This is a genomic window from Rhodococcus sp. 14-2470-1b (assembly GCF_002259415.1).
GTDB lineage: Bacteria > Actinomycetota > Actinomycetes > Mycobacteriales > Mycobacteriaceae > Rhodococcoides.
Genome location: NZ_NPFY01000022.1, coordinates 56211 through 171553, shown reverse-complemented (window position 1 = coordinate 171553; position 115343 = coordinate 56211). Strand labels below are relative to the sequence as shown.

The window sequence follows — 115343 nt, the reverse complement described above, 5'->3', positions numbered from 1 at the left end:
CCCGGGAGCGTGACATCAGCTGATCGCCTGTCGGAGGTTCGGACTACCGTTCGCTATCGATGAGTGAATCCTGGACACGTCGGCTCGTAGCGCAGTGCTGGGTGCACCGACGCACAGCCGTGGGCGCGTTGGCCGTCACGATGATCGCCGCCGTCATCGACATCTCGTTTCCACTGCTGACGCGGATCGCCATCGACGACGCGTCCGCCGGGGCGGGCGAGACCATCATGTGGGTCGCCCTCGCGATCGGCGGCCTGGCGGTAATCCGATTCGGATGTCAGTTCGGCCGACGGCTCCTCGCCGGTCGGCTGTCGATCGACGTCCAACACGACCTGCGCCTCGGCCTTCTGTCCTCCCTGCAACGCCTCGACGGCCGCAAGCAGGACGAAATCCGGACCGGCCAAGTGGTGTCCCGATCCATCACCGACCTACAGCTGGTGCAGGGTCTCCTCGCCATGGTTCCGCTGTCCGCGGGCGCGCTCCTGCAATTCGTCCTCGCACTCGTGGTGATGGCCTACCTGTCCCCGCTCCTCACCGTTGTCGCGCTGGCGATCGTCCCCGCCGTCACGCTGGTCGTGTACAAAGTCCGACCGAAGCAGTTCGCCGCCACCTGGTCGGCCCAACAACGCGCCGCCGACCTGGCCCAACACGTCGAGGAAACCGTCACCGGAGTCCGCGTCGTCAAAGGGTTCGGGCAGGAAGGACGCGCTGTCGACCGGCTGGAGAACCTGTCCCGCACCCTGTTCGCCGAGCGGATGAGATCAGCGAAGATCAACGCCCGGCTCGCCCCTTCCATGGCCGCAATCCCCCAACTAGGCCTCGTCGGCGTCATCGCGCTCGGCGGCTACCTCGCACTGCACGGCCACATCACCGTCGGCACGTTCCTGGCCTTCGCCACGTACGTCGCGACCCTGTCCGCAGTCACCCGCACCCTGTCCTCCGTCGTCATCCTCGCGCAGCTCTCCCGCGCAGCCGTCGAGCGTGTCTACGACGTCATCGACACCGACCCCTCCGTACCCGAGCCGGCGCACCCCATCGCCCTCCCCGACGGCCCCCTCGGGATCGACCTGTCCGCCGTCACCTTCGGTTTCGAGCCCGAACGCGACGTACTCCGATCTTTCGATCTCACGGTCGCACCGGGTGAGAGCGTCGCAGTCGTCGGGCACGCTGGGTCGGGCAAGACAGCACTGTCGTTGCTCCTGCCACGCTTCTACAGTCCGCGCTCGGGTTCCGTCGCCCTGACCTCGCCCGGCGAGGTCGGGACCGCCGCGCGAATCGACGTGGCCGACGTCAGCGCAGAGCACCTGCGCGAAGCAGTCGGCCTCGTGTTCGACGAGCCGTTCCTGTTCTCCGACACCATCGCAGCCAACATCGCCCTCGGCCGTCCCGACGCCACCGCCGAGGAGATACACGACGCCGCCGTACTCGCCGAAGCAGCCGATTTCATCTCCGAACTTCCCGACGGCTACGACTCCGTGGTCGGCGAACGCGGCCTCACCCTGTCCGGCGGCCAACGACAACGCATAGCGCTGGCCCGGGCTCTGCTCACCGACCCGAGAGTTCTCGTCCTCGACGACGCAACCTCCGCTGTCGACGCGACAACCGAGGCCAAAATCTTCGACGCACTCCGGCGTCGACCCCGGCGCACCACCGTCGTGCTCGCGCACCGCCGATCCACGCTCACCCTCGCCGACCGAGTCGCCGTACTCGACGGAGGCAAAGTCATCGACATCGGAACCGTCGACCAACTCGACGCGCGATGTCCGCTGTTCCGCGAGCTGCTCTCCCACGACCCGAACGCCGACGACGGGGCTACCGACGCCTCCGCGTCTGCGACCCCGCACCGCAACGAGCTGTGGCCCGACACCGAGCCTTCACTTGCGGGCACGGCGGCTACGACGTCCGGCACACCGCAGAGCGCGGGGCGGCCCACAGGTGGTGGAGGTGGCGGTCAGATCGCGGGAGCGCTCGGAAGCGTCGCGGCCACCCCCGAGCTCAGGGACGCCGTCGACGCCCTCCCCCCAGCTACCGAAATGCCGCCCACGCCCAGCACCGACGTACGCGCTCCGGACACCGACTTCCGGCTGTCACGGCTGCTCACACCGGTTCGCACCCTCCTCGTAGCCGTCGTCGTCCTGCTCGCGCTCGATTCCCTCGCCTCGATCGCATTTCCGTCCATCGTTCGGTTCGCCGTCGACGACGGTGTGTCGCGCGCCGACGCGGGCGCCCTCTGGACTGCCACCGCGGTCGGAGTGTTCCTCGCCGTCGCCGGGTGGTTCGTCATCGCAGCCACCACGGTCATCACCGCCAGAGCAGGCGAGCGCGTGCTGTTCGGGCTGCGGGTGAAGAGCTACGCGCACATCCAGCGCCTCGGACTCGACTACTACGAGCGAGAACTGTCCGGCCGCATCATGACCAGAATGACGACGGACGTCGACGCGCTGTCGACCTTCATCCAGACCGGGGCGTCCACCGCAGTGGTCAGCCTCGTGACCGTCGTCGGCATCGCCACGGCCCTGCTGATCACCGACCTGCCTCTCGGACTCGTCGCGTTGGCAGTGGTACCCCCTCTGATCATTGCGACCGTCGTGTTCAGGCGCATCTCGTCATCCGCGTACAGCGAGTCCAGAGAAAGAATCTCCGCGGTCAACGCCGACTTCCAGGAGAACATCGCCGGTCTACGCTCCGCGCAGGCCTACCGGAGAGAACAGTTCGCCGCCGACAGGTTCGCCGAACGCGCCGACCTGTATCGCGTGAGCCGGATGCGTTCTCAGCGCGCGATCTCCGTGTTCTTCCCCTTCATCACGTTTCTGTCCGACGCCGCACTCGCGCTCGTCGTGTTCGTCGGTGCTCACCAAGTCGCCACCGGGTCGACGTCCGCCGGAACCCTCGTGGCGTTCGTGCTGTACCTCGGCCTACTGTTCGGACCCATCCAACAGCTGTCTCAGGTGTTCGACGGCTACCAACAAGCCAGCGTCGGCGTACGGAGAATCGGCGACCTCCTGCGCACCCCCAGTTCCATCGAAGCAGCGACCACCGGAGCCGCCGCGCACATCCCCGGCGGCCGTCTCAGAGCCGACATCGCCTTCGACGATGTCGGCTTCCGCTATGCCGGAGCGGACACCGAAGCGCTCAGTGAGGTCAATCTCACAATTCCCCGAGGAGCGACCGTCGCCCTCGTCGGCGAAACCGGCGCGGGCAAGTCCACGATCGTCAAACTCCTTGCCCGGTTCTACGACCCGACATCCGGATCGGTACGCGTCGGCGGCACCGATCTCCGCGACTACTCACTCGCCGAATACCGCGGCAGGCTCGGCGTCGTACCGCAAGAGGCGCACCTCTTCACCGGCGACGTGGCGTCGAACATCGCCTTCGGCAAACCCGAGGCGACACGCGAGGAGATCGAAGCAGCCGCCCGAGCCGTCGGCGCACTGGACGCCATCGCCGCACTTCGGGGCGGTATGCGCCAACCCGTCGGCGAACGTGGTCAAGGCCTGTCCGCCGGGCAGAGGCAGCTGATCGCGCTGGCCCGAGCCGAGCTGGTCGACCCCGACCTGATGCTCCTCGACGAGGCGACCGCGACGCTCGATCCCGCGACCGAACGCACGGTCCTCGACGCCAGCTCGCGGGTGCTGCGTGCGCGAACATCCGTCGTCGTCGCACACCGTTTGGCGACGGCGGCACGCGCCGACATGATCGTGGTAGTCGACCACGGACGCATCGTGGAGACCGGGACGCACGAGGATCTGAGATCCCGCGGCGGGTACTACGCACGATTGTGGGATGCGGCCGAAACGCGCGGCGGGAATAATTCGATAAGCACAGGAGTCGTCAGCAACGAGGTTGACAGTTACTCGTGAGTACATACCACAGCTACGTCCCGGACGTCCGCGCTCCCTGGATGAGGTCTACCCTGGATGTGTACGCGCGTGTGATCGGGAACGAAGAGAAGAAGCGAGGCGAACTACTGCCGTGAGCAGCAGCTCCACTACCCAATTCGGACAAAATCAATGGCTGGTCGACGAGATGTACCAGCGATTCAAGGACGACCCGTCATCGGTCGACGCAAGCTGGCACGAATTCCTCACCGACTACGACCCGGACGCACCGGCAGGTGACGAGGCCGCGCCGGTTCCGAACGGAAGTGCAGGAAGCGGCTCGGCGAGCTCCGGAAAGTCGACGAGCTCCAGTAGCTCCAACGGCACGAGCTCCAACGGCACGAGCTCCAACGGCAACGGTGCGCCCACGAAGTCCGAGGCCCAGGCAGCGAAGGCTGCGCCCAAAGCCCCGGCAGCCAAGGCCGACGCCCCGAAGGCCGCAACGCCGAAGGCAGCTGCCGAGAAGCCTGCGCCCACCGCGAAGCCCGCGACCTCCAAGGCAGCAGGTGCGGCACCGTCCGCTCCCGCAGCCAAGCCCGCTGCAGCCGCCCCCGCGGCCGAGGCATCGTCCAAGGTCCTCCGAGGCGCCGCTGCTGCCGTCGCGAAGAACATGTCGGCCTCACTGCAGATCCCGACGGCGACCAGCGTCCGCGCGATCCCGGCCAAGCTCATGGTCGACAACCGCCTCGTGATCAACAACCACCTCGCACGTACGCGGGGCGGAAAGATCTCGTTCACGCACCTCCTCGGCTACGCCATCGTGCAGGCCGTCAAGGCGTTCCCGAACATGAACCGGCACTTCGCCGAGGTCGACGGCAAGCCCAACGCAGTCACCCCGGCGTCGACCAACCTCGGCCTCGCAATCGACCTGCCCGGCAAGGACGGAAACCGCTCCCTCGTCGTCGCCGCCATCAAGAACACGAACGAGCACTCGTTCACGCAGTTCTACAACGCCTACGAGGACATCGTCCGGCGTGCGCGTGACGGCAAGCTCACCGGCGACGACTTCCAGGGCGTCACGATCTCGCTGACCAACCCCGGCGGCATCGGAACCGTGCACTCCGTTCCTCGTTTGATGAACGGCCAGGGTGCCATCATCGGCGCGGGAGCCATGGAATACCCCGCCGAGTTCCAGGGCTCGTCCGACGAGCGCCTCGCGGAACTGGGCGTCGGCAAGCTCATGACGCTGACCTCGACGTACGACCACCGCATCATCCAGGGTGCAGAGTCCGGCGACTTCCTCCGCACGATCCACAACCTGCTGATCAGCGACGAGTTCTACGACGAGATCTTCCACTCGCTGAAGATCCCGTACGAGCCCATCCGCTGGCGCAAGGATCTGCCCGAGGGCACAGTCGACAAGAACACCCGCGTTCTCGAGCTCATCGCGGCGTACCGGAACCGCGGCCACCTGATGGCCGACACGGACCCGTTGCAGTTCACCAAGGACAAGTTCCGGATGCACCCGGACCTCGACGTGATCAGCCACGACCTGACGCTGTGGGACCTCGACCGTGAATTCAAGGTCGGCGGATTCCACGGCAAGGACAAGATGAAGCTGCGGGACGTGCTCAGCGTTCTGCGCGACTCCTACTGCCGCCACGTCGGCGTCGAGTACACCCACATCCTCGAGACCGACCAAGTTGCCTGGCTGCAGGAACGCGTCGAAGCCACACACGTCAAACCGACTGTGGCACAGCAGAAGTACATCCTCAGCAAGCTCAACGCCGCCGAGGCGTTCGAGACCTTCCTGCAGACCAAGTACGTCGGCCAGAAGCGCTTCTCGCTCGAAGGCGCAGAGTCGGTCATCCCGATGATGGACGCCGTCATCGACCAGAGCGCCGAGCACGCGCTCGACGAGGTCGTCATCGGTATGCCGCACCGCGGTCGACTGAACGTGCTGGCCAACATCGTCGGCAAGCCGTACTCGAAGATCTTCACCGAGTTCGAGGGCAACATGAACCCGGCAGCCGCACACGGCTCCGGCGACGTGAAGTACCACCTCGGCGCCGAAGGCACCTACATCCAGATGTTCGGCGAGAACGACATCGCCGTCTCGCTGACCGCGAACCCGTCGCACCTCGAGGCCGTCGACCCGGTCCTCGAAGGCCTCGTCCGCGCGAAGCAGGACCTTCTGGACAAGGGACCAGGCGAAGGCGGCTTCTCGGTTCTGCCGCTCATGCTCCACGGCGACGCGGCCTTCGCAGGCCAGGGCGTCGTAGCCGAGACGCTGAACCTCGCACAGCTGCGCGGCTACCGCACCGGCGGCACCGTGCACATCGTCGTCAACAACCAGGTCGGCTTCACCACCGCACCCGAGCACTCCCGTTCGTCGGAGTACTGCACCGACGTGGCGAAGATGATCGGCGCGCCGATCTTCCACGTCAACGGCGACGACCCCGAGGCATGCGTTCGCGTTGCACAGCTCGCCGTCGACTTCCGCGAGAAGTTCAACAAGGACGTCGTCATCGACATGATCTGCTACCGCAGGCGTGGCCACAACGAGGGCGACGACCCCTCGATGACGCAGCCGGCGATGTACGACGTCATCGACACCAAGCGCAGCGTCCGCAAGAGCTACACCGAATCCCTCATCGGCCGCGGCGACATCTCCCTCAAGGAGGCAGAGGACGCACTGCGCGACTACCAGGGACAGCTCGAGCGGGTGTTCAACGAGGTTCGCGAACTCGAGAAGTACAACCCCGAGCCCAGCGAATCGGTCGAGCTCGACCAGCAGTTGCCGGCCAAGCTCACCACGGCGGTCGACAAGTCCATCCTGCACCGGATCGGCGATGCGTTCCTCGAGGTTCCCGAAGGCTTCAACGTGCACCCGCGCGTCAAGCCCGTGCTCGAGAAGCGTCGCGAGATGGCCTACGAAGGCAAGGTCGACTGGGCGTTCGGCGAGTTGCTCGCCCTCGGGTCGCTCGTGGACGAGGGACGCAACGTCCGTTTCTCCGGCCAGGACACTCGCCGCGGAACGTTCACCCAGCGTCACTCGGTCATCATCGACCGCAAGACCGGCGCCGAGTACACCCCGCTGCACAACATCGGCAGCGAGAACCCCGGCAAGTTCATGGTCTACGACTCCGCGCTCAGCGAGTTCGCGGCCGTCGGCTTCGAGTACGGCTACTCCGTCGGCAACCCGGACGCACTCGTCCTGTGGGAAGCGCAGTTCGGTGACTTCGTCAACGGCGCGCAGTCCATCATCGACGAGTTCATCAGTTCCGGTGAAGCCAAGTGGGGACAGCTGTCCGACGTCGTGCTGCTCCTCCCGCACGGCCACGAAGGCCAGGGCCCGGACCACACGTCCGGCCGCATCGAGCGGTTCCTGACGCTGTGCGCCGAAGGATCGATGACCGTCTCGGTTCCGTCGACGCCTGCCAACTACTTCCACCTGCTGCGTCGTCACGCACGCGATGGAATCCGGCGTCCGCTCATCGTCTTCACCCCGAAGTCGATGCTGCGCAACAAGGCCGCTGTGTCCAACATCGAGGACTTCACCGACGGCAAGTTCCACTCGGTGTTCGACGAGCCGACCTACGAAACCGGAACCGGTGACCGTAGCAAGGTCAAGCGCGTCCTGATGGTCAGCGGCAAGCTCTACTACGAGCTGCTGGCACGCAAGCAGAAGGACAACCGCGACGACGTCGCCATCGTCCGCATCGAGCAGCTCTACCCGGTCCCGACCCGTCGGATCACCGAGGCCATCAAGAGCTACCCGAACGCAACGGAATTCCGTTGGGTCCAGGAAGAGCCCGCGAACCAGGGTGCATGGCCGTTCTTCGGCCTCGCATTCCCCGAGCTCATGCCCGACGTGCTCAGCAACATCAAGCGCGTCTCCCGCCGTGCAATGTCCGCACCGTCCTCGGGTTCGAGCAAGGTCCACGCCGTGGAGCAGCTCGAAATCATCGACGAAGCCTTCTCGGGCGTCGGCGAGGGATAGTCGACCCGCACCAATTCGGAGCGAATGCGCCGTTCGGTCACTTCGAGTGACCGAACGGCGCATTCGTTTCTTCGGCCGCCAGTTTCGGCATCGGCATCGGCCTCGGCATCGATGTCACATGACATTCGTCGTACGGCTGCCGTGGCGCATTCATGCCGGACAGAGTGAGAGGTCTACTCGGCCCCGGTGCCGAGGAGGCTGGCGATCATGCTGGGCGCCAGGGCGACGGCGGGCAGTGCGCCGACGTTCAGTTCGATGAGTTCGTCTCGGCTAATGCGAGGGTCGCGGAGCCAGGAGATGGTGGCTTCCTCGACGAAGGCGATCCAGCCGCGGACGGCGAGTTCGGTCGTCGGATTGGCCTCGACCTGCAACTTGTAGAGGTTGGCGATGGTGCGATCGGCCATGGTGGTTCTGGTCTGCTCGAAGACGTCGCGCATGTCGGGGTCGCCGGTTGCGGAGCCGCGGAGTAGTGAAATGAACGTTTCTCGGTTCTCGGTCACGTAATCGACGTAGTTGGCGATGGAGTCACGCAAGATCTCGTACGGGTCGAGGGTCATGTCCGGGGCGGTGCGTTCGAGCATGGTCTTGCTTGCTTCTCGCACGATTGCGAGGTGAAAGTCCTGCTTGGACGAGAAGTAGTGGAAGAGCAAGCCTCGGGACACTCCGGCCTGGTCGGCTATGTCCTCGACCGAGACCTGTTCGAGCGGTCTGTCCGCGAGCATCTCCGTCCCCAGTTCGATCAGCTGGGCACGACGCTCCTGTGGACTCATACGCGTTCGCTTGGCAGCCGGGGTGTTCACACTGGACATGCAACCAGCTTACTGAATAGCAGTCAATAACTATTGACTCACACTCAATAAGCTCCTACTCTCTGTTTCATGAGTCTTTCCGTAACAGATAACTCGGAGCGCGTGACGGCCCCGCGCACGGTCGACACCATCATCATCGGCAGTGGCTTCGCAGGCCTCGGTGCAGCTATCAAGCTGGCCCAGAAGGGCAAGCACAACTTCCTCGTGCTCGAGCGCGGTAGCGACGTCGGCGGTACCTGGCGCGACAACACGTACCCGGGTGCAGCCTGCGACGTGCCGTCGCATCTGTACTCGTACTCGTTCGCGCTGAACCCGGACTGGACCCGCTCCTTTTCCACTCAGCCCGAGATCCAGAAGTACATCTCGTCTGTTGCGCGGAAGTACAACGTGATGGACAAGCACGTGTTCAACTCCGACGTCACCTCCGTGACCTGGAACGAGGGCACTCACCGCTGGGATGTCGTCGCCAGCACCGGCCAGTACACCGCAAAGGTGGTCGTGACAGCCGTCGGCGCCCTGTGCGAGCCGAACCTGCCGCCCATCGCAGGTATCGAGAGCTTCGAAGGCGACATCTTCCACTCCGCGCAGTGGAACCACGACGTCTCACTGGAAGGAAAGCGTGTCGCCGTCATCGGCACCGGCGCGTCGGCCATCCAGATCGTGCCCGCGATCGCCGGCAAGGTGAAGCACCTCGACGTGTATCAGCGCACCGCACCCTGGATCCTTCCCCGGTTCGACCGCGAGTACACCGCACTCGAGAAGTTCGCCTTCAAGCGCATCCCCGGATTTCAGCGACTGTCCCGCACCGGCATCTACGCGGCACGCGAGACGCAGGTCGTCGGCCTCGCGAAGAAGCCAGCCCTGATGCGCATCTTCGAGCTCATCGCCAAGCAGCAGATCAACAAGGGCATCAAGGACAAGGCACTCCGCAAGAAGGTCACGCCGAACTTCCGAATCGGCTGCAAGCGCATGCTCATCTCCAACGCCTACTACCCTGCGCTGGACCGCCCGAACGTCGACCTCGTCACCGACGGCATCGCCGAGGTCAAGGCGCACTCGATCGTCTCCGCGGACGGCACGGAGCGCGAGATCGACGCACTGGTCGTGGCAACGGGATTCCATGTCACCGATTCGCCCGCCTACCAGGGGATCTACGGCAAGGGTGGTAAGACCCTCGCGCAGACCTTCGAAGAGGAAGGCCAGCAGGGCTACAAGGGTGCCGCTGTCGCGAACTTCCCCAACATGTTCTTCCTCGTCGGACCCAACACAGGCCTCGGCCACACCTCGATGGTCTTCATGATCGAGTCGCAGCTCAACTACGTCGTCGACGCCCTGGACACCATCGAGAAGCACGACATCGGCGTCATCGAGGTCCGCAAGGACATCCAGGACGACTACAACGCCGACCTGCAGGACCGCATGGCGGACAGCGTCTGGATGAACGGCGGCTGCGCCAGCTGGTACCTCGACAAGCACGGGAACAACACGACGCTGTGGCCGGACTTCACCTTCCGCTTCCGCGCCATCACCCGTAAGTTCGATCTGGCGGCCTATCGAAGCGTCGCAGCATCCGATCTCCCCGCTCCCGCCGTGGGCACCGTGAACGACTCCGACATCGAGGTAGCAGCGAAGTGACCACCACATTCACCGGCAAGGTTGCCGTCGTCACCGGCGCAGGATCGGGTATCGGACGCGCCCTTGCGCTGAACCTGGCTCAGCGCGGAGCGAAACTCGCACTGTCCGACGTCGACGTGAACGGCCTGGCCGAGACCGTGCGGCAGGTCGAGGCACTCGGCGGCGAGGTCGAATCACAGTTCCTCGACGTCACCCAGCGGGAAACCGTTCTCGAGTACGCCGAGACCGTCAAGACACGCTTCGGCAAGATCAACCAGATCTACAACAACGCAGGCATCGCGTACCACGGTGACGTCGAGCAGTCCTCGTTCAAGGACATCGAACGCATCGTCGACGTGGATTTCTGGGGCGTCGTCAACGGCACCAAGGCCTTCATCCCCCACCTGCAGGAATCCGGCGACGGTCACATCGTCAACATCTCCAGCCTCTTCGGACTGCTCGCGATGCCGTCGCAGGCCGCCTACAACGCGGCGAAGTTCGCCGTCCGCGGTTTCAGTGAAGCGCTGCGGATGGAACTGCTGATCTCCAAGGCTCCCGTCAAGATGACCGTCGTGCACCCCGGTGGCATCAAGACCGCCATCGCCCGCAACGCCACGGTTGCCGAGAACTACGACCAGCAATCGGTCGCGAAGTTCTTCGACGCGAAACTCGCCAAGACGACACCCGATCAGGCCGCGAAGACGATCCTCAAAGGCGTCGAGAAGGGCAAGGGCCGCGTACTCATCGGATCCGACGCCATCGCGTTGGACCTGTTCCAGCGGATCACCGGGTCGAAGTACCAGCGGGTGGTCGCCACCATCGCCAACCGCGTCATGCCCAGGAAGAAGTAGGACGATGAAGTCCTTCTACCTGCCGCTTCCTCTGGTCGCCGCCGCGCTGAAACCGTTCTACCGCGTGGCCCTCGACGCCAGGTTGCCGGTGTCGGTGCAGCGGCGGATCCTCGATCTGGCTTCTCCGCTGCAGACGATGCCCGACGGCGCCGTCAGCCTGAAGACGACGCTTGCAGGCCGACCCGCCGAGCGGATCACCGTCGGTGCAACCGAGCGGGATACTGCGATTCTGTATCTGCACGGCGGCGCGTACACGATCGGATCCATCTCGACGCATCGTTCGCTCGCTGCACACCTGGCCCGCGAATCAGCCAGTGCCGTCTACGTTCTCGACTACCGCCTGGCGCCCGAGAACCCGTATCCCGCCGGCCTGAACGACGCCGTCGCGGCGTTCCGTGAACTCGTCAAAGCACACGGATACACACCGGACAAGATCGCCATCGCCGGCGATTCCGCGGGTGGCGGACTGACCGTCGCGACGGCACGGCATCTCGTCGACGACGGTGTGAAGCCGGCTGCGCTGGGTCTCATCTCGCCGTGGGTGGATCCGGGTGCTCGCGACGCGCCGTTCCCCCGGGACATCGTCGTCAACACCGCCTGGTCGTTCGCGGCCGCGGAAGCGTACCTGGGTGACGGGGATCCCCTCGATCAGGGATTCGCGCCGTTGCACGGAGACCTGTCCGGCCTTCCGCCCATCGTCATGCACGTCGGCAAGGCCGAGGTGCTCTACTCGCAGATCGTGGATTTCCACGATCGGCTGCTGACACAGGGCAACGAGGTCGAGTACGTCGAGTACGAGAAGCTGTGGCACGTCGCGCATCTGCAGACTTCGATACTGCGCGAAGCAGCCGAGGCGACTCACCACCTCGGTGCGTTCCTCGGGGCACGTCTGCGATCGTCAGAGGTTGCGCTCGCCGAGCCAACGAGCAGCGACATCGCCTGATTCTCCCCCACTGCGGACCTCGCCGATCATATCGGCGAGGTCCGCTGTGGTCAGTTCGCCCGCAACGACACTCAACGTCGCTGTCGCGGCATCGTTCAACGTCCCCGTGCGCATCAACGGCACGACGTTCTCCGCGCTGAACGCCGGCTGTTCGTCCTCGAGGGTCAGCAGATTCGCCGCCGCGGGGCCGAACGATGCCGTTCTGAACACCAACGCTCCGATCTCGCCGGACTCGAGTGCTGCTGTCGCAGCGTCTGCGTCGACATAGACGGCGATGTCCTCGAACCCGGATCCTGTTCCCCTCGGAACCAGGCGCATGGCGACCTCCATCGGGTCCGGGTCGGGCGGATCGCCGACGACACCCCACGTCGCCCTACCGCGGTTGTCCACGAATTCCGAGACTGTCGTCAGTTCGGCAAGCGGCCCGTCGGGCGCTACCGCGACAGCGATGCGGTCCTCCGCAAGCGCGTAATCGCCCACCGACAATCCTTCCGGCAACGACCTGTTCAGGTCGACATAGACATCCTCGGCATCCGTCGACATGGACGTCGAATCGAACGTACGCAGAAGCTCGCCCGTGAAATCCGGAACGAGCGAGACATCCCCGGCGTCGAGTGCGGCGAGATAGTCGTCGCGCTCACCGAGACCGTCCGTCACCGACACGGTGACCCCGGCGGACCGTATTGCTCCCGCGTAGATCTCGGCCAGCAGTTCACTCGTCGTGTCGTCTCCCCTACCGACCACCACCGACGACGAGTTCGCCGACTCGACCGTAGCGCTGCACCCGGTGACCAACGACGCCAGGACGAGGGGAACGAGCAGGCGTTTACCGAACGCACGCACGAGAGAGGACTCCGTTCGAGGAATAGTTGTCGGTGGTCTGGTTTAACCTTTCGCACGCTGGGCACAGAGCCCTGCGAGAGAAATACTCCGTACAACCTTATGGCTAGACTCGCTCGAAGCACTATCCTGCTCGCTCCGACAGCCCCGGATCAGGCTGAACACGACGGCTGGACACGATGGAAGGACTCCTTGTGAAGATCACCCGAACCGCGCGCGCTGTCGCGGCCCTGTCGGTAGCAGCCCTTGCTCTCACAGCATGCGGCGGCGAGGACTCCGATCCGTTGTCCTCGGGCGGAGGTGACACCAACACCGACCCCAATTCCATCGTGGTCGGATCGGCGAACTTCACCGAGTCGGAGATCATCGCCAACATCTACGCCGAAGTGCTGAAGGTCAACGGCTTCGACGTCAGCACGACCCTGAACATCGGCAGCCGTGAGGCGTACATTCCGGCGCTGAAGGACGGCTCCATCGACGTGATCCCGGACTACACCGGTAACTTGCTGCAGTACCTCGATCCCGAGGCCACGGCCACGTCGGCGGACGACGTGGAAGCTGCGCTCCCTGATGCGTTGGGCTCGGACCTCGTCGTCGCAGATCCGGCGTCGGCGGAGGACAAGGATTCCATCGTCGTGACGAGGGAGACCGCCGACCGGTGGAACCTGACGTCCATCGCGGACCTCGCCCCCTACTCCGGCGAGATCAAGTTGGGTGCACCTCCCGAGTTCGCCGAGCGCACCTACGGCCTCCCCGGGCTGAGCGAGAACTACGGCGTGAACATCGATCCGGCCAACTTCGTTCCACTGTCCGACGGTGGTGGCCCGGCCACGGTCCGCGCGCTGACCTCCGGCGAGGTCACGGCCGCCGACATCTTCTCCACATCCGCGTCGATCGCCGAGAACAACCTCGTCGTCCTCGAGGATCCGGAGTTCAACTTCGCCGCGCAGAACGTCATTCCCGTCATCAACGCAGGCAAGACGTCGGACAAGCTGACGTCGGTGCTGAACGCCATCTCGGACAAGCTGACCACCGAGGAACTGCTGGCGCTCAACCAGTCCGTATCCGGTGAATCGAAGACAGAGCCTGCTGCTGCCGCACAGCAGTGGGTCACCGCACAGGGACTGGATACTCCGGTCTCCTAGAGAGAGCCGCACGTGATCACATTCGAGAACGTCACCAAGCAGTACCCGGAAGTCGGGGGTCGGTCCGCAGGCTCTACTCCCGGCGGCACCACCGCGGTCGACTCGCTGAATCTGAACATCGAAGCGGAATCGTTCACGGTGTTCGTCGGGCCGTCGGGCTGCGGCAAGACGACGTCGATGCGGATGATCAACCGCATGATCACCCCGACATCCGGGGTGATCACGGTGAACGGTAAGAACATTGCCGAGACCGACGCGGTGAAACTGCGGCGCGGTATCGGATACGTCATCCAGAGTGCGGGCCTGCTCCCCCACCGGACCGTCGTAGACAACGTCGCGACGGTCCCGGTGTTGCGGGGCACGTCGCGCCGCGCTGCACGAACGGCCGCACTGGGCGTCCTCGAACGTGTGGGACTCGATCCAGCGTTCGCCGACCGCTATCCGGCTCAGCTGTCCGGCGGGCAGCAGCAGAGGGTCGGTGTCGCCCGCGCACTGGCTGCGGACCCACCGATCTTGCTGATGGACGAGCCGTTCAGCGCCGTCGATCCGGTCGTTCGCGAAGACCTGCAGACCGAGATGCTCCGGCTGCAGGCCGAGTTGAAGAAGACCATCGTGTTCGTCACTCACGACATCGACGAGGCCGTACGACTCGGGGACCGTATCGCCGTCTTCGGCACGGGAGGCAGGCTCCAGCAGTACGACCGGCCGGAGGTCGTACTCTCCTCGCCGGCAACGGATTTCGTCGCCTCCTTCGTCGGCAGGGACCGCGGCTACCGCGGGCTCTCCTTCCGAAGCGCCGAGGCCGTCCCGGTGCACGACATCGACACATCGACGGTCGAGAAGCTCGACGGTCTTCGTCTGGAGCAGGGCCAGTGGGTCCTCGTCGTCACAGCCGATCGTGCGCCGCTGGGTTGGATCGACGTCACCGGTGTCGAGGGCATCCGCGCCGGGCGCAGCGTTCAAGAGAGCACCGCGGCCGGTGGGTCGCTGTTCACCGTCGGAGGTGACCTCCGGCAGGCGCTGGATGCAGCCATCTCGTCTCCGTCCGGAATCGGTGTCGCGGTGGACGAGTCGGGGGCGGTCGTCGGCAGCCTCGACGGCTCGGAAATTCTCGAGCATCTGGCGTCACAACGCCGCGCCGAGGACGAGGCGCGCAACGAACATCACTTCGGGTCACGCTGATGCGTTGGCTCGTCGACAACTTCGACGTCGTTCTCGACCTCACCAAGACTCATCTGTACCTGTCGTTGGTCCCCCTGCTCATCGGACTCGCCATCGCGGTGCCCGTCGGCACTCTGGTTCGCAACGTCTCGTGGATCCGCCGAATCACGTTGACGGTGGCCAGCATCGCGTTCACCATCCCGTCGCTCGCCTTGTTCGTCACCATCCCAGCCATCCTCGGCACCAGGATTCTCGACGAGATCAACGTCGTCATCGCTCTCGCCGTGTACTCCACCGCGCTCCTGATCAGGGTGGTCCCCGAAGCGCTGGACTCGGTACCGTTCGCCGTCGTCGACTCCGCACAGGCGATGGGCTACACCTCACTGCGCCGGGCTGTCGGAGTGGAACTGCCACTGGCACTTCCGGTGCTCGTGGCAGGTATCCGGGTTGTCGCCGTCACCAACATCTCGCTCGTCTCCGTCGGTTCGGTCATCGGTATCGGCGGTCTCGGCCAGTTGTTCACCCAGGGATACCAACGTGACTACCCGGATCAGATCGTCGCGGGGATCATCTCCATCGTGTTCCTGGCGCTGATCTTCGACGCTGCGCTGTACCTGCTGGGGCGTCGACTGACGCCGTGGACCCGTATCGGAACGTCGGCAGGCAAGAAGCGAGCACGGGCATGAACATCTTCACCGACGCCTTCGCGTACATGACCGACCCGGCGAACTGGGAGGGCAGCACCGGAATCGGCGCACGGATCCTCGAACACATCTGGTACAGCTTCATCGCCGTGGTCGTCTCCTCGGCGATCGCAGTACCCGTCGGACTGCTGATCGGACATCTGCGCCGCGGCGAGGTACTGATCGTCGGACTGGTCAACGCACTTCGCTCGCTTCCGACGCTCGGCGTGCTGGTGTTCCTCGTCCTGTTGATCGGTCTCGGACTCGTTCCACCGATCATCGCGCTTGTCCTGCTGGGCATTCCGCCGATGCTCGCCGGAACGTATGCCGGAGTGGCGAACGTGAACGCGGACGTCGTCGATGCGGCACGCGCAATGGGCATGACCGAACTGCAGGTGTTGTTCCGCGTCGAGATCCCCAACGCGATGCCCTTGATTCTCGGCGGTCTTCGCAACACCACCCTGCAGGTCATCGCAACCGCGACCGTCGCAGCCTACGTCAACCTCGGCGGACTCGGTCGCTACATCTTCGACGGTCTCGCGCTCTACAGCTACGACCGCGTTCTCGTCGGCGCCATTCTGGTCGCCGTGCTCGCACTGGTGATCGATGGGCTTCTGGCTCTCGCGGTGTACGCGTCCATGCCCGGCACCGGCCGGTTGCGTCGGACACCGAACCTGCACTAGCTCGACCAACGCCCACGTTCCGTTCCAGGACCACCCACGCCCACAGTCCGGTTTCCGGAGCGAACGAGCCCTTCAGTCAGTCAGACTGACCAGACGCCACTTTCGCTCCGAGAGCCGGGCGAAAGCCGGGCGCGAACCGGGCGCAAACGGGCGAAAACGGGAAAGCGCCCCGAACCACAGCCAGGTGAGGCGAGGTTCGGGGCGCTTCGTTTCCCTGTCCTACGCGACACCCTCGGCTCGCGCTGCTGCCGCAACTGCGTCCGCAACGGCCGGGGCGACGCGAGGGTCGAGCGGGCTGGGCACGATTTTGTCCGCAGCCAGCTCGTCGCCGAGTACCGAGAGGATTGCCTCGGCGGCGGCGAGTTTCATGCCTTCGGTGATCCGTCGTGCTCCGGCGTCGAGTGCGCCTCTGAACACGCCGGGGAAGGCGAGCACATTGTTGATCTGATTGGGAAAGTCACTGCGTCCGGTCGCGACGATCGACGCGTACAGCGCAGCCCGTTCCGGGTGGATCTCCGGGTCGGGGTTGGACAGTGCGAAGACGATGGAGTGCGGCGCCATCGACGCAATGTAGCTTTCGTCGATCTTGCCCGCGGAGACCCCGAGGAACACGTCCGCGCCGACGAGTGCATCCCCTGCACCACCCGACAGCCCACGAGGATTGGTCCGTGCGGCGAGATCGACCTTGACGGCATTCAGGTCACTCCGGTCGGCGGATACGATGCCCTTGGAATCCAGCACCACGACATCCGGGATACCCGCTGCGAGAAAGATGTTGGCACATGCGACACCGGCGGCGCCCGCTCCGGAGATGACGATCTTCAGTTCGGAGGTGCTTCGGCCCTGGAACTTGGCGGCGCCGTTGAGCGCTGCAAGCGCCACGATGGCGGTGCCGTGCTGATCGTCGTGCATCACCGGGCAGTCCAGAGCCTCGATGACACGCTTCTCGATCTCGAAGCAGCGGGGCGCGGAGATGTCCTCGAGATTGACCGCGCCGAAACTGTGGCGGAGCCGGACGATGGTGTCGACGATCTCGTCGACGTCGTTCGTATCGAGCACGATCGGGATCGAGTTGAGGCCGGCGAACCTCTTGAACAGAGCCGCTTTGCCCTCCATCACCGGTAGCGACGCGCGTGGTCCGATGTCGCCCAGTCCGAGAACGGCCGATCCGTCGGTGATGACGGCAACGAGACGATCGGTCCACGTGTACTGCTTCGCAAGCGATGCATCGGACGCGATTGCACGGCTGACCTGTGCGACACCGGGCGTGTAGGCGATGGACAGGTCCCGCTGCGTTTCCAACGGCGCAGTCAACTCGACCGAGAGTTTGCCACCGACGTGGCCGAGGAAAATGTCCTCGTCGGTGATGGCAGTCGGGTCGATGGCGTTGTCGATGGATTCGGTCACAGCAGTCACGTTAGTTGCCCCAGTCACGTAAAGACGCGTAAAAGCGTCGGGAAATCACGAAGATGGCGTGAGGCGGGTGACGCCGTCGCAGACAAGAGCCGGGCGCTGTGGCACCGCAGGCTGCACTGGTCGGTCAGTCTGCCACCGGGACGGCGTGATGCGCAAACATCCCAGCCGTCGACTGCGGTCCAGGGCGGACGGAGCCGGCGTCAGCCCCACCCGCGAGCGGAGCCTGCGGAGTGAGCCACCGGCGTCAGCCCCACCCGCGAGCGGAGCCTGCGGAGTGAGCCCGCGTCAGCCCCACCCGCGAGCGGAGCCTGCGGAGTGAGCCTGCGTCAGCCCCACCCGCGAGCGGAGCCTGCGGAGTGAGCCACGGGCGTCAGCCCCACCACTGTGTCCACAACAGGATGCCGGCGACGAGGAAGACCAGTAGTGATGCGATGACGGAGACGGCACGCCGTCGGTGATCGGCGAAGTGTTGGATCACGATGGCGCCGATGGCTGCGGCGATGTGCGCGGCGACGGATACTGTTCCTGGGCCGGGGAATCCCCGTTGGCTGCCGAGATACTGTGCGCCGGCGACGACGACGGCCAGTACGACGAGGCCCGCGGTGACGGCCCCACTCAATCCTCGTAGCAAACCGTCAGCCTCCTGTGATGAATCCGCGGACGGAGTCCGCAATGAGCTGGACCGCGATTGCGGCCAGCAGTAGACCTGCGATTCGAGCGAGCAGTGTGATGCCGCCCTCGCCGAGGATGCGGATGAGGACGGTCGAGAATCGGAGGACGAGGAAGAACACGAGGTGGATGGTCACGATTGCGAGCGCGACCGCGAGCAGGGATCCGACGTGTCCTTCGGCTTGACTGACGTTGACGATCACTGCGGCTATTGCTCCTGGCCCGGCCATGAGTGGTGTTCCGAGTGGTACCAGCGCGACGTTGACGTCCTCGGCTTCGGCGCCACCTCCGGCTCCGCGTCCGGTGAGCAGGGACAGCGCGATGATGAGCAGAAGCAGTCCTCCTGCGCCTTGCAGTGCGGGGATGCCGATGTGCAGGTAGTTGAGGATCGCCTGCCCGCCGATCGCGAACACGGTGATGACGGTGAGCGATACCGCCGGTGCCTGCCATGCGGCGCGGTTGCGTGCTTCCTTGCTCTTGCGCCCGACGAGGGAGAGGAACACCGGGATGGCACCGGGCGGGTCCATGATCACGAACAGGGTGATCAGGACGGTGAGGTAGAGGGTCGTGTCGAAGCTCACGACGGGACCGTCGACCCTGTCGCGGCGCGGAGGATCCGCTCGTACTGGCGCGGGTCGGTGGTGTGTTCTCCGAGCTTCAGTGGCTTGTTCGCGCCGTGGTAGTCCGACGATCCGGTTGCGATGAGACCGAGATCGTCGGCGAGTTCGCGCATGAAGCGGGTGTCCGGCTCGTCGTGGTCGGCGTGGAAGACTTCGACACCGCCGAGACCGTGCGCGACGAGTTCTCGGATGTGGTCCGGGTCGAGAATCCGTCCGCGTTTACGGGCGCGTGCGTGTGCCACGACGCTGACGCCTCCCGCCGCCGCGATCATCTCCACAGCCCGTTGGATCGGTGTGTCCACTTTGTCGACGTAGTACGGACTGGTCGTCGACAGGTAGCCGTCGAACGCGTGTTGAACGCTGTCGACAGCACCGAGTTCGACGAGTGCTCGCGCGAGGTGAGGCCTGCCTGCCGATTCGCCGGTGGCGGCGATGATGTCGTCGGGCACGATGCCCGGGATGTCCGCGGCGAGACGCTCGGCCATCAGCCTGATTCTGGCCTCTCGTTCCCGGCGGAGACGGGCGAGTTCGTCGGCGAAGCTCGTGTCGTTCGGATCGAACAGATAGGCCAGGAGGTGGACCGGGACGGGCTTTCCGTCCTCCCCGCGGCCGACGCACGACATCTCCATTCCGCGAACGACGGTCAGCCCGTCCGGGGCTGCATCGAGGGCCTCGTCCCACCCCGCTGTGGTGTCGTGGTCGGTCAGCGCGACGACGTCGAGTCCTGCGGTACGAGCGGCACGGACCAGCTCAGCCGGGGTGTCGGTGCCGTCGGAGACCGACGAGTGGGTGTGGAGGTCGATGCGCACGACAGCCAGTGTCTCAGGCGCATCGGGTGTTGGTATCGCAGGCGTACGATTCGCGCCATGCCGTCTCTACCTCCGAGGCCGTCGCTTCCGTCGCTCCACTCCCTGCGGCCGTCCAATCGTGGACAGGCCGCCGGACCGAAAGTTCCCGTACCCACCGCTCGCGCGATCGTCGATTGCGCGGTCTACGTCGACGGGCATCGGCTGCCCGGCAAGTACACGCATTCTGCTGCGATAGCGGAGGTGCGCAAGCGAGGGGAAGGCTTCGTCTGGCTCGGTCTGCATGCCCCGGACGAGGGTCAGATGGACGGAGTCGCGGAGTGCTACGGCCTCCACGAACTGATGGTCGAGGACGCTGTGCACGCGCATCAGCGTCCCAAGTTGGAGCGCTACGACGACGTTCTGTTCCTCGTCCTACGCACCATCAGCTATGTCGAGCACGAGTCGGTGACCACCGCCAACGAGATCGTCGAGAGCGGCGAGATCATGGTGTTCCTCGGACGGGATTTCGTCATCACCGTGCGCCACGGCGAGCATTCGGGACTTTCCGGAGTACGGCGAACGCTCGAGAAGAATCCCGAGCAGCTTGCCCTCGGGCCGTCGGCCGTTCTGCACGCCGTCGCCGACCACGTCGTCGACGAATATCTCGAGGTCACCGGCTCGATCGAGCGAGATGTCGACGCCATGGAGGAAGAGGTCTTCTCGCCTCACCATCACGTGCCGATCGAGAACATCTATCTGCTCAAGCGTGAGGTCGTGGAACTTCGACGATCGGTCACGCCGCTGTCGACGCCGCTGAATCAGCTGGCACAAAGTTCGGAGAACCCCGTCCCCAAGGCGGTGCGGCGCTATCTGCGCGACGTGCAGGACCACCACACTCTGGTCGCGGAACGGGTAGCGGAGTTCGACGAGGTGCTGAGCTCGCTCGTCGACGCCGCGCTGGCGCGGGTGACGATGCAGCAGAACATGGACATGCGCAAGATCTCGGCATGGGTGGCCATCGCAGCCCTGCCGACGATGGTGGCCGGAATCTACGGGATGAACTTCGACAACATTCCTGAGCTGCACTGGAAGTACGGCTACTACATGGTGGTCGCCGTGGTGGCCGTGGCCTGCGTGGGTTTGTTCGCGACGTTCCGAAAGAACGACTGGCTCTAGAGCGTCACGGCCGATCGGCTCGGGTCACGGACGTCGATTCCCGCTTCCGTCCACGCCTCGCGCAGAGCCTCGGCACCGCGCAGGCGAACCCACGCGGCCTCGGTGCCCGTGATCGGCACGACGTCGAAGAATTGGACCGGGTCGGCGGGCTCGGGCAACTCGAGATCGTCGATGTCGCTGCGCCCGAGCAGTACCGCCGTGAACGGCGCACCCGCCCACAATGGTTCACCGAGATCCAGCAGAAGATCCTCACGCAGCACGACACCCTCGACGGACGGCGTCGCGGCAAGCTTGGCCAGGTTCCGCAGGAAATCCTTGTCGATACCGTCGAACACTCTGGTGACGAGGACAAGCTCGGCGCGAGGACCGCGGGTGGCGTCGGCGATCATCTCACTCGGATCCGACATCGGATACCTCGAACAACCGAGCGTCACGAACCGGGCGAACTCGTCGCGTCGCGGGAAGAACGTCAACACGTCCAACGATTCGAGACCGAGGAACGTCACCGAGAACGGCGTCGGCTTCTCGTCTCCGATCGCGGCAAGCAGATGACTGCGTACCCGAGCTATGACACTGTCGCTCACGAAGTCCATCCAACACCACCGCTGCCCGGTAGCGTCGTCCGCGTGGTCTCTGTCCTTGCCGTCTCCGACGAAACGATCGAGAGCTTGTGGAGTTCTCAGGTGCGTTCGCTGGACGTCGACCTCGTTCTCGGCGCGGGCGACCTCCCGTTCGACTACCTGGAGTATCTGACCGACGCCCTGAACGCACCGTGCGTGTTCGTGCCGGGAAACCACGACGCCGACCTGACGGGTTACTCGGCAGGACGCGCCGGATGGATGCGGGCGGGACTGCCGAGCACCTGGCCGGGCCCGGTCGGCGCAGTCAACGCGGATCGTCGGATCGTGACCGCAGCTGGGCTTCGCATCGCAGGTCTCGGCGGGTCCATTCGCTACAACGGCGGACCCAACCAGTGGACCCAGCGCCAGCAGAGGCGTCGCGCACGTACGTTGACACGGACCAAGACGTGGGCAGAGAAGGTCCGGGGCGACGACCGCGGCGTCGATGTACTGCTGACGCACAGTCCACCGTTCGGCGTCGGAGACGACACCGATCCAGCGCACATCGGATTCGAGTGCCTGCACGACACGGTGCAATCTCTTCGCCCGCAGCTTCTGCTGCACGGGCACATTCATCCGCACGGGCAGTCACCTCCGGATCTTCGACTGCACGGCACAGCCGTCGTGAACACCGTCGGCTACACCTTGCTGGACATAGAACCCGGTGGAGGGGCTCGGGAGATCACAGCACCGACCATCGTGAGGCGACGCCATGGCACGTGACACAGGATTCCCCGCAGCCGACGCCGAGAACGACTTCACCCGTCAGCGTCGGCGTGCCGATGTGGCGCGTCTCGTCGGCTGGCTGCGTCGCCAACCCGACGACATCAACACGATCCTGCCGTTCGACGAGGTGGTCGCTGCGCTCGGCAAGGTCGGTGAACGCCAGCTGGGTGTCCAGGTCATTCGTGTCGATTCCATCGTCGGCAGTGTCGATCGCACTCGAGACTTCGACCGGTTCTTCCGACCGACGTCGGCTCGGATCAGGGAGCGGTGGCAGCGCCTTGCTGCGGCGCAGCGGCGGGGCGAGGCGATGCCGCCGATACAGGTGTACCGCATCGGTTCGACGCATTTCGTGCTCGACGGTCATCATCGTGTGTCGATCGCGTTCGCGATGCACCGCACCACGATCGACGCGCTCGTCACGGAGATCGTCACTCGCATCTCCCCCGAAGGAATCACTCGACGTGGCGACCTGCTGATCAAGGATCACCGTCGCATCTTTCTGTCCCGGGTCCCCCTCGTCGGGAAGGCACGTGAGGCCGTCACCGTGACCGATCCGTTCGATTACGCCGAGCTGAGCGAGTCGGTCGAAGCGTGGGGTTTTCGGCTGATGCAGGAGTTGGGCGAATTCGTGGACCGGGCGACCGTCGCGCGCCGGTGGTTCGGTGAGGAGTTCCTGCCCGTCGTCAGGATGGTCCGGGCCGCCGACATTCTGGAGGGCCGGACCGACGCCGAGGCGTACATGTGGATGAGCCGCGAGCGGTACAGATTGGTCCGCGAACACATCTGGAACGACGAGATCGTGTCCGAGCTTCGTCAGCGCGCTCGCAGCTCGCGCACTCCGTAGAACACCGCTCGTCTTTCCCGGCGGGCACAAACCTGATAGTTACTTAGATGCACACATCAAATTTTTTGTTTCCGTTTTCTCTTGTGAACAAGTAACGAGGTTCTTTCTCCATGCCTACCCAGGCTCGCTTCGACGAGACCCACCCTGGACGCCTGCTACTGCCCGGCCTCTGTTTCGTCGTCATGACCCTGGCCGTCCTACAGACGATGGTGGTTCCCATCATCGGCACGATCGGTACACAGCTCGGCGTCAGCACGACAGCGGCCGGCTGGGTCCTGACGGCCAACCTCCTGGCCGCCGTCGTCGCGACCCCCGTCATCGGTCGCCTCGCCGACCTGCACGGCAAGCGACCAGTCCTCATCGCCGTCCTGGTCCTCGTGTTGCTCGGATCGCTCCTGGCCGCCGTCACCGAATCCCTGCCACTTCTTCTCGCCGGACGCGTCCTCCAGGGACTGTCCTACGCGTTGTTCCCGATCTCGCTGGCACTGCTGCGCGACGAGATGCCGCCGCGACGCCTAGTCGGATCGATGGCGATTCTGTCCGGCACTCTCGGCGCGGGCGGCGGGTTCGGCCTGGTGCTCACCGGAGTCCTCACGGCCGACGGCGCCGACTATCACCGTGTGTTCTGGCTCACCGTCGCCTTCGTCGCCGTCGCGATCGCCCTCGTCTGGTTCAGTGTTCCCACCCGCGCCCGTACCGGGACCGGCACGGTCGACTGGTGGGGTGCGACTCTCCTCGCGGCCGCACTGGTACTCCTCTTCCTCGCACTGACGCAGGGGCGGTCCTGGGGTTGGGGATCGATCCCGACGGTTCTCTGCGCGGTCGGCGGCATCGTCGTCCTCGCCTGCTGGTGGGTCTACGAGAACCGGATCACGGCACCACTCGTCGCGCCGCGCATGCTGACCCACGGCCCACTGCTCGCAACGAGCGTCGCGACGCTCTTCGTCGGCATCGGCATGTTCGTCAACTTCCTCGCGTGCTCGTACTTCGTGCAGACACCGCGCGAGGTCGCCGGTTACGGTTTCGGCGCCGACGTGTTGTCCGCCAGCGTCGTCTACCTGCTCCCCGGTGCCGCGGTGGGCGTCGTCGCAGCAACGCTGAGCGGTGGGCTCATTCGACGGTTCGGCCCGCGGCCGGTTCTGATCGGCGGCGGCGGGGTCGGCATCGTCGGATTCGTCCAGTTCGCGCTGTTCCACGACACGACGTGGCAGGTGATTCTCGCGTCGTCGATCGTCAACGTCTTCGTGTCGTTGGCATTCGCCTCGATCCCGAACCTGCTGATGGCCGAGGTCTCACCCGCGGATACCGGAGTCGCGAACAGCGTCAACTCCATCGTCCGAACGGTCGGGACATCCATCGCGAGCGCAGTCCTGACGACGATGCTGGCCACTTACACGATTGCGGGCACATCCGTTCCCCGCGAGATCGTCTATACCGCTGCGTTCCTGGTCGGGGCATTCGCCTGCGCGATCGTGACCCTGTCGGCCGTCGCCATTCGGGTCCCCCGCGCGACTCGGACCACACTCGCAGCAGGCTCCACGCTCGGCGGCGGAGCCGAGCAGGCGAAAGAGCGCACATCCGCTGGTGAGCGCATCCTGACAGAAGACTGCTGACGTTCTGGGAGTAACCGCTTCTCCCTGTCGGAACCTTTCGTGCGTACCTACATTCGAGTTGTACGCACACGAAAGGGAAATCCGAATGAACGCTCGAAAGATCCTGTCCCGCACCGCTGTCACCGGGGCACTGGTTGCCGTTCCACTCGTCGCGGTGGTGGGTACCGCCTCGGCCGATCCGATCCGCGACGACCAGGGACATCAGCAGGCTCAGTCTCAGTCTCAGTCTCAGTCTCAGTCTCAGTCTCAGTCTCAGGGGGAGCTTCTGCAGTTCCAGTTGCCGAATCTGGCTCCGGCTCAGCCGGTTCCCACGCCTGCCCCCGCCCCCGCGCCGACTGACCTTCCGAACTTCGCGCCCGGATTCTTCCAGGGCTTGTCCACCGGCTTGTCCACCGGCTCGTCTCTGTAGCTCGTTTCCCCTATGTGAGTGGAAATGTGTCTTCGGGTCGCTTCGCCGGCTCCGCTCCGGTGGCCCAGGGCCCACATTTCCACTCACATAAGGGGTAGAGCCATCTACAGCGTCAGGTTGTCACCCGAAGCCTGGTCGAACACCGAGATCTTGCCCGGATCGAACCACAGCTCGACGTCGCCGCCCTCGCGGGCCGCCGACTCCGCGGCCAGACGGGCGACGATCTGAGCACCGCCCGCGTCGCCGAGACCGGCGTCCGCAGCCAGTTCCTGCAACTCCGCGGACTGCACCTTGCTGCCCTTGGACTCGAAGTACACGTACTTGTCGCTGCCCATCGACTCCAGAACATCCACCCTCGCGGTGAACGTCGCACCGTTCAGCTTCTGATAGGAATCGATCAACGCCGCGTCCTCGAAGTGCTCCGGGCGGATACCGACGACGACGTCCTTGCCCGGGTTCTTCTGCGCGATAGCCTGCCGACGCTCGTGCGGCAGTTCGAACGTCCCGAGGTCCGTCTGTACCCCGTCCGACGTGAGCTGGCCCGGAACGAAGTTCATCGACGGCGATCCGATGAACCCGCCCACGAACAGGTTACGCGGCTTGTCGTACAGCTCCTGGGGCGATCCGATCTGCTGTACGAGCCCACCGCGCAGTACGACGACGCGGTCCCCGAGCGTCATGGCCTCGGTCTGATCGTGCGTGACGTACACCGTTGTCGTGCCGAGACGTTTCTGCAATCGCGAGATCTCCGCACGCGTCTGCACGCGCAGCTTGGCGTCGAGGTTGGACAGCGGCTCGTCCATCAGGAACGCCTTGGGCGTACGAACGATGGCCCGTCCCATCGCGACTCGCTGACGCTGACCACCCGACAGATTCGACGGCTTGCGGTCCAGGTGCTGACTCAGGTCCAGGATCTTCGCTGCATCCTCGACCTTGGTGTTGATCTCGTCCTTGCTGAGCTTGGCGAGGGTGAGCGGGAATGCGATGTTCTGACGCACCGTCATGTGCGGGTACAGCGCATAGGACTGGAACACCATCGCGATGTCGCGGTCCTTCGGTGCCCGCTCGTTGACGCGTTCGCCTGCGATGCGCAGCTCACCGGAGGAGATGTCCTCCAGACCGGCGATCATGTTGAGCGTCGTCGACTTTCCACAGCCCGACGGTCCGACGAGGATGATGAATTCGCCGTCGGCGATGGTGATGTCGACGTCGCTGACCGCAGCCGCGCCGTCCGGGTAGAGCTTGGTGACTTTGTCGAGAACGATTTCGGCCATGACGGTTATCCCTTCACTGCGCCGGACGTCAAGCCCGCCACGATACGTCGTTGGAAGAAGAGCACGAAGATGATGATCGGAATGGTGATGACCACGGCAGCCGCGGCGATGGACCCGGTCGGCTCCTCGAACTGAGAGCTACCGGTGAACTGCGAGATCGCGGCGGGAACGGTGATGGATCGCTCCGTCGCGGTCAGCGAGATCGCGAGCAGTAGGTCGTTCCAGGCGAAGATGAACACCAGGATCGCGGCGGTGACGATGCCGGGTGCCGCCAGTGGTGCGATCACCTTGCGGAATGCCTGTGCGGGCGTCGCGCCGTCCATCTTGGCGGCTTTCTCCAACTCCCACGGAATTTCACGGAAGAACGCCGACAGCGTGTAGATCGCGAGCGGCAGCGCGAACGTGATGTACGGAATGATCAGGCCCGGCCACGTGTCGAACAGGCCGATGGCACGTTCGATGTCGAACAGCGGTGTCACGAGCGAGATCTGCGGAAACATCGCGATCAGCAGAGCCGCACCGACGAGCGCCTTCTTGCCCGGGAAGTCGAGGCGAGCGACGGCGTAGGCAGCCATGGTTCCGATCACGACGGCGATGACCGTGGTGATCAGTCCGATTCCGATCGAGTTGATCAGTGCCGAGGTGAACTGATTGGTCTGGAAGATGCCCTTGTAGTTGTCCAGGGTGAACGAGCTCGGAATGAACTTGCCGTCGGCGATGGTGGCCGTCGACTTGAACGACAAGCTGATGATCCATGCCAGCGGGATGAGCGCGTACAGCAGCACGAGCGCATTGATGACGGTCCAACCGACCTTCTTGCGAGGCGTCACGGTCGTCATTACTTACGGCCTCCGTCGTCCGAGCCCGGTGCCGAGGCACCGAACAATTTGATGAACACGAACGCGATGATGGCGACGCAGAAGAAGATCAGAACGCTGATCGCCGAGCCGAGTCCGAGGTTGAACGCTCCGAACAGGTTGTCGTAGCCGAGAATCGACACCGATCCCGTGCCGTTGCTGCCCTTGGTGAGGACGTAGATGTTGTCGAAGATGCGGAATGCGTCGAGAGTGCGGAACAGCAGCGCGACGAGGATAGCCGGCTTCATCAGCGGAATCGTGATGCGCATCAACCGCGTCCACGCTCCCGCGCCGTCGACCTGAGCGGCCTTGAGCAGATCGTCCGGGACGAGCGCGAGACCGGCGAGCAGAAGCAGCGCCATGAACGGTGTCGTCTTCCACACCTCGGCCAGCACGACGATGGCGAGCGACGGAATCTGCTCCGTCAGAGGGGCACTGCCGTCGGGCAGCAGGTTGGCGAGGTAACCGGTGCCCGGCGTCCACGCGTAGTACCAGCTGTACGCCGCGGCGACGGTGACGATGCCGTACGGGATCAGCACGACCGTCCGCACCAGTCCGCGGCCGAAGATCGTGCGGTGCATGATGAGCGCCACGGCCAGGCCGAGAACGAACTCGATGATCACGGAGATGATGGTGATCGCGGTGGTGACACCGAATGCCGTCCACCAGTATCCGTCGGTGAGCACGGTGACGTAGTTGGAGATTCCGACGAATTCACGATCGTCGGGGAACGCAAGGTTGTACTTCTGCAGGCTGAGCCAGAAGGCGTAGATGATCGGGTATCCGGTCACTGCGATCATCATGATCGCGGCGGGAGCAACCAACATCAGACCCAGCCGGCGTTCGGCCTTCTTGCCGTCGGAAACCTTCTTCAGAATCTCCTGTTTGTCCAACGTCTCGCTCATGGAATCAGCCCTTCCGAATTGACAGCCTTGGAGACCAGGTCGGCGAGCTTGTCCACGTCCGCAACGGGATCGATGTTCTGAGGTGGATTGAGCGCGTCGGCGAGCAGGATCGAAATGCTCTGGTAGGCAGGTGAGACCGGTCGGACCGCAGCGTTCTCGATGGAGTCGAGCACGCCTTCCCACGCCGGGTAGACGGCCTGGAATTCAGGGTCCTGATACAGCTGCGCCAGCACAGGCGGAACTCCACCGTTGACGGCGTTGTTGCGCTGGTTGTCCTCGTTGGTCAGGCACTCGACGGCTTCCCACGCGAGGTCCTCGTGCTGAGTGGTCTTGGCGACGCCGATGTTGAAGCCACCGATGGTCACCTTGGCCGGAGTGTCCGGGATGACCGCTGGGTACGGCGCACTGCGGAACACCTCGGCGACCTTGGCATCCTGTTGATCCGCAGGGACGTTCGTCAGATCGAGGAACGGCACGGCCCCGGCGGCCGCGTTCTCCTTGATGCCGGGGAGCACGAACGGGTAGTTGACCTGGAATGCCGAGTTGCCTGCCTCCATACCGAGACGGGCGGTGGCCTCGTCGGTCTGCGAGATCGACGGGTCGTGGCCGTCGGCCGTGGCGACGCGCTTCATGATCTCGAGTGTCTTCTCGGTCGCCGCACGATGTTCGGGGGTGTCGTTGAGCGTCACCGTCGTACCGTCGTCGGCGACGACCTGACCGCCTGCGCTGACGAGGAGGCTGTTGAACCACACCATCAAGCCCTCGTACTGCTTGGCCTGGACGCCGATGTACGCGGGTTTGCCTTCGGCCGCGTTGGATTCGGCTTCGTCGATCATCTGGTCCCACGTCTGCGGCGGCTGACCACCCGGCACCTGATCGGGTCGGTACCACAGCAGCTGCGTGTTGGAGTTCAGTGGAACCGCGTACAGCTGGTCCTGCCACTGCGCCGTTGCGAGCGGGCCTTCCAGCGTGGCGCCGCCTTCGAGCTTTGCTGCGAGATCATCCGGGACCGGAAGTGCCCAGCCGGCCTCGGCGAACTCGGCCGTCCACACGACGTCGAGCGTCATCAGGTCCAACGAGTTGTCGTTGCCCGCCAGACGTCGGGCCAACTGCAGTCGCTGATCGTTCGCACTCTTGGGGAGAGTTCGCTGTTCCACTCGATAGCGTCCGTTCGACGCGGCCGAACACGCCTCCGCAGCGGCGGCGTACTGCTCGGCGCCGTCCGCTGCGGTGTAGAAACTCAGTACAGGTGTGCTGCTGTCGGAGGATCCGCAGGCTGCGAGCAACGGGCTGGCGACCAACGCAGCGGCCGCCAACACCCCTATTCTGGTTGCGTGTGCAGGCCTCGCACCACGAGGCCTTTGACTACGTTGTCTCGGCACTTTCCGCCTCCGTATTTTCGATTACGTATACAGAACTTCCTTATTGACTGTCCTGTACGTAAAGAAACGTAACCGAACGAGGGCCGGCGAAAGGGATATTGGGACTATTCCGTAACCTGCCGTCGCGACGAACGCGTCAGAGCGCGAGACGCGCGAGCAGATCGCGTGCTTTCTCCGCACTCTTGGGCTCGCACAACACGTCGTAGCGACCGGCGACCAACTGCATGCTCGACGCGAAATCTCGCTGACCCTTGGTGGCCGCGTACGGAATGGCCGCGGAGATCAATCCGAAGATGACGCCGCCGACGATGCCGATGATCAACGCCCCGAGAATGTTGCCGTTGGTGAAGATACCCAGCACCAGGCCGAGGAACAGCCCGAGCCAGGCGCCCGAGACGACGCCTCCGCCAATGACTTTCGGCCATGTCAACCGACCGAGAACACGCTCGACCTGCATGAGGTCGACGCCGACGATAGTGACGTCCTGAACCGAGAACTCCTGGTCGGACAGGTAGTCGACGGCCTTCTGCGCTTCGGCGTACGTCGGGTAGGAACCGATCGGCCACCCGGACGGCGGAGTCGGAAGACCCTGACCTGGACGGCCGGGCTGCGAAAGTGGATTCGTCATTGCTCTATTGTGCCCGAATCTGAACTTTGTGTTACTTCACTACGCAGCATTCCTGCCGCGCGTCCTTTCGCACTGACCACCAGAGCCATCTTTCTCGACGCCTCGTCGATCATCTCGTCTCCGAGCATCACCGCACCGCGGCCACCACCGGCTTCGGAAGTATGAAATTCGTACGCCTCGAGAATGTTCTCGGCTTTGTCGAAATCGGCCTGCCGGGGCGAGAAGATTTCGTTGGCGGCATCGATCTGTGTCGGATGCAGCACCCACTTGCCGTCGAAGCCGAGACCGGCCGTGCGGCCAGCGGCGCGGCGGAACGCGTCGAGATCACGGATCTGGAGGTACGGACCATCGATCGCCTGCAGTCCATGAGTACGCGCGGCGAGCAGAATGGTCATCAGGATGTGATGGTAGGCGTCACCGGTGTCGTACCCCTCCGGCTGTTCGCCGACGACGAGGGTGCGCATGTTCACACTGGCCATCAGATCCGCCGGACCGAACACGAGAGTCTGCACACGGGGACTGGCCGTCGCGATCTCGTCGATGTTGCGCAGGCTGCGGGCGCTTTCGATCTGCGGTTCGATCCCGATGGCGCCTACCTCGAGTCCGCTCGTCTTCTCGACCTGGGTCAGAAGCAGATCGAGAGCTTCGACGTGCGCGGCGGTCTCGACCTTCGGGAGCAGAATCGCATCCAACCGAGCGCCCGCACCGGAGACGACGTCGATGACGTCGCCGTAGGTCCAGGGCGTCGTCCAGTCGTTGACGCGAACGACCTTCAGTTGGTCTCCCCATCCGTCGGACAGCAGCGCTTCGACGATGCGTCCGCGCGCCTCCACCTTGGCGATCGGGGCGACTGCGTCCTCGAGATCGAGGAAGACAGCGTCGGCCTTCAGTCCTTTGGCCTTCTCGATCATCTTCGCGGAACTGCCGGGAACCGCGAGGACGGATCGGCGGGGACGGTCTTGCTTCACCGAGCTCATTCGAGCCTCATCGCTCCCTGCTTGGTCACCGGCTGTCGATTCTCCGGTTCGTACTGTCACGCTCTAACCTTTCCATCATGGCAGCACTGAGCAAGCTATTCGCAGCCAGGCTCGCGGGTCTGGTCGTGCTCGGCCCCGACGGCGAATCGATCGGCCGCGTTCGCGATCTCGTCATCACCATGCGCGTCGGTCGCGCCCAACCCCGAGTGCTCGGCCTGGTCGTCGAACTCGCGACGCGCCGAAGAATTTTCGTGCCGATGCTGCGCGTCACCAGCATCGAGCCCAACTCCGTTCAGCTCAACACCGGCAACGTGAGTCTGCGCAGGTTCTCGCAGCGAGCCAATGAAATCCTCGTCTTCGCGCAAATTCTCGACTCCAAAGTCCGCGTCGACGACCCGGAACTCGAAGAGCTGCACGACGCGGAGTCCATCGTCGTCGACCTGGGTATCGAACTGACCCGAACCCGTGACTGGCTCGTCGCCCGGGTCGCGGTCCGGCGCAGCCGCGGCAGGCTCGCGCGCCGAGGTGCAATCCATGTCGTGGACTGGCAACACGTCCAAGGTCTGACCCAGAACGAGCTGTCCCTCCCCGGCCAAGGCGTCGCGCAGCTGTTGATGCAGTTCGAGGACCTTCGGGCTGCCGACGTGGCCAACGCGATGCGTGAGCTGCCGGTGAAACGACGGATGGAGGTGGCACACGCCCTCGACGACGAGCGGCTCGCCGACGTCGTACAGGAACTTCCCGACGACGATCAGGTCGAACTGATGCATTACCTCGGCGTCGAACGCGGCGCCGACGTGCTCGAGGCGATGGATCCCGACGACGCAGCCGACCTTCTGGGTGAACTGCCCGAGCCCGAGGCGGAATCGCTGCTACGTCTGATGGACCCGGAGGATTCCGCTCCGGTTCGGCGCCTTCTCGAACACTCACCGGACACAGCCGGTGGTCTGATGACCACCGAACCGGTGGTGTTGAACGCGTCGACGACGGTGGCCGAGGCTCTCGCCCGGGTGCGTAACCCGGATCTGACGCCTGCGCTGTCCTCGCTGGTGTTCGTCGTTCGCCCGCCGACGGCAACTCCGACCGGTGCTTACCTCGGGTGTGTTCACCTTCAGCAATTGCTCCGCGAACCGCCGGCGAGCCTGGTCGGCGGCGTGATCGACAAGGCACTGCCGAAGTTGTCGCCGGAGGACAGCCTGACGGCCGTCACCCGATATTTCGCGACGTACAACTTGGTGTGCGGGCCGGTGGTGGACGACGAGGATCACCTGGTCGGAGCAGTGACAGTGGACGACGTTCTCGACCATCTTCTTCCCGAGGACTGGCGTGATCAGGAGGTGGCAGGACAGTGAAGGAATCCGCTCGGCAGCGCATGGACACACCGCAGGGTTCGCGGCTGTTCAACTGGCATCTCGACGTCGACCTCGGCAGCTCGGGAGAGCGCGCCGCCCGCTTCCTCGGCACCGGACGGTACCTGGCGATCCAGACGATCATCGTCATCGTCTGGATCTTCCTTAACGTTGCCGTCGTCGCGCTTCAGTGGGACCCGTATCCGTTCATTCTGTTGAACCTCGCGTTCTCGACGCAGGCTGCCTACGCCGCCCCGCTGATCCTTCTCGCGCAGAACCGTCAGGACGACCGCGACCGGGTCTCGCTGGAAGAAGACCGTGCTCGGGCACAGCAGACGAAGGCGGACACCGAGTTCCTTGCCCGCGAGCTGGCGTCGCTGCGTATCGCCGTCGGTGAGGTCGCGACTCGCGATTACCTGCGGCGTGAGCTCGACGAGATCCGCGAGTTGCTGGAACAGATGGGCGGCGAGCCGTCCGCGGCGCCGAAGAAGTCCAGGAAGAAGCAGAGCCTACGTAAGCGTGACGACGGTCCGGCGCCGGAGAACGACGCCCAGTTCGACGTGGATTAGTTCCGCCCGGCCGCTTGATAACGGCCGTGTAACGGAACGATCTCGAATCAGGTACCCTCGACTCCGGTTCGCAAACGATCAGGAGGTACCGACGCGTGGGACGTCACAGAAAAGCATCGAATTCCAACGTACGCCGGAATTCGGTGATTGCTCTGACGGGTCTCGTCCCCGCAGGACTCGTCACCGCCGCCACCAGCGCAGGCGCGGCCGAGTACATCCCCTTCATGACGACCAACTCCACGGCGCAGGAAGCCGAGCCCGTCGTGGAAACACCCGCCCCCATAGCGGACGACACCGCGGCACAGCCCGTCGCCGCAGCCGAGGCACCCGTTCCGCAGGCAGCACCCGTCCCGGCACCCGCGCCGGAAATCCCGCCGACGCCGGAATTGCCGACGAGCCTCGCCGCCAGCCCCATCGCAATCCCGACGGTCAACGTCTCCGCCTACAAGAACGCCGAGCGGATTCTCGCCGAAACCCAGCCCGGCTGCGGAATCAGCTGGACCATCATCGCCGGCATCGGCCGCGTCGAATCCACCCACGCCAACAACGGCAAAGCCGACGACCTCGGACAGCTGCTCGAGCCCATCCTCGGCCCCCGCCTCGACGGATCGCTCGCCGGCAACAACGTCATCGCCGACACCGACGGCGGCGCACTCGACGGCGACCCCAACTTCGACCGCGCAGTCGGACCGATGCAGTTCCTCCCCGAAACCTGGAACCGCTACAAAGCCGACGGCAACGGCGACGGCATCTCCGACCCACAGAACCTGTACGACGCAGCCCTCGCCACCGGCGACTACCTGTGCGACGGCGGCCTGAACCTCCGCGACCTCGGACAGACCACCAAAGCCATCCTGCGCTACAACAACTCCATGGCCTACGTCGCCAACGTCCTCGCCTGGTCCACCGGCTACGCCACCGGCATCGTCCCCACCTCCGACCAGCTCCCACGCATCCACTGAGGGTCATTCCGCAGGCTCCACTCCCGCCTCCCCAGGGTCATTCCGCAGGCTCCACTCCCGCCCCACTAGCATGAACTCATGGCAGTACTGACGGAATCCGACGTTCGAAGCGCACTCTCGAAAGTCATCGATCCGGAAATTCGCAAACCCATCACCGACCTGGGAATGGTCAAGGGTGTCACCATCGGCGACGGAGGATCCGTCGACGTCGGCATCTACCTCACCACTGCTGGTTGCCCGATGAAAACCGAGATCAGCGACCGCGTCACCAAAGCCGTCGCCGATGTCGCGGGGGTCGGCACCATCACCGTCGAGCTCGACGTGATGAACGACGAGCAGCGCACCGAACTCCGCAAATCTCTCCGCGGCGATTCCGCGGAACCGATCATCCCGTTCGCTCAACCCGGCTCGCTGACGCGTGTGTACGCGGTCGCGTCGGGCAAGGGCGGCGTCGGAAAGTCCTCGGTGACGGTCAACCTCGCCGCATCGCTGGCCAAGCGTGGCCTGTCGGTGGGTGTGCTCGACGCCGACATCTACGGTCACTCGGTCCCCCGCATGCTCGGCAACGACGCCAAACCCACTCAGGTGGAGAAGATGATCATGCCGCCGCAGGCGCACGGCGTGAAGTTCATCTCGATCGCGCAGTTCACCACGGGCAACACACCCGTGGTGTGGCGGGGACCGATGCTGCACCGCGCGTTGCAGCAGTTCCTTGCCGACGTGTTCTGGGGCGACCTGGACGTGCTGCTCCTCGACCTCCCGCCCGGCACTGGAGACATTGCCATTTCGGTGGCTCAGTTGATTCCCGGCGCCGAGATTCTCGTCGTGACAACGCCGCAGCAGGCTGCCGCCGAGGTCGCCGAACGCGCAGGCGCGATCGCTCTGCAGACCCGTCAGCGCATCGCCGGAGTCGTGGAGAACATGTCGTGGCTCGAGCTGCCCGACGGCACCCGCATGGACATTTTCGGGTCCGGCGGCGGCCAGGATGTCTCGGATCGGCTCACCAAGGCCGTGGGCGCGAAAGTGCCTCTGCTGGGCCAGATTCCACTCGACACTGCAGTCCGCGAGGGTGGCGACGCCGGCACTCCGATCGTGTTGGCGCAGCCCGAGACTCCGGCCGCGCAGGCGTTGGAAGCGGTGGCCAAGCAGCTCGCAGTGCGGGAGCGCGGACTCGTCGGAATGTCGCTGAGCATCGACACCACCCGAAGGGCCTGATACCACCCGAATGCACACCTGTCGAGGGTTGGAGTCTTAGAATTCGCCAAGTCTTACACTTTGGTGAGAATCCTTTTCTTCGATAGAGAGTGGCCTGCATGAAGAAGCCGCAATCGAGTCGGACGGTACTCATACCGATCGTGCTCGCCCTTTTCGTGACCCTGGTGGGGTCGCTGTTCGGTTCGGCCCTGGCGTCGGCGCAGCCGCCGCCTCCGTCCGGACAGAACTACTCCATCGCCACCGATACCACGTTCGCTCCCTTCGAGTTCCAGGACGAGCAGGGCAAACTCGTCGGAATCGACATGGACCTCCTGGCCGCGATCGCCGCGGACCAGGGCTTCACCTACAACGTGGAGCAGGTCGGTTTCGACACCGCCCTGCAAGGCGTCACGAGCGGTCAGTTCAACGGCATGATCGCCGGAATGTCCATCACGGACGCGCGTAAGGCAACGTTCGATTTCTCGGATCCGTACTTCGACTCCGGCGTTCAGATGGCAATCCTCGAGTCCAACAACGACATCGAGGGCTACGAGGACCTGCGAGGCAAGTCCGTCGCCGTCAAGAACGGCACCGAGGGCGCGACGTTCGCCACCTCGATCGCCGACCAGTACGGCTTCACCATCCGCAGCTTCGACGACTCCGCGACGATGTTCGAGGAAGTTCGGACCGGAAACTCCGCGGCAGCGTTCGAGGACTACCCGGTGCTGGCGTACGGCATCACGCAGGGCAACGGGTTCAAGACGGTGACCGAGAAGGAGTCGGGCGCGAGCTACGGCTTCGCGGTGGCAAAGGGCACCAACGCCGAGTTACTTCAGCAGTTCAACACAGGCCTGGCCAACCTCCGCGAAAGCGGCCAGTACGACGACATCCTCGACACCTACCTCAGCGCCGAGGCATCCACCTCGGACACCTCGATTCCCGGGCTCATCGCCAGTAGCTGGCAGCTGCTGCTCAAGGGCCTCTGGCTGACCGTCGTTCTCACCGTCATCTCCATCGCGATCGCTCTGGTTCTCGGCGCGATCTTCGGCCTGTTCCGAGTCTCGTCCAACATCGTGCTCCGGGGAATCGGTACGACGTACGTCGATATCTTTCGCGGCACACCGCTTCTGGTGCAGGCATTCTTCATCTACTTCGGCGTCCCTGCGGCCCTGAACTTCCAGATGTCCGCATTCACCGCGGGCATCATCACGCTGTCGCTCAACGCAGGCGCCTACATGGCCGAAATCGTCCGAGGCGGAATCCTCGCCGTCGACAAGGGCCAGATGGAAGCGTCGCGCAGCCTCGGTATCAGCTACCTCAAGTCGATGCGCCGCGTCGTCATGCCGCAGGCCATCCGCACGATGATTCCGTCGTACATCAACCAGTTCGTCATCACGTTGAAGGACACGTCGTTGCTGTCGGTCATCGGCCTGGCCGAGCTGACACAGACAGGCCGACTGATCATCGCCCGCAACTTCGAGTCGTTCAACATGTGGCTGATCATCGGCGTCATGTACTTCATCATCATCATGGCACTCACCAAGCTGTCGAACCGGCTCGAGAAGAGGATCAACAAGTGAGCACCAAGATTTCGATCAAGGCGCTGGAAAAGGCATTCGGCGACAACAAAGTCCTCAAGGGAATCGACGCCGAGATCGCCAACGGCGAGGTCGTCTGCGTCATCGGACCATCGGGATCCGGTAAGAGCACCTTCCTGCGATGCCTGAACAAACTCGAGGACATCACCGGCGGCCACGTCGTCGTCGACGGCGTCGACCTGACCGACAAGAACGTCAACCTCGACAAGATCCGCCAGAACATCGGCATGGTGTTCCAGCACTTCAACCTCTTCCCGCACATGACGGCACTCGAGAACGTCATGCTCGCACCCGTCGAGACGAAGAAGATGTCGAAGTCCGAGGCCAAGAACACGGCACTGAAACTGCTCGAGCAGGTCGGACTGTCCGAGCGCGCGGACTACAAGCCCGCCAGCCTCTCCGGCGGTCAGAAGCAGCGCGTCGCAATCGCCCGAGCACTCGCGATGAGCCCGTCGATCATGTTGTTCGACGAGGCCACCTCCGCACTCGACCCCGAAATGGTCGGCGAAGTGTTGCAGGTTCTGCGCGACCTCGCGAAAGGCGGCATGACAATGGTCGTCGTCACCCACGAGATGGGCTTCGCCCGCGAGGTCTCGGACCGAGTCATCTTCATGGCCGACGGCGTCATCGTCGAAGAAGGAACCCCGGATCAGCTCTTCGGCAACCCGCAGAACCCTCGGACCCAGGACTTCCTGAACAAGGTGCTGTAACGCTCCACCCACGGCATGAAGGCGCCACCGCAGCGGTCAGACAGCTGCGGTGGCGCATTCATGCTGTAACGAAAAGAGCGCTACGTGGCGTCGGAGTCGATGGGAGGGGTCTGGCCCGCGGGCAATTTCTTCTCGAGCGACGGCTTGGCGGGGGTGTTCGGGGTCCCGTTGGAACTGCCGTTCGGCTTCTTGGAGTCGAAGTTGCCGGTGAAGATCGAGTCGTCGCCGTCGAGCAAGTGTTTGGTGATGACGGCGCGCGGGGTCATGCCGCGGAGCTGATTGAGGTCGGCGAGGGGTTTGCGCAGGTCCTCGAAGTCGGTGCCCAGCTCGTCCTTGAGTTGCTGGCTTGCGCCGTTGGCGTAGTCCTTGACCTGGCGGATGGACTTGGTGACCCAGCTGATTGCGCCGGGCAGCCTGTCTGGACCGAGGATGACGAGTGCTGCTACCAGGAGAATGACGAGCTCTCCCCAGCCGATGTTGCCGAACACGCCTGTCAGCCTAGTCCGAAACCGGGGTGACCGACACATCGACGAGTCTGCCGGACCGGACCAGCTGCACCGGCGTCGACTGACCGATTTCGCTTGATTGGACGGCGACAACCAGCTCATCGGCGCTGGTCACAGCACGATCACCTACTCTGGTAATGACGTCGCCCTCGACGATTCCGGCTTCCTGGGCAGGCCCTCCAGCGCGAACGTTCGCCACTTCTGCACCGGACGTTGCGTCGTTGATCACCGATCGAGCGTTGATGCCGATGTCCGGGTGTTTCATCTCGCCGGTCCGGATCAGCGACTGAGCCACCTCGGTGACGTCGTCGATCGGGATCGCGAAACCGAGACCGACAGATCCGCCGCTCTCGCTGCGGATGGCCGAGTTGATGCCGATGACGCGGCCTTCGGCGTCGATCAGTGGTCCACCGGAGTTACCCGGGTTGATCGCGGCGTCGGTTTGCACTGCGTCGATGACGGCGTCGGTGTCGGTGCCTTCACCGGACAGTCGCACGGGCCGATCGAGTGCACTGACGATGCCGCGGGTGACGGTTTTGTTCAGACCGAGCGGCGAGCCGACGGCGACGACGTCCTCCCCCACCTGGACGTCCGCGGAGTTGCCGAGCTCGGCAACGGTGAGGTTGCCTACATCGGCCTTGAGCACTGCGAGGTCGGTCTTGATGTCGCGACCGACGATGTCGGCGGGAACCTTGGTGCCGTCGGAGAACGTCACTTGCAGCGTCGCTCGATCGGGGTTGGTGGCCGCCATCGAGATGACGTGATTGTTGGTGACGATGTACCCCTCGCCGGCGATGACGACGCCGGAGCCGGTCCCTGCGTTGTCGCCGAGTGTGACCTGAATGGACACCACGGACGGCAGGACTGCATCGGCTACGCGTGCCACCTGCCCTTGGGGCAAGTCTTCGCCGCTCGACTGCGTCAGATTCACCTTCTGACTGGTCAGAGCTCCGGTGACCTCGGCTGTTTCACGCCCGATGAGGCCGCCGACAAGACCGATGGCCAGTGCGACGACGCCGAGAACGACGAGCGCTTTCGGGGCGACCTTCTCACCGAACAGAACCTCACGGACACCGAGCTTCGGGCCGAACGGCCGGACTGCGGGCTCGGGAATGTCCTCGGCTGCGGCGCCGAGCCTGACGGTGGAGTTCGGATCGCGCCACGGATCCTCGGGTTCTGGTTCGGGCTCCGGGGGGCCGGTGGGAGCATCGGGATCGCGCTGCAGCGATTCCTGCGCGTCGGTGGGCCTGCCGAACGCCTCGGCGAGAACAGGATCGGGGGCGCGCGACGTGATTCTGGGCGACGGTTCGCCCCGACGGGCAGCGGGGGTGAAGGAGCCTTCGACGTCGCTCGGACGACCGAACGCTGCAGTGGCTGCGGGGTCCACCTCCGGCCGGTAGACCGGCCGCGGTGGTAGCCGCGGCGCCTCCGGGTCAGTGTCGGTGCTGCGATCTGTATTGGTGCTCACGCGTTCCCGGTACCCCTCGCTCACGTCGGTCACAGCGGCCAAGATTACACAGGCGACCCTAACGGCGTCGGCGACGAAGGTTCACGACCGACGTCACGATGACGCGTCGGCGTCGCTCGACCTCTGCTTTGACCTCGGGCGGCTCGCACATCGGGATCTGACTGAGCAGACCGAGCAACGAGTTGGGCATCGACATCTCGCCCGAATCCTTCAGTGCGCTGCGCGCCTGTTGCTGGGCGTCGACCTCTGCTGCGCACTCGGGGCACTCCGCAATGTGCCGGGCCGCGCGAAGGTACGCGTTCATGCGGAGCTCTCCGTCGGCGAATGCAGCAATCGCTTCGCTGGCCAGATGTTCGGTAGAGCTGAACCGCCGTGGCTCTCGGGCCTGCGTCATCCAACCCTCCTCGTAGCTACTGAACACTGGCGTGAGAAGTGTCGACCTTCCCGTTCACTCGAAGGTACTCCCGTAGCGCCGCGCGTCCACGATGGATACGACTACGCACCGTCCCGAGCTTGACGCCCAGTGTCGCACCGATCTCTTCGTAGGACAGGCCTTCGATGTCACACAGCACGATCGCTGCGCGGAACTCGGGCGCCAACGAGTCGAGCGCGGACTGCAGATCCGGATCCAATCGAGCGTCGTGATAGATCTGCTCGGGGTTGGGCGTCTCCGACGGCACCCGGTCGTAGTCCTCGGGCAACGCCTCCATGCGGATGCGATTGCGTCGACGAACCATGTCGAGGAACAGGTTGGTGGTGATGCGGTGCAGCCAACCCTCGAACGTTCCCGGCTGATAGTTCGACAGGGACCGGAACACCCTGATGAACGTGTCCTGCGTCAGATCCTCGGCATCCTGGGCGTTACCGGACAACCGGTAGGCAAGACGGTAGACGCGGTCACCGTGCTCACGGACCAGTTCGTCCCAGGACGGCATGGTGGCGTCCTCGCCGCTGGCATCGAAAGCGGCGGTGCCGCTCAGTTCGGCGGTGTCTAGATCTTCTTTGATCTCGTAGATGGCTGGATCCTCCTGCTCAGGAACACGTACCAGTACAACCAGCGACACCGCCGGGATGTTCCTGTTTCGCGTTGCTCGTCGATCAAGCGATCACAAGTAGCTTCTCCCACTCGCGTGTGGCCGACGTGTGAATAACCTGAGGTGCCGCTGAGAAACCTGTCCGCTCGGAAAATCGTGCGGGTCACGTTAATGTCGCAGGGTGCCGACTAATGCCGAGAGATTGCTGTCGTATGCCGAGGAATCCGCTCAGGAGGACGACGTTCTGGTCTCGGCTCGCGAACGCGCCGAGGACCTCGGTGCAGCACCCGTGCCTGCCTCCGTCGGCGCGATCCTGAGCATCTTCACTCAGATGCTCGGCGCGAAGACGGTCGTCGAGATCGGGACCGGCGCCGGCATCAGCGGCCTCTGGCTACTCGACGGCATGCGCGAGGACGGCGTACTGACGACCATCGACACCGAACCGGAGTACCAGCGCGCGGCCAAGGAAGCGTTCCGCGCCGGAGGTATCCCGCCGTCACGGACGCGACTGATCAACGGGTGGGCGCTCGACGTCCTGCCTCGCCTCGCCGACGACACCTACGACCTCGTGTTCATCGACGCCAGCCCCGTCGACCACCTTCACTTCGTTCAGGAGAGCGTCCGACTGCTGCGCCCGGGCGGTGTACTGGTTCTCCACAACGCACTGCTGAACGGCCGGGTGCCGGACTCGACGCAGCGCGACGCCACCACTGTTGCAGTACGCGCAGCAGCCCGCGCCATCGCCGAGGACGAGCGCCTCACCACCGTCCTGCTTCCGCTGGGCGACGGACTGATCTGCGCCTCGCGCAGCTGACCTTGGGTCATTCCGCAGGCTCCACTCCCGGGGCTTCGCGCAGCTGACCTCGGGTCATTCCGCAGGCTCCACTCACGTCAAATCCAGACGCCCTTGCCGACGGAGACGACGCCACCCGCGGAGACGTTGAATCGTTCGTTGTCGCGTTCCATGTCGACGCCGATGATTTCGCCGGGCCCGACGACGACGTTCTTGTCCAGGATTGCCCGGCGAACCACTGCGCCCTTGCCGATGCGTACGCCTGGCATGAGGACGCTGCCTTCGACGGTGGCACCGTCGTCGATCATCACGTTGGAGCTGAGCACCGAATTGCGGACGGTCGCGGCCGAGAGAATGCATCCGGCGCCGACGACGGATTCCTGCGCGAGTCCGCCCTGTACGAACTTGGCGGGCGGGAGGTTCTCCGCGGCGCCGCGGATAGGCCAGCGGCGGTTGTAGAGGTTGAAGATCGGGTGGACGGACACCAGGTCCATGTGCGCGTCGTAGAAGGCGTCGATGGTTCCGACGTCGCGCCAGTATCCGCGGTCGCGTTCGGTGGCGCCGGGCACGACGTTGTCGTTGAAGTCGTAGACCGAAGCGACACCGGCTTCGACGAGTGCGGGAATGATGTCGCCGCCCATGTCGTGGTCGGAGTCGGAGTTCTCCGAGTCCGCTTTGATGGCGTCGATCAGAACTTTCGTCGTGAAGACGTAGTTGCCCATCGACGCGTAGGTGACATTGGGGTCGTCGGGTGTGCCCGGAGGCTGAGCGGGCTTCTCCAGGAACTGGGTGATCTTGCCGTTCTCGTCGCTGTCGATGCATCCGAACGCGAAGGCTTCGCTGCGCGGCACCCTGATCCCGGCGACGGTGACGCCTGCGCCGGAGTCGATGTGCTGCTGGACCATCTGCTCGGGGTCCATGCGGTAGACGTGGTCGGCACCGAAAACGACTATGTACTCGGGGTCCTCGTCGTAGACGAGGTTGAGCGACTGGAAGATGGCGTCGGCGCTGCCGGTGTACCAGCGCGGGCCGAGGCGTTGCTGCGCCGGGACCGGGGTGATGTACTCACCGGCGAATCCGGACAGCCTCCAGGTCTGGGAGATGTGGCGGTCCAGTGAATGAGACTTGTACTGGGTCAGCACGCACAGCCGGAGGTATCCGGCGTTGACGAGATTGCTCAGAACGAAGTCGATGAGTCGGTAGGCGCCGCCGAACGGTACGGCTGGCTTTGCTCTGTCCGCGGTCATGGGGTAGAGCCGCTTACCCTCACCGCCGGCAAGCACGATCCCTAGAACATGCGGTTGTGTCCTCACAGAGCCAACCTATCCGCACTGGGTGAACCTTGCTAGCAGTACACGCGTTTCACCGCGGGAATGTAGGTTTACAGATGTGCGCGTGGCGATGATGACTAGGGAATACCCGCCGGAGGTCTACGGAGGCGCCGGGGTGCATGTCACCGAACTCGCGGCGCAGCTGAAAGCGCTGTGCGAGGTCGAGATCCACTGTATGGGTGCGCCGCGGGACACCGCGCAGGTCCATGATCCCGATCCGGCGCTGAAGGGCGCCAATGCGGCGCTGACGACTTTGTCGGCGGAGCTGCGGATGGCGAATGCCGCGGCCGACGCGGACGTGGTGCACTCGCACACCTGGTACACCGGTCTCGCCGGCCACCTGGCCGCGGAGTTGTACGACGTTCCGCACATCCTCACCGCGCATTCGCTCGAGCCTCGCCGTCCGTGGAAGGCCGAGCAGCTGGGCGGCGGCTACCGCATCTCGTCGTGGTCCGAGCGCAATGCCGTCGAGTACGCCGACGCGGTCATCGCCGTCAGCGAGGGCATGGCCAAGGACGTACTCGATGCCTACCCGCGTCTGGACCCGCAGCGTGTTCACGTGGTGCGCAACGGGATAGACACCGAGAACTGGCATGCCGGGCCCGCCGCCGATCCGTCGGATTCCGCTTTGGACGCCATCGGCGTCGACCTGAATCGGCCGATCGTCGCGTTCGTCGGGCGGATCACGCGCCAGAAGGGTGTCGGGCATCTGATCGCCGCCGCGCACCATTTCGATCCGTCGATCCAGCTCGTGCTCTGCGCGGGCGCTCCCGATACCCCGGAGATCGCCGCGGAGACCGAACGTGCGGTTGCCGAGTTGTCCGCTGCCCGTGACGGCGTCCATTGGGTCCGCGAGATGCTTCCCACCGAGAAGATCCGCGAAATCCTCTCTGCATCACAGGTTTTCGTCTGCCCGTCGGTGTACGAGCCGCTGGGTATCGTCAACCTCGAGGCCATGGCTGCGGAAACGGCGGTGGTCGCGTCCGACGTCGGAGGCATCCCGGAGGTCGTCGACGACGGTGTCACCGGTCGTCTCGTGCACTACAACGCATACGAACCGCAGACGTTCGAGCAGGCTCTGGCACGAACGGTCAACGAGGTCGCGCTCGATCCGACGCTCGCAGCCTCGATGGGCAAGGCCGGTCGTGCCCGTGCCGTCGCCGAATTCTCGTGGGCGGCCATCGCTCAACAGACGCTCGACGTCTACTCCGCGGCGCTCGCCCGTCGCTCGTAGGTTCCGACGACGACCGACGCGGTCACGACCACCGGCTCGGGTAGCGATTCGATTGCGGCGCGCCTGTCCGCCTCGGTGGTGTGCCGAACGGACGGGCCCATCCCGACGAGGCTGCCCACCTCGGCGTGGGTCAGTTCCATGCGGTACTCGACGGTTGTCCTCCCCACCTGGTCGAACCCTCCGGACAGGGAATCGCCGAGCCGCCTGGCCTTGTCCTCGTCGACGCCGATGAGTCCGAGTTCGCCGATCAGTTCCTGTTGATGCCGGACGGTGGGGGTAACGACGACGAGCCTGCCTCCCGGTGCGAGAACTCGCCTGGATTCCGCCGCGTTGCGCGGCGAGAAGACACAGGTGATCGCGTCGAGCGAGCCGGAACGGACGGGTAGGCCGTTCCAGACGTCGGCGACCACGGAGCCGATCGCGGGATGAGCCTGCGCCGCACGACGAGCCGCAGCCTTGGACACGTCGATGCCGATTCCGCGTCCCCCGGTGCGGTCGAGGACGGCCGCCAGATAGTGACCGCTGCCGACGCCTATCTCGAGCACGTTGCGCCGCGCACCGACCGCGTCGACGAGGGCCCCCGACACCCGGTCGAAGTGGCCGGTGCTCAGGAACGCGGTGCGGGCCGCGATCATGTCCGGTGAGTCGCCGGTGATCTTGCCTGCGCTCCCCGGTTGCAGACTGACGTATCCCTGCCGTGCGACGTCGAACGAATGCCCGCGATCGCACAGAAGAGTGCGGTCCTCCACGTCGAGATCGGCGCCGCAGTGGGGGCAGACGAGCAGGTCGATCACGTCAGCGAGCACGAGACACCTGATCACCGCGCACCCCGACCACCACTAAGCCCCACCTGCCGGAATGGGCAAGCGGGGCTGGGCACAGAAACGAAAAACAGTTAACCGGTGACGCCTTTCAGCTCTTCACCGAGGGCGGCTGCCTCGTCAGGGGTGAGCTCGACGACCAGGCGTCCTCCGCCTTCGAGCGGCACCCTCATCACGATCCCTCGTCCCTCTTTGGTTGCTTCGAGGGGACCGTCCCCGGTCCGGGGCTTCATCGCCGCCATCCTCTGCTCCCTCCAGATCTGCGCCACCAAGCTCTGCGCCTCGGCCAAAAAAGTGTTCTCGCCGTGAGCGAGAATGGTTCTTGCGCTCCATTCTTCCCTATCGAGACCGATACCGGGAACTGGAGTCGGTATTCGGGGACTTCACCCAACATCCCGTCAGGTGATCGTCGACCATTCCGGTGGCCTGCATCAATGCGTAAGCCGTGGTCGGACCGAAGAACCGCAGTCCACGGCGTTTGAGCTCCTTGGCCATCGCTGTGGATTCCGCGGTCACGGCAGGTACGTCCGATATCGAATCGAGACGCTTCGGTCGTCGCGTCGGCGCGAACGACCAGAGCAGCGAGTCGAGGTCCGGGTCCAGGTCGAGGATCACCCGCGCGTTGCCGATGGCCGCTTCGATCTTGGCGCGGTTCCGCACGATCGAGCTGTCCTGCATCAGCCTCTCGGTGTCTGCGGAATCGAACGCGGCGACGATCGTCGGATCGAATCCAGCGAAGGCTCGACGGAAGTTCTCACGCTTGCGCAGGATCGTGATCCAGGCCAATCCGGACTGGAACGCTTCGAGGCACAGGCGCTCGTACAGAGCGTCTCGGCCGTGGAGCTCACGACCCCATTCGGTGTCGTGATAGGCGCGGTACAGGTCGTCGTCGGTCGCTCCCCACGGGCACCTCAGCTTGCCGTCGGGGCCTGGTACGGCCGTCACTTGTCCACGTTCGTCGTATCGTCCAGACGCGACCGGAGCAGGTCGATCTCCGCAGCGAGCCGCTCCAGGGCCCAGTCGACTTCGCTGGGCTTGTAGCCGCGCATCGTCTGCTGGAATTTGAGGTCTTTCACGTCGTCGCCGGTCACGCCTTCGGCAGGAAGGACGGTGGCCGTCGTGCCCTCGGGCAGTGGTTCGAGCTCCTCACCGCGACCGAACACGGCACTTGCAACGAAGAAGAGCAGGGCTGCGATGACCGCGATGACGACGACGTACAACAGAAGCGTCAGCATCGCAGAATCTTCTCACAGCCCTGCTCTCGGACGGTCCTGCCCGTTACGCGTGCAAGGTGTTGATGGCGGGCCGATCGGCCAGCGACACCTCGGTGGAGAACGGCACGAACGAATCTCCGTCGACGCGGAACTGCATCAGTCCCGCCCCCGAGTCCACCATTCCGCACCGGTTCAACATGGTGCCCACGATCTGACGGCTCATCGCGCCCAATTCCACCAGCGGGCGGTTGCGGTGCTTGCGGACACCGAGATTGACCTGACCGATCGCGCCGAGTCCCAGCTTGTCGTAGGTGTCGAGCAACAGTCCGATCTCCACGCCGTAGCCGGGAGCGAACGGCACCGCGGAGAGGAGTTCTCTCGTTCCGGCGTACTCCCCGCCCAACGGTTGGATCACACCGGTGAGCTCCGGGCGCATGGCGGCGAGCATCGGCCGTGCAACCAGCTCGGTGACCCTGCCACCGCCGTTGGCGTCCTCGGTGCCGCTGGTGCGCAACGGGCGTCGGTAGTAGCCCTTCACCAGATGGATTCCGTCGCCCATCAGCAGGGGGCCGAGAAGCTTGGGCACGAACGCCGGGTCCGGGTTGATCAGATCGGAGTCGACGAACGCGATCAGATCACCCGTCGACGCGGCGATCGCTCGCCACAGAACTTCACCTTTGCCCCTGACCGGGTCGAGTCCGGGAATTGCTTCCTCGCGACTGATGACCCGCGCACCGGCGGCCGTGGCACGTTCGGCGGTGGCGTCTGTAGACCCGGAGTCCAGGACGATCAGTTCGTCGACGAGACCGCCCAGCAGTGGATGGATGGTATCCACCACGGCCGCAACGGTGTCTTCCTCGTCGAGCGCAGGCAGTACGACGGAGACGGTGCGGCCCGCCTTCGCTGCCTCGAGCTCCGCGATGGACCACGACGGGGTGTCCCACGTATTGGTGTCCGCCCATGAATCCAGGACGGTGGTTCGGTCCGCAAGCGTCATGCCAGCCCCCTGACGGTCCGCACCGGGGCCCTGTTTCCCTGTATCGCCGCAACCATGTCTACGACTCTTCTGGTCGACGCAACTTCGTGCACCCGGAACATTCGGGCGCCGCCTGCTGCGGCCAATGCTGTCGCTGCCAATGTTCCCTCCAACCGGTCGGCGAGTTCTACACCTAGAGTCTCCCCGATAAAATCCTTGTTGCTCAGCGCCATGAGCACTGGCCATCCGGTGTTTACAAGAACGTCCACGCGACGCAACAACTCGAGCCCGTGGAAGGTGTTTTTGCCGAAATCATGGGTCGGGTCGATCAGAATCGAGTCGCGACGAACGCCCGCGGCAACAGCTTTCTCGGCCGCGGCTGTCACTTCCTCGACTACATCGGCAACGACATCGGCGTAGCGAACACGGTGTGGTCGGGTACGAGGCGTGGCACCTCCGGTGTGCGAGCAGACGATGCCGACGCCTTCCTCGGCGGCTACCCCGACGAGCCCAGGGTCCGCCCCGGCCCACGTGTCGTTGATGAGATCGGCACCGACACCGCACGCGAGCCTCGCCACGTCGCTACGCCAGGTATCGACACTGATCAGCAGATCCGGGTACTCACCGCGGATGGCCTCGACGAACGGAACGACGCGACGGATCTCCTCGGCAGCGTCGACGAGCACACCCGGGCCCGCCTTGACGCCGCCGATATCGACCATGTCGGCACCCTCGGCGACGGCGCGATGGACCGACGCCATCGCCGCCTCGTCGGTGAAGTTCGCACCCTTGTCGTAGAAGGAATCAGGAGTGCGGTTGACGATCGCCATGACGAGCGCGCGATCGTCGGCCACCGGCTTGCCGCAGAGAGTGCTCATGCTTTCAATACTGGCACGCGCATTATTTGCTGCTGGGCGCCTTACCTGCCGCGACCTCGTCGACGTAACCGTCGTACGCCGTGTCGTAACCGCCGGACTTGCCGCGCAGCACGTAGAGCTCGCTCTCGCCGTCCTCCTCGTAGCCGAGCTTGCGGAGGGCGACCTTCTGGCTCTTGAACGTGGATGTCTGTTCGAGGCTGTCGACGACGCGCACGAACAACGGCACGGCGTACGTCGGAAGCTTGTCGTACAGATGCGCTGCGACGGCTTTGCCGTCGAACGACTCACCGTCGCGCAACGTCACCGCAGCCATGCCTGCCTTGCCGTCGGCACCGTCGATGTCGACGCCGTAGACGACGGCACCGTCGATGGCGGAATGGCCGCCGAGGGCACCTTCCACCTGCGTGGTCGCGACGTTCTCACCCTTCCAGCGGAACGTGTCGCCGAGGCGGTCGACGAACGCGACATGCAGGAAACCCTGCTTACGCACGAGGTCGCCGGTGTCGAACCATGCGTCGCCGTCCTTGAACCCGTCGCGGACGAGCTTCTTCTCGGTGGCCTCGTCGTCGGAGTAGCCGTCGAACGGGGCGCGATCGGTGACCTTGGAGAGCAGCAGACCGACCTCACCGTTCCCGACCTTCCGCAGCTTGCCGTTCTGACCGCGCTTGGCCTTGCCGGACTCCTCGTCGTACTCGACCACCGCGTACGGCAGCGGGCAGATTCCCGCGGTCTTCTTCATGTTCAGCGCATTGATGAAGGCGATGTTGCACTCGCTGGCGCCGTAGAACTCGGCAACACGTTGGATGCCGAACCGCTCGGTGAACTCCTCCCAGATCTCCGGGCGAAGACCGTTGCCGACGACGAGCTTGACCGTGTTGTCACGGTCGGTCGCCTTCTTCGGCTGGGTGAGCAGGTACCGGCACAGCTCACCGATGTAGGTGAACGCCGTGGCCTCGTTGACCTTGATGTCTTCCCAGAAATTGCTCACCGAGAACTGCTTGCCGATCGCCATCGTCGCGCCACCGGCAAGCACCGAGGACAGCGTCACCGTCAGAGCGTTGTTGTGATAGAGCGGCAGGCAGCAATAGATGACGTCGTCACTACGCAGGCGTACGCCCATGTTGCCGAGACCGGACATCGACTTGAGCCACCGGAAATGGCTCATCAAGCTCGCCTTCGGCATACCCGTCGTGCCCGAGGTGAAGATGTAGAACGCCTTCTCCTTCGCCAGGATCTCCGCGGTGACCGACGGGTTCTTCGGCGACGCCTTCTGAGCCAGCTCGTCGAGTTCCGTCAACGGCAGAACCGACCCGGCCTGCGGAGCGGCCTCGAGCGAATCGAGTGCCTCCTGCGTGTTCTCGTCGAACACCAGGACCTTCGCGTCGAGAATCCCCAGGCTGTGCTCGAGCACGTCACCGCGCTGGTTGTAGTTCAACATTCCGGCCGTCGCACCGAGCTTGACCGCAGCCAGCGCCGCGAACAGGGCCTCCGGGCGATTCTTGCTCAGTACCCCGACGACATCCCCGCGCGTCACACCCCGGTCCGCGAAGACAGCGGCGTATCGATTGACGATCGCATTGGCGTCCGCGTACGACGTGGACTCCCCTTCGAACCGCACGAACGGCCTGTCACCGTTCTTCGCCGCAGCATCCTGGAACACGAGGCCGATCGACGCCTTGTGATGGGGCTTGCGAGTGAATCCGGCGACGCCCCGAAGCAGGCTCGGCACCTCCGTCACCATTTTCGGCAACGCGACGGCGACATCGGTCACCTTGATCTTCTGACGGGCATCGACAGCCATGAACTCCCCTTAGTCCGATGTGACCTTGCTAACCTTACTCCAGAGTAACGTCCAATTCGAGGTCACTCCGCAGGCTCCGCTCCCGTCCAAATTCGAGGTCACCCCGCAGGCTCCGCGCATGCATCCAGCGCACCCCGGACGGTGTCGGTTCTGACCAGCGCGTCCAGGGCCCGCTGTTGCACGAATCCCGTCGAGGACAGGCTGTCGATCCACTGCAAGAGCCCGTCGTAGTGACCGACGGGGTCCAGCAGAACGATGGGTTTGGCGTGCATACCCAGGTAACCCGCCGTCCAGGTCTCGAACAATTCCTCCAGCGTCCCGATGCCTCCCGGCAGCGTGATGAACGCGTCGGCGCGGTCCTCCATCACCTTCTTGCGCTCGCGCATGGTGTCGGTGACGATCAGCTCGTCGGCGTCGACGTCGGCGACCTCACGGTGGACGAGCGCCTTCGGTATCACCCCGACGGTGTTGGCGCCGGCCGCGCGGGCGGCTTCCGCGACGGCGCCCATCATCGACACGTTGCCGCCGCCGGACACCAGCCCCCAACCTCGACGACCTATTTCCGTTCCCAGCTCGCGCGCCAATTCGATGAACGACTCGTCGACAGGCCCCGACGCGCAGTACACGCACACGTTCCAACTCATGACTGCTCCCCCGTTGTGCTTTCGATGATCCGCACGGCTTCCTCGACGCTGTCCGTGCAGTGGATCAGTTCCAGGTCGGACGGCGAGACCTTACCTTCGGCGACGAGCGTGTTCTTGATCCACTCGATCAGGCCGGACCAGAAGTCGGTGCCCAGCAGGATGATCGGGAACCTGGTGACTTTCTGGGTCTGGACGAGGGTGAGTGCCTCGAACAGTTCGTCCAGGGTGCCGAATCCTCCAGGAAGGCAGACGAAAGCCTGGGAGTACTTGACGAACATCGTCTTTCGAACGAAGAAGTAACGGAAGTTGACCCCGAGGTCGACCCAGTCGTTCAGCCCTTGCTCGAACGGCAGCTCGATTCCGAGGCCGATGGAGAAGCCGTCGGCGTCGGACGCGCCGCGGTTGGCTCCTTCCATGACGCCGGGCCCACCACCGGTGATGACGGCGAATCCGGCCTCGGCGAGGCTCTTTCCGAGCTGCCGGCTGCGTTCGTACTCCGGGTGATCCTGTGGGGTGCGGGCGGAGCCGAATACCGTGACGGCCCTTGGCACCTCGGCGAGCGCACCGAACCCTTCGACGAATTCGCTCTGGATACGCAGAACTCGCCACGTGTCGGTGTGGATCCAGTTTCCGGGGCCGCGTTGATCCAGCAGACGCTGATCCGACGTGGACGTCTCGGAGTTGCGTCCGCGCCGCAACACCACTGAACCCTTGTGCCTAGCTGCCTTGTCGTCGTCCATGCGGACAGGCTATCCGGCGACCCCGCTACGCCTTCGAAAGATACTCGCGAAGGACCGACGTGACGTCGGTGATCTGCGCGGTCGGCACCCGCTCGTCACGCTTGTGCGCCAGGTTCGGGTCACCCGGTCCGTAGTTCACGGCGGGAATACCGAGAGCGGAGAATCTGGACACGTCGGTCCACCCGTACTTGGCGCGGAACTGGCCGCCGGCGGCCTCGATCAGCGCGGCCGCGGCGGGAGCGCCGAGCCCCGGTAGTGCACCGGGCGACGAGTCGGTGACCTCGACGCCGAGACCGAGCCCGGCGAACACGTTGCGAACATGACCGACCGCCTGCTCGACGCTGCGGTCCGGCGCGAATCGGAAGTTCACGTCGACTTCCGCCGCGTCGGGGACGACGTTTCCTGCGACGCCGCCCGAGATGCGCACCGCCTGCAGGCCTTCGCGATACACACAGCCGTCGATGTCGACCTGGCGGGCTTCGTATGAGGCAAGTCTGTCCAGCACCGCACCCAATTTGTGAACGGCGTTGTCTCCCAGCCACGACCGAGCGCTGTGCGCGCGGGTCCCTCCTGCTGTGAGACGCACTCGCAGAGTGCCCTGGCAGCCCGCCTCGATGAACCCTCCCGACGGCTCGCCGAGAATGGCAACGTCCGCCTGCAACCACTCCGGCAGTTCACGTTCGATGCGGCCGAGCCCGTTCTTGGACGCCGCGATTTCTTCGCAGTCGTAGAAGACCAAGGTCAGGTCGTGGGCAGCGTCCACGGTAGCCGCCAGATGCAGGAAGACTGCGTCCCCGGACTTCATGTCGACCGTGCCGCAACCGTGGATCACGTCGCCGTCGGCGTGGTCGCGTTCACGACGGCTCGGCACATTGTCCGCAATCGGAACGGTGTCGAGGTGCCCGGCGAGCATCACGCGGGTGGGTAGCCCGCGATGTGTCCGCGCGAGTACGGCGTTGCCGTTCCTGACGATCTCGAACCCGGTTGTCTGATCACGTAGTGCGGTTTCGACGGCGTCGGCGATCACCGACTCGTCCTCGGAGACGCTGGGGATGTCGACGAGTGCAGCCGTCAAGTCGATCGGGTCGGCGTGCAGATCCAGGTGGGGAACGCTCATCGGACGATTTTAAGCGCTACCCGAGGTCGCGGCCGCCGGGGATCTCGTACACCGACCCGTCGAAGCCCGCCCGGAACAGCCGTCCGCTGGAGAAGCCCTGCTCGCCCCGTCCGTAGATCACGACGCTCGAGGTGGGAATGCCACTACCGAGGACGCAGTACTGTCCGGGCGCATCGATTCGGACGATCTGGCCTCGGGTGTTCAGCGGCACGACCGGTCGGCCGGCGGAATCGAGGGTGAGCCCGTCCGGTGCGCTGAGCGAATCGAGTCCGTTCAGGTCGAGAATGCTCTCCGGCGCCGACGGGTTCGCGATGGGAATTCTGCTGACGCCCGAGTTCACGAACGTTCTGGACACGTACAGGTACCGACCAGCCTCGTCCAGCACCGCGCCGTTGGCACTGGGTAGCCGCGCCCACGCGGGGTTCACCGTTCCGTCCGACGCGACCTGGCCGACCAGGCTACCGAAATCGTTTGTCGCGTACACAGTTCCGTCGTCGGCCACGGCAAGACCGTTGGCTGCGCTGAGGCCGGTGGCGAACGTGCTGGTCTCGAGCGTGTCGATATTCAACCGCACGATCCCGGCTGCCTTGACGATGTCCCCGACGATGACGGTCGGGTTGGCTCCGTAGCCGACGAGCAGGGTGCCGTCGGGCATCCAGGCGAGCGCGCCGCCACCGCCGGGAACACGCGCGATCTCGTAGGCGGGCAGTCCAGGTGCGTCGATCCGGAAGACGCTTCCGGTGATGATGTCCGTCGTGTAGAGCCTGCCCGACGAGTCGACGGCGAGCCCTTCGAGCGCCGCACCGCCGACCGAACCGACTCGGACCGGTGCCGCAGCTGCCGCGCAGTCCGGTGCCGCGGACGCGGCCGGTGTCCCGACGAGCACCGCGCCGGCGACGGCAATCGCCGCCACGGTCACAGCCGTCACTGCTGTCCGAATTCGTTTCGCTACGTGCACGTTCATCCCCCACACTTCGATTCCTCCCCGGTACCTGCGCTCATGTCTACACCCCGGCGGTGACATCCATCGGCCGTGTCCACCCCCTGCGGACCCACACCGTATTCTCGATACCTGTGAGCGCACAGGGAGCATCTGCAATCGGTCTTGCCAACATCACCACCGGCGGAGTCGTACTCGACACCTGGTACCCGAGCCCTGAGCTCGGTGACTACACCGATGCCGGCACCACCCGACTCGACGGTGCGGACATTCCCGCCGAGCTCGCGGCACTCGTCGGTCCGGACGAGGCTCGCGGCGTCGACGTCGTGGCCGTGCGCACCACCATCGCGTCCGTCGACGATGCGCCTGTCGACGCGCACGACGTCTACCTTCGCCTTCACCTGCTCTCTCACCGGCTCGTGCAGCCGCACGGTGTCAACCTCGACGGCCAGTTCGGATTCCTCGCCAATGTCGTGTGGACCAACTTCGGCCCGGCTGCGGTGGAGGGCTTCGAGAACGTTCGCGCTCGCCTACGTGCCCGCGGCCAGGTCACCGTCTACTCGATCGACAAGTTCCCCCGCCTGGTCGACTACGTCGCCCCCTCCGGTGTGCGCATCGCCGACGCCGATCGTGTGCGCCTCGGTGCGCACCTGGCCAGCGGCACCACCGTCATGCACGAGGGCTTCGTGAACTTCAACGCCGGGACGCTCGGCAACTCGATGGTCGAGGGTCGTATCTCGGCTGGAGTCGTCGTCGGCGACGGCTCCGACGTCGGCGGCGGCGCATCCATCATGGGCACGCTTTCTGGAGGCGGGAAGAACGTCATCTCGGTGGGTAAGAGCTGCCTGCTCGGCGCCAACTCCGGCCTGGGTATCTCGCTCGGTGACGACTGCGTGGTCGAGGCAGGTCTCTACATCACCGCGGGCACCAAGGTGTCCGGTCCCGACGGCACCGTGGTCAAGGCTGCGACGCTCAGCGGAAAGAGCAACCTGCTCTTCCGTCGGAACTCCGTGTCCGGTGCGGTGGAGGTCGTTCCGTGGAAGGGCACCGGCGTCGAGTTGAACGCTGCTCTGCACGCGAACGACTGATTTCCCGGTTGTACACTGACCCCCGCGCTTCCGTTTGGGAGCTTCCCGCGGCTTGACGCTCGGCCCGGACGTTGCACCGTATCTGTCGAGAAGGCTCTCCATGAGTGTGACGTTGGTACTCGGGGCGTGCGGCGGTGCCGGGACCACGACGACGTCGGTCGGTCTCGCCAACGCTCTTTCGCTGCACGGGAAGTCCGTGGTGGTCGTCGACGCGACCGTCGGCGGCGGCGATCTTGTCGATCGCGCCGCCGACCACGCTGTCACCGCAGCGACCGTCGAATCGGGGTATGTCGACGTCGAGTTGTCGACCACCAGTACCGGGGCTCACGTGTTGGGACGGGCATGGCCGGACTCGATCGACCCCGACTTCGGCCGTCTCGACTGGCATCTGACCTGCACGACCGACGCGGCGATCTACGATTTCGGACACGGAAGTGTGGAGCGCGACAGTGCGAGCCCACTGCGGAGCGCACAGTCGGCAGCTGTGGTGCTCGTGGTCCCTGCGAGGCCCGACGCCGTTCGACGATCGAGGGCGGCGCTCCACACGATCGGGTTGGCTGCCGGCGAGAAAGCGCTGCGCCGCACCACCGTTGTGGTCTCGCACTGCACTCCAGGACCGAGCACCTCGGCAGTCGACGACGTGCGGCGCGACCTCGACCGAGTCTTCGACGTCCTCGAGGTGCCCCACGATCCGCACCTCGCGTCCGGATCCACCGTCACGGCAGCTGATCTGTCACCCTCCACGACGCAGGCCTACGAGCGGATTCTCACCTCGAACATCCGCTCGGTATGGGGCACACTGTCGGCGTGACAATTCCCAAACCTCGCTTCCGCCTTCCGATAGTGGGTGACATCCTCAGCATCGATGCGGCAAAACCGACCCAGCGTGAACTGAAGATGGCGTCGGAGTTGGGACCGATATTCGAACGGAAAATCCTGTCGCACCGCCTTGTCGTGGTCAGCGGTGCAGGTCTGGTCGCCGAGCTGAACGACGAAACACGGTTCGCAAAGTTTCTCGCACTCCCGCATCGCAAGCTGCGCGCACTGGGTGGCGACGGCTTGTTCACCGCGTTCAACTCCGAGCCCAACTGGGGTGCGGCACATCGAGTTCTGATGCCGGGATTCAGCCGGGATGCAATGCAACGTCATCACCACGTCATGCAGGACGTGGCGAACGAGCTCACCTCGCACTGGCGGACACGCTCCGATCAGTCGATCGACGTGACGGCGGACCTGAACAAGCTGACACTCGAGAACATGGCCCGCGCCGGGTTCGGCTACAGCTTCGATTCGTTCCGACGAGACGACGACGCATTCGTCTCCGCGATAGTCCGTGTTCTCGGTCACGTGAACCGGACGTCCAACGATCTGCCGTTCATGCGGTTGTTCGACAGGAAAGCCCGGGACCGGAACGAGCGCGACATCGAGTACGTGCACGGCGTGGTCGACGACGTCATTCGGAAAAGAATGCTGGACAAAGAGACTCGTCACGACGACCTGCTCGACCTCATGCTGCACACCCCAGATCCCGAGACCGGGAAACTGCTCGACAAGGTGAACATTCGCCACCAGGTTCTGACGTTTCTCGTCGCAGGCAACGAAACCACCGCGGGTACCTTGGCGTTCGCGTTGTACTTCCTCGCGACACACCCCCATGTCGCCGCCCGCGTCCGCCAAGAGGCGGACAACGCATCCGACGTGGTGAGCTACGCGGACGTCTCCAAGTTGCGATACACCCGCAGCGTCGTCGACGAGACGCTACGTCTCTGGCCGTCGGCCCCCGGTTACTTCCGTAAGGCGCGTCAGGACACGTCGTTGGCGGGCGGCAAATACCCGATGAAGGCCGGTGAGTGGGCATTCGTACTGACACTCGGGCTGCACCGCGACCCGATCTGGGGCCCGGATGCTCACGTCTTCGATCCTGACCGGTTCTCGTCGGCCCGCTCGAAATCTCGTCCAGCCCAAGCATACAAGCCGTTCGGAACCGGACTGCGCGGTTGCATCGGGCGTCAGTTCGCGCTGCACGAATCGGTGCTGACGCTCGCACAGTTGGCACGGTCCTTCGACTTCGACCTCGAAGACGGCTACGAACTGGACATCCAGGAATCGTTGACTCTCAAGCCGCAGAACATGCGCATGAAGGTTCGGCAGCGTTGAGCACACCGCGGCCGGACTGGATTCTGATAGAGACACTCGTTCCGGGTGAGATGAACGTCGTCGCCAAGGGCGGAACCCCACGGAGCTTCGACGAGTCGTTGTCTTTGCAGCGACTCGCCCCGACATCCGGGATCGCCGTCGAACCTTTTCTGAAGAGAGCGCTGGAATCGCGCACTCGCTACGAGGAATTCGTGGATGTACGCCCGCGGGGCGCAGATCCGAAGAGGTTCCGACTGCTTACCCACCCGGTTCTCGGGCCGACGGGAGCGGTCCACGCACTGCAGGTGTGGATGGGCCCCTCGGACGTCGAGCCTGGACCACCTCGGATCACGTCGGGTGTCAGCTGGCTGTTGGAAAGGGGCGTCATCGCACAGACATTGGAAGCATCGATGATGTCCGGCGTCGAACCCGGTGCGCACGTGCCCGAACGGACACCGGCAGAGTACTACGCCAAGTCGATTCGCTTCGACGACACCGCAGGCTTGTTCACGCTGTGCCTCGCGCCGACGGCGGGCGGCAAATGGGAAGGCTCGTTCAGCGTGCTCCACGCCGACGGCCGAATCATGCGCTGGCACTGTCACGCCCGAGCCTGTAACGAACCGAGCGAGTTGGGCGCACGGGTCCTGTGGCACGACGTCACCGACACGATCGAACCGGACAAGCCTCTGCTCGACGTCGTTGCCCGGCAGCGCGGCATGGAAGCCCTCGGAATCTATCCGGCGCTCCTGGTCCCGGAGCGGGGTCTACTGACGATGTGGTTGTGCGAGACGCCCGCACCGTGGGTCCAGTGGCGGGACGTGTCGTCGGGCGACGAGGTGTTCCACGCCGACGATCGGCCCGTCATCGTGGCAGCACACGATCGGGTTCGTGCCGGCGGACACGAGGAGATTACAGTTCGGACGAGAAGCAACTCGGGCGACGCACAGTGGACGCCGACGCGTATGCGAATTTCGTCGTATCCCGGCGATCTGGGTCGTCATCTCGCCGTCGTCGACATGTACCTGCTCTAGCCGATCGAGTTCAGGGATTTCAGTGTTCGTGTGACTGCCCGTGCCGCCTCGACACCTTTCTTCTCGAGGTGGTCGGCGAAGAAGTCGGTGTGATCGGCGTGTTCGTGGAAGTGGTGCGGAGTCAGCACCACCGAGAAGACGGGAACGTCGGTGTCCAGTTGAACCCGCATGAGGCCGTCGATGACTGCGGTTTCCACGAATTCGTGGCGGTAGATTCCGCCGTCGACCACCAGGGCTGCGGCGACGATGGCCGCGTAGCGGCCGGTCCGTGCGAGTCTCTGGGCGTGCAGCGGAATTTCGAACGCGCCCGGAACCTCGAAAATTTCGACGTCTGCATCGAATTCGGCGACAAAACCCTCGCGCGCGCGATCGACGAGTTCCTTGTGCCAGGTGGCTTGCACGAATGCGACGGTTCGGGGCTGCTCTTCGGTCATGGTCATAATGCTAGACGCCTCCTCGAGTCGATGACGCCGGTATCGAAACCGGCCAGATGGAGTCCGCCGTGGAACCGTGCGTGCTCGATCTTCAGGCACTTGTCCATCACGACGGACATGCCTGCGTGTTCGGCGTCGCGCGCGACCTCGTCGTGCACGAGTCCGAGCTGCAGCCAGATCGTTTTCGCTTGAACAGCAATTGCTTCCGTCAACACCGCCGGAAGGTCGTCGTGTTTGCGAAAGACGTCGACGAGGTCCGGTTTCACAGGTAGGTCCGCAAGCGTCGGGTACACCGGGATGCCCTCGATCTCGGTGATCGTGGGATTGACGAGGTAGATGTCGTACGTGCTCGTCGACGACAGGTACTTGTTCACGAAATAGCTTGCACGGGAGGGGTTCTTCGATGCGCCGACGATCGCGACCGATGTGGTCTTCTGCAGGATCTGCCTGACTGTCATGACCGCTCCCGTCCCGTTGCCGCCGTGAGCGCTTGGTCGAGGTCCCACTCGATGTCGTCGACGTCCTCGAGCCCGACGCTGATGCGGACGGCCTCGGGCCGCACACCGGCCGCGTGCAGCTGATCGTCGGTCAGCTGGCGGTGGGTCGTGCTGGCCGGGTGGATGACGAGTGTGCGCACATCACCGATGTTGGCGACGTGGCTGGCGATTCGGACGTTCTCGACGAATGCGCGGCCGGCGTCCCGGCCGCCGTCGACCCCGAACGTGAAGACCGCACCAGGTCCCGACGGAAGGTATTTCGCGGCACGCTCGTGGTACGGATGACTCGGCAGACCCGAGAACGCGACGTAGTCCACTCGCGGATCGGCGTCGAGCCAGGCCGCAATGTCGCGGGCGTTCTGCACGTGTGCGTCCATCCGCTGCGGCAAGGTCTCCACGCCCTGTATCAGGGTGAATGCCGAGTGCGCGGCCAGTGAACCACCGATGTCGCGTAGTTGTTCACTGCGAAGTTTCGTCAGGAAGCCGTACTCCCCGAAGTTCCCCCACCACGACAGACCTCCGTACGACGCGACGGGCTCGGTCATCTGTGGGAATCGCCCCGAACCCCAGTCGAACTTTCCGGATTCGACGACCACTCCCCCGAGCGTCGACCCGTGACCGCCGAGGAACTTCGTCGCCGAATGAACGACGATGTCGGCGCCGAACTCGATCGGCCGGCACAGCACCGGCGTAGCCATGGTGGCGTCCACGACGAGCGGGATGCCGTGCTCGTGGGCGACGACGGCGAGGCCTTCCAGATCGGCGATGTCACCCGACGGGTTGCCGATGACCTCCACGAAGATCAGTTTCGTCCGGTCGGTCACCGCTGCTGCGTAGTCCGCCGGGTCGGTTCCTGGCACGAATGTGGTGTCCACACCGAACCGCCGCAGCGTGACGTCGAGCTGGGTGATGGTGCCGCCGTACAACCCGGCTGCTGCGACGATGTGGTCACCCGTGCCGGCGAGCGCGGCGAACACCGCGAACTCCGCTGCCAGACCGCTGGCGAATGCGACCGCACCGATGCCGCCTTCGAGGCTGGCGATGCGCTCTTCGAAGGCGGCGACGGTGGGGTTCGCGATCCGGCTGTAGACGTTTCCGTACTTCTGCAGAGCGAAGAGGTCGCCGGCGTCCGCCGAGTCCTCGAACACGTAGCTCGCGGTCGAGTAGATCGGTACCGCCCGCGCACCGGTCTCGGAATCGGGTCTGGCACCTGCATGGATCGCGCGCGTTCGGAGACCGAACGACCTCTCGCTCATCCGTCAGGCCGTTTCGAGGGTCGTGTGCACCGGCGTCCGGTTGCGTGTGAGGTCGAGGACCGGGCAGTGTGCGTCCACCGCTTCCTGCAGTTCCTCGTAGCGCTCACGCGACTCCGGCCCGGTGACCTTGACGATCACTCGGACCTCGCCGAACCCGGCCCGAACCGAGTCGTCGAAGCCGAAGAAGCCGCGAACGTCGAGGTCACCCTCGGCGCGCGCGGTGATGTCGTCGACCGCGATACCGAGCTTGTCGGCCCAGACCCGATAGGTCACGACCTGGCAGGACAGCAGAGACGCCAGGTAGTACTCGACGGGGTTGGCTGCGGTGTTCTCGCCGCCGAGCGCGGGCGGTTCGTCCACCTCGACGCTGAACTTGCCGAGCGTGACCGTGCTGGCGACGGCGTCGTGCGCGGCGGCGGATGCGCGGAAGACGACGAGGGCGTTGTGTGGATCGGCGTCGACTGCGTCCTTGGTTGCGCTGGTGACGGATCCGAGATGCGACAGAGCTGTGGACATGACTGTCCCCTTCGTGAGGTGTGTTGTGAGCTGACCTGATTGGTTGGATCAGGACGCGCAACAACGCGAAGAGCAGACCAGTCCGAAATCGACGGTGCGACGCCTCACCAGCACATCGGCTGTCACGTGGGTCGCGGTCACGAACGCGACAGTAGCAGCTTTCGGTCGACGGGCATCGCGAGAGTGGTCAGGTCGCCGCTGTCCGCTGAGCGAATCACCACTGGGTACTCCGGACCCGACACGTCGATCATGACGTCGGGGCCGAGCGCAGCCACGACGGCCGGGTACAGGGTGGTCACGGCGAATGCCATGTCCACGTCGGGTCCGGACACGGTTGCATCCATGCCGGACGTGGCGAAATAGATGTACTCGTTCTCGGTGTCGAACATCGACAGCAAGCTCGACTTGGCGACGACTATTCGGGTGGTGACGTCCGGCAGCGCGCCGAGCATTGCCCGGTAATCCGGAAACTGCGCAGCAAGGATGCCGGCGCGGACGTCACCCGGCCGGAAGATCACCGCCGAGGGGGTGCGATCCACCTGCACTCGATGGTGCTGTCTGACGGTTTGGACCGCGGAACGCAGATCGTCCCCATCGACCACTGCGGTCCACTCGTGTTCTCCTTCAGTGGCTTTCGTGACCAGCGATCGGGAGACCAACCTGAATCGATCGGTGGCGGTCATGGTCAGCGTGCCGTCCCGCCATTCCAGGTACACCCCGCCGAGGACGGGATGCTCGGGGTGATGCGACGTCGCGGTGAGGGTCTGATCGAATGCCGCGGCGAGAACCGGGCCGTTGACGGTGAACATTGTTGTCCTGCTTTCGGTGTCGAGTGTTGCGTGTACGGCGGCGGCGGAGCGGGCCGCGAGACGGGCCCGGTCGGTCAGGGCGGTCACGTGCCGGTCGATCTGCGCGCCGTCGCCGGCGAGAACCGACCCGATCATGTCCAACGGCATGTCGATCTGCCGCAGGCTCCGGATCACCTCGGCCTGCTCGAGCTGCCCCGGCGCGTAATAGCGGTAGCCAGTGGTCTCGTCGATCCTGGCGGGCTCGAGGAGAGACGAGTCCGCGTAGAAGCGCAGGGCACCGGGGGTCAACCCCGTTGCGCGGGCGAATGCGCCGATTGTCATCAATTTGGATGTGCTCACCAGCCCATCCTGGGGTCTTCGGTTGGTCGAAGGTCAAGCCCAGTTCTTCACCGTCGGTTCGAACGAACCTGCCGGTACATTCGAAGGATGAGCATCGAGGTACCCACCGCCCCGAAACGCGGTCGCCGACGCGTCGGCCGCTGGCTCGCGGCCTTCGTCGCGGTCGTCGTGGTGGTGGCGGGCGCCGTGCTGTGGTTGGCCCCGAGCCGGTACCTGCCGTGGGACACGACGCCGTTTCCCGACGTCGACACGTCCGCGCTCACCACCGAGCAAGCGACCGTCGTCGAGCTCACCAGAGCGGAGCACGAGCGTCAGCGACCCGGCACGTTCTACTCCGAGGGCGTCGAGGAAGCCTGGTGCGCGAACTTCGTCAGCTGGATCATGCGTGAAGCGGGCCGCCCGCTGAGCAACCCGCATTCCGGCAGTTGGCGCATCCCCGGGGTGTACACGTTGACCGAGTACTACCAGCAGCAGGGCACGTTCGAGCCCAAAGGCTACTCACCCACCGTCGGCGACGTGGTGCTGTACGACAACAGCAGCTGGGTCGGCCAGCACACCAACATCGTCGTCGCGGTCGACGGAGACACCGCAACGACGGTCGGCGGCAACGAACTCGGAAAGATCCGCGTGCACACCGTCGACGTTCGGTCCGACTCCGCGATAGTCGGTTTCGGCAGACTCTCCTAGCTCAGCTGTTTCTTCTGCACCTTCCCCATCGCGTTCCGAGGCAGCGAATCCACGACACGGATTTCCCTGGGCCGCTTGTGGTTGGACAACTCGGACGCCACCAGGTCGATCAACACCGTCGGCTCCACACCTGATCCGACGACGAACGCAACGATTCTCTGCCCCAGGTCGTCGTCCGGAAGCCCCACCACGGCCACCTCGTCGACCGTTGCGTGACCGAGCAGTACCGTCTCGATTTCCCCTGCCCCGATGCGATAACCGCCGGACTTGATCAGATCCGTCGACGCGCGACCGACGATGCGGTGGAATCCGTCGGGCTCGATCACCGCGACGTCCCCGGTGTCGAACCAACCATCGGCAGTGAAGGATTCGGCGGTTGCGTCGGGATTGTTCAGGTAGCCGTCGAACACCATCGGCCCACGGACCTGGAGCGCTCCGATGGATTCACCGTCGTGCGGAAGCACCGCGCCGTCCTCGCCCACCACCCGGGTTTCGACGCCGGCAACGGGAAGACCCACCGATCCCGGCCTGCGTTCTCCGTCGGCACGCGTCGACAGTGTGATCAGCGTTTCGCTCATGCCGTACCGCTCGACCGGCGCCTGACCGGTCAATTCGCGCAGTTTCTCGAACACGGGTACCGGCAACGGTGCGCTCCCCGAGACAAGCAGACGGGCACCGGACAGTGCGCGAGCGGAGTCGGCGTCCGCGGCGACCCTCGACCAGACAGTCGGAACTCCGAAGTAGAGCGAGCCGCCCGCGGCTGCGTACAGCTCCGGCGTCGGCTTGCCAGTGTGGATCACGGGACTTCCCACCCGCAGCGGTCCCAGCAGACCGAGAATCAATCCGTGCACGTGGAACAGCGGAAGACCGTGCACCAGTGTGTCTTTCCACGTCCACTGCCATGCCTCGGCGAGGGCGTCGATTCCCGCGGCGATGGCCTCACGCGAGAGAAGTACACCTTTCGGTGGGCCGGTGGTGCCCGAGGTGTAAAGAACGAACGCCGTCGAGGACGGGTGCGGGTCCGGGTAGCTGTGCCACGATCGAGCGTGTTGGCGCACGGGTAGCACCTGCAGCCCGGCGGTGTCGTCGGGAGCGACTCCGAGCCACGCCTGGGCACCGGAGTCTCGAAGAATGTGAGCACGTTCCGCGGGTCCCGCGTCCGGGGGCACGGGAACGATCGTCACGCCTGCGATCAGACACCCGACCACCGCCAGCACCGTCTTCACCGACGGCGTTGCCAGCACGGCAAGCCTGTCGGCCTGGGCGACGCGCTCCGCCACGGACGTCGCGGCCCCGAGAATGTCCCCCCTCGACAGCGAGACCCCGTCGATGGTGACGGCGTCGGGAATATCGTCTCCGCGCGCAACGGCGAGTGGGTTCAGTGAACGAAGCAGCACATGGTTACCGTACATACATGGACGCCGATGGAATCGACTCCGGCGACTACGCCGAATATCTGACGGTCCCGGCAGGCAGCTTGCAACCCGGGGTATACCTCATCGGTACCGACGCCGAACAGGACGTCGATACCGACGAGGACTCGGACGAACTGACGAACGACACCGCCGACGACGACGATCTCGACTTCGACCATGTCACCGACAGTGCGCCGCGGCTTGTGTATTCGGTGCAGTCCGACGATTTCTGGACACGCGTCGAACTTGCCGACCTTCGGGCCGGTCAACTCTACGAGGAGCAGTTCGCCCGCAACCCGTCGACGAACACCGAACCGAAGAGGTTCACTACGGTCGAGGCGTTCGGCAGCACCGAACTGGTGTACATCCTGCGTATCAGGCGCGGCGGCTGGGATGTCGGTTAGCGGCCAGAACCGCAGTGAGCTCCTCGGCGTACGCCAGCTTCTTCCGCAGGTTCGCGCACGCTGCCTCGGCTCGTGCGTGACACTCGTCGACGAAAGCGCCTGCCTCTTCGATACCGTCGCCGCCCGAGTCGATGGTGTCCAGCGAGGCCAGTAGTCTGCTCATCTCGTCGAGCGTGAATTCCAGCGGTTTCATGCGGCGGATCACCAGCAGCCGCTCGACGTCGGTGTCGGTGTACAAGCGAAACCCGCCGGCGCTGCGCTCCGACGGGGGCACCAAGCCCACCTCGTCGTAGTGGCGGAGCGTTCTGATGGACAAGCCAGTACGTTCGGCCACTTCACCGATCTGCATGTGCGCAGCCATGATTCAGCCTTCTCCGCCGAGGCGTCCGGTGAGCCGGTCGTGCCTTTCCTTACTTGCCCCGGCCAGTCCGACGATGGAGACGTGTGTGCCGTACTTGGCGTATTTCGTCGTCACGGCATCGAGGGTAGCAACGGTCGACGCATCCCAGACGTGCGCGTCGGACAGGTCGATGACGACGTTGGCCGGGTCTGTCGCGTAGTCGAACTGGTGGATCAGGTCGTTGCTCGATGCGAAGAACAGTTCGCCGCGTACGCCGTAGACCCGGGTGTCGTCGTCGGGATGCGCGATCTCGACGACCTCCGTGACGTGCGCGACGCGACGCGCGAACAGGATCATCGCGACGACGACACCGACGATGACGCCGTAGGCCAGATTGTCGGTAGCGACTGTCACCGCCACGGTTGCCACCATCACAGCGGTTTCGCTGAGTGGCATGCGGCGCAGGGTTTTCGGCGCGATCGAGTGCCAGTCGAACGTCGCGAAGCAGACCATGATCATCACGGCTCCGAGAACCGCCATCGGTATGCGCGCGACGACGTCGCCGAAGACCACCACGAGGACGAGCAGGAACGCTCCCGCGAGGAACGTCGAGATCCTGGTCCGGGCTCCGGAAATCTTGACGTTGATCATCGTCTGGCCGATCAATGCGCACCCTCCCATGCCTCCGAACGCGCCGGTCACGATGTTCGCGACACCGAGCCCGGCGCCTTCCCTCGTCTTGTTCGACGGCGTATCGGTCACGTCGTCGACTAGTTTCGCGGTCAACAGGGATTCGAGCAGTCCCACGAGCGCCATGGCGAAAGCGAAGGGCGCGATGATCTTCAGCGTCTCGAGATTCATCGGAAGGTCCGGGAAGAACAGCGACGGCAGCGACGACGGCAACTCCCCTTCGTCGCCGACGTTCGGGATCTGCACTCCGAATACGACGGTGACGACGGTCAGAGCCGCGACGGCAACCAGCGGCGCCGGGATCGCGGTGGTGAGGCGGGGCAGAACCACCATGATGACGATCGCGGCCGCGGCAATCGGAAACACCAGCCACGACACGTCGACGAAGTATCGAATCTGGGCGATGAAGATCAGAATCGCCAGCGCGTTGACGAATCCGACCATGACGCTGCGGGGAATGAACCTCATCAGCTTCACTGCCCCGAACGCGGTGAGGACGATCTGCATCAGTCCACCGAGCAAGACCGTCGCGACCAGATAGTCGAGACCGTACTTCGGGACGATCGGAGCGATGACCAGCGCGACCGAACCCGTTGCGGCGGAGATCATCGCGGTTCTGCCGCCGACGATCGCGATGGTGACTGCCATCGTGAACGCGGAGAACAGACCGACGCGCGGATCGACACCGGCGATGATCGAGAACGAGATCGCCTCGGGAATCAACGCCAGGGCGACGACGAGTCCGGCGAGGATCTCGGTTTTGAGGATCTTGGGTGAACGCAGCGCGCTCAGTACATCGGTCGGCACGTAGCGCTACTCTACCCTCACGTGAGGGTAGAGTTCGCCTTCAGGAGAGCAACCGCTCCGCTGCCGCGTGGATTCTCTCGTCGGTGGCGGTCAGTGCGATACGCACATGCTGGGTTCCGCTTGGGCCGTAGAACTCCCCCGGCGCAGCAAGGATGCCCCGCTCGGCAAGCCAGTCGACCGTGTCGCGGCAGTACTCGCCGCGCGTCGCCCACAGGTAGAGACCGGCCTCGGAGTGGTCGACGGTGAATCCGGCCTTCTCGACGGCAGACTTCAGTTCGGTCCGGCGGGCACGGTACCGCTCACGCTGCTCGTTCTCGTGCGCGTCGTCGTTCAAGGCTGCGGTCATGGCCGCCTGCACCGGCAGAGGAACCATCATGCCTGCGTGCTTACGCACCTCGAGCAGATCCTTCACCAGCACCGGGTCACCGGTCACGAACCCGGCGCGGTAACTGGCCAGGTTCGACGTCTTCGACAGCGAGTGCACCGCCAGCAGGTTGGTGTGGTCCCCATCGGACACACGCGGATCGAGGACGGACACGGCATCCGCCTCCCACGTCAGACCGAGGTAGCACTCGTCGGACACGACGACGGCACCCCGCTCCCGTGCCCACGCGACCACCTTGCGCAGGTGATCGACCGGAAGCACCTTCCCGGTGGGATTGGACGGTGAGTTCACGAACACCAGCGACGCGTTCTCGGGTCCGAGTCGGTTGAGACCGTCGGCCCGGGTGACACGCGCGCCCGCGAGCAGGGCCCCGACCTCGTACGTCGGGTAGGCGAGCTCCGGGATCACCACGAGATCGTCGGCGCCGAGGCCGAGCAGCTTCGGCAGCCAGGCGATCATTTCCTTGGTGCCGATGGCCGGGAGCACCGCGGACGGTTCTACTCCGGTGATTCCGTAGCGACGAGCCAGCGACTCGGCGGCTGCACGTCGCAGCGCGTCCGTGCCCAGAGTCGTCGGATAGCCGGGCTGGTCCGAGACCGAGCTCAGAGCGTCACGGATGACCGGAGCGACAGGGTCGACCGGCGTACCCACCGACAGGTTGACGATGCCGTCCGGGTGCGCCGACGCCTTGTCCTTGGCCGCGGTCAGCGAATCCCACGGAAAATCCGGGAGTCCAGCGGCAACGGAGATGCGCGCCAACGTCAGTTCTCGGCCATGGGGGGAAGTGCTTTGACGAACGGTGAGTCGTGGTCGACCCGTCCGAGCTTGGCCGCGCCACCGGGCGAACCCAGTTCGTCGAAGAAGTCGACGTTGGCGCTGATGTAGCCGTTCCACTGATCCGGAACGTCGTCCTCGTAGAAAATGGCTTCGACCGGGCAGACCGGCTCACAGGCACCGCAGTCGACGCACTCGTCGGGGTGGATGTACAGCATTCGGTTGCCCTCGTAGATGCAGTCCACCGGGCATTCTTCGATGCATGCCTTGTCCATCACATCCACGCACGGTTCCGCAATCGTGTAGGGCACTGCTGCTCTCCCTCCCTTTCCGCAAAGTCGGCGCCACGATCCGATCGAACCTAGCGCCCTGAAGATCCTAGTATCGCGCCGGAGAATTCCGACAACCAGCGCAGGGTGTCCTCACTTACGCACAGTCACTTTCGAGCCTACGTGGCTCGCGTCGTTCCGGTGCGCACGGATCCACTTCCTCCCCTCGTCGGCAGCCCGGGACAGGGCACCACGTTCTCCCAGGTATCCGGCGACGCCCCCGACGACCGGGATGGCCGACAGCACCCGGAGCACGCCCCGGCTACGTGGACGTTTCGCCAGCTCGTCGGACACATCGCGCAGTACGTTCGCTACGTCCCACATCCCGCGCAGCAACGCGAAAGGCCCGTGACCTCTCGGCGTGGCAGGACGCTCGGGTTCGGGGGCGGAGAGATCGATCTCACGTTCGCACAGCACCGACGCGAGCATGCGGACGTGATCCGCTCGGTCGGTGACGCCGCTCTCGCGCGCCACCGCGACCAGGACCATCGCCTGGTTGGCGAAACCGAGCAGGTCCTGCAGCGGAAGCCGGTTGACGAGAACGCCGAACACGCCAGGGAACGCAACTGCGACGGTGTTCAGCGCGCCGATGCGCGCCACCCACCACTGCGATCGCGCGTCCTCGTCGAGCGCCTGCCAGCCCTTGGTCCCCGGAAAGTCGGTCGCGTCGAGCGCCGACGCCAGCGTGTCGAGGACCTTGTCGAGCGCTGTGTCGGTGTCCGTCGGCGTCCTGAACGTTCTGCCTTTGAGTCCCACAGGATCCCGCTGGGCCAGCAGGTCGAGTACGGGGTCGATGATGGCGACGGCACGCCCCAGAGCCGCCGCGACGGTGCGATCTTCCATGGTCAGACCAGCTCCACCGCAGGGACACGGTCGACGAGTTCGTAGGTCGTCGTGCGCTCACGTGCCTGGCGCCCGATTCCGTTCGCGATCTCGTGCAACTCGGCGACGGTCTTCTCCGACCCGTTCTGGCTGCCCGCCATCCGCGAGATGGTTTCCTCCATCAACGTTCCGCCGAGGTCGTTGGCTCCGCCGTTGAGCATCACCTGAGTTCCCGTGATCCCAAGCTTGACCCAGGACGTCTGGATGGAGTCGATCCGGCCGTGCAGCATGATGCGCGCCAACGCATGGACAGCGCGGTTGTCCCGATTGGTCGGGCCGGGACGCGACGCCCCCGCCAGGTACAACGGCGACGACTGGTGCACGAACGGCAGCGGCACGAACTCCGTGAACCCACCGGTCTTGTCCTGAATCTTCTTGAGCACGTTCATGTGTCCGACCCAGTGCGACGGGTTGTCCACGTGCCCGTACATCATCGTCGAGCTCGAGCGCAGTCCAACCTCGTGCGCGGTGGTGACGACCTCGATCCACTCGGCTGCGGGCAACTTGCCCTTGGTCAACACCCAGCGGACCTCGTCGTCGAGTATCTCGGCGGCGGTACCGGGGATGGTGTCCAGGCCGGCCGCCCGGAGTTCCGTCAGCCACTCACGGATCGACTGGCCGCCGCGCGAGGCCCCGTTGACGATTTCCATCGGGGAGAACGCGTGCACGTGCATCGACGGCACACGCTCCTTCACTGCACGCACCAGATCCGCGTAGCCGGTGACCGGCAGCTCCGGATCGATGCCGCCCTGCATGCACACCTCGCTCGCCCCCGCGACGTGTGCCTCCCATGCACGATCGGCGACTTCGGACGTCGACAGCGTGAAGGCGTCGGCGTCGCCCTTACGCTGCGCGAACGCGCAGAATCGGCAGCCGGTGTAGCAGATGTTGGTGAAGTTGATGTTCCGGTTGACGACGTAGGTGACGGTGTCTCCGTTGACCTGTTTGCGCAGATCGTCGGCCAACGCCGCAACGGCATCCATGCCAGGGCCCTCGGCCGTCGCCAACGCGAGATACTGCTCGTCCGACAGCCCTGCCGGGTCCTTCTCCGCCGCATTCAACGCCGACACCAGGTCTCGGTCGACCCGCTCGAGGCCCGCCAGGTCACGAACCTGCTCACGGATCGACTCCCAGTCACCGAACGCGTTCGCGAGATCGCTTCGAGTGTCGGCGTTTCGGCCTTCGGTGTCGATCTCGGTGTTCAGGTCGACACGTCCCGACGATTCCCACTCCTCGTCCGGCTCCTGCCACGGCTGTCCTTCCGGGATGACGCCTTCGCGCGCCATCCCGGTCTCGGGGTCGGCCAGCGCCTTGACGTGCGCGGAGATCCTCGGATCGATCCAGGGCGCGCCGGCGAGGATGTACTGCGGCTGCGCCGCGGTCCGCTCGACAAGGGTGTATCCCGCGGCCTGGCTCAGCTCGGCGAGCGTGTCCAGATTCGGCCACGGCCGCTCGGGATTGACGTGGTCCGGCGTCAACGGGGACACACCGCCCCAGTCGTCGACGCCCGCGCCCAGCAACGCAGCCGTCTCCTCGGCCTCGACGAGGTTGGGCGGAGCCTGAATTCGCATGGCCGGCCCCAGCAGAATCCGAGTCACCGCGATGGTCGCGAGGAACTCTTCCATGCCGGCATTCGGCGCCTGCCGCATCGCGGTGTCCGGCTTGGCGAGGAAATTCTGCACGATGATTTCCTGCACATGCCCGAATGCCTTGTGCACCTTGCGGATTGCCATGATCGACTCGGCACGGTCACGGATGGTCTCGCCGATTCCGACGAGGATGCCCGTGGTGAACGGAATGTTCAACCGGCCTGCGTCGGTCAGCGTGCGCAAGCGCACCTCGGGATCCTTGTCGGGGCTGCCGTAATGCGCCTGCCCCTTCTCCTCGAACAACCGACGCGACGTGGTCTCGAGCATCATGCCCATCGACGGCGCGACGGGCTTGAGACGCGAGAGTTCCTGCCACGACATCACACCCGGATTCAGGTGCGGCAGAAGACCGGTCTCCTCCAGCACCTTGATCGCCATGGCGCGCACGTAATCCAACGTCGAGTCGTAGCCACGCGAATCGAGCCATTCCTTGGCCTCCGGCCACCGCTCCTCCGGGCGATCACCGAGCGTGAACAACGCCTCCTTGCAGCCCAACGCCGCACCCTGCCGAGCGACCTCGACGATCTCGTCGGGATCCATGAACAGCCCGTGGCCTTCTGCCTTCAGCTTTCCCGGGACCGTCACGAACGTGCAGTAATGGCACTTGTCCCGGCACAATCGCGTGATCGGCACGAACACCTTGCGCGAATAACTGACGGTGGCCTCTCGCCCGGCCGCCAACAGTCCGGCGTCGCGAACCCGAGACGCCGACGCCATCAGGTCCACCAAGTCGTCGCCGCGAGCATGCAGCAGCACAGTGGCTTCGTCGACGTTCAGGCTGACACCGTCACGCGCGCGCCGGAGCACCCGACGCATAGCGGACGGTGCAGGGGCTTTCTCGGCTGCGGAAGCTTTCTCTGTTGCGGACGGCACGGAAACGGGATCGGGCAACATGGTCACCAGTCGATCATGCTCCTCCGACACACGGACGTGCCACCGGGACCGCTTCGCGCGTGGATCGTCACGGCAACGACCGGATCACCCTGCAGGGGTTTCCCGCTGCAAACGTGCTCGGCGCAACATCCCTCGTCACCACACTCCCCGCGCCCACCACCGAGTTCTCGCCGATGGTGACACCGGGGCAGACGATGACTCCGCCGCCCAGCCACACATTGTCTCCGATGACGATGGGCTTCGCACTCTCCCATCGTTGTCGACGTGCCTCGTGATCCTCCATCGGATGCAGTGCAGTCAGCAGTTGTGCACGCGGACCGATGGACACATCGTCCCCGATCGTGATCGGCGCGCAGTCCAGCAGAATCGCGTCGTAGTTCAGGAAGGTGTTGCTGCCGATGGTGATGTTGCTGCCGTAATCGCACTGGAACCGCGGCATGATCCACGACCGATCGCCGAATCCGCCGAGCAGTCCGGTGAGGAGGTCACGACGACGGTCGTCCTCGTCGGCAGCCGTCGCGTTGTACGCGTCGAGCACTCGCCGGCACGCCAGGCGTTCGGCAACCAATTCCGGATCGCTGTCCTTGTACAGGTCGCCTCGAACCATCGCGTCTCGTTCAGTCCCCATTCATGCGACGGTACGGGAGCCTCTCCCGCGCACGTTCCATCCCACCGCGCAGGTTGCAACCCACGCTTTCACTACAACCTGCGCAGCCATCCCCCTGGTGACCGAACGCCACGTTCGGTCCCCCAGCCTTCCTCGCGCACGTTCCATCCCACCGCGCAGGGTGCAACCCACGCTTCCGCTACAACCCGCGCAGCCGGAGTGTGCGGATAGGGTCTGTAAGCATGATCACGATGACCGACCCGGCGTGGCGTCCGAGTCCCCGTGCCAAGCAGTTGTGGGCGATCAATGCCACGTTGATCTGGATTCCGGTGTTCGTCGCACAGGTCGTATGGGCGGTGGTCGTGGATACGTGGACGACGTGGCCGCACGTCACGGTGTTAGTGGTGTCGGTCGTGCTCGCGGCGCTGGACATCGTGGTGACGCCGATCTGGCGGTATCGAGTACACCGCTGGGAGATCAGCGACACCGCGGTCTACACCCGCACGGGGTGGTTCAACCAGGAGCGACGTGTCGCCCCGATCAGCCGGGTGCAGACAGTGGACACCGAGCGTGGTCCGATCGATCGCCTGCTCGGGTTGTCGACGGTGACGGTGACGACGGCGTCCTCCGCGGGTGCTGTCAAGATCACGGCCCTCGACAAGGAGGTTGCAGACAAGACCGTCGCACAGCTGACCGACATCGCGGGACGGACGTTGGGCGACGCCACATGAGCGACGAACTTCTCGCCGAGGAAGAGCAGCAACCGTGGCTGCGGCTCGACAAGCGGATGCTGCTGGTACATCCGGTCAACGAGGCAGTGAAGGTTCTGCCGGTCCTGCTGGTGTCGTTCATCGTCGGCAGTCGGAGCGGCAATCATCTGTGGGGCTTGATCATCGTCGCGGTGGTCGTCGTGTTCGCGATTCTGCGCTGGTTCACCACGAGTTACCGAATCGGCCCGGTGCACGTGCAACTACGCACCGGCGTTTTTCAGAAGAAGCTCCTGTCGGTGCCGCGCAGCCGCATTCGGTCCGTGGACATCGAGGCCGGTGTGCTCCACCGCGTGCTCGGTCTGTCGATCCTGCGCATCGGCACGGGTCAACAGGCGGGCAAGGGTGAGAAGTTCGAGCTGAACGCACTCGACTCGAAGGTCGTACCTACCCTGCGCGAAGAGCTGCTCGAGCGAGTCACGAGACGGCCGGACTCTCCGAACGAAGCGCCACCGGCAGAGAACGAGATCGCGCACTGGCGGACGTCGTGGGTGCGCTATGCGCCGTTCTCGTTCACCGGCGTCGTCACCATCGCCGCAGCGATCGGTGTCCTGTTCCAGTACGGATTCGCGGAAACGATCACCGAGTCCTCGGTCGTCACCGACAGCATCGACTCCGCCGAGCGATTCGGGATCGCAGTGGTGGTCGTGGTCGGACTGCTCGTCCTGCTGGCGATAGCGAGCGTCTTCGCCTGCGTCCGCTACCTGATCGCGTACGGAAACCTGACGGTCACCGACGACGGGACTCGACTGCACGTCGCACACGGACTGCTGAGGACTCGGTCGACGACGCTCGACCGTAAGCGCCTGCGCGGGACGTCACTGTCCGAGCCGCTGCTGCTGCGGGTCGCGAAAGGCGCGAAGCTCGACGCCATCATGACGGGCGTCAGTGCAGAGAAGAAGGAGTCGTCGCTACTACTGCCCCAGGCTCCCGCTGCCGAAGCCAGACGAATGATGACCGTCGTTCTCGGTGACGCGGGACTCCACGGTGACGCCAGGAAACCATTGGTGGTGCACGGCCCGGCGGCACAGCGTCGACGCTACACACGGGCCGTGCTCCCCGTCGCCGTCGTCGCAGCAGGCGTCGGCGTTGCAGAGTACGTAGGTGCACCGATCCCCCTCCTCGTCTGGGCCGCACTGGCTGTTCTGTTCGTCGGTGCACTCTCGGTTGCCTGGGACCGCTGTCGGGGTCTCGGCCACGCCGTTCTACCGGGTTGGCTGATCACCCAGCACGGTTCGCTGGATCGCAAGCGCCACAGCCTCGAGGCCGCAGGAATCATCGGGTGGACCGTGCGCCAGAGCTTCTTCCAGCGCCGCGCCGGGGTCGCGACCATCGTCGCCGCGACCCCCGCAGGGGTCGGTCACTACGAAATTCTCGATGTGCCCGTCGACCAGGCGTGGTCACTCGTCGAGGCAGTGACTCCGGGAGCCGGTGACAAGTGGGTCACGCGCTGACGCCGTCGTCCTGCGCTCGTGGTGTCAGCGCGGGCATCTGCCATACCGCGACTACGGCGGCGACGACGATGTAGACCGCCGCGACCACGAACGCCTGATGGAAGACCTCGGTTCTGGCGATGCGGACGGCCACCGTGTCCGTGTCGTCGACGACAGGAATGCTGCTGAAGGCGATGGTGGCTGCCACTGCCACGCCGAGCGAGCCGCCGAGCTCTTGGCTCGTGCCGATCACCCCAGCAGCAACGCCCGCGCGTTCCTCGGACACATCGGATTGCGCAGCAATCTGGAGACAGACGAATGCGATGCCCATCCCTGTGCCGAGAAGGACGAATGCCGGCAGCATGTCGATCCAGTACGACGACTCCGGGGGTGCCAGTCGAAGCAGCACGGTCCCGACGAGGATCGACGCGAATCCGACGAGCAGCACGAACTTGGCCGAAACACGTCCTGTCAGACCGCTGGCGATTGCAGCACCCAACACCACAGTCAGCGCCAGTGGTAGGTACGCGAATCCTGTTGCCAACGGCGATAGTTCGAGTACCTGTTGAAGGAAAAGGCTGACGAAGAAGAACAAGGTCACCACCACGCCCAGCAGAAGCACTGTAACGATGTTGGCGGTTCTCAACGCCCGTGACGCGAATACCTCGAACGGAATCAGCGGATCCCGTACCAGTGTTTCGACGCCGACGAACGCGACGAGCACGACCACGCCGATGATCCCTGCGACTTGCACGAGCTGATCTCCCCACCCTGCTTCGATCGCACGTGCGAGAGCACTGATGACGGCCAACAGGCCACCGGTCAACATCACGGAGCCGACGAGATCGAACGACGAAGCGCGCCCATGACTTTCGGGCAACACACGCGGAGCCACCACAAGTGCGAGCACGGTGACCGGAACATTGACGAAGAACACCCAGCGCCAGTCCAGTAGATCGGTGACGACTCCTCCGAGCACGACGCCCGCAACGGAGGCGAGCCCGGTGAGCCCGCCCCACACACCGAGCGCCTTGTTCCGATCGTCGCCCTCTCTGTAGGTGAGCGTCAGGATGGCCAACGCCGAGGGCGCCATCAACGCCGCGCCGACGCCCTGCACTCCACGTGAGACGAACAGAACGACCTGATCACCGGCCAAGCCCGCGATCAACGACGCCAGACCGAACAAGGCCAGCCCGCATTGCAGCACGGTTCGTCGCCCGAAGCGATCGGCCAATCGTGACCCGAGAAGCAGACACCCGCCAAGCAGGGTGCCGTACGCAGTCACGACGTACGGCAGGTTGCCCTCGCGAATGTCGAGGGCCTCTTCGATCGAGGGCAACGCCACGTTGACGATCGACACATCCAGAAACACCATGAACTGGGAAACGCCGAGGAAAACCAGAACAGACCATTTGCGCGACACCATGATCGCCCCCTTTGTTGTCGTCGAATGTTCGAGAACGACGTTGACGCTAGCGCTGCCGGATACTAGGTTCCTAGAGGAAACCAAGTACCCCCGGAGGTCACGTGCCGCACGAACCCACTGCCAGCAATGGGTGCCCGATCACGCCGGTCGTCGATCTCGTGTTCAGCCGGTGGACCACGCCGATTCTGTGGACTCTTCATCACGAGGGGCCGATGCGGTTCAGCGAACTGCGCGCTCGCATCGGAGCGACGGCGAAGGTCTTGACCGACAGGCTTCGTCAGCTCGAACGCGACGGGCTCGTCACCCGGACGATGTATCCGGTGGTTCCACTTCGGGTGGACTACGAGATCACCGCGTTGGGAAGCAGCCTGCAGCCGGTCTTCAGCGCGTTGGTGACCTGGTCGGACGAGAACTTGGCGCACGTCACCACGTCCCGAAACACGTTCGACGAGGCATCCGCTCCAGGCAACCCGTGGGCGCGATGATCCCGCGAGACATTCCTCGACTCGACGCGGCGATATCGCAGTGCAGGGCCTGCCGACGCCTGGTGAACTGGCGTGAGAAGGTCGCCGTCGAGAAACGGGCGGCGTTTCGCGACGAAACCTACTGGGGCAGAGCGGTCCCTGGGTTCGGGCCGGCGAATGCTCGCGTTCTGATAGTCGGGCTCGCGCCCGCAGCCCACGGAGCCAATCGCACCGGGCGTATGTTCACCGGCGACCGAAGCGGCGATTTCCTCTATGCGGCGCTGCACGCCGTCGGATTGGCCAACCAGCCCACGTCGACGCACATCGGAGACGGCCTCGAACTACGAGGTGTACGAATCACCGCTCCGGTCCACTGCGCTCCCCCGGACAACAAGCCGACGGTCACCGAGCGAGATCGATGCCAGAAGTGGCTGGACATCGAACTGCGCCTGCTGAAGCCGACACTGCGATCAATCGTCGTCCTCGGCGGCTTCGGCTGGCAATCACTGCTGCCGATGCTCAAGCGAAACGGGTGGGAAGTTCCGCGACCGCGGCCGAAGTTCGGCCACGGGGTGCACGTCCAACTCGACGGCGTCCGTTTGTTCGGCAGCTACCACGTCAGCCAGCAGAACACCTTCACCGGGAGGCTGACCCCGACGATGATCGAGAATGTGCTCCGGGATGCGGGTGAGCATGCGGGGTTGCTGTGAGGCGTTGCAGCCTCCAGCTGAACAGCAGTACCCCCGGTGGAACGAGTCCGCCGAGAAGCAGTATCGCCGTGCGCCAGTCCGCCAGGAGTAGGACGTCTCCGCCGGGGCCGCCGAACATGCACAGCAGGACGGCGACGAACCACGCGATCAGCGGCGACGCGATGGCCAGCGGTTCCTCGGCGACCTTGCGGGCCGCGAACAGCAACGCAACGTTCGCAGCCCCGGCAAGAAGCGCACTCACCGGGAACGGCACCGAGCCGAGGTAGGTGGGAAGAAACAGGATCGACAGAACGCCGCACAGAAAACCGTCGAAGATCAGTACTGCGAGAGTTGCCCTCGACACGAGGACGACAGCATTGGATGCGGCCTTCGAGATCATGCGTCCAATACTGACGTATCGAGATCGATCAGGAGACCGGCGGGTATCCCAACGAGGTCAGCAAGTTGCTCAGCGCTGAAGCGATATCGGTCAATCCCTGCTGGTAGAGCATTTCCTGCCGCGGAAAGTCCGGCATGAGCGAGTTGACGAACGCGACTATGGCGTCCTGCACGATCCAGTTGTACATGTGTGACCCACCCCAGATGCAATCAAATTAGTGATTCACGCCATATCCTAGTACGCCGGCGAACAGATCCGTTTCCCTACCCGACGAATCGAGGTCCGCCGGTTCGCCGCGGACCAGCACGTACTGCTCGTCGGCGAGGATGGGTTGCACGATGTTGTTGGACAGCGCGTACTCGACACCCGACGGCGCCACGGTCACCTGAGTGGCGTGGGCACGCAGGGCATCACGTTTGAGGTCGAAGACCTCACGTACATCGATCGACGTCGTCACGACGCTCTCCGGAACCGACGGGAGTTCACCGTCCTCCGGCATCCTCCAACCGTCGGGCACCTCGCCGATCGCGTCGATACCGTCGTGCAGCTGCTTCTCGCCGGTGACGGTCCAGTAGAACTTCCTCGGCGTGCACGGCGCTCCCGCGTCCGGATAGTGATCCGTTCCTGCCAGGTCGAACGCTTCCGTCACCAGAGAATGCACTTGCTGGTGATCCGGGTGACCGTAGCCGCCCTCCGGGTCGTAGCCGACGATCACGTCCGGCTGCACACTGCGTACCACCGACAGCATCGCTTCGAGCGCCTCGTCTCGATTCGCGTTGACGAACGCCCGCGGATTGGACGCCGCCGCCGTACCGGCCATTCCCGAGTCGCGGTACTTCCCTGCTCCACCGAGGAATCTCGGAGGCTGTGCACCGAGAACTGCCAGCGCCCTGTCCAATTCGAGGATGCGGTATCCACCGAGCTGGTTCGCTTCGTCGACCACGAGGTGTGCCCACGTGTCTCCGATGACCTCGCCCTCCTCGCCGAGCGAGCACGTCAGGACCGTGACTTCCACGCCTGCTCGCGCGTAACGCGCGATGGTGCCTCCGGTGGTGATGGTCTCGTCGTCCGGATGTGCGTGAACGAGTAGCAGTTTCACTTGGTCGGTGTCCTCACCCATTTCGATGCGTCGCCGAAAATCCCCGTTTCGATGGGACCGGCCAACGACGCACCTTCCACACCGGTGCCCGCTGCGACGACGGAAGAATCCTGCATGATCGGGAGCACCGCGGCCAACTCCCAGAGCTTCGGCTCGGCTTCGGCGACGAGGCGGTCGACCGGCAGTTCCCCTCGAAGCGCGCGGTCCACCGAGCCCTCGAGCTCGGGTACGCACAAGCCGGACAGATTGCTCGGAGACGGCAGAGGCGCGTCGTCGCCCTCGGCCTCCACTGGCGCGGGCGCGTCGGTCTGCGTTGCCGGGCAACCGAATCGAGACGCCATGACGGTTGCGGGGTCCACCCCGGCCGCGGACCACCCGACGATCGCGTCGACCTCGCTGTCGGTCAGAGCGGTGCTGTACAACTCCTCCGCGGGCAGCGCAGTGACCGTTGCTTTGATTCCTGCGCCGGACAGCTGGTCCGCTGCGGTGTTCGCGACGGCGATCGACACGGTGTCGTTCTCCACGGCACCGATCACGAAATCGAGAGGTACACCGGCTTTTCCGAGAGACCCGTCGGCCAATGGGACGTATCCGGCCTGTTCCAGCAGCGTCAGTGCGGCCTCGCGAGTGATCGGAGCTGGAGCGGTGGCGTCGTAGCGCGTGTCCGACGGAGAGGTCAGATGCGCTCGGGCGGGATGATCGGCAGATCCGGATCCTGCTGCGACGGTGGACAACAGCGAGGAGTCGAGCAGTCCCAGCACTCCTCTCCGCACGATCGGGTCCGTCAGAACCGGCGTGCGCCCGTTCAGCGTCAGATCCAGAACGCGGGGTTGGAACCGAATCCCGGTGCGTATACCTGGAATTGCCGACAGCTGCGCTTCGGTGGCCGTGCCTGCCCGGACTTGCGCTGCCTGTGCATCACCCGAGCGCAGCGAGTCCGCGAGTTGCGCCGGAGTTCCACCACGGCGAAGCAGGATCTGGAACGGCAGGGCGGGCTCACCCCAGTAGCGGTCGTTACGCTCGAGCAGAATTTCGTCGCGCCCGCGGTCGATGGACTTGATGTTGAACTGACTGCCGGAGACGGGAACGTTGTCGCTGAGGCCGGTCTCGAAGCCGCCGGGTGAGTCCTTGAGCAGGTGGCTCGGCAGCAGGTCGGTGAACAGTCGCTGCCAGTTCGGGTACGGCTGAGACAGGGTGACGTCGACGGTCTTGCCTCCACCGGACGAGGCCACGTCCTCGATGAGCGCGTATCCAGCGGGATCGACGACGCCTGGCTGCGAGATCATCTGCTGCCACAGGTATCTGAAGTCCTCGGCGGCGATCGGCGCACTGTCGGACCACTGTGCGTCGTTGCGCAGCTGGTATCTGACCGTGAACGGATTCTGCGACGTAACCTCGGCCGACACGAGGACGGTCGAATCCAGGGCCCAGACGGTGCTCGCCGGGTCGTTCGGATCGGCGATCGGACGGAAGGGGCTCGGTAGGACGAGCGAACTGACCGCAGAATTGGCCGGCGACTGATCCGAGAGCAGATGGGGATTGAAACCGATCCCCACATCGTCGATGGCCACGACCACTCGGTCGCCGGTCTCGGTCGGCGCCGGAGTGGTCGTCGTGGCCTCGGGGGTGGGTTCGCTCTCGACAGGAGGCGGCGGATTGGCCGTGCAGGCTGCCAACACCAGTGCAATGGCTGCGACTGCAATGCCACTCTTCGTCCGCCGCACTATGGCCGCTCCTTCGTCGTTGCCCAGCACCTGTCCATCCCACAGGCACCACCATCGTTCCAGCGTGGTGACCCTCTGCAGAGTCACCACGCTCGAACGGCTACCTCGAGCCCAGAATGTACCGAAACAGGCTGATTACAGAGCAGCCTTGTCGCGGGACTTGCTACGCGAACGCTCACGAGCGCGCTCGTTGGAATCGAGGTGCACCTTGCGGACGCGAACGACCTCGGGTGTCACCTCGACGCACTCGTCGCCTGCACAGAACTCCATGGCCATTTCCAGGTCCAGCTTCTTGGGCTTGGCGAGGGTCTCCATGACGTCGGCGGAGGACTGACGCATGTTGGTCAGCTTCTTCTCGCGGGTGACGTTGATGTCGAGGTCTTCCTGACGCGGGTTGATGCCCACGACCATGCCCTCGTAGGTGTCCGCGCCGGGCTCGACGAAGAACGTTCCGCGGTCGGCCAGCTGGATCATGGCGAACGGGGTGACGCTTCCGCTGCGGTCCGAGACGAGCGAGCCGGTGTGGCGTGCACGGATCTCGCCTGCCCACGGTGCGTAGCCGTGGAAGACGGCGTTGGCGATACCGGTGCCGCGGGTGTCGGTGAGGAAGTCGGTGCGGAAACCGATCAGGCCTCGCGACGGGACGATGAACTCCATGCGAACCCAGCCTGCGCCGTGGTTCGTCATCTGCACCATCTTGCCCTTGCGTGCCGCGAGGAGCTGGGTGACGCTGCCGAGGAATTCCTCGGGGGTGTCGATGGTGAGCTCCTCGAAGGGCTCGTGGATCTTGCCGTCGACCTGGCGGGTGACCACCTGTGGCTTTCCGACGGTGAGCTCGAAGCCCTCGCGACGCATCTGCTCGACGAGGATGGCGAGTGCGAGCTCACCACGACCCTGGACCTCCCAGGCGTCGGGACGACCGATGTCGAGGACCTTGAGCGAGACGTTGCCGACGAGCTCGGAGTCCAGACGGCTCTTGACCATACGAGCGGTCAGCTTGTGGCCGCTGACGCGTCCGACGAGCGGGCTCGTGTTGGTGCCGATGGTGACCGAGATGGCCGGCTGGTCGACGGTGATGCGGGGTAGGGCGACCGGGTTTTCCAGGTCGGCCAGGGTGTCACCGATCATGATGTCCGGGAAACCGGCCACGGCGACGATGTCGCCGGCGACACCCTTCTCGCCGGGAACGCGCTCGACACCGATGGTGTTGAGCAGCTCGGTGACCTTGGTCTTCTGGACGACGGGCTCGCCGTCGACTTCACGCATCCAGCTGACGGTCTGGCCCTTGCTGAGCGTGCCGTTGTGGATGCGGACGAGCGCGAGGCGGCCGAGGAAGGCCGACGCGTCGAGGTTGGTGACGTGAGCCTGGAGCGGCGCGTCGACGTTGCCCTTGGGTGCGGGAACGTAGTTGAGGAGGACGTCGAACAGTTCGTCGAGGTTCTCCGCGTCCGGTGCGCTGCCGTTCTCGGGCTGCACCTTCGATGCCTTGCCCTCACGGCCGGAGGCGTACAGAACGGGGAGGTCGAGGGCGAGCTCGGCTGCCTCGGACGCTTCGTCGTCGAGGTCCGACGCCAGGTCCAACAGCAGGTCGTGGCTCTCGGAGACCACCTCTTCGATGCGCGCGTCGGGACGGTCGGTCTTGTTCACGACCAGGATGACGGGCAGCGACGCGGCGAGCGCCTTACGCAACACGAAGCGCGTCTGCGGCAGCGGGCCTTCGGACGCGTCGACGAGCAGGACGACGCCGTCGACCATCGAGAGGCCGCGCTCGACCTCTCCACCGAAGTCGGCGTGGCCGGGGGTGTCGATGACGTTGATGACGGTGATGGTGCCGTCGGGGTTGTGGCGGTGAACGGCGGTGTTCTTCGCCAGGATGGTGATGCCTTTTTCCTTCTCGAGGTCACCGGAGTCCATGACTCGGTCCACGAGTTCGGCGCGTTCCTCGAACGCTCCCGACTGCCGCAGCATGGCGTCGACCAGCGTGGTCTTGCCGTGGTCGACGTGTGCAACGATGGCTACGTTGCGGAAGGTTGTGGTGCTGTCGATGTTGTCTGCACTGCTTGGGGCGCTCACGCGAAAAATTCTCCTGGGTCGAATGCGGGCTCTTGTTCGCTAGCGGGCTTATGTCGCTAGAGAAGCGCGCTGCACCGCGAGGTTCTCGCGACCGATCGAGTTTACCCGCTCGCACAGGGTGACCTGCACCACGCAGTACTGTTGGGTAGGAATTCACCTCGAAGTCGAGCAAAGCGGAGCCAAGAAAATGGGCAAGGTCAAGGCCAAGGACATCTCGGGTCTGAAGCCCAAGAAGAAGTGTTGCCGCAAGAAAACACGGTGCTTGAAGTGCCCCGTCGTCATCATGCGTATGAAGAAACTCGAGGACGCGGGCGCCACCGGCAAAGACTTGAAGAAGGGTCTCAAGAAGGCCCGGGCTGCCTGAGAAAGGCACTCAATTCGGAGACCCAGGCGCGATCGGCGTCGACGAGGTCCATCGTGGACAGCGCGGACGCATCCACCCAGCGAAGCGCGGAGTGATCGAGCGGTACCGGGTTACCGGAGATCAGCTCGACGCGGTAGGCACGGAGCACACGGCCTTCGGCCAACGCGACATCACCGGTCAACGCATGCCCGACGGCGGTCTCGACGCCCAGTTCCTCCCGCAGTTCCCGTGCCAACGCAGCCTCGGGGGTTTCGCCCGGTTCGACTTTTCCGCCGGGAAGCTCCCACAGTCCGGCGAGTTCGACGGGTCGCGCGCGCTGCGCGAGCAGCAACAATCCGTCGGCGACGATTGCTCCTGCCACCACGAGACGCTCGTTCGTGCCACCATCGTCTGTCATGGCCGACCTACTCTCCGATTCCGATGTCGACGACGCGCTTCGCGCCCTTCCACAGTGGCGACGAGTGGACTCGTCGATCGTCCGCACCGTCGAACTTCCGACGTTCCCTACCGCGATCGAGTTCGTCTCTCGTGTGGCGGCTGCTGCGGAAGCCGCCGACCATCATCCGGACATCGACATTCGATGGCGAAAGCTGACCTTCACCCTGTCGACGCATTCGGCGGGCGGGCTCACGCAGAAGGATGTCGATCTGGCGCATCGGATCGACGCGTTGTTGCCCGAAGACTGAGCATCTGCGCACGCAGACGATCCCTACCGAGGTAGATGACCCAGCCGTAGACGAGCACGATTCCGACGATGTCGACGGCACCGAACCAGGCGAGCACGCCGGGCCGGGAGACCAGCCAGATCGATTCCTGAAAGAAGCTGAGTATCCACGGCACGCCGACGAGCGTGGTGAGCAGCCAGAATCCGGCGACGACGCGGGTACCGATTCGTCGCCGGTCGGGACCGTGCAGCAACCACACCAGCATCGGCATGACCCAGACCCAATGGTGGGACCAGGAGATGGGCGAGACGGCGAGCCCGAGCAGTTGGACGATGATCAGGGTGCCGAGAAGGTCACCGGGGCGTAGTGCCCGCCACGCAGCGACCGCGAGTGCTGCGATCACCAGGACGCCGGCGATCCAGGCGACGGACGATTCGACGTCGTATCCCGCGATGCGGCTCATCGCCCCTCGGAGCGACTGGTTCCACACCGATCCGACGGGACCGATGCGGTCGGCGTCGCCCAGCAGTGTCGTGAAGTACGTACCCGCCTGGTGTCCGAGGACCGCGTAACTGACGGCGACAGTCGCCCCGAATGCGACGGCCGAGAAGGCAGCGGCTTTCCATCGTCGGGTGGCGAGGAAGAACAGTCCGGTGATCGCGGGCGTCAACTTGATACCGGCGACGAAACCGACGATGCCGCCGGCGACCCACCATCGGGAGCTGCGTACCGCGAGCACCGCCCCCAGGGCGAGAAATCCGTTCACCTGCCCGTAGTCGAGCGTGGTGCGTACCGGTTCGGTCCACAGAGCCAGCGCGGTCCACGCCATGGCGGGCCGCACCGTTGCTGCGTCGTCGCCGAGGATCATCTCGAGGGCGAGCTTGACCAGCAGGAACATTGCGGCCATCGTCGCGAGCTGCCAGCACACGCCGACGAACGTGAAGGGCAGGTAGTGCAACGGGAAGAACACGAGAGCCGCGAACGGCGGATACGTGAACGGCAGCGGAAAGTCCGGCGTCTCTTCGGAATAGGTGAAGTCGTACAGATCATCCCGTAGCAGCGCTGCAGATCCGTCGACGTAGACGTGCAGGTCGACGAGGTTCATCCCGTTCTCGGTCGCGAACGCCCAGACGAGACGTGCGATCACGGACAAGAGGAGCAGCAGGGGTGCGAGGCGAAGAATCGACAGACGGGGCGGGGGGTTCACTGAAGTAACTGCTCCCGTTCGATTCGACCGCGATTGACGCCTGAGCCTATAGGGCGTCGGATCTGGTTCCGAAACAGCCGTTCACAGAAATTCTTCGACGTCGTATTGGATTGTCACAAATAACAGTTTCATCACCAGTAACACTATTCACTTCTGCAACAGGCTAATCTACGGTGGCAGTCTGGCATCGGCATCGGCTGTACAACGATGGGCCGTATACATAGAGTGACCCCTCGAGCCAGCAACAGTTCCACGGCCCGCTTTCGATGAGGATGGGGAAATCAAGTGCTTCGTAACGGGGTAACGCGCAGGACCGTCACCGCAGTAGCTGTGACAATCGCTGCCGCGCTGGCAGTGCCGGCCACCGCATCGGCCGAGCCTGCACTGCAGGCCCCGGCCGCTCCCGAGTCCCCGACTCCCGAAACACAGTTGCCTCCCTTCTTTCTTCCCACTCCGGATCAGCCGCTTCCCGATTACGCACAGATCGAAGCCCTCGCCTCGTTCGCTCCGGCTATTCTCGGCGCTGCAGCCGGTCCGACGGATGTCGCCGCTGCTCCTCAGGCGGATCTTCTCGCCCAGGCGCGCGCACTTCTCGAGAACTCGGCCTTGCCGGATCAGGTCAAGTCCACCCTCGAGCGGGTCATCACGTTCCTGGACGGTTCCGGCGGCGGTGGCCCCGAGCTTCCCCCCGCGGACGGGCCGGTCATCGCGCAGTTCCTGTACCCCACCATCGGCAAGGGATGCATCTCCGACAGCGCAGACTCGGTCGGCACGGCGCTGGCAGTACCCGGCCCGGCCACGCTTCCCCCTCCCGGCCCGCCTGCAGGCCAAGCAGGTTTCGTGTTCACCGCACTCGGCACCGCGCCCATCGCGCAGGTCCAGGAAGCTCCGCTGACGGTCACGTGGCTCAACCTCGACAACCGTCGCACGGGCACCACGGAACTCACCGGCGCGTCGAACATCAACCCGGACGGACCGGCCACCGTCTCGGCTATCGCCGACACCGGTCCGGGCCGAGTGCTCGCCGTCGTCTCGGGTTCGATCACGACGCAGTCCAAGGAAGATCCCGCCGCCCCGGCACGCACGTGCGGATTCCTGCCGACCATCGGGACTGTGTTCGTTCCCTGATCGACCGAGCCTGACCGCCCCCTCGCCGGCATTGCCCATTAGGGTTTGCTGGTGAGCAAACCTGTCGCATTCGTAGCGGTCACCTACGCATTCACCATCGCGATGATGGGCACGACCATGCCCACTCCCGTGTACTCGCTCTACCAGGCCGAGTTCGGGTTCTCGGTGTTCGTCGTGACCGTGATTTTCGCAGCGTATGCGCTCGGCGTGCTGGCCGCTCTCCTCGCGTTCGGGCGGTGGTCCGATTCGCTCGGTAGGCGACCGCTCCTGCTCGCAGGCGTGGCGCTCGGCATCGCCAGCGCTCTGGTGTTCATCTTCGCCGGGTCCGTTGCTGCGCTCCTCGTCGGTCGTGTTCTGTCGGGCCTGTCCGCGGGCATCTTCGTCGGCACGGCAACGGTCACCTTGATGGAGCTGGCTCCCGGTCCACGACCGGGGCCTGCAGCAACGAGCACTTCGCAGTGGAAGTCCAGAGCTCCCGCCATAGCCACTGCGGCGAACATCGGCGGGCTGGGGCTCGGACCGCTCGTGGCTGGTCTGCTGGTCGAGTATCTCCCCGAGCCGACGCACCTGACCTTCGTCGTGAACCTTGTGCTGCTGGTCCTTGCCGGCGTCGCCGTGTTTCTCATTCCGGAACCGGTGACGGTGTTGCCCGGCGCGCGGCCTCACATGCAGAGGTTGTCCGTGCCGGCTCCGGTGCGTGCCACGTTCGTGCGAGCGTCGATCGGCGGGTTCGCCGGTTTCGCCGTTCTCGGGCTGTTCACAGGCGTCTCTCCCGGATTCGTCACACAGGTGCTGGGAGTGCAGAACCACGCGGTGGTCGGCGCTGTCGCCTTCGTGACGTTCGCGTCCTCTGCTGTCGCACAGATCGCGCTTCGTGGGCTCGGCACGACTGTCGCGCTGCGTGGCGGGTGCATCACGCTCATCGTCGGCGTCAGCGCTCTATGCCTCGCTCTGGCCACGGCGTCTCTACCGATCCTGCTGGTCGCCGCTGTGGTGTGCGGTATCGGCCAAGGCGTCACGTTCAGCAAGGGATTGGCGTCGGTGACCGAGAAGCTACCAGCGGATCGGCGCGCAGAGGTGACGTCGACACTGTTCGTCGTCCTCTACGTCGCGATTTCTGTCCCCGTCATCGGCGCAGGTGCTGCGGCGACAGCGTGGGGCCTCGTCACTGCGGGTGTTGTGTTCTCGGCGGTCGTTGCGGCTTTGGCCGTCGTGTCGTTGATTCTGCTGTTCGGAAGAACGGCAGTGAATCAGGAGCCGAGCGAATCCGAGAAAAGCTGATAAAAATACGCCGCGATCGCATAAATGACATCGATGAGATTCATTGCGAAATTCTTTCCGGCTCAGGCCAACGACCACTGGCCGTAATCGGGCTTCAGAATTACATTCAGGTCGATGCCGATTCCGTCGATTTTCGCTTTGTCGATCTGAACCTGATGCACATGCGCAGCCGGGTGGCGAAAACCTTTCGGAGTGCCCCAGTTGTGCTGCCAGTACCACTGACCGAGACCGGCGATGGACGCCAGTTCGATCGTGGGTGAATTGGCGTAGATGCCGGTGTTCTCCGGGCCGACGATCGATTCCCAGCCCAGGATGTAGGGCGCGATCAGGGTCGCGAACTGCACCGCGGTGGGATTGTCGTCGATGGAAACGTAGATCGGGCGATTCTCTGGTCCACCCGCTGCTCGGTGCAGTTCGAGGCCGCGCTTCGCATGCTTGACGCCTGCCGCGAATCCGCCCTTCCAGTCCGAGGTGTCACCCTTGCCGAACTGGTAGTTGGACACCACTTCGAGGCCGGCCTCGGTGAGCGCGTCGGCCTCGTCGCGCTTCATGGGCTTGCCGAGCATCCATTCGGCTCCCGGCCTACGGTCCGAGACGTATCTGATCGCGCCCAGGTGCCCGGCAGCGCGAATCGATTCCGGCGACGGAACCCCGCCCGAGTAATCGATCAACGTCCCCAGCCCGTCGGCGCGTGCTGCCTGAGTGGACACTGCGGCCAGACCGACGGCGGCCGCCGATCCCACAGCGGCGTACTTGAACAAGTCTCGACGCGATACGTGCACGTAAGTCCCCAGATCGATAGTTTCGCTCGGCGTGTCGCCGACGCGCACGCCGGCCGCCCTGATAACTTTTTCGGTTTCGGTATTTCACCACAATCACTCCAGCATCGCTAGTCACACCCTCCCCTCTCTTCACCACCTACTGTGGAGAGCAGGCAATTCATCTACGAATGAAGGAGTAAGTGAATGGGCGTCACCCTGGCCAAGGGCGGAAACGTATCGCTGTCGAAGGAAGCCCCGAACCTGACTGCCGTGACCATCGGATTGGGCTGGGATGTGCGCAGCACGACGGGCGGGGATTTCGACCTCGACGCCAGCGCCATCGGACTCGGCGCGGACAAGAAGTCCGCGGGAGATCAGTTCTTCGTCTTCTACAACAACCTCCGTTCCCCCGACGGCGCCATCGAGCACACCGGCGACAACCGCACTGGCGAAGGCGAGGGCGACGACGAGTCGATCGACATCGACCTCGTCGCGCTGTCCCCGCAGATCGATTCCATCGTCTTTCCGGTCTCCATCCACGACGCCGACGCGTTGGGGCAGAGTTTCGGCCAGGTCATCAATGCATTCATTCGTGTCGTGGATCGGGCCGACGGTCGTGAACTCGCGCGATTCGACCTGACCGAAGACGCCTCCACCGAGACCGCGATGGTGTTCGGCGAGCTCTACCGCCGCGGCCAGGAATGGAAGTTCCGAGCTATCGGCCAGGGTTACGCCTCCGGCCTCGCCGGCATTGTGCGTGACTACGGAATCAACGCAAGCTGACGCACCGAACTCGGCGTAGGCCGACGTTGCAATTGCATAACCGTGAACTCCTGGGCTTGAGAACTTCATAAGAATTGTGGTCCCATCACCCCATTCGTAACTTTGACCTCATGAGTCCCAGGAGTCACATATGTCTCGTCGCCTCAGCCGTTTAGCGGGAACCGTCGCATTGTCGTGCGCGGCTCTACTCGCGGTTCCCGCGACCGCGGCGGCCGATCCCGGCCCCGCGTCGCCTGCACCGGCAGCTCTCGATGCTGTCTCCCAGGCTGCTGCCGACGCCATCGCGGCGACTCGCACGGAGGTAGCCGAACCGACCGGCGCCAATCCGCTCGCTGCACTCGACACGGTGAACGGCATTCTGACGAACGTCGGCATCACGCCGTTCTTCTACCCGACGGCCGCGATCAACTGCGCCGCCGCGCCCGGAGCACCTCTCGGCATCGTGCCCGGTGTGGCAGGCGGTGCCGCAGGACCGTGGCCCAACCTGACCATCCCCTCGCCCGTCCCGCTGCCGGCTCTCAACGCGGCCGAGGCCGGAGAGACGCTGTTCGCATTCGTTCCGGCCGGCATCGTCGACGATTCCGGCGACAAGAGCGGAATGCAGGTGGCGTGGTTCAACGTCAACACTCTTAAGGGCGGCTTCGCCGACTTCGGCGGCGCGACATCGACGCTGGTGCAGTCGATTCTGGACAACCTCGACGTCATCCCGGCCGTCAAGGACTTGGTTCGCGGACCGCTGACCGACGCGCTCGCCGTGCTGCCGGCAGCAGGCGCGCGGGCCGTACCGGTCGAGACCGGCGCCGGCACCGTCCTCGCCGCGGTCTTCGGCACCGTGAACCACAAGGCAGTCGACGGTAGCGACAAGAGCTGCTTCTTCTTCCCGACGGTCGGTCTGGTGAACGTCGCCTGACGTCTCTCGCGTCGTCCGCGCACCGGTCACCTGCCGCAGCTGGTCTCGGCAGGTGACCGTTCGTCTGCATCCCACCGACGCCCAGACGTACTGGATGTCCGCAAAGATTCCGAACGATCAATTTTTGTTGTACTGCTTCGACTCCGACACGCCTGCGGAGTCCGTCCGCGAAGAACTGCTACGTCGCGCGGAACAGATCAGCGACCTCGGTGTGCGGATCGTCGATTTCCCACTCTCGCTTCGCTATCCGAGTCTTCGTCGGGCACCCGACACAACGGCTCTCGTACACATCCGGGAGACTGGCCGCACGTGGAGGGACTGCCTCGACACCGTCGCCGAGGCATTCACCGATCAGCTCGACCCCCACCGATCCGTCTGGCGTCTGCACCTTTTCGGTGGCGTCACCGGCGCTCCGCGGTGCGACGGCCCTGCACTCGTTGCGGTACTACAGATCTCGCACGCACTGGGCGACGGCCGTGTCGCGTCGAGCCTGGCCCGACGACTCCTCGGAGACGACCGGTCCGCGCCTGCCCCCATCCCCGACCGGCCCCGAATCGGCCCGCGCACATTCCTTCGAAGAGCCACCAGTGCGCGCGATCTCGAACGACAGCTGACAGCTGACACCGCCGCCGGAACAGTCCCCGCTCCTGCGCCGGGCCGACCCAAGATCACAGTCAACGTCGCACCGACCGGACGCACATTTTTGCGGTGTCTCGTTCGTGATCACAGAGACTTCACCGGCCCGGGCATCAGCGTCACAGTCGGTGCCGCAACCGCGATCTCACTCGCTCTCGAACGCTACCTCTCACACCATGGAGATCCGGTACCCGCCGAGCTCGGCGCCGAGGTGACACTGGGCAAGCAGGGTGAACGCCGGGCGCGCAACCACTTCGGCAACGCAGGAGTGGACCTCCGCCCCGACATCACCGATCTCGTCACCCGAGCGCACGCCATCTCCGAGTCACTGCAGGCTCGTCGTCGCCGCGCAGCCCATCCCGCAGCCGAGGCTCAGTCGCTCGCATCCGAAGCCGTTCCCGCTGTACTGCTGCACTGGGGTGTCCGCCAGTTCGACGCCACCGCCGTTCCGGACATGGTCACCGGAAACACGGTCCTGTCGAGCGTCGCGCGTGGTGCCGCGGACCTCGAACTCGGAGGCGGTCCGGTTCGTTTCACCGCCGGCTTCCCTGCACTGTCCCCGGTCATGGGGCTCACGCACGGAGTCCATGGCATCGGCGACGCCGTGACCGTCAGCGTGACATCGGCGGCGTCGGCGATGCCGGATCCCGACGTCTACTGCTCGTTCCTGGACCGCGCGATCGACGAGGTCTCGACCGCACTTCACCGGAGGTGAGCCCGGTAGCGGTCGTCTTCCCAGAGATTTCACAGAATGCCGCGTCATAGTCGAGGACATGACCCAGCTGACCGTTCTCGCAGTAGGTGGAACCGGAGAGTCCCGACCGGACGATCACCGTACTTTCGTCACGGGACTGCTCGGCCACGTCACCGGCGCACTGGACGACCGGTTCGTCTGCCGATGGGTCGGCTACCCGGCGTCGTACGGTCCCGTCGCAGTCGGCGGGCTGAGCTATCGGCACAGCACCGCACTGGGAGTCCGTAGACTCATCGCTGCTGTCGAAGCAACCCGAGGACCGGTCGCACTGATCGGCTACTCGCAGGGCTGCTCGGTCATCCGCGAAGTTCTGGGACAGATGGCCTCCGGTGCGATCGACTTGCCGGCGGTGACGGCAGCGGGACTGATTTCCGATCCTCAGCAACCCGAGGGTGCCGTCGACGGGTGTTCCGGTCGCGGAGTCGCGGGCGTCGGGCCGAACGTACCGGCCGAGGTCGAGACGGTCTGGATCGGGCACCCACACGACATGATCTGCAACGCCAGCGAGGACAGCTACATTCGCGATATCGCCGATCTCACGAGGTGGATGTCGTTCCGCACGACCCGGTCGTGGCTCCGACAGGTATGGCACCTGATCCGCAGCAACGGTTTTCAGAATGCGTCGAAGACCAGCTTCTCGCCGCGGCAATGGAGGAGGGACGCCCGACGCGTACGCGTCGCACTGCGGGAGCTCGCGGGGTACCTTCCGAAGACCCTGGCGTGGCGTCGTTGGTCGGTGGCCAATCCGTCGGGCGGACGCCACATCGCGTACGCGGTAGAACCGCTCGACGCCGGAGAGGTCGACGGAAGCGGCCTCACCGGCTGCCAGGTACTCGCACAGTGGCTGCAGGTGCACGCTGATCAGCGGTTATCCCGCCGTCACGAACTGGCGGCCTGACCTTCCGCTCGTGCTTTGAGCTGAGCCAATCCCTTCTCGAAATCCTTCCCCACGACCTTGTCCATCGGGAAGAGCTTTCCGAGCAGGGTGAAGAAGAGGTTGTTCTCCCCCGTCATGGACCAGGTGATCTCGGACCCGTTCGCGCCGGGATCGATGGTGAACGTGGTGACGTTCTTCGCCTTGAACGGTTTGGTGAACACCAGGTCGAGGACGACGATCTGACCCGGCTTCGAATCCGTGATCGTCATCGATCCGGCCCCGGCCTTGCGGTTGCCGGACCAGGCGTAGGAGGCGCCGACACCGGTGCTCGGACCTGTGTAGGTCCGTGACAAATCGGGGTCGGCGCCTTCCCACGGTGACCAGGTACGCCACTCACGGAGGTCGTTGATCAACGGGTGGATCTTGTCCGGCGACGCGTTGATCACCGTCGAGCGTTCTACCAGGAAAGAGCTCATGCGCGAATAGTAGTCATCCTCTGCGGCACAGGCAGAACAGGTGACCGACGGGGTCCTGGAACACGGCGAAGCCGGGGTGGTTCTCGTTGCCTTCGATCTTCGTCGCGCCGATTCCGAGGACGTAGTCCTCGGCTTCCTGCATGTCGTCGACGACGAAATCCAGGTGGATCTTGATGCCGTCGGACGGCCAGTCGATGGGAGTGAACTCGGGGGCTCGTTGAAACGCGAGGCGAAGTTCCCCCGGTCCCTGAATCACCACCCAGTCGCCGTCGTCGCTCGTGGGCTTCCATCCGAGAACCTGTGCGTAGAACCCGGCGAGAGCAGTCGGGTCCGGGCAGTCCAGGACGGTGTAGTCGACCTCGATCTTGGGTGCAGTCATGCGTGCACGCTAATACGAGAGAACGCCTACTGTCCCAGAGTCGGTGCGAAGGTGGTGAACCATGCGTCCTTCAGGTGCTCTTCCCAGAAGTTCCACCAGTGCGTTCCGACTCCGGTGATGCGCACCTCCGGATTGTTGCCGGTTGCGCGGAGTGCTCCGACGTAGGCGCGACTGGACAGACCCGACGCAGTCTCGAGGGGAACCATCTGTGCGAACTTGACGGGGTCGAAGCTGGCGCTGACCGGGTTGACGGTCGGATCGGTCAGCGGCGAACCGGTACCGGCCGAGACGAACACCTTAGTGTTGCGGAGCTTGCCGACGTTGAGCAGCGGATCGTTGGCGAGCCACGACGCCGACGGCCATGCGCCCCACATGTTGCGCGCATTGCCACCCATTTCGCCGACCGACACCTGGATACCCTGCGCGTAGCCGGGGCTGCTGGCCGTCGGGTAGCCACTGAACGATGCAACGGCCTTGTAGAAGTCGGGGTGGTTTGCGGCCAGGTTCAGCGCGGAGGTGCCGCTCATGGACAGACCGGCGACTGCGTTGTTGACGCCGTCGCTGCCGAACTGCGCGGACATGACCGGCGGTAGCTCCTGCGTCAGGAAGGTCTCCCACTTCACGACGCCCAGCTTGGGGTCGGGGCGCTCCCAGTCGGTGTAGAAGGTTCCGCCGCCGCCGAACGGGATGACCACGTTGACGTGCTTGTCGGCGAAGAACTGCTCCACGTCGGTCTCGATGAGCCAGCCGTTGTTGTCGTCCGGCGCACGCAGACCGTCGAGCAGATAGATCGTCGGAGCGGGGCCCTCACCTGCAGCTTTCAGGACCTTGACGGGGATGTCCTTGTTCATCGCGTCCGAGTGGACGTAGACCAGCGCGGAATCGGCCTGCGCAACACCCGTCCCCACGAAGGTGGCACCGAACGCCGCGACCAGCACGGTGACGAGACCCAACAGCAGGCGGGAGCGTAGCCCGCGGAGCGACCCGACCGAGCTGCGAGCACGAGAAAACATCAACGAGTCCCTAACGTCCGATATCCGACGACCTTCGGGAGGCAGGGTAACAGGGATATAACGCCTTCGCTTCTTCGCCGATTCTCAGACGATCCACCACGCGGCGTACGGCGGGACCCACAGCATTCCGTCGGGGTCGTCGAGTCCGTGCTCTGCCAGATCGTGGCCGGACAGCACTTCGCGAGGATCGCCCGACCCCAGGTCCGTCAACCGGGCTCGGGCAAGTGGCCGATGCTCACCCGTGACGTTGAAGACCCCGACAAAGGTTCCACTCGGGTGTCGACGCTGCACGACGAGGAGCCCGTCGTCGATGTCCGCGTCGGTGAGCACCCGGGTGGGGGCCTCGGAGTGAAGCATCGGCAGTCCGGCACGGACGCGTGCGATGAGAGCGATTCCGTCGAAGACTCGTTGGGCGTCGGATCCCTGCTCGAAGCGGCGGGCTCGGTCGGAGTCGGTCATCCGCGGCCGGTGAACCCACCGATTGTCGGCGGAGTGTCCGTCCTCCGACGCCCAATCGGAGTCGCCCGGTGATCCGATTTCGTCGCCGCTCCACACGACGGGAATTCCTCCCCACGCCGCCACGACGGCGTGCGCGAGAAAGATCCGGGCGAATCCGCCCGCGACATCTTTCCTCGACGGGCCGAGTCCGGTGAGAGCCGCGGCCGTGCCACTGATCCGCCGATCACCGGTCTCCTTGTTGTGTTGAAAGACAAGCCCTTCCGCCCACGATCCGTCGAACTCGCCGGAGTACCAGTCCGCAAGGAACTGCCGATGCCCGACGCCGGTGACACCGCGGGCCGAGGCATCGGAATCGTCGATGGCCCAGCCGATGTCGTCGTGACAGCGGACATAGGTCACCCAGGTACCGCCGGGCGGTGTCGGTGGCAACCCGGCGAGTGCGTGCCGGGCCAGATCGGTGGAGCCGGACGCCAACATGGACCACACGTGCACCATCAGACTGTTGTGATACGCGATGTCCGACACGCGTCCCGCATGGCGACCCTCACCCAGATAGGGCATGAGGTCTCGGGGCCCGACGATGGCCTCGGCCTTGAACAACGTCGCTGGGGCGGTCAACCGGCAGGTCGCCCGCAACGCCTGCGTGACGGCGTGCACCTCCGGCTGGTTCTGGCAGTTGGTCCCGAGCCTTTTCCAGAGAAACGCGATGGCGTCGAGGCGCAGCACCTCGATTCCCAGGTTCGCCAGATGCACCACGATCTCGGCGAATTCGAGCAACACAGCGGGGTTCGCCCAGTTCAGGTCCCACTGCCACTCGTTGAACGTCGTCCACACCCATTCGCCGTCGACCTCGGTGAAACTACCGGGCGCGAAGTCCGGGAACACCTCGGGCAGGGTGCGCTCGAATCTGTCTGGAGTGTCGCGTTCGGGATAGATCAGGAAGTAGTCGCGATACTTCGCGTCACCCGCTCGCGCGGCAACTGCCCAGTCATGTTCGCGGGCAACGTGATTGAGAACCAGGTCGACGACGGAGCTGATCCCGCGACTGCGCAGCGTGGTGGCCAATTCCGCCAGATCCTCGTTGGTGCCGAGATCCTCACGTACCGAGGAGAAGTCCATGACGGCGTACCCGCCGTCGTTGTCGCCGGGACGCGGCTTCAGCAACGGCATCATGTGCAGGTAGGTGACTCCCAGATCTGTCAGGTGATCGAGCCTGTCCCCCATGCCTTTCAGCGTCGACGCATAGCGATCGACGTAGCAGGCGTAGCCGAACATGTTCGGCCGCTGGAACCAGTCCGGTTGCAGCAATCTGCGTTCGTCGAGCCGGTGCAGCTCGTCGGACCGCGCGGCGAACCCCCGGGCAGCGATGGTGACGAGAGCCGACGCCACCTCGTCCGGGGAGGCGTACAGCGCGGTGACCGCGTCGAGCAGATCGGGCCCCCACTGCTGCAGTCGCAGCTCGAACGTCTGACGCCTGTGCATGGGTAGATCCGCGAGCAGATCGCGTGCCTCCTCGGAGAGAACCATGCTTGCATGATGGCACGGTGGGGTACGAAGGACGCATGGTCTCCGTGACGCGCATCCTCGACACCGTCCTCGATCGAACCGTCGTAGCCGGTTACTCCCGCATCGGGTCGACGGTGCGCAGTAGGTTCTGGGCGTCGGACCCGGCACCGTTTCCCGAACCGATCGACGTTGTCGTCACCGGCGGAAGCTCCGGACTCGGAGCCGCGACAGCGACGTCCCTCGCGAAACTCGGCGCCCGGGTACACCTCGTCGGACGATCGGCCGAAAGACTCGAGAAGTCCGCCGGGATCATCAGGACAGCTGCATCGGAAGCGTCGATCGTCGTCCGAGAATGCGACGTCAGCGACCTCGATTCGGTCGCACGGCTGGTGACGGACCTGACGTCGGAGCTGACCGGGCTGCATGCCATCGTCCACTGTGCGGGAGTCATGCCCGAAGAGCGAACGCTGACAGCACAGAACCACGAGGCCGCCTTCGCGACGCACGTCCTCGGCCCCGTCGCCCTGACCGTCGGCGCCAGGGAACTGTTCGACGCCGGATCCCGGGTCGTGTTCGTCTCCAGCGGCGGCATGTATCCGGTGCCGTTGCACACGCGAGACTTCGAGTTCGCCTCCGGAAAGTACTCCGGCATGACGGCGTACGCCCGTACCAAGCGCATGCAGGTGGTCGTCGCCGAGCAACTCGCTCAGCGCATGACCGAAGAACACGACCCGGTCGTGCACAGCATGCACCCCGGCTGGGCCGCGACGCCGGGAGTGACGGACTCGATTCCGATGTTCGGCACGGTCATGAAACCCATCCTCCGCACACCCGACGAAGGCGCGGACACCATCGTCTGGCTCGCCGCCGGCGACGAAGCACTGACCAGCACCGGAAAGTTCTGGCACGACCGAGCCATCCGGCCGACCCACTACCCGTCGTGGCGCAAGGACTCCCCCGAAGCCAGAGACGCCCTGTGGTCGACGGTGGTCGAGGCAACCGGAATCGAGTTGTAGACGGAGCTGCGCAGGTGAGCGTCTCGACACTTCATCGGCGTGCGCCGTTTCTGATCGGCCGCGTCACCTGTTTCGCAACACACGACGGTATGCCTGCCGCGTCTCCGGCCGCACGTCGCTTGTAGATGCTCGGCGACATTCCCACCAACTCTGTGAAGCGGGTGCTGAACGTGCCGAGTGAAGAGCACCCCACTTCGAAGCACACGTCAGTGACGGACAGATCGCCTCGACGCAGCAGCGCCATCGCACGTTCGATCCGGCGAGTCATCAAGTACGAGTAAGGGGATTCGCCGTAGGCGAGTTTGAACTGCCGACTCAGGTAGCCGGCCGACACGTGCACACCACGCGCCAGCGCTTCGACGTCCAGTGGCTGAGCGTAGTCGCGATCCATCCGGTCACGCACCCGCCTCAGGCGCGCCAGGTCCTTCAGGTTCTGCGATTCGTCCACGCAGGGCATAGTGCCATGTCGGCCCCGCGAGGCACACTGTTCGAGTGAAGGTCACCGATGAACAGCGCCGGGCTCGATTGGTGTCACGACAGTTCGCGTCTGCGTCGACGCCGGAAGGCGTTGTCGAATCGGTCTTGGCACTGCACGCGACCGATCCAGCGACGGTCTACCTGTCCGTTCTCGCGCGGGCCCGGTCGCTGGGCATCGACGACGTCCGCGACGCGATGTACGAGCGTCGGACGTTGGTCCGCTCGATGGCGATGCGCCGAACCCTGTTCGTCCTCGCACACGACGACCTACCGCTCGTCCATGCCGCGGCGAGTCTCGGCGTCGCACGAACAATGCGCACACGGCTGCTCACGCAGGTCCAGAAGGGACCGACCGATCCGGTGGTCGAGAACCCCGCGGCATGGATCGCGCAGGTCGAACATGAGACCGAGGCACGACTGAAGGCCGTCGGCACGGCAACGGGAGCCGAGTTGTCCGCGGCGGTTCCACTGCTCAAGACCGCGTTTCTGCCCACGACCGACAAGGTCTACGACGTCAAGCGATACGTCACCTCCGAAGTCCTGGTGATGATGGCAGCCGAAGGAAAGATGGTTCGGGTCGAACCTCGCGGCGCCTGGACATCACGGCGGCACGCATGGGCGCCGATCGATCATTGGTGGCCGGGCGGCATTCCCGTCGTCGACGAGACCGAAAGCCGTCGAGAACTCGTGCGCAGGTGGCTCGAAGTGTTCGGCCCGGCGACCATCGACGACATCCAATGGTGGACAGGATGGAACAAGACCCAGACGCGAGCGGCCGTGGCAGCGATCGACACGGTCGCCGTCGAACTGACTGCAGGCGAAGGCATCATGCTGCCGGACACGGACCTGTCCGGCTCCGCGCGCGGCGTCGTGCTGCTCCCCGCCCTCGACCCGACGCCGATGGGCTGGAAGCACCGCGACTGGTACCTCGGTGACTACAAGGCACCGCTGTTCGACACCTTCGGCAACATCGGTCCCACCATCTGGCTCGACGGCCGAATCGTCGGCGGATGGGCAGTCACGCCGACAGGCGAAGTAGCGACCGAACTGTTCGAGGACATCGGATCCAACACCGCCGAGGTCACCGCCGAAGCCGAGCGGATCACCGCACTACTGAACGGCACCGCCGTCGTACCGTCCTTCCCGACGCCCCTGGAAAAGCGACTGCGCGGCAAGTGAATACCGGTCAGAACGAATCCCAGAACCCGCACTGGTGAGCGTCGTGGTAGTTGGCCACCGCGGTGTCCGGGTTGCCGAATTCCAGCACCGGACCGCTGGCGTCCGTTGTCTTCGGCCAGGCGTCGCCCGGGTTGCCGGATCGCGCGAATTCGGACCACGCATCGATCATCTTCGAGGCCAGTTCCTTCTGGCCCGGACCGGTGAGAAGGTCGCTGCCGTTCAGGTCGAACGTATACGGGAGATCGGTCGCATGTGCAGCGCCCTGAGCCAATCCTGTGGCCGATACACCGCTCACATCCGGTGCTGTCTCGTCGGCGAATTCGTAGGACCACACGTCTGCGTTCGTAGAAAGCAACGCGGACGTGTCGAGCATCGGGCACGACCAGGCCGCATCGGTGACCAGGGTGGACCATGCCAGTGCTGCACTGTCGAATCCGTTTCTCGGGTAACGCTGTTCCACCTCGCCCGCACGCGTGCCGAATGCCTGCTGGATGAGCGACCCGTAGGTCTCGTCGGTGACGGACGTCGGATCTGCCAGCAACGCACCCCCGACGAACGATCGGTGCTCGTCCGCGTTACCACCCATGATCACTGGGATCGGCAGCGTGCGTCCGTTTCGAACTGCGTCTGCAGGATCTGTCGGTAGCAGGTCCGTACCGTAGGCAAGACCGTTGCCGAACGACGACGACTGCTCGACCACCTTCTCGACGGGCAACTCCCGCAGGCAACGCAGCTGATCGTCGGTGCAGCCCAGAGTATCTGCGATTGCACTGCCCGTTGCTTCGCTTTCTGCGAGCGGAGCGTACGGCGTCAACTCGGGCAGCCCCGGGTAGAGAGTTCCGGCGGGCCAATCGATCAGGCACGACCCCGATTGAATGATCGCTTTGTCGACGAGCCCCTCCGCAGCAGGTGATCCCAGCGCTGCACAGGCAGACATTCCTCCGGCCGACTCCCCCATCACGGTCACGTTGTCGGGATCGCCACCGAACGCCTCGGCGTTGTCGTTCGCCCACTTCAGCGCAAGGAGCTGATCGGCGAGCCCGAAGTTGCCGGAGCCCTCCAGTCCGGGGAGACCGAGATAGCCGAGCATTCCGAGCCGATAGTTGACCGTCACTACGATCACGTTGCCCTGTTCGGCGAAACGCGTGGCGTCGTAGTCCGAGCCCGCGCCGCTGGTGAAACCGCCCCCGTGCCACCACACGACGACCGGGAGCCGGCCGTCACCCGCGCCCGAAGGAACCGTCACGTTCAGAAACAGGCAGTCCTCGTCGGTCTGCAGATCCGGGCCGGTCCCCTGCGGGCACCGCGCGCCGAACGACGTGGCGTCGACGACGTCATCGGTGTCCGGCGCTGCTTCCGGCAATGCCCACCGCAGATCACCTACAGGTGGCTGCGCATATCGAACTCCGAGATACTGCCGCGTGCCACCGACCTCGCTACCGCGCAGCAGGCCCGTCGCGGTGTCCACGGACAACGGGTCCTGTAGTTCTGGTCGGTCGTCCGTTGAAGTAGTGCATCCGCCTACGAGCAGCACACACACCAGTGCCGCCAAGAACTTCTTCATCGATCGCCTCGTCCGTGATCATCGACCGCCGTACGTTCCGCTCTCCGAAAGGATAGGCGAAGCGGGTGAAGCGCTGTCTAGACGTTGAAGCGGAACTCCACGACGTCGCCGTCGACCATGATGTAGTCCTTGCCCTCCATACGGACTTTGCCTGCGGCCTTGGCCGAGGCCATGGAGCCGGCTTCGATGAGGTCGTCGTAGCTGACGATTTCGGCTTTGATGAAGCCGCGCTCGAAGTCGGTGTGGATGACGCCTGCAGCTTGGGGCGCGGTGTCACCCTGGTGGATCGTCCACGCGCGGGCTTCTTTCGGTCCTGCCGTGAGGTAGGTCTGCAAGCCGAGGGTGTGGAAGCCGGCGCGGGCCAGGGCGTCGAGGCCCGGTTCGGTCTGGCCGACGCTCTCGAGCAGTTCGGCGGCCGATTCGGCGTCGAGTTCGAGGAGCTCGGATTCGATCTTGGCGTCGAGGAACACCGCGTCTGCGGGCGCGACGGATCGTGCGAGCTCGCCGACGCGTGCGTCGTCGGTGAGGATCGATTCGTCGGCGTTGAAGACGTAGAGGAACGGCTTCGTGGTGAGCAGCTGGAACTCCTTGAGGAGCTCGAAGTCGAGCTTGTCCTTCGCGGAGAACAGTGTCTTGCCGTCGTTCAGTACTGCCTGCGCTGCGATGGCGGCGTCGAGTGCAGGCTTGCGGTCCTTCTTGATCCGCGCTTCCTTCTCCACGCGCGGGATGGCCTTTTCGAGCGTCTGGAGGTCGGCGATCGCGAGCTCGGTCTCGATGACCTCGATGTCGGCGGCGGGATCGACACGGCCGTCGACGTGCACGACGTCGTCGTCGGCGAAGACACGCACGACCTGGCAGATGGCGTCGGCTTCACGGATGTTGGCGAGAAACTTGTTGCCCAGGCCAGCGCCCTCGGACGCGCCCTTGACGATGCCGGCGATGTCGACGAACGACACGAGCGCCGGAACCTCCTTCTCGGAACCGAAGACCTCGGCGAGCTTGCCCAGCCGCGGATCCGGCAACGGCACCACACCGACGTTGGGCTCGATGGTCGCGAACGGGTAGTTCGCGGCCAGCACATCGTTCTTGGTCAATGCGTTGAAGAGGGTGGACTTGCCGACGTTGGGCAGTCCGACGATTCCGAGGGTGAGGCTCACGGTCTATGGAGTCTACTTTGGTACACGGACCAGCTCGGACAGCGCCCGTCCCGCGGCCAGGCTCGATGCACCGAGCGGCGCCAGCACCACGTGGTCGGCACCGGCCTGCCAGTGCTCGTCCACTCGTCGTGCGATGTCGTCGGCACTCCCCCACGCAACCACCGAATCGACGAGGCTGTCGCTGAGTTGGTCGACGTCCTCGCTCGTGAAGCCCATCCGCAGGAAATTCTGTCGGTAGCCAGGCACCGACGCGAGGAAAGACATCGGTTCGCGGGCAACCTCTCGCGCCCAGGTCGGATCTTCTTCCAGAACGACGAACTGATCGATGGCCAGCACTGCGTCGCCCAGCATTTCCCTGGCGCCGGCTGTGTAGTCCGGCGTGACGAGCAACGTGACGGCCCCTGCAGCTCTGGTGCGCGCGAGTTCGAGCTTCTTGGGCCCCAGGGCAGCGAGAAGAACCCTGCTCGACGGCACCGCCAGGTCGTCGAGGTAAGCGTTCATGCCGGCGAGAGGCTTCGCAGTCTGAGGACCACCGAGGCCGAGGACGAATCTGCCCGACGGTTCCAGCTCGTCGTAGAGTTCTCCGGTTCGGGCCGCGCTGTACACGTCGACCGGGACGATGCCTGGCACCACCGTTGCAGTGGCCGTCGCGCGCACGAGGTCGGAGAGCCTGCTCAACCGATCGATCTGGCCACCAGCGAGCCACAGCGAGGAGTAGCCGAGCGATTCCAGTTCGCAGGCGTCGTCGAGATACGAGTGGCCGACGTCGATGGAGATTCCGAGTGGTCCGAGTCCCAGGGTGTCCATGCACTCGACGGTAGAACCTCGAGCATTGTTCAGGTCAACCCTTGGGAGACGTCGCCCAACTCGCGAGGATCGGGAGAACCCGTGCCGTCGAGGATTCCGGCTCGACGGTGTAGACGATCAGATTCTGGTCGGGACTGCCCGGGGTGTTCAAGAATTCGATTCCGAACTGCAGAGTTCCGGCGGCCGGATGTTGGATGATCTTGATCGTTCGGCTGAATTCCTGAACTTCGTGGTCGTCCCACCAGCGAGAGAATTCGGGCTCCGACGAACGCAATTCTTCGATCAGCCGAGCCAGAGTCGAATCCCATGGACGCCGGGCGGCATCGCGTCGAAGTCCGGCCACCGATGCCGCGGCGAACTGCGACCAATTGACTATTCGCTCACGCGCGACTGGATTCTGGAACAGATAATGGAACATCGAACCGTCGCTGGGCGCGAGACTCAGGACTGCACGCACCAGCGCATTACCGGCCAGGATCTCACCGGACCGACCGAGCAAGATCACCGGCACGTGGTCGAGGGCGGCCATGACCTGCTGCAGGCCTGGGTCCGGAACCTGAGGCTCGGGACCGGACGATTCTGCGGGTGCAGCGAGGTCATGCAGGTGTCGCGTCTCGACCTCGTCGAGCTGTAGCGCTGTCGCCAGCGCGCGAAGCACTTCGGTCGACACAGTGGCCTGGCGGCCCTGTTCGAGCTTCGAGTAGTAGTCCGGGCTGACGCCTGCCAGCTGAGCCAACTCCTCCCGCCGCAGACCTGGGACGCGTCGCCGACCCGGATACACCGTCAGCCCGACGGACGCAGGCGTCAACCGATCACGACGGTCGCGCAGGAATGCGCTCAGTGCCGCGCGGTCTCGGTTCATGCACCTCAGGCTAGCTGCGGATGCCCACCCGAACCTGGTCATGGCAGGCCTAGGTTGTCCAGCGCCTGGTTCGCATGCGCACACCTGCCTTAGACAGTGGACATGACAAACACAACACCGCAACGTTTGAACGGACGCACCGCCGTCGTCACCGGATCGACCAGCGGGATCGGCGAGGCGATCGCAACGACACTCGCTGCGCACGGCGCCACCGTCGTGGTCAGCGGACGCGACTCGACGCGCGGAGAAGCCGTCGTCGATCGCATCGTCGCTGCCGGCGGGAAGGCGTCGTTCATCGCTGTCGACCTCGGCGGAAGCTACGCCGGCATCCGAAGCTTCGCCACGGAAGCCGAGCGCACCCTCGGCCGGGTCGATGTTCTCGTCAACAATGCAGGCCTCTATCCAGCCACGCTCACCGAAGATCTGGCCGACACAGACCTCGACGCCATGCTCGCAGTCAACATCCGAGCACCGCACGTGTTGGTGGGTGCCCTCGCACCCGCGATGGCCGAACGCGGTGACGGAATAATCGTCAACATCGGATCCTGGATGGCGCAGGTCGGCAGCCCGTTCGCCGCGATGTACACCGCTACGAAAGCCGCTGACGAGCAGTTGACCCGAAGCTGGGCAGCAGAATTCGGTCCACGCGGCGTGCGCGTCAACACGGTTGCACCCGGCGCAACCCTCACTCCAGGAAACGAGAATTCGCGCCAGGTTCTCGACGCCATGACCTCGAACACCCCGGCCGGCAGCGTGATCTCTCCTCGGGACATCGCGAACGGTGTGCTGTTCCTTGCGTCCGACGAGTCCGCGATGGTGCACGGGATCACCCTGTACGTCGACGGTGGAATCACCGCGACGCGATTGTGAACTCCGACGCCTACACCGCGCTCCAGTCGGAATGGACCAGCAATGCGAAAAGAAGGATGTAGAAGAGTACGCCCCTTATGACCTGCTCACGCCTTTGTCTTCAGCGTCGATGCTGCCTGCGCCAGTACCGTCACTGCGTCCCAATCCTCGGCAGCGAGAACGGGCGCCGGGGTGATCCACGATCCTCCGACGCATCCGACGTTCGGCAGCGACAGGTACGTCGACGCATTGGCTGTGGAGATCCCGCCCGTCGGGCAGAAGCGGGCCGCTGGAACGGGTGAGTGGATCGACTTCAGGAAGTTCGCGCCGCCCGACGCCTCGGCCGGGAAGAACTTCAGGTCGGTGTAACCCGATTCGAGAAGCGTGAGCACTTCGGACACGGTGGCGGCACCGGGTAGGTGGGGCAGACCGGTGTCGCGCATCGCCTGCGTCAACCCTGGCGTGCTGCCGGGTGAGACGAGGAACTGCGCGCCGGCGTCGGCGGCCTGCTTCGCCTGGCCGGGCGTGACGATCGTGCCCGCACCGAGAAGGATCTCGGGCACCTCGGCGGCGATGCGTTCGATCGCGTCGAGCGCCACCGGGGTACGCAGGGTGAGTTCGATGACGGGCAGGCCGCCGGCGACGAGGGCGCGGGCGATCGGCACGGCGTGGTCGAGATTTTCGACGACGACAACGGGGATGACGGGTACGCGGTCCAGCAGGGATTCGGTCATGTGTAGTCCTTCTTCTGTGCGTCGGGTCTTCTGAACGGCGGGTCTTCTGAACGGCGGAGCTGTCAGCGCATCACGAACATGGCGCCTTCGTCGGCGGGGCCGACGAGTGCGCGCATGCCGGAGAACAGGTCTCGGCCGGTGGAGACCCACTCGTCCTGCGCCGGTGCTCGCCCGGTGGCGACTCTGGCCTCGAAGTCGGCGAGTGGCACGTCGATGTCGAGCGTTCCGGCGACGGAGTCGAGGGTGATCATGTCACCGTCCTCGATCTTCGCGATCGCGCCACCGCTTGCTGCTTCGGGCGTGAGATGAATTGCTGCAGGAACTTTCCCGGACGCACCGGACATGCGTCCGTCCGTGATGAGCGCGACGCGGTAGCCGCGATCCTGCAGGATTCCCAATGCCGGCGTCAGCTTGTGTAGTTCAGGCATTCCGTTGGCTTGCGGCCCCTGGTAGCGCAGCACTGCGACGAAGTCGCCTTCCAGGTCTCCGGCGTCGAACGCTGCGAGGAAGTCCGCCTGGTCGTCGAACACCTTCGCGGGCGCGGTGACCACGCGGTGCTGGGCCGCCAGCGCGGAGGTCTTGATGACGCTCTTTCCGATCGGGCCGGTCAGCATCTTCAGGCCGCCGTCGGCACTGAACGGTTCGTCGGCGCCGCGAAGCACACTGTCGTCGTGGCTCATTCGCGTACCGTCGTGCCACATCACACCCTCGCCGTCGAGCTTGGGTTCCTGCGTGTAACGCCGAAGACCGAATCCAGCAATGGTTTTCACGTCGTCGTGCATCAGACCGGCATCGAGGAGCGAACCGATCACGAAACCGAGGCCGCCTGCGGCGTGGAAGTGGTTCACGTCCGCCTTGCCGTTGGGGTAGATCCGTGCCATCAGTGGCACGACAGCCGATAGATCCGACAGGTCCTGCCAGGTGAGCGTGATACCGGCGGCACGGGCGATCGCGACGAGGTGCATGGTGTGGTTGGTCGAGCCGCCGGTGGCCAGGAGTGCAACACAGCCGTTGACGATCGCCTTCTCGTCGACGATTTCACCGACCGGTGTGTAGTTCTCGCCGAGATCGGTCAGACCGGTGACGACATGGGCGGCTTCGCGAGTCAGAGCGTCGCGCAACGGGGTTCCGGGGTTGACGAAGGACGAGCCGGGCAGGTGCAGACCCATGACCTCCATCAGCAACTGGTTGGAATTCGCAGTTCCGAAGAACGTGCACGTGCCACTGCCGTGGTACGACGCCGCCTCCGCGTCCAACAACGCTTCTCGTCCCACCTTGCCTTCGGCGTAGAGCTGGCGAGCTTTCGCCTTCTCGCCGTTGGGAAGTCCGGAGGTCATCGGGCCCGCGGGGACGAATACCGCGGGCAGGTGGCCGAAGCTCAGGGCGCCCATGAGCATTCCTGGCACGATCTTGTCGCACACCCCCAGCATGAGGGTGGCGTCGAACATGTCGTGCGACAGTGCAATTGCGGTGGACATCGCGATGATGTCACGACTGAAGAGCGAGAGTTGCATCCCGTCGCGGCCCTGAGTGATGCCGTCGCACATGGCGGGCACTCCCCCGGCGAACTGCGCGATTCCGCCCGCTTCGATGACGGCGGACTTGAGTGCAGCCGGGTAGGTCTCGAACGGCTTGTGCGCCGAGAGCATGTCGTTGTACGCGGACACGATGGCGATGTTCGGCTTCACCAGGCCGCGCAGGGCTTGCTTGTCGGCTTTTCCCGACGCGGCGAAACCGTGGGCGATGTTGGCGCAGGCAAGCCGCCCGCGAGCGGGGCCTCGACTTCCTGCTGCGGCGATGCGATCGAGGTAGGTGGCCCGGGCGGACTGGCTGCGGGCTGCGATTCGGTCGGTGACCTGACGCAGGACCGGGTGGATGGTGTCCATGAGGTGTCTCCCTGTTCGGTCTTTCACGATTCAGACTAAAGGCACTTACGCGTCACGACAACCCAACTTACGTTTTTCAAAGTCATAAGTCTGCGATCTTGCGTTGTTGCCGCAAAGGTTGCGGATTGGTTGAATGGCGTATATGCGAATGTCACGTGCAAGTGCTCCACCTGCGACAGCAGGTGAGATGTTCGCGCTGATCCGTGACGGAGATGCCGACACCCGAGCGGAACTCGGAAAGACGACCGGCCTGTCGCGATCGGCCGTAGCCGCACGCGTCACTGCGCTCACCACACTCGGATTGATCGTCGAAACCGAGGACACTCTCTCGACCGGGGGCAGGCCACCTGCCCGGTTGTCGTTCGACGTCGACGCGGGAATCGTTCTCGCTGCAGCCATCGGCCGAAGTCGTTCGCAACTGGGCGTGTTCACCCTCGGCGGCGAATTCCTCCTCGGCGACACCGTCGACCAGGAGATCGGCATCGGACCGGACGAGTTGATGCCGCAGATCACCAAGCGACTGGAAGCGCTCGTCGACAACGCTGCACGCAGCGATCACCGCATTCTCGGGGTCGGACTGTCCATCCCCGGCACCGCGGACACCGCCCGTGGGTGCAGTCTCGACTCGCCGATCATGCACGGCTGGGACGGAGTCCCCCTCGCACCGTTCTTCGCCGACACGACCACTGCGCCGGTCTTCCTCGACAACGACGCCAACGCGATGGTCCTGGCCGAACGCCGCGACAACCGGCATCGATTCACGAATGCGCTGCTGGTCAAGGCGTCGACGGGTCTCGGCGCGGGGATCGTCGCCGGCGGCGAACTACAGCGCGGATCGCTCGGCGCAGCAGGAGAATTCGGCCACACCAAAACCTCCGCCGCGGCCGGAGTCGCATGTCGATGCGGAGACAGCGGCTGCCTGGAAGCCATCGCAGGCGGCTGGGCACTGGTACGCGCATTGCAGGAACAGGGCAGAAGCGTCGGCCACATTCGAGGCGTCGTCGACCTGGCGGTGAGCGGCGACCCCGAGGCGCGTCGGCTCATTCGCGACAGCGGCCGCCACATAGGCGAGACACTGGCAGGCGCCGTGAACCTACTCAACCCCGAGGTCCTCATCGTCGGCGGAGACATGGCCAAGGCATACGACATCTTCGTCGCCGGGTTACGTGAGACCGTCTACGGAAATGCGACGGCACTGGCCACCAAGGCCTTGACCATTCAAGCGACGACACACGGCGACTACTCCGGCGTCATAGGTAGCGCGGCAATGGTATTGGACCAGGTACTGAGCGCGCGGGCAGTCGACGACGCACTGGGCGGCTGACGTCCGCCCACGGCGCCCCTCCCGTTCGGCGCAGGATCGGAACCATTGACCGCAGCTACACCGGAATGTGGCCGGGCTGTCACCAGGAGCGTCTAGGGTGATCGCTGTCACATTCGCGAATGCTGAAAGCGGTCCCCATGGCTTTGAAAGCGGCAGACGATCCGAACATCGAGTTGTTGAAGACCGATGCGGATCTGCCCCCGGTCGGAGTAGTCGACAAATCTCCGATGACTCCCGCCAAACGCGTCCTGTTCGTCCTCATCGGATTGCTCGGTGGTGTGGCCTGGACGGTCGTCGCGATCGTCCGAGGCGAGAACCCCAATGCGGTCTGGTTCGTGATCGCCGCGGTCTGCACCTACATCATCGCGTTCCGGTTCTACGCACGGTTGATCGAGCGTAAGATCGTCTTCCCTCGCGACGACCGAGCCACGCCTGCCGAGATCCTCGAGAACGGCAAGGATTACATGCCGACGGATCGGCGGGTGCTCTTCGGTCACCACTTCGCCGCGATCGCCGGTGCAGGCCCCCTCGTCGGCCCTGTTCTGGCCGCTCAGATGGGCTACCTTCCGGGCACGATGTGGATCATCATCGGCGTCGTGTTCGCCGGTGCCGTGCAGGATTTCCTCGTCCTGTGGATCTCGACGCGACGCCGGGGCCGCAGCCTCGGCCAGATGGCCCGCGACGAGCTGGGAGTGGTCGGCGGCACCGCGGCACTCATCGGCGTCTTCGTCATCATGATCATCATCATCGCCGTGCTCGCGCTGGTGGTCGTCAACGCTCTCGCGGAGAGCCCGTGGGGCGTCTTCTCCATCGCACTGACCATCCCCATCGCGTTGTTCATGGGCGTCTACCTGCGCTACCTGCGTCCCGGCAAGGTGTCCGAGGTGTCGTTGATCGGCGTCGTGCTGCTGCTGTTCGCCATCGTCGCAGGCGGCTGGGTCGCCGAAACCGAATGGGGCACCGATTGGTTCACCCTCTCGAAGGTCACCGTCGCCTGGTGCCTGATCGGATACGGCCTCGCGGCCTCGATCCTGCCGGTGTGGCTGCTGCTCGCTCCGCGTGACTACCTGTCGACGTTCATGAAGGTCGGCACCATTGCACTGCTGGCCGTCGGCATCCTCATCGCACGGCCCGAGATCCAGATGCCCGCGATGACGTCGTTCGCCACCGAGGGCAACGGTCCCGCGTTCTCCGGTTCACTGTTCCCGTTCCTGTTCATCACCATCGCCTGCGGCGCCCTGTCCGGGTTCCACGCCCTCATCTGCTCCGGCACCACTCCGAAGCTGCTGGAGAAGGAAAAGCAGATGCGGATGATCGGCTACGGCGGCATGCTCACCGAATCCTTCGTCGCGATCATGGCGCTCGTCACCGCATGTGTTCTCGATCAGCACATCTACTTCGCGCTCAACGCTCCGGCGACGCTCACCGGCGGCACCCCGGAAACCGCGGCGGACTACGTCAACGGGCTCGGCTTGAGCGGCGGGGACATCACCGCAGCGGAACTGAGCCAGGCGGCATCCGACGTCGGCGAGGAATCGATCATTTCCCGCACCGGTGGTGCACCGACGCTCGCATTCGGTATGTCCGAGGTGCTGCATCAGGTCTTCGGCGGCGAAAGCCTCAAGTCGTTCTGGTACCACTTCGCGATCATGTTCGAGGCACTGTTCATTCTCACGACGGTCGACGCAGGCACGCGCGTTGCACGCTTCATGCTCTCCGACAGCATCGGCAACCTCCCCGGCTCGTCGGCCAAGAAGTTCAAGGACCCGTCGTGGCGACCCGGCGCATGGGTGTGCTCGTTCATCGTCGTCGCAGCGTGGGGCGCAATCCTTCTCATGGGCGTCACCGACCCGCTCGGCGGCATCAACACGCTGTTCCCGCTCTTCGGCATCGCAAATCAGTTGCTCGCCGCGATCGCCTTGACGGTGGTCCTGACCATCGTGATGAAGCGCGGCCTGTTCAAGTGGGCCTGGATTCCCGGTGTCCCCCTGGCCTGGGACCTCATCGTGACGATGACCGCGTCGTACCAGAAGATCTTCTCGTCCGTACCCGCCATCGGATACTGGGCGCAGCACTCCCAGTTCGTCGACGCCAAGAACCAAGGCCTCACCGAATTCGGCAGCGCCAAGTCCGCCGAAGCAATCGACGCCGTCATCAGGAATACGTTCATCCAGGGAACGTTGTCGATCATCTTCGCCGTGCTGGTCATCATCGTCGCCGCGGCCGGCATTCTGGTCTGCATCAAAGCCGTTCGAGCAGGCGGACTCCCGGACAACGAAGAACCCGAGGTTCCGTCGAAGATCTTCGGACCCGCAGGGTTCGTCCCGACCGCGGCAGAGAAGGAAATCCAGGGCGAATGGGACAAGCTCATCGCCGACGGCACCGTCCGCGCACCGGGTGCGGCGCACGCAGGGCATCACTGACATGCGCGGACTTCTGTGGTGGATCACCTCGGTGATGGGCGACAAGGACTACGAGCGCTACGTCGCCCACATGCAGCGGGTCCACCCCGGCGAACCGGTTCCGTCCGAACGTCAGTTCTGGCGGGACCGCTACGCCGACGCCGACACGAACCCCGGCGCCCGCTGCTGCTGAGTTGATCGGGCTCGTACATGGGTGTCCGATTCCCGCTAGCGACTTCAGGGGGCGCGGTGACACAGTGGAGTCCATGGACTTGGACTTCGACCGGTGTTACCGCGCCGTCTCGGCACGAGACACCCGTTTCGACGGGCAGTTCTTCACGGCCGTGCGCACGACGGGCATCTACTGTCGCCCGTCGTGCCCGGCGACCACCCCCAAGGCACAGAACGTCACGTTCGTTCCGACCGCTGCCGCCGCGCAGCACGAGGGATACCGTGCGTGTCGACGCTGTCAGCCCGATGCCACCCCCGGCTCACCGCGATGGAACATCCACTCGGATCTGACGTCGCGCGCCATGCGTTTGATCTCCGACGGCGCCGTGGAGCGCGGTGGCGTCGACGCACTCGCCGATACCCTCGGGTACTCGAGCCGGCAGTTGACGCGGGTGCTGACCGCCGAGATCGGCGCGGGCCCTCTCGCGCTGGCCAGGGCCCACCGCGCGCACACTGCTCGCACCCTGATCCAGACGACCGACATGACCATGAGCGACATCGCGTTCGCATCGGGGTTCTCGAGCATCAGGCAGTTCAACGACACCGTTCGGGAAGTATTCGCTGTCAACCCCACGACGTTGCGCGACGAAGCAACTCGTCGAAAGAACCTCTCGTCCAACGGAACCGTTTCGGTGAGACTCCCCTATCGGCAGCCGATGGACACCGGGTGGCTCGAGTGGTTCCTCGAAGGCCACGCGGTACCCGGCATCGAATCGTTCGACGACGGCCTCTACCGGCGGTCGCTTCGGCTCCCCCACGGTCACGCCGTCGTCGGGATGCGCTTCGTCGACGGGTACGTCGAGGCAACACTGAGCCTGATGGACATGCGAGACCTCGCACCCGCCGTCGCCCGGATCCGTCACCTGCTCGATCTGGACGCCGACCCCGAAGCCGTCGACTCCGCACTGTCCGAGGACCAGGCACTCGCGTCGAACATCGCCGCACACCGCGGGATGCGAGCGCCCGGCAGCATCGACGGTGAGGAACTGCTGCTGCGCACCATGATCGGGCAGCAGATCTCCCTACGCGCCGCCGCCACCCACACTGCGCGGCTGGTCGACGCACTCGGGGACCACATCGAGGATCCACTCGGCGGCACCGTCACGCGGTTGTTTCCCAGCGCGGCCGTCATCGCCGAACGCGGACACGAGGTCCTCACCGGCCCGCGCGCACGGGTCAGCTCGATCATCGGCGTCGCCGACGCGGTGGCGTCGGGCAAGATCGTCCTTCATCCGGCCAGGCCGGCCGAGGAGCTGGAACGAGACTTGCTCGCGCTCAAGGGGATCGGCCCGTGGACGGCGCGGTACGTCGTCATGCGCACTCTCGCCGATCCCGACGTATTGCTCGACACCGATCTCGTCGTCCGACAGGGCGCCGAGGCACTCGGACTTTCGCTGAAGGACTCGGACCGCTGGGCGCCGTGGCGGTCCTACGTCTCCATGCACCTGTGGAACATCGCCCTGACAAGGAGAGCAGCATGACTGCATCGTTCGCCACCACCGACACCCCGATCGGCCCGTTCACGACCGTCGTCGACGACGCGGGGTCCGTCCTCGCAGCGGGATGGACGGACTCGGTCGACAATCTGGTCCCGTTGATCCACACAAGTCTCCGGCCGACGGATCTTCGGCAGGCCTCGACGCTCGGCAGCGTGACCGCAGCCGTCGACGCCTATCACCGCGGCGACGTGAGAGCCATCGACGATGTACCGGTATCGCAACAGTCGGGTGAATTCCTGGTCCACGCCTGGAAGGTTCTACGGACAGTGCCTGCCGGGTCGCCGGTGACGTACTCGCAATTCGCGGAAATGGCCGGGCGCCCAGCGGCCATTCGAGGGGCTGCGTCCGCCTGCGCGCGCAATGCTGCCGCACTGTTCGTGCCGTGCCATCGCGTGTTCCGAATCGGCGGCGCACTCGGCGGATTCAGATGGGGTCTGCCGGTGAAGGAATGGCTCCTCACACACGAGGCGGGAGTGGAGCCTGCGGAATGACCAGGGAAGCGGGAGTGGAGCCTGCGGAATGAGCAGTGGAAGCGGGAGTGGAGCCTGCGGAATGAGCAGTGAAAGCGGGAGTGGAGTCATGAAACGTTAAGGTCACTCGAGTGGATCGAACGATGCACCGAGCGGCGGGGCGACGGAAGGAACGTGCAGCGTGGCGGACAAGACAGCGCCCGAAGTGAAACCGGGGCGCGATCGCGGCGACCTCATCGGTGTCGGCGGAATCTGGTTGGCGAAATGGTCGCTGATCCTGGTGTCCGTCGCAGCGGGTGCCTGGGTTCTCGGCTGGCTCATCTCTGCGTTGTGGGTGGTGATCTTGCCGGCTCTGCTCGCGATCATCGTCGCGACGGTCCTGTGGCCACCGACCAAGTGGATGATGCGTGTCGGGCTGCCTCCGGCGCTGTCCGCGACGGCCGCACTCGTCGTGTTCTTCCTCGTCATCGGCGGCATCATCACCTTGATCGTGCCGTCGGTGGTGGACTCGGCACCTGAACTCGCGGACAAGGCGACCGACGGCGTCGCGCAGGTTCAGGATTGGCTCAAGGGCCCGCCGGTCAACCTGCAGGACGAACAGATCGACAACGCCGTGTCGGCGATCACCTCGCGACTCCAGGACAGTGGCACCGCGATCGCCTCGGGCGTGTTCACCGGCGTCTCTGCTGCAGGTTCGATTCTCGTCACGCTCGCGTTGGTGCTCGTGCTGTCGTTCTTCTTCGTCAAGGACGGCGTCCGGTTCATTCCGTGGCTGCACGGAATCGCCGGCGGCCGCGCTGGTCGCCACCTCGCCGAGGTTCTCGCGCGGATGTGGGCGACGCTCGGCGGCTTCATCCGCACTCAGGCCATCGTGAGTCTGATCGACGCCTTCTTCATCGGCCTCGGCCTGGTCATTCTCGGCGTGCCGCTGGCCCTGGTGCTGGCGACGTTGACGTTCCTGGGTGGCTTCATCCCGATCGTCGGTGCGTTCGTCGCAGGTGCGTTGGCCGTGTTGGTCGCGCTCGTCGCGAACGGGCCGACGACGGCACTCATCGTGCTCGTCATCATCATCGCGGTGCAGCAGCTGGAAGGTAATGTGCTGCAACCGATTCTGCAGAGCCGCAGCATGAACCTGCACCCGGCGATCGTTCTGCTGGCGGTCACCGGCGGTGGTTCCGTCTTCGGCATCATCGGCGCGTTCCTGGCGGTCCCCGCAGCAGCCGTGGCAGCGGTGCTGATCCGCTACGTGTCGGAACAGATAGACAGGCACTCCAACGAGTCCGACCGCGTGGAGCTCGAGGAGCAGGCTCCGGACACCGAGGATCTCGTCACCGACGAGGACGGTGTCAACAAGGATTCCAAGGAGAAGAAACAGAAGGATCAGGACGCCGCGAAGAGCTGAAGCCTCGATCCCTCTCGCTCACGTATGACGTGCAGGCGCGTCGGGATGCGTTGACGCATCTCGTCGACATGGCTGACGATGCCCACCACCCGGCCGCCTGCGCGTAGTTCGTCCAGAACTCCCATCACCGATTCCAGGGTGTCGGCGTCCAGCGTGCCGAAGCCCTCGTCGATGAACATGGTGTCCAGGACGACACCGCCGCTCTCGGCAGCGACGACATCGGCAAGGCCGAGTGCCAATGCCAGCGAGGCCAGGAACGATTCACCCCCGGACAGGGTCTTCGCCGAGCGCACAGCACCTGTGTAGTCGTCGCGGATGTCGAGACCGAGCCCACCGCGTCGACCCCGCGATTCTGCCTCGTCGGAGTGGACGAAATCGTATCGGCCCGAGGACATTCGACGCAGTCTCGCCGACGCCGATTCTGCGACCTCCTCCAACCGCGACGCCAACACGTACGACCGGAGGGACATCTTCCGCGAGTTCTGACCGCGGCCCGCCACCACGTCGGCGAGTGCCGCAAGTTCGTCGTGCTTGGTCTGCATGGGCGCAGCACGGTCGATGGCCGCCCACAAGCCGGCCGTCAACTCCTCCAACTGTTCGGCCCGACGCTTGCACTCGGCGTGCTCGGCAACGGCGGCATGCAAGCGCACTTGCGCGTCCTCGACGGCGGCTCTCGCTGCAGCGGTGTCGACGGGGTCGAGGTTCGCGACAGCCGCGATCGCGGGTTCGGCGAGTACCTGCTCCGCGTGGGCGCGAATGTCGTTGGCTTGCGCTAGCTGCTTTTCGATGGACTGCGCCCGGGCCGGAGAGACCACGGCGGCCGCAGCCTCGCGTGCAGTCGAGAAGCCCGACTCCGCGATCAGCGCATCCAGCCTTCGGGTCACGTCCCGCATGTCGAGGAGCGCGCGCGAGGCCTCCTCTCGCCGCTCGAGGACCACGGACGACAGGGAGATGAGCGTCTCCAGCCGCTTCACCTCGGCGTCGATTCCCTCCGTCCCGTCGACGGCTGCGGCGATCGTGGCTCTCATCTGCGCCACGTCGTCAACCATCTGCGCGGCCCGTGCACTCAATCCTGCTGCCGCGGACTGCTCGTCGGCGATCGCCGCGGCGAGTCTCTGATCCTCGCCGCGCAGGTGCGTCAGCCGTGCGTCCAGACTCTCTCGTTGCTCCGCCGCCGTCCGTGCGGATCGGAGCGCTGCGGAGACCTTGTCCAGCGCAGCGACCAACTCTGCGCTGTCACGGTCTCCCGATTGCTGAACCAGCACGTCTCGGGTCCGCAGCAGCGCGGTTACCTCCGCCGCCTTCTTCTCTGCGATGACTCCGGCCCGGCGCTCGCTGGCTGCGGCGTCCGCCTCGTCGTCCTTGGTGACGGTCGACTCCTCGGCGCGGGTAGGCGCGGGATGAGACAGCGACCCGCACACTCCGCACGGCGCTCCGTCGACGAGGCTCGACGCCAACTCGGCGGCCATTCCTGACAGCCGTTGCTCACGCAGGTCGAGGGTGTGAGCACGCGCATCGTTGAAGGACGCCACTGCTACGTGATGTGCTTTCTCCGCAGCGACGAGCCGCTTCCGAGTCTTCGCGAGTTCGATCGCTGCTTCCACGGCGCTCGTGATACGCGACCATTCTGCTTCGAGCGCAGGCACTTCGGCAGCCGCGTGCACGGCCGCGCGCAACGACGACTCGGCCTGAGCGATCTGCTCGGGCAGGACGTTGCGATCGGCGCGGTGAGCGCTCGACTTCTTCTCGACGGCTGCGTGCTCGGCCAGAAGAGACCGAGCCGATCTGTCCGCTGCGTCGGCTTTACGTGTCAGCACACGAAGTTCTTCGAACGCCGCGACCTCCGTCGTCCACTGCCGTACTGCTGCCGCGACGACGGCCCGGGCCTCAGGCGAGTCCGAGGCGTCGGGCGGGTCCGAGGCGTCGGGCGATCGATCCACCGCCAGGGCGTCGAGCACGACGGACGATCCTTCGGTGCGCTCGAACAGCGTTCGGACGGAGTCGAATTCCCGCGTCGCGGTCTCGCTTGCCGAGGTGATACGCGCGCAGTCCGCGGCAAGATCTGCGATGGGGCCTGCGGCTGCGGATTGATCCAGTTCCTTGGCGAGTGCGTCCCTCGCGGGCGCGGCGGCGTGGAATTCCGCCAGCTGCTGCCGGGCCAGCTCTCGGCGTGTTTGCAGTTGCCGGGTCGCGTCCAGTGCCGCGAGTTCCTTGGTTGCCGACTCGGACACCTCGCGCGCGAGAGCCAACGTGCGCGCAGCGTCCACCGATGCGTGCCGCGCCGATTCGAGAACATCGCCCGCCCACTCCACCGGCGGCCGGTCCAGCTCCTCCGCCACGCCCGACGCCGTGGAAATCTGCCCCAGTAGTTTGTCCGTTGCAATCCGGCTCGATTCGAGGGCAGCTGCGCTGGTGCGTCGCTGCTCGGCGAACCATTCCTCGATGTCGCCGAACCGTGCCGTGTCGAACAATCGCTCGAGCAAGTTGCCGCGCTCGTCGCTGTCCGCCCGGAGGAACCGTGCGAACTCACCCTGGGGAAGCAACACCACCTGGAAGAACTGATCCGCGCTCATGCCAAGAGCCGCGCCGACGGCGTCGCCGATCTCGTCCAACCGCGTCAGGTTCTGACTCTTGCCGTCCAGCCACGTCATCGACGCCTTGGCGTTCTGCTTCGTGGTGCCCGTTCCACGCTTCTTCGGGCGGTGGAACTCCGGGCTGCGAACGATGCGAATTCGCCTGCCGCCCAATGTCGCTTCCAATGTGACCGTGGGGACGGCGCCGATCTCCGCGTGATCGGACAGCAGACGCTTGCCTTCTTTCCTGGCACCGGGCACCGTCCCGTACAGGGCGAACGCAACGGCGTCGAGCACAGTGGTCTTGCCGGCGCCGGTACGACCGTGCAGCAGAA

The 115343-nt window shown here is 64.8% G+C and carries 113 protein-coding genes (2 of these 113 cut by a window edge); 50 read left to right on the top strand and 63 right to left on the bottom strand.

Going from position 1 to position 115343, the window contains the following annotated elements; all coding sequences use genetic code 11:
- The 3 genes from CH293_RS17380 to CH293_RS17370 all read left to right on the top strand — a co-directional run.
- Positions 1 to 23, top strand: partial view of an ABC transporter permease gene (locus CH293_RS17380; protein ID WP_094720920.1) — the final stretch only. It extends 742 nt beyond the left edge of the window; the window shows 23 of its 765 coding nt (coding positions 743-765); its start codon lies beyond the left edge, outside the window; the stop codon is at positions 21 to 23.
- 36 nt (positions 24 to 59) lie between these two features.
- Positions 60 to 3860 (top strand): ABC transporter ATP-binding protein, encoded by a 3801-nt coding sequence (locus CH293_RS17375; protein ID WP_176460038.1) that lies wholly within the window; start codon positions 60 to 62, stop codon positions 3858 to 3860.
- A 112-nt stretch (positions 3861 to 3972) separates the two neighbouring features.
- Positions 3973 to 7821 (top strand): multifunctional oxoglutarate decarboxylase/oxoglutarate dehydrogenase thiamine pyrophosphate-binding subunit/dihydrolipoyllysine-residue succinyltransferase subunit, encoded by a 3849-nt coding sequence (locus tag CH293_RS17370; protein ID WP_094720918.1) that lies wholly within the window; start codon positions 3973 to 3975, stop codon positions 7819 to 7821.
- A 173-nt stretch (positions 7822 to 7994) separates the two neighbouring features.
- Here the strand turns inward: CH293_RS17370 and CH293_RS17365 are convergent, their stop codons facing one another.
- A complete protein-coding gene (locus CH293_RS17365) occupies positions 7995 to 8630 on the bottom strand; it encodes a TetR/AcrR family transcriptional regulator (RefSeq protein ID WP_037106077.1) in 636 nt (211 codons plus the stop codon).
- A 69-nt stretch (positions 8631 to 8699) separates the two neighbouring features.
- Between CH293_RS17365 and CH293_RS17360 the strand changes: the two genes are divergently transcribed.
- From CH293_RS17360 to CH293_RS17350, 3 genes are read left to right on the top strand one after another with little or no spacing between them, the layout of a single operon-like run.
- Positions 8700 to 10265 (top strand): NAD(P)/FAD-dependent oxidoreductase, encoded by a 1566-nt coding sequence (locus tag CH293_RS17360; RefSeq protein ID WP_094720917.1) that lies wholly within the window; start codon positions 8700 to 8702, stop codon positions 10263 to 10265.
- The gene (locus CH293_RS17355) at positions 10262 to 11095 is read left to right on the top strand and encodes an SDR family oxidoreductase (RefSeq protein WP_037106070.1); all 834 of its coding nucleotides are present in this window, start codon (positions 10262 to 10264) and stop codon (positions 11093 to 11095) included. Before CH293_RS17360 ends, CH293_RS17355 begins: the two co-directional genes overlap by 4 nt.
- A gap of 4 nt (positions 11096 to 11099) precedes the next feature.
- The gene (locus tag CH293_RS17350) at positions 11100 to 12038 is read left to right on the top strand and encodes an alpha/beta hydrolase (RefSeq protein ID WP_037106068.1); all 939 of its coding nucleotides are present in this window, start codon (positions 11100 to 11102) and stop codon (positions 12036 to 12038) included.
- Here the strand turns inward: CH293_RS17350 and CH293_RS17345 are convergent.
- Entirely contained in the window at positions 11994 to 12881 is an 888-nt protein-coding gene (locus CH293_RS17345; RefSeq protein WP_094720916.1) for a glycine betaine ABC transporter substrate-binding protein, read from the bottom strand. The two genes, CH293_RS17350 and CH293_RS17345, sit on opposite strands and share 45 nt — an antisense overlap.
- Before the next feature lie 176 nt (positions 12882 to 13057).
- Here CH293_RS17345 and CH293_RS17340 point away from each other — a divergent pair, with 176 nt between their 5' ends.
- Genes CH293_RS17340 through CH293_RS17325 form a run of 4 tightly spaced genes read left to right on the top strand, consistent with a single transcriptional unit; the run spans position 13058 to position 16550 of the window.
- Entirely contained in the window at positions 13058 to 14023 is a 966-nt protein-coding gene (locus CH293_RS17340) for an ABC transporter substrate-binding protein (protein ID WP_170945270.1), read from the top strand.
- A 12-nt stretch (positions 14024 to 14035) separates the two neighbouring features.
- Positions 14036 to 15205: an ABC transporter ATP-binding protein gene (locus tag CH293_RS17335; protein ID WP_094720915.1), complete on the top strand. Its 1170-nt coding sequence runs from the start codon at positions 14036 to 14038 to the stop codon at positions 15203 to 15205.
- Positions 15205 to 15870, top strand: coding sequence for an ABC transporter permease (locus tag CH293_RS17330; protein WP_037106058.1), 666 nt, complete (start codon positions 15205 to 15207; stop codon positions 15868 to 15870). Before CH293_RS17335 ends, CH293_RS17330 begins: the two co-directional genes overlap by 1 nt.
- Positions 15867 to 16550: an ABC transporter permease gene (locus CH293_RS17325; protein ID WP_037106056.1), complete on the top strand. Its 684-nt coding sequence runs from the start codon at positions 15867 to 15869 to the stop codon at positions 16548 to 16550. Before CH293_RS17330 ends, CH293_RS17325 begins: the two co-directional genes overlap by 4 nt.
- Before the next feature lie 219 nt (positions 16551 to 16769).
- Here the strand turns inward: CH293_RS17325 and CH293_RS17320 are convergent, their stop codons facing one another.
- The 4 genes from CH293_RS17320 to CH293_RS17305 all read right to left on the bottom strand — a co-directional run bounded on the left by CH293_RS17320 (position 16770) and on the right by CH293_RS17305 (position 20064).
- Positions 16770 to 17966 carry an NADP-dependent malic enzyme gene (locus CH293_RS17320; protein ID WP_170945269.1) on the bottom strand — a complete coding sequence of 399 codons (1197 nt, stop codon included), beginning with the start codon at positions 17964 to 17966 and terminating at the stop codon, positions 16770 to 16772.
- 370 nt (positions 17967 to 18336) lie between these two features.
- Positions 18337 to 18585 carry a hypothetical protein gene (locus tag CH293_RS17315; RefSeq protein ID WP_037106053.1) on the bottom strand — a complete coding sequence of 83 codons (249 nt, stop codon included), beginning with the start codon at positions 18583 to 18585 and terminating at the stop codon, positions 18337 to 18339.
- Between the two features lie 16 nt (positions 18586 to 18601).
- Entirely contained in the window at positions 18602 to 19216 is a 615-nt protein-coding gene (locus CH293_RS17310; protein WP_019665362.1) for a MarC family protein, read from the bottom strand.
- Positions 19213 to 20064, bottom strand: coding sequence for a PHP domain-containing protein (locus CH293_RS17305; protein ID WP_094720959.1), 852 nt, complete (start codon positions 20062 to 20064; stop codon positions 19213 to 19215). Before CH293_RS17305 ends, CH293_RS17310 begins: the two co-directional genes overlap by 4 nt.
- A gap of 57 nt (positions 20065 to 20121) precedes the next feature.
- Here CH293_RS17305 and CH293_RS17300 point away from each other — a divergent pair, with 57 nt between their 5' ends.
- On the top strand, positions 20122 to 21219 hold the full coding sequence (locus CH293_RS17300) for a magnesium and cobalt transport protein CorA (RefSeq protein ID WP_176460037.1): 1098 nt from the start codon (positions 20122 to 20124) through the stop codon (positions 21217 to 21219).
- Here CH293_RS17300 and CH293_RS17295 read toward each other — a convergent pair.
- Positions 21216 to 21812: a suppressor of fused domain protein gene (locus CH293_RS17295; RefSeq protein WP_094720914.1), complete on the bottom strand. Its 597-nt coding sequence runs from the start codon at positions 21810 to 21812 to the stop codon at positions 21216 to 21218. The two genes, CH293_RS17300 and CH293_RS17295, sit on opposite strands and share 4 nt — an antisense overlap.
- A 33-nt stretch (positions 21813 to 21845) precedes the next feature.
- Here CH293_RS17295 and CH293_RS17290 point away from each other — a divergent pair, with 33 nt between their 5' ends.
- The 4 genes from CH293_RS17290 to CH293_RS17275 all read left to right on the top strand — a co-directional run bounded on the left by CH293_RS17290 (position 21846) and on the right by CH293_RS17275 (position 25431).
- Positions 21846 to 22562, top strand: a complete 717-nt coding sequence (locus tag CH293_RS17290) for a metallophosphoesterase (RefSeq protein ID WP_037106043.1) — start codon at positions 21846 to 21848, stop codon at positions 22560 to 22562.
- Positions 22552 to 23409, top strand: a complete 858-nt coding sequence (locus CH293_RS17285) for a chromosome partitioning protein ParB (RefSeq protein ID WP_094720913.1) — start codon at positions 22552 to 22554, stop codon at positions 23407 to 23409. The genes CH293_RS17290 and CH293_RS17285 overlap by 11 nt, the downstream gene beginning before the upstream one ends.
- A 110-nt stretch (positions 23410 to 23519) precedes the next feature.
- On the top strand, positions 23520 to 25022 hold the full coding sequence (locus tag CH293_RS17280; protein WP_094720912.1) for an MFS transporter: 1503 nt from the start codon (positions 23520 to 23522) through the stop codon (positions 25020 to 25022).
- Positions 25023 to 25107: 85 nt separating this feature from the next.
- Positions 25108 to 25431 (top strand): hypothetical protein, encoded by a 324-nt coding sequence (locus CH293_RS17275; protein ID WP_094720911.1) that lies wholly within the window; start codon positions 25108 to 25110, stop codon positions 25429 to 25431.
- Between the two features lie 104 nt (positions 25432 to 25535).
- Here the strand turns inward: CH293_RS17275 and CH293_RS17270 are convergent, their stop codons facing one another.
- The 6 genes from CH293_RS17270 to CH293_RS17245 all read right to left on the bottom strand — a co-directional run bounded on the left by CH293_RS17270 (position 25536) and on the right by CH293_RS17245 (position 31454).
- The gene (locus CH293_RS17270) at positions 25536 to 26705 is read right to left on the bottom strand and encodes an ABC transporter ATP-binding protein (protein ID WP_037106035.1); all 1170 of its coding nucleotides are present in this window, start codon (positions 26703 to 26705) and stop codon (positions 25536 to 25538) included.
- A 5-nt stretch (positions 26706 to 26710) separates the two neighbouring features.
- Complete coding sequence (locus CH293_RS17265; protein ID WP_019665371.1) at positions 26711 to 27544, bottom strand: carbohydrate ABC transporter permease; 834 nt, start codon at positions 27542 to 27544, stop codon at positions 26711 to 26713.
- Positions 27544 to 28467 carry a carbohydrate ABC transporter permease gene (locus CH293_RS17260; protein WP_037106032.1) on the bottom strand — a complete coding sequence of 308 codons (924 nt, stop codon included), beginning with the start codon at positions 28465 to 28467 and terminating at the stop codon, positions 27544 to 27546. The genes CH293_RS17265 and CH293_RS17260 overlap by 1 nt, the downstream gene beginning before the upstream one ends.
- Positions 28464 to 29786, bottom strand: a complete 1323-nt coding sequence (locus tag CH293_RS17255; protein WP_037106029.1) for an ABC transporter substrate-binding protein — start codon at positions 29784 to 29786, stop codon at positions 28464 to 28466. The genes CH293_RS17260 and CH293_RS17255 overlap by 4 nt, the downstream gene beginning before the upstream one ends.
- Before the next feature lie 199 nt (positions 29787 to 29985).
- The gene (locus tag CH293_RS17250) at positions 29986 to 30477 is read right to left on the bottom strand and encodes a general stress protein (RefSeq protein ID WP_019665374.1); all 492 of its coding nucleotides are present in this window, start codon (positions 30475 to 30477) and stop codon (positions 29986 to 29988) included.
- A complete protein-coding gene (locus tag CH293_RS17245; RefSeq protein WP_094720910.1) occupies positions 30474 to 31454 on the bottom strand; it encodes a CoA ester lyase in 981 nt (326 codons plus the stop codon). The genes CH293_RS17250 and CH293_RS17245 overlap by 4 nt, the downstream gene beginning before the upstream one ends.
- A 77-nt stretch (positions 31455 to 31531) precedes the next feature.
- On the opposite strand from CH293_RS17245, the gene CH293_RS17240 reads away from it, so the two are divergent.
- From CH293_RS17240 to CH293_RS17215, 6 genes are all read left to right on the top strand, one after another.
- Complete coding sequence (locus tag CH293_RS17240; protein ID WP_037106023.1) at positions 31532 to 32806, top strand: CBS domain-containing protein; 1275 nt, start codon at positions 31532 to 31534, stop codon at positions 32804 to 32806.
- A 20-nt stretch (positions 32807 to 32826) separates the two neighbouring features.
- On the top strand, positions 32827 to 33372 hold the full coding sequence (locus CH293_RS17235) for a DUF1003 domain-containing protein (RefSeq protein WP_176460043.1): 546 nt from the start codon (positions 32827 to 32829) through the stop codon (positions 33370 to 33372).
- 95 nt (positions 33373 to 33467) lie between these two features.
- The gene (locus tag CH293_RS17230; protein ID WP_176460036.1) at positions 33468 to 34334 is read left to right on the top strand and encodes a lytic transglycosylase domain-containing protein; all 867 of its coding nucleotides are present in this window, start codon (positions 33468 to 33470) and stop codon (positions 34332 to 34334) included.
- Between the two features lie 78 nt (positions 34335 to 34412).
- Positions 34413 to 35549, top strand: coding sequence for an Mrp/NBP35 family ATP-binding protein (locus CH293_RS17225; protein ID WP_037106015.1), 1137 nt, complete (start codon positions 34413 to 34415; stop codon positions 35547 to 35549).
- A 98-nt stretch (positions 35550 to 35647) separates the two neighbouring features.
- Positions 35648 to 37108 (top strand): amino acid ABC transporter substrate-binding protein/permease, encoded by a 1461-nt coding sequence (locus CH293_RS17220; protein WP_094720907.1) that lies wholly within the window; start codon positions 35648 to 35650, stop codon positions 37106 to 37108.
- Positions 37105 to 37836 (top strand): amino acid ABC transporter ATP-binding protein, encoded by a 732-nt coding sequence (locus CH293_RS17215; RefSeq protein ID WP_094720906.1) that lies wholly within the window; start codon positions 37105 to 37107, stop codon positions 37834 to 37836. The genes CH293_RS17220 and CH293_RS17215 overlap by 4 nt, the downstream gene beginning before the upstream one ends.
- Before the next feature lie 80 nt (positions 37837 to 37916).
- Here CH293_RS17215 and tatB read toward each other — a convergent pair whose 3' ends face one another.
- Genes tatB through sigE form a run of 4 tightly spaced genes read right to left on the bottom strand, consistent with a single transcriptional unit; the run spans position 37917 to position 40826 of the window.
- Positions 37917 to 38324, bottom strand: a complete 408-nt coding sequence (gene tatB / locus CH293_RS17210; RefSeq protein ID WP_037106006.1) for a Sec-independent protein translocase protein TatB — start codon at positions 38322 to 38324, stop codon at positions 37917 to 37919.
- A 10-nt stretch (positions 38325 to 38334) separates the two neighbouring features.
- Positions 38335 to 39852, bottom strand: coding sequence for a S1C family serine protease (locus CH293_RS17205; RefSeq protein WP_094720905.1), 1518 nt, complete (start codon positions 39850 to 39852; stop codon positions 38335 to 38337).
- 16 nt (positions 39853 to 39868) lie between these two features.
- Positions 39869 to 40204 carry a hypothetical protein gene (locus CH293_RS17200; RefSeq protein WP_033188102.1) on the bottom strand — a complete coding sequence of 112 codons (336 nt, stop codon included), beginning with the start codon at positions 40202 to 40204 and terminating at the stop codon, positions 39869 to 39871.
- A 16-nt stretch (positions 40205 to 40220) separates the two neighbouring features.
- Entirely contained in the window at positions 40221 to 40826 is a 606-nt protein-coding gene (gene sigE / locus CH293_RS17195) for an RNA polymerase sigma factor SigE (protein WP_026347834.1), read from the bottom strand.
- A 199-nt stretch (positions 40827 to 41025) separates the two neighbouring features.
- Here sigE and CH293_RS17190 point away from each other — a divergent pair, with 199 nt between their 5' ends.
- On the top strand, positions 41026 to 41658 hold the full coding sequence (locus CH293_RS17190; RefSeq protein WP_026347835.1) for an O-methyltransferase: 633 nt from the start codon (positions 41026 to 41028) through the stop codon (positions 41656 to 41658).
- 77 nt (positions 41659 to 41735) lie between these two features.
- On the opposite strand, the gene glgC is transcribed toward CH293_RS17190, so the two are convergent.
- Complete coding sequence (glgC, locus tag CH293_RS17185) at positions 41736 to 42950, bottom strand: glucose-1-phosphate adenylyltransferase (protein WP_026347836.1); 1215 nt, start codon at positions 42948 to 42950, stop codon at positions 41736 to 41738.
- A 76-nt stretch (positions 42951 to 43026) separates the two neighbouring features.
- Between glgC and glgA the strand changes: the two genes are divergently transcribed.
- The gene (gene glgA, locus CH293_RS17180) at positions 43027 to 44202 is read left to right on the top strand and encodes a glycogen synthase (RefSeq protein WP_037106001.1); all 1176 of its coding nucleotides are present in this window, start codon (positions 43027 to 43029) and stop codon (positions 44200 to 44202) included.
- Here glgA and CH293_RS17175 read toward each other — a convergent pair.
- The 11 genes from CH293_RS17175 to CH293_RS17125 all read right to left on the bottom strand — a co-directional run bounded on the left by CH293_RS17175 (position 44172) and on the right by CH293_RS17125 (position 53357).
- A complete protein-coding gene (locus CH293_RS17175; RefSeq protein ID WP_094720904.1) occupies positions 44172 to 45008 on the bottom strand; it encodes a putative RNA methyltransferase in 837 nt (278 codons plus the stop codon). The genes glgA and CH293_RS17175 overlap by 31 nt on opposite strands.
- 89 nt (positions 45009 to 45097) lie before the next feature.
- The gene (locus CH293_RS17170) at positions 45098 to 45265 is read right to left on the bottom strand and encodes a DUF3117 domain-containing protein (protein ID WP_068369835.1); all 168 of its coding nucleotides are present in this window, start codon (positions 45263 to 45265) and stop codon (positions 45098 to 45100) included.
- A gap of 97 nt (positions 45266 to 45362) precedes the next feature.
- Complete coding sequence (locus CH293_RS17165) at positions 45363 to 45938, bottom strand: DNA-3-methyladenine glycosylase I (RefSeq protein WP_176460042.1); 576 nt, start codon at positions 45936 to 45938, stop codon at positions 45363 to 45365.
- A 26-nt stretch (positions 45939 to 45964) separates the two neighbouring features.
- The gene (locus tag CH293_RS17160) at positions 45965 to 46258 is read right to left on the bottom strand and encodes a DivIVA domain-containing protein (RefSeq protein ID WP_037105992.1); all 294 of its coding nucleotides are present in this window, start codon (positions 46256 to 46258) and stop codon (positions 45965 to 45967) included.
- 43 nt (positions 46259 to 46301) lie between these two features.
- Positions 46302 to 47234 (bottom strand): glucosyl-3-phosphoglycerate synthase, encoded by a 933-nt coding sequence (locus CH293_RS17155; RefSeq protein WP_037105990.1) that lies wholly within the window; start codon positions 47232 to 47234, stop codon positions 46302 to 46304.
- Positions 47231 to 48091 carry a dihydropteroate synthase gene (folP, locus tag CH293_RS17150; RefSeq protein WP_094720902.1) on the bottom strand — a complete coding sequence of 287 codons (861 nt, stop codon included), beginning with the start codon at positions 48089 to 48091 and terminating at the stop codon, positions 47231 to 47233. Before folP ends, CH293_RS17155 begins: the two co-directional genes overlap by 4 nt.
- A gap of 22 nt (positions 48092 to 48113) precedes the next feature.
- Entirely contained in the window at positions 48114 to 49892 is a 1779-nt protein-coding gene (locus CH293_RS17145) for a long-chain-acyl-CoA synthetase (protein WP_094720901.1), read from the bottom strand.
- Positions 49893 to 49990: 98 nt separating this feature from the next.
- Positions 49991 to 50536: a TIGR00730 family Rossman fold protein gene (locus CH293_RS17140; RefSeq protein ID WP_094720900.1), complete on the bottom strand. Its 546-nt coding sequence runs from the start codon at positions 50534 to 50536 to the stop codon at positions 49991 to 49993.
- Positions 50533 to 51276 (bottom strand): TIGR00730 family Rossman fold protein, encoded by a 744-nt coding sequence (locus CH293_RS17135; RefSeq protein ID WP_094720899.1) that lies wholly within the window; start codon positions 51274 to 51276, stop codon positions 50533 to 50535. Before CH293_RS17135 ends, CH293_RS17140 begins: the two co-directional genes overlap by 4 nt.
- A gap of 25 nt (positions 51277 to 51301) precedes the next feature.
- Positions 51302 to 52393: a succinyl-diaminopimelate desuccinylase gene (gene dapE, locus CH293_RS17130; RefSeq protein ID WP_094720898.1), complete on the bottom strand. Its 1092-nt coding sequence runs from the start codon at positions 52391 to 52393 to the stop codon at positions 51302 to 51304.
- A gap of 16 nt (positions 52394 to 52409) precedes the next feature.
- Positions 52410 to 53357: an SMP-30/gluconolactonase/LRE family protein gene (locus CH293_RS17125; protein ID WP_094720897.1), complete on the bottom strand. Its 948-nt coding sequence runs from the start codon at positions 53355 to 53357 to the stop codon at positions 52410 to 52412.
- Positions 53358 to 53467: 110 nt separating this feature from the next.
- On the opposite strand from CH293_RS17125, the gene dapD reads away from it, so the two are divergent.
- The 4 genes from dapD to CH293_RS17105 all read left to right on the top strand — a co-directional run bounded on the left by dapD (position 53468) and on the right by CH293_RS17105 (position 57588).
- Positions 53468 to 54421, top strand: a complete 954-nt coding sequence (dapD, locus tag CH293_RS17120; RefSeq protein ID WP_037105972.1) for a 2,3,4,5-tetrahydropyridine-2,6-dicarboxylate N-succinyltransferase — start codon at positions 53468 to 53470, stop codon at positions 54419 to 54421.
- Between the two features lie 100 nt (positions 54422 to 54521).
- Positions 54522 to 55232, top strand: a complete 711-nt coding sequence (locus tag CH293_RS17115) for a hypothetical protein (RefSeq protein WP_037105969.1) — start codon at positions 54522 to 54524, stop codon at positions 55230 to 55232.
- Positions 55211 to 56578, top strand: a complete 1368-nt coding sequence (locus CH293_RS17110) for a cytochrome P450 (RefSeq protein WP_094720896.1) — start codon at positions 55211 to 55213, stop codon at positions 56576 to 56578. Before CH293_RS17115 ends, CH293_RS17110 begins: the two co-directional genes overlap by 22 nt.
- Positions 56575 to 57588, top strand: coding sequence for a GAF domain-containing protein (locus CH293_RS17105; protein WP_094720895.1), 1014 nt, complete (start codon positions 56575 to 56577; stop codon positions 57586 to 57588). Before CH293_RS17110 ends, CH293_RS17105 begins: the two co-directional genes overlap by 4 nt.
- On the opposite strand, the gene CH293_RS17100 is transcribed toward CH293_RS17105, so the two are convergent.
- From CH293_RS17100 to CH293_RS17080, 5 genes are all read right to left on the bottom strand, one after another.
- Positions 57585 to 58022, bottom strand: coding sequence for a 6,7-dimethyl-8-ribityllumazine synthase (locus CH293_RS17100; protein WP_170945267.1), 438 nt, complete (start codon positions 58020 to 58022; stop codon positions 57585 to 57587). The genes CH293_RS17105 and CH293_RS17100 overlap by 4 nt on opposite strands.
- Before the next feature lie 2 nt (positions 58023 to 58024).
- On the bottom strand, positions 58025 to 58480 hold the full coding sequence (locus CH293_RS17095) for a CoA-binding protein (RefSeq protein ID WP_094720894.1): 456 nt from the start codon (positions 58478 to 58480) through the stop codon (positions 58025 to 58027).
- Complete coding sequence (locus tag CH293_RS17090; RefSeq protein WP_037105952.1) at positions 58477 to 59775, bottom strand: O-acetylhomoserine aminocarboxypropyltransferase/cysteine synthase family protein; 1299 nt, start codon at positions 59773 to 59775, stop codon at positions 58477 to 58479. The genes CH293_RS17095 and CH293_RS17090 overlap by 4 nt, the downstream gene beginning before the upstream one ends.
- Positions 59776 to 59778: 3 nt before the next feature.
- Positions 59779 to 60291 (bottom strand): OsmC family protein, encoded by a 513-nt coding sequence (locus tag CH293_RS17085; RefSeq protein WP_037105948.1) that lies wholly within the window; start codon positions 60289 to 60291, stop codon positions 59779 to 59781.
- A 137-nt stretch (positions 60292 to 60428) separates the two neighbouring features.
- On the bottom strand, positions 60429 to 61439 hold the full coding sequence (locus CH293_RS17080; RefSeq protein WP_094720893.1) for a MerR family transcriptional regulator: 1011 nt from the start codon (positions 61437 to 61439) through the stop codon (positions 60429 to 60431).
- Between the two features lie 87 nt (positions 61440 to 61526).
- Here CH293_RS17080 and CH293_RS17075 point away from each other — a divergent pair, with 87 nt between their 5' ends.
- On the top strand, positions 61527 to 62126 hold the full coding sequence (locus tag CH293_RS17075) for a CHAP domain-containing protein (RefSeq protein WP_094720892.1): 600 nt from the start codon (positions 61527 to 61529) through the stop codon (positions 62124 to 62126).
- Here CH293_RS17075 and CH293_RS17070 read toward each other — a convergent pair.
- Positions 62123 to 63538 (bottom strand): acyl-CoA synthetase, encoded by a 1416-nt coding sequence (locus CH293_RS17070; protein ID WP_094720891.1) that lies wholly within the window; start codon positions 63536 to 63538, stop codon positions 62123 to 62125. The two genes, CH293_RS17075 and CH293_RS17070, sit on opposite strands and share 4 nt — an antisense overlap.
- Positions 63539 to 63540: 2 nt before the next feature.
- Here CH293_RS17070 and CH293_RS17065 point away from each other — a divergent pair, with 2 nt between their 5' ends.
- Positions 63541 to 63945, top strand: coding sequence for a hypothetical protein (locus CH293_RS17065; protein ID WP_037105936.1), 405 nt, complete (start codon positions 63541 to 63543; stop codon positions 63943 to 63945).
- Here CH293_RS17065 and CH293_RS17060 read toward each other — a convergent pair.
- From CH293_RS17060 to CH293_RS17030, 7 genes are all read right to left on the bottom strand, one after another.
- Positions 63917 to 64306 (bottom strand): MerR family transcriptional regulator, encoded by a 390-nt coding sequence (locus tag CH293_RS17060; protein ID WP_094720890.1) that lies wholly within the window; start codon positions 64304 to 64306, stop codon positions 63917 to 63919. The two genes, CH293_RS17065 and CH293_RS17060, sit on opposite strands and share 29 nt — an antisense overlap.
- Positions 64307 to 64309: 3 nt before the next feature.
- On the bottom strand, positions 64310 to 65782 hold the full coding sequence (locus tag CH293_RS17055) for a SulP family inorganic anion transporter (protein ID WP_094720889.1): 1473 nt from the start codon (positions 65780 to 65782) through the stop codon (positions 64310 to 64312).
- A gap of 40 nt (positions 65783 to 65822) precedes the next feature.
- Positions 65823 to 66926 (bottom strand): succinyldiaminopimelate transaminase, encoded by a 1104-nt coding sequence (dapC, locus tag CH293_RS17050; protein WP_094720888.1) that lies wholly within the window; start codon positions 66924 to 66926, stop codon positions 65823 to 65825.
- Positions 66927 to 66928: 2 nt separating this feature from the next.
- Positions 66929 to 67252 carry a ferredoxin gene (gene fdxA, locus CH293_RS17045; protein ID WP_019665415.1) on the bottom strand — a complete coding sequence of 108 codons (324 nt, stop codon included), beginning with the start codon at positions 67250 to 67252 and terminating at the stop codon, positions 66929 to 66931.
- Positions 67253 to 67363: 111 nt separating this feature from the next.
- The gene (locus CH293_RS17040; RefSeq protein WP_094720887.1) at positions 67364 to 68113 is read right to left on the bottom strand and encodes a hypothetical protein; all 750 of its coding nucleotides are present in this window, start codon (positions 68111 to 68113) and stop codon (positions 67364 to 67366) included.
- Between the two features lie 2 nt (positions 68114 to 68115).
- Entirely contained in the window at positions 68116 to 70695 is a 2580-nt protein-coding gene (locus CH293_RS17035) for a bifunctional FO biosynthesis protein CofGH (RefSeq protein WP_176460041.1), read from the bottom strand.
- Positions 70696 to 70762: 67 nt separating this feature from the next.
- Positions 70763 to 71323, bottom strand: coding sequence for a sugar O-acetyltransferase (locus CH293_RS17030; RefSeq protein WP_037105913.1), 561 nt, complete (start codon positions 71321 to 71323; stop codon positions 70763 to 70765).
- Positions 71324 to 71544: 221 nt separating this feature from the next.
- On the opposite strand from CH293_RS17030, the gene CH293_RS17025 reads away from it, so the two are divergent.
- Together CH293_RS17025 and CH293_RS17020 are read left to right on the top strand one after the other, a co-directional pair.
- Positions 71545 to 72033, top strand: coding sequence for a PH domain-containing protein (locus CH293_RS17025; RefSeq protein WP_037105910.1), 489 nt, complete (start codon positions 71545 to 71547; stop codon positions 72031 to 72033).
- On the top strand, positions 72030 to 73523 hold the full coding sequence (locus tag CH293_RS17020) for a PH domain-containing protein (protein WP_094720885.1): 1494 nt from the start codon (positions 72030 to 72032) through the stop codon (positions 73521 to 73523). The genes CH293_RS17025 and CH293_RS17020 overlap by 4 nt, the downstream gene beginning before the upstream one ends.
- On the opposite strand, the gene CH293_RS17015 is transcribed toward CH293_RS17020, so the two are convergent.
- Positions 73513 to 74928, bottom strand: a complete 1416-nt coding sequence (locus CH293_RS17015; RefSeq protein WP_094720884.1) for an MFS transporter — start codon at positions 74926 to 74928, stop codon at positions 73513 to 73515. The two genes, CH293_RS17020 and CH293_RS17015, sit on opposite strands and share 11 nt — an antisense overlap.
- A gap of 101 nt (positions 74929 to 75029) precedes the next feature.
- Between CH293_RS17015 and CH293_RS17010 the strand changes: the two genes are divergently transcribed.
- Together CH293_RS17010 and CH293_RS17005 are read left to right on the top strand one after the other, a co-directional pair.
- Positions 75030 to 75413, top strand: a complete 384-nt coding sequence (locus CH293_RS17010) for a helix-turn-helix domain-containing protein (RefSeq protein WP_094720883.1) — start codon at positions 75030 to 75032, stop codon at positions 75411 to 75413.
- Positions 75401 to 76102, top strand: coding sequence for a uracil-DNA glycosylase (locus CH293_RS17005; protein ID WP_094720882.1), 702 nt, complete (start codon positions 75401 to 75403; stop codon positions 76100 to 76102). Before CH293_RS17010 ends, CH293_RS17005 begins: the two co-directional genes overlap by 13 nt.
- On the opposite strand, the gene CH293_RS17000 is transcribed toward CH293_RS17005, so the two are convergent.
- The 5 genes from CH293_RS17000 to typA form a co-directional block, all read right to left on the bottom strand.
- Positions 76029 to 76481 carry a hypothetical protein gene (locus tag CH293_RS17000; protein WP_037105901.1) on the bottom strand — a complete coding sequence of 151 codons (453 nt, stop codon included), beginning with the start codon at positions 76479 to 76481 and terminating at the stop codon, positions 76029 to 76031. The genes CH293_RS17005 and CH293_RS17000 overlap by 74 nt on opposite strands.
- A gap of 28 nt (positions 76482 to 76509) precedes the next feature.
- On the bottom strand, positions 76510 to 76668 hold the full coding sequence (locus CH293_RS28225; protein WP_019665422.1) for a hypothetical protein: 159 nt from the start codon (positions 76666 to 76668) through the stop codon (positions 76510 to 76512).
- 27 nt (positions 76669 to 76695) lie between these two features.
- Positions 76696 to 77601 carry an N-acetyl-1-D-myo-inositol-2-amino-2-deoxy-alpha-D-glucopyranoside deacetylase gene (gene mshB, locus CH293_RS16995; protein ID WP_094720881.1) on the bottom strand — a complete coding sequence of 302 codons (906 nt, stop codon included), beginning with the start codon at positions 77599 to 77601 and terminating at the stop codon, positions 76696 to 76698.
- A complete protein-coding gene (locus CH293_RS16990; protein ID WP_094720957.1) occupies positions 77577 to 79304 on the bottom strand; it encodes an ABC transporter family substrate-binding protein in 1728 nt (575 codons plus the stop codon). The genes mshB and CH293_RS16990 overlap by 25 nt, the downstream gene beginning before the upstream one ends.
- 135 nt (positions 79305 to 79439) lie before the next feature.
- Positions 79440 to 81377, bottom strand: a complete 1938-nt coding sequence (typA, locus tag CH293_RS16985) for a translational GTPase TypA (protein ID WP_020112613.1) — start codon at positions 81375 to 81377, stop codon at positions 79440 to 79442.
- A gap of 187 nt (positions 81378 to 81564) precedes the next feature.
- Between typA and CH293_RS28220 the strand changes: the two genes are divergently transcribed.
- Entirely contained in the window at positions 81565 to 81741 is a 177-nt protein-coding gene (locus tag CH293_RS28220; RefSeq protein ID WP_019665427.1) for a hypothetical protein, read from the top strand.
- Here the strand turns inward: CH293_RS28220 and CH293_RS16975 are convergent.
- Positions 81719 to 82138, bottom strand: a complete 420-nt coding sequence (locus CH293_RS16975) for a (deoxy)nucleoside triphosphate pyrophosphohydrolase (protein ID WP_052059143.1) — start codon at positions 82136 to 82138, stop codon at positions 81719 to 81721. The two genes, CH293_RS28220 and CH293_RS16975, sit on opposite strands and share 23 nt — an antisense overlap.
- Between CH293_RS16975 and CH293_RS16970 the strand changes: the two genes are divergently transcribed.
- Positions 82137 to 82427 (top strand): 4a-hydroxytetrahydrobiopterin dehydratase, encoded by a 291-nt coding sequence (locus tag CH293_RS16970; protein ID WP_037105894.1) that lies wholly within the window; start codon positions 82137 to 82139, stop codon positions 82425 to 82427. The genes CH293_RS16975 and CH293_RS16970 overlap by 2 nt on opposite strands.
- Here the strand turns inward: CH293_RS16970 and CH293_RS16965 are convergent.
- On the bottom strand, positions 82369 to 83613 hold the full coding sequence (locus CH293_RS16965; RefSeq protein WP_037105891.1) for a mannosyltransferase: 1245 nt from the start codon (positions 83611 to 83613) through the stop codon (positions 82369 to 82371). The genes CH293_RS16970 and CH293_RS16965 overlap by 59 nt on opposite strands.
- Positions 83614 to 83943: 330 nt before the next feature.
- Here CH293_RS16965 and CH293_RS16960 point away from each other — a divergent pair, with 330 nt between their 5' ends.
- Both CH293_RS16960 and CH293_RS16955 read left to right on the top strand, forming a co-directional pair.
- Positions 83944 to 84741: a hypothetical protein gene (locus CH293_RS16960; RefSeq protein ID WP_241483639.1), complete on the top strand. Its 798-nt coding sequence runs from the start codon at positions 83944 to 83946 to the stop codon at positions 84739 to 84741.
- Between the two features lie 51 nt (positions 84742 to 84792).
- Positions 84793 to 86022, top strand: a complete 1230-nt coding sequence (locus CH293_RS16955) for an MFS transporter (protein ID WP_094653398.1) — start codon at positions 84793 to 84795, stop codon at positions 86020 to 86022.
- Between the two features lie 62 nt (positions 86023 to 86084).
- On the opposite strand, the gene CH293_RS16950 is transcribed toward CH293_RS16955, so the two are convergent.
- Positions 86085 to 86852, bottom strand: a complete 768-nt coding sequence (locus tag CH293_RS16950; RefSeq protein WP_037105877.1) for a DUF1906 domain-containing protein — start codon at positions 86850 to 86852, stop codon at positions 86085 to 86087.
- Positions 86853 to 86987: 135 nt separating this feature from the next.
- On the opposite strand from CH293_RS16950, the gene CH293_RS16945 reads away from it, so the two are divergent.
- From CH293_RS16945 to CH293_RS16930, 4 genes are all read left to right on the top strand, one after another.
- The gene (locus tag CH293_RS16945; protein WP_019665434.1) at positions 86988 to 87566 is read left to right on the top strand and encodes a TerD family protein; all 579 of its coding nucleotides are present in this window, start codon (positions 86988 to 86990) and stop codon (positions 87564 to 87566) included.
- A gap of 130 nt (positions 87567 to 87696) precedes the next feature.
- The gene (locus CH293_RS16940; RefSeq protein ID WP_037105872.1) at positions 87697 to 88476 is read left to right on the top strand and encodes a hypothetical protein; all 780 of its coding nucleotides are present in this window, start codon (positions 87697 to 87699) and stop codon (positions 88474 to 88476) included.
- 52 nt (positions 88477 to 88528) lie between these two features.
- Positions 88529 to 89827 (top strand): WS/DGAT domain-containing protein, encoded by a 1299-nt coding sequence (locus CH293_RS16935; RefSeq protein ID WP_037105869.1) that lies wholly within the window; start codon positions 88529 to 88531, stop codon positions 89825 to 89827.
- 58 nt (positions 89828 to 89885) lie between these two features.
- On the top strand, positions 89886 to 90764 hold the full coding sequence (locus CH293_RS16930) for a PE-PPE domain-containing protein (RefSeq protein WP_037105866.1): 879 nt from the start codon (positions 89886 to 89888) through the stop codon (positions 90762 to 90764).
- Here the strand turns inward: CH293_RS16930 and CH293_RS16925 are convergent.
- From CH293_RS16925 to CH293_RS16910, 4 genes are all read right to left on the bottom strand, one after another.
- Positions 90746 to 91219: an SRPBCC family protein gene (locus CH293_RS16925; RefSeq protein WP_037105863.1), complete on the bottom strand. Its 474-nt coding sequence runs from the start codon at positions 91217 to 91219 to the stop codon at positions 90746 to 90748. The two genes, CH293_RS16930 and CH293_RS16925, sit on opposite strands and share 19 nt — an antisense overlap.
- A 13-nt stretch (positions 91220 to 91232) precedes the next feature.
- Positions 91233 to 91598: a VOC family protein gene (locus tag CH293_RS16920; protein ID WP_037105860.1), complete on the bottom strand. Its 366-nt coding sequence runs from the start codon at positions 91596 to 91598 to the stop codon at positions 91233 to 91235.
- A gap of 26 nt (positions 91599 to 91624) precedes the next feature.
- The gene (locus CH293_RS16915) at positions 91625 to 92611 is read right to left on the bottom strand and encodes an alpha/beta hydrolase family protein (RefSeq protein ID WP_037105857.1); all 987 of its coding nucleotides are present in this window, start codon (positions 92609 to 92611) and stop codon (positions 91625 to 91627) included.
- Positions 92612 to 92695: 84 nt separating this feature from the next.
- Positions 92696 to 94597: an alpha-amylase family protein gene (locus CH293_RS16910; RefSeq protein WP_094720880.1), complete on the bottom strand. Its 1902-nt coding sequence runs from the start codon at positions 94595 to 94597 to the stop codon at positions 92696 to 92698.
- A 35-nt stretch (positions 94598 to 94632) separates the two neighbouring features.
- On the opposite strand from CH293_RS16910, the gene CH293_RS16905 reads away from it, so the two are divergent.
- The gene (locus CH293_RS16905; protein WP_037105852.1) at positions 94633 to 95592 is read left to right on the top strand and encodes an SDR family NAD(P)-dependent oxidoreductase; all 960 of its coding nucleotides are present in this window, start codon (positions 94633 to 94635) and stop codon (positions 95590 to 95592) included.
- Positions 95593 to 95623: 31 nt separating this feature from the next.
- Here the strand turns inward: CH293_RS16905 and CH293_RS16900 are convergent, their stop codons facing one another.
- Entirely contained in the window at positions 95624 to 96049 is a 426-nt protein-coding gene (locus CH293_RS16900; RefSeq protein ID WP_052059142.1) for a helix-turn-helix transcriptional regulator, read from the bottom strand.
- Between the two features lie 35 nt (positions 96050 to 96084).
- On the opposite strand from CH293_RS16900, the gene CH293_RS16895 reads away from it, so the two are divergent.
- Positions 96085 to 97248: a winged helix DNA-binding domain-containing protein gene (locus CH293_RS16895; RefSeq protein WP_037105849.1), complete on the top strand. Its 1164-nt coding sequence runs from the start codon at positions 96085 to 96087 to the stop codon at positions 97246 to 97248.
- Positions 97249 to 97255: 7 nt separating this feature from the next.
- Here CH293_RS16895 and CH293_RS16890 read toward each other — a convergent pair whose 3' ends face one another.
- From CH293_RS16890 to CH293_RS16875, 4 genes are all read right to left on the bottom strand, one after another.
- Complete coding sequence (locus CH293_RS16890) at positions 97256 to 98812, bottom strand: carboxylesterase/lipase family protein (RefSeq protein WP_094720879.1); 1557 nt, start codon at positions 98810 to 98812, stop codon at positions 97256 to 97258.
- A gap of 77 nt (positions 98813 to 98889) precedes the next feature.
- Positions 98890 to 99969 (bottom strand): redox-regulated ATPase YchF, encoded by a 1080-nt coding sequence (gene ychF, locus CH293_RS16885; RefSeq protein WP_019665448.1) that lies wholly within the window; start codon positions 99967 to 99969, stop codon positions 98890 to 98892.
- Positions 99970 to 99981: 12 nt separating this feature from the next.
- A complete protein-coding gene (locus CH293_RS16880) occupies positions 99982 to 100776 on the bottom strand; it encodes a TIGR03620 family F420-dependent LLM class oxidoreductase (RefSeq protein ID WP_094720878.1) in 795 nt (264 codons plus the stop codon).
- Between the two features lie 34 nt (positions 100777 to 100810).
- Positions 100811 to 101638 (bottom strand): helix-turn-helix transcriptional regulator, encoded by an 828-nt coding sequence (locus CH293_RS16875; RefSeq protein ID WP_094720877.1) that lies wholly within the window; start codon positions 101636 to 101638, stop codon positions 100811 to 100813.
- Positions 101639 to 101740: 102 nt separating this feature from the next.
- Here CH293_RS16875 and CH293_RS16870 point away from each other — a divergent pair, with 102 nt between their 5' ends.
- On the top strand, positions 101741 to 102508 hold the full coding sequence (locus tag CH293_RS16870; RefSeq protein WP_094720956.1) for an SDR family NAD(P)-dependent oxidoreductase: 768 nt from the start codon (positions 101741 to 101743) through the stop codon (positions 102506 to 102508).
- Positions 102509 to 102594: 86 nt separating this feature from the next.
- Here the strand turns inward: CH293_RS16870 and eda are convergent, their stop codons facing one another.
- The gene (gene eda / locus CH293_RS16865) at positions 102595 to 103221 is read right to left on the bottom strand and encodes a bifunctional 4-hydroxy-2-oxoglutarate aldolase/2-dehydro-3-deoxy-phosphogluconate aldolase (RefSeq protein WP_094720876.1); all 627 of its coding nucleotides are present in this window, start codon (positions 103219 to 103221) and stop codon (positions 102595 to 102597) included.
- A gap of 62 nt (positions 103222 to 103283) precedes the next feature.
- Positions 103284 to 105107, bottom strand: a complete 1824-nt coding sequence (gene edd / locus CH293_RS16860) for a phosphogluconate dehydratase (RefSeq protein WP_094720875.1) — start codon at positions 105105 to 105107, stop codon at positions 103284 to 103286.
- A 148-nt stretch (positions 105108 to 105255) separates the two neighbouring features.
- Between edd and CH293_RS16855 the strand changes: the two genes are divergently transcribed.
- The 6 genes from CH293_RS16855 to CH293_RS16830 all read left to right on the top strand — a co-directional run bounded on the left by CH293_RS16855 (position 105256) and on the right by CH293_RS16830 (position 112435).
- Complete coding sequence (locus tag CH293_RS16855) at positions 105256 to 106431, top strand: ROK family transcriptional regulator (protein ID WP_094720874.1); 1176 nt, start codon at positions 105256 to 105258, stop codon at positions 106429 to 106431.
- A gap of 137 nt (positions 106432 to 106568) precedes the next feature.
- Entirely contained in the window at positions 106569 to 108854 is a 2286-nt protein-coding gene (locus CH293_RS16850; protein WP_026347850.1) for a carbon starvation CstA family protein, read from the top strand.
- Positions 108847 to 109026, top strand: a complete 180-nt coding sequence (locus CH293_RS16845; RefSeq protein WP_170945277.1) for a YbdD/YjiX family protein — start codon at positions 108847 to 108849, stop codon at positions 109024 to 109026. Before CH293_RS16850 ends, CH293_RS16845 begins: the two co-directional genes overlap by 8 nt.
- A 73-nt stretch (positions 109027 to 109099) precedes the next feature.
- Complete coding sequence (locus CH293_RS16840) at positions 109100 to 110545, top strand: DNA-3-methyladenine glycosylase 2 family protein (protein WP_176460035.1); 1446 nt, start codon at positions 109100 to 109102, stop codon at positions 110543 to 110545.
- On the top strand, positions 110542 to 111054 hold the full coding sequence (locus CH293_RS16835) for a methylated-DNA--[protein]-cysteine S-methyltransferase (protein ID WP_094720872.1): 513 nt from the start codon (positions 110542 to 110544) through the stop codon (positions 111052 to 111054). The genes CH293_RS16840 and CH293_RS16835 overlap by 4 nt, the downstream gene beginning before the upstream one ends.
- A 160-nt stretch (positions 111055 to 111214) precedes the next feature.
- A complete protein-coding gene (locus CH293_RS16830) occupies positions 111215 to 112435 on the top strand; it encodes an AI-2E family transporter (RefSeq protein ID WP_037105822.1) in 1221 nt (406 codons plus the stop codon).
- Here the strand turns inward: CH293_RS16830 and CH293_RS16825 are convergent.
- Positions 112414 to 115343: the 3' portion of an AAA family ATPase gene (locus CH293_RS16825; RefSeq protein WP_094720871.1), read on the bottom strand. The gene runs 91 nt beyond the window's last position; the window shows 2930 of its 3021 coding nt (coding positions 92-3021); the start codon falls outside the window, past its right edge; it ends in the stop codon at positions 112414 to 112416. The two genes, CH293_RS16830 and CH293_RS16825, sit on opposite strands and share 22 nt — an antisense overlap.

Coding starts and splice junctions, on each gene's coding strand:
- CH293_RS16900 (WP_052059142.1), bottom strand. CDS start 96,049: ATGCCCTGCGTGGACGAATCGCAGAACCTGAAGGACCTGGCGCGCCTG.
- CH293_RS17025 (WP_037105910.1), top strand. CDS start 71,545: ATGATCACGATGACCGACCCGGCGTGGCGTCCGAGTCCCCGTGCCAAG.
- CH293_RS17065 (WP_037105936.1), top strand. CDS start 63,541: ATGGACGCCGATGGAATCGACTCCGGCGACTACGCCGAATATCTGACG.
- CH293_RS16875 (WP_094720877.1), bottom strand. CDS start 101,638: ATGAACCGAGACCGCGCGGCACTGAGCGCATTCCTGCGCGACCGTCGT.
- CH293_RS17340 (WP_170945270.1), top strand. CDS start 13,058: ATGGAAGGACTCCTTGTGAAGATCACCCGAACCGCGCGCGCTGTCGCG.
- CH293_RS16975 (WP_052059143.1), bottom strand. CDS start 82,138: ATGACAGACGATGGTGGCACGAACGAGCGTCTCGTGGTGGCAGGAGCA.
- eda (WP_094720876.1), bottom strand. CDS start 103,221: ATGACCGAATCCCTGCTGGACCGCGTACCCGTCATCCCCGTTGTCGTC.
- CH293_RS17330 (WP_037106058.1), top strand. CDS start 15,205: ATGCGTTGGCTCGTCGACAACTTCGACGTCGTTCTCGACCTCACCAAG.
- CH293_RS17085 (WP_037105948.1), bottom strand. CDS start 60,291: ATGTCCACAGCTCTGTCGCATCTCGGATCCGTCACCAGCGCAACCAAG.
- CH293_RS17270 (WP_037106035.1), bottom strand. CDS start 26,705: ATGGCCGAAATCGTTCTCGACAAAGTCACCAAGCTCTACCCGGACGGC.
- CH293_RS17040 (WP_094720887.1), bottom strand. CDS start 68,113: ATGGAAGATCGCACCGTCGCGGCGGCTCTGGGGCGTGCCGTCGCCATC.
- CH293_RS16870 (WP_094720956.1), top strand. CDS start 101,741: ATGACAAACACAACACCGCAACGTTTGAACGGACGCACCGCCGTCGTC.
- CH293_RS17135 (WP_094720899.1), bottom strand. CDS start 51,276: ATGGACGACGACAAGGCAGCTAGGCACAAGGGTTCAGTGGTGTTGCGG.
- CH293_RS17225 (WP_037106015.1), top strand. CDS start 34,413: ATGGCAGTACTGACGGAATCCGACGTTCGAAGCGCACTCTCGAAAGTC.
- CH293_RS17300 (WP_176460037.1), top strand. CDS start 20,122: ATGCCGTCTCTACCTCCGAGGCCGTCGCTTCCGTCGCTCCACTCCCTG.
- CH293_RS17000 (WP_037105901.1), bottom strand. CDS start 76,481: ATGATCTCGAAGGCCGCATCCAATGCTGTCGTCCTCGTGTCGAGGGCA.
- CH293_RS17110 (WP_094720896.1), top strand. CDS start 55,211: ATGGGGCACACTGTCGGCGTGACAATTCCCAAACCTCGCTTCCGCCTT.
- CH293_RS17160 (WP_037105992.1), bottom strand. CDS start 46,258: ATGCTGACGCTTCTGTTGTACGTCGTCGTCATCGCGGTCATCGCAGCC.
- CH293_RS17220 (WP_094720907.1), top strand. CDS start 35,648: ATGAAGAAGCCGCAATCGAGTCGGACGGTACTCATACCGATCGTGCTC.
- CH293_RS17365 (WP_037106077.1), bottom strand. CDS start 8,630: ATGTCCAGTGTGAACACCCCGGCTGCCAAGCGAACGCGTATGAGTCCA.
- CH293_RS17350 (WP_037106068.1), top strand. CDS start 11,100: ATGAAGTCCTTCTACCTGCCGCTTCCTCTGGTCGCCGCCGCGCTGAAA.
- CH293_RS16915 (WP_037105857.1), bottom strand. CDS start 92,611: ATGTTTTCTCGTGCTCGCAGCTCGGTCGGGTCGCTCCGCGGGCTACGC.
- CH293_RS17060 (WP_094720890.1), bottom strand. CDS start 64,306: ATGGCTGCGCACATGCAGATCGGTGAAGTGGCCGAACGTACTGGCTTG.
- CH293_RS17285 (WP_094720913.1), top strand. CDS start 22,552: ATGGCACGTGACACAGGATTCCCCGCAGCCGACGCCGAGAACGACTTC.
- CH293_RS17200 (WP_033188102.1), bottom strand. CDS start 40,204: ATGACGCAGGCCCGAGAGCCACGGCGGTTCAGCTCTACCGAACATCTG.
- CH293_RS17170 (WP_068369835.1), bottom strand. CDS start 45,265: ATGGCGGCGATGAAGCCCCGGACCGGGGACGGTCCCCTCGAAGCAACC.
- CH293_RS17035 (WP_176460041.1), bottom strand. CDS start 70,695: ATGTTGCCCGATCCCGTTTCCGTGCCGTCCGCAACAGAGAAAGCTTCC.
- CH293_RS17245 (WP_094720910.1), bottom strand. CDS start 31,454: ATGAGCTCGGTGAAGCAAGACCGTCCCCGCCGATCCGTCCTCGCGGTT.
- CH293_RS17095 (WP_094720894.1), bottom strand. CDS start 58,480: ATGACAGTCAGGCAGATCCTGCAGAAGACCACATCGGTCGCGATCGTC.
- CH293_RS17145 (WP_094720901.1), bottom strand. CDS start 49,892: ATGGCTGTCGATGCCCGTCAGAAGATCAAGGTGACCGATGTCGCCGTC.
- CH293_RS16905 (WP_037105852.1), top strand. CDS start 94,633: ATGGTCTCCGTGACGCGCATCCTCGACACCGTCCTCGATCGAACCGTC.
- CH293_RS16855 (WP_094720874.1), top strand. CDS start 105,256: ATGTCACGTGCAAGTGCTCCACCTGCGACAGCAGGTGAGATGTTCGCG.
- mshB (WP_094720881.1), bottom strand. CDS start 77,601: ATGGGTGAGGACACCGACCAAGTGAAACTGCTACTCGTTCACGCACAT.
- dapE (WP_094720898.1), bottom strand. CDS start 52,393: ATGAGCGTTCCCCACCTGGATCTGCACGCCGACCCGATCGACTTGACG.
- CH293_RS17125 (WP_094720897.1), bottom strand. CDS start 53,357: ATGAACGTGCACGTAGCGAAACGAATTCGGACAGCAGTGACGGCTGTG.
- CH293_RS17090 (WP_037105952.1), bottom strand. CDS start 59,775: ATGAGCGAGAGGTCGTTCGGTCTCCGAACGCGCGCGATCCATGCAGGT.
- CH293_RS17375 (WP_176460038.1), top strand. CDS start 60: ATGAGTGAATCCTGGACACGTCGGCTCGTAGCGCAGTGCTGGGTGCAC.
- CH293_RS16890 (WP_094720879.1), bottom strand. CDS start 98,812: ATGAAGAAGTTCTTGGCGGCACTGGTGTGTGTGCTGCTCGTAGGCGGA.
- CH293_RS28225 (WP_019665422.1), bottom strand. CDS start 76,668: ATGTACAACTGGATCGTGCAGGACGCCATAGTCGCGTTCGTCAACTCG.
- CH293_RS17030 (WP_037105913.1), bottom strand. CDS start 71,323: ATGGGGACTGAACGAGACGCGATGGTTCGAGGCGACCTGTACAAGGAC.
- CH293_RS16940 (WP_037105872.1), top strand. CDS start 87,697: ATGTCTCGTCGCCTCAGCCGTTTAGCGGGAACCGTCGCATTGTCGTGC.
- CH293_RS17235 (WP_176460043.1), top strand. CDS start 32,827: ATGGACACACCGCAGGGTTCGCGGCTGTTCAACTGGCATCTCGACGTC.
- edd (WP_094720875.1), bottom strand. CDS start 105,107: ATGGACACCATCCACCCGGTCCTGCGTCAGGTCACCGACCGAATCGCA.
- CH293_RS17265 (WP_019665371.1), bottom strand. CDS start 27,544: ATGACGACCGTGACGCCTCGCAAGAAGGTCGGTTGGACCGTCATCAAT.
- CH293_RS16930 (WP_037105866.1), top strand. CDS start 89,886: ATGACCCAGCTGACCGTTCTCGCAGTAGGTGGAACCGGAGAGTCCCGA.
- CH293_RS17100 (WP_170945267.1), bottom strand. CDS start 58,022: ATGACCGAAGAGCAGCCCCGAACCGTCGCATTCGTGCAAGCCACCTGG.
- CH293_RS16920 (WP_037105860.1), bottom strand. CDS start 91,598: ATGACTGCACCCAAGATCGAGGTCGACTACACCGTCCTGGACTGCCCG.
- CH293_RS17140 (WP_094720900.1), bottom strand. CDS start 50,536: ATGAGTTGGAACGTGTGCGTGTACTGCGCGTCGGGGCCTGTCGACGAG.
- CH293_RS17250 (WP_019665374.1), bottom strand. CDS start 30,477: ATGACGAATCCACTTTCGCAGCCCGGCCGTCCAGGTCAGGGTCTTCCG.
- CH293_RS16970 (WP_037105894.1), top strand. CDS start 82,137: ATGGCCGACCTACTCTCCGATTCCGATGTCGACGACGCGCTTCGCGCC.
- CH293_RS17115 (WP_037105969.1), top strand. CDS start 54,522: ATGAGTGTGACGTTGGTACTCGGGGCGTGCGGCGGTGCCGGGACCACG.
- folP (WP_094720902.1), bottom strand. CDS start 48,091: ATGAGCACTCTCTGCGGCAAGCCGGTGGCCGACGATCGCGCGCTCGTC.
- CH293_RS17015 (WP_094720884.1), bottom strand. CDS start 74,928: ATGGTGTCGCGCAAATGGTCTGTTCTGGTTTTCCTCGGCGTTTCCCAG.
- CH293_RS17260 (WP_037106032.1), bottom strand. CDS start 28,467: ATGAGCGAGACGTTGGACAAACAGGAGATTCTGAAGAAGGTTTCCGAC.
- CH293_RS16925 (WP_037105863.1), bottom strand. CDS start 91,219: ATGAGCTCTTTCCTGGTAGAACGCTCGACGGTGATCAACGCGTCGCCG.
- CH293_RS17155 (WP_037105990.1), bottom strand. CDS start 47,234: ATGACGCTTGCGGACCGAACCACCGTCCTGGATTCATGGGCGGACACC.
- CH293_RS16835 (WP_094720872.1), top strand. CDS start 110,542: ATGACTGCATCGTTCGCCACCACCGACACCCCGATCGGCCCGTTCACG.
- CH293_RS17325 (WP_037106056.1), top strand. CDS start 15,867: ATGAACATCTTCACCGACGCCTTCGCGTACATGACCGACCCGGCGAAC.
- CH293_RS17075 (WP_094720892.1), top strand. CDS start 61,527: ATGAGCATCGAGGTACCCACCGCCCCGAAACGCGGTCGCCGACGCGTC.
- CH293_RS17070 (WP_094720891.1), bottom strand. CDS start 63,538: ATGTACGGTAACCATGTGCTGCTTCGTTCACTGAACCCACTCGCCGTT.
- CH293_RS28220 (WP_019665427.1), top strand. CDS start 81,565: ATGGGCAAGGTCAAGGCCAAGGACATCTCGGGTCTGAAGCCCAAGAAG.
- CH293_RS17280 (WP_094720912.1), top strand. CDS start 23,520: ATGCCTACCCAGGCTCGCTTCGACGAGACCCACCCTGGACGCCTGCTA.
- CH293_RS17275 (WP_094720911.1), top strand. CDS start 25,108: ATGAACGCTCGAAAGATCCTGTCCCGCACCGCTGTCACCGGGGCACTG.
- CH293_RS17240 (WP_037106023.1), top strand. CDS start 31,532: ATGGCAGCACTGAGCAAGCTATTCGCAGCCAGGCTCGCGGGTCTGGTC.
- CH293_RS16840 (WP_176460035.1), top strand. CDS start 109,100: ATGGACTTGGACTTCGACCGGTGTTACCGCGCCGTCTCGGCACGAGAC.
- CH293_RS17020 (WP_094720885.1), top strand. CDS start 72,030: ATGAGCGACGAACTTCTCGCCGAGGAAGAGCAGCAACCGTGGCTGCGG.
- CH293_RS16850 (WP_026347850.1), top strand. CDS start 106,569: ATGGCTTTGAAAGCGGCAGACGATCCGAACATCGAGTTGTTGAAGACC.
- CH293_RS16945 (WP_019665434.1), top strand. CDS start 86,988: ATGGGCGTCACCCTGGCCAAGGGCGGAAACGTATCGCTGTCGAAGGAA.
- CH293_RS17295 (WP_094720914.1), bottom strand. CDS start 21,812: ATGGACTTCGTGAGCGACAGTGTCATAGCTCGGGTACGCAGTCATCTG.
- CH293_RS16910 (WP_094720880.1), bottom strand. CDS start 94,597: ATGGTTCTCTCCGAGGAGGCACGCGATCTGCTCGCGGATCTACCCATG.
- CH293_RS17360 (WP_094720917.1), top strand. CDS start 8,700: ATGAGTCTTTCCGTAACAGATAACTCGGAGCGCGTGACGGCCCCGCGC.
- CH293_RS16880 (WP_094720878.1), bottom strand. CDS start 100,776: ATGGACACCCTGGGACTCGGACCACTCGGAATCTCCATCGACGTCGGC.